This window comes from Microbulbifer harenosus, from assembly GCF_005771435.1.
Taxonomy (GTDB): Bacteria; Pseudomonadota; Gammaproteobacteria; order Pseudomonadales; family Cellvibrionaceae; genus Microbulbifer; species Microbulbifer harenosus.
Genome location: NZ_VANI01000005.1, coordinates 173,014 through 288,356, shown reverse-complemented (window position 1 = coordinate 288,356; position 115,343 = coordinate 173,014). Strand labels below are relative to the sequence as shown.

The 115,343-nt window shown below is 58.1% G+C and carries 96 protein-coding genes and 1 tRNA gene (2 of these 97 only partly in view); 59 read left to right on the top strand and 38 right to left on the bottom strand.

Translation table 11 applies throughout. The annotated features are described in order from the left end of the window. The 6 genes from FDY93_RS05775 to FDY93_RS05750 all read left to right on the top strand — a co-directional run. Positions 1 to 163: the 3' portion of a hypothetical protein gene (locus tag FDY93_RS05775; RefSeq protein WP_138234786.1), read on the top strand. It extends 44 nt beyond the left edge of the window; 163 of the gene's 207 nt are visible here — the last part of the coding sequence; the start codon falls outside the window, past its left edge; it ends in the stop codon at positions 161 to 163. Between the two features lie 64 nt (positions 164 to 227). Next, a complete protein-coding gene (locus FDY93_RS05770) occupies positions 228 to 1,292 on the top strand; it encodes an AraC family transcriptional regulator (protein WP_138234785.1) in 1,065 nt (354 codons plus the stop codon). 306 nt (positions 1,293 to 1,598) lie between these two features. After that, the gene (locus FDY93_RS05765; RefSeq protein WP_138234784.1) at positions 1,599 to 3,392 is read left to right on the top strand and encodes an acyl-CoA dehydrogenase C-terminal domain-containing protein; all 1,794 of its coding nucleotides are present in this window, start codon (positions 1,599 to 1,601) and stop codon (positions 3,390 to 3,392) included. 105 nt (positions 3,393 to 3,497) lie between these two features. Further along, on the top strand, positions 3,498 to 3,824 hold the full coding sequence (locus FDY93_RS05760) for an SCP2 sterol-binding domain-containing protein (RefSeq protein WP_138234783.1): 327 nt from the start codon (positions 3,498 to 3,500) through the stop codon (positions 3,822 to 3,824). A gap of 410 nt (positions 3,825 to 4,234) precedes the next feature. Continuing rightward, entirely contained in the window at positions 4,235 to 5,872 is a 1,638-nt protein-coding gene (locus FDY93_RS05755; protein ID WP_138234782.1) for an AMP-binding protein, read from the top strand. A 154-nt stretch (positions 5,873 to 6,026) separates the two neighbouring features. Continuing rightward, positions 6,027 to 6,539 (top strand): phosphate-starvation-inducible PsiE family protein, encoded by a 513-nt coding sequence (locus FDY93_RS05750; RefSeq protein WP_171018902.1) that lies wholly within the window; start codon positions 6,027 to 6,029, stop codon positions 6,537 to 6,539. Between the two features lie 81 nt (positions 6,540 to 6,620). Here the strand turns inward: FDY93_RS05750 and FDY93_RS05745 are convergent, their stop codons facing one another. After that, a complete protein-coding gene (locus FDY93_RS05745; RefSeq protein ID WP_138234781.1) occupies positions 6,621 to 8,417 on the bottom strand; it encodes a M28 family metallopeptidase in 1,797 nt (598 codons plus the stop codon). 53 nt (positions 8,418 to 8,470) lie between these two features. Beyond that, complete coding sequence (locus FDY93_RS05740) at positions 8,471 to 9,604, bottom strand: M14 family metallopeptidase (protein WP_138234780.1); 1,134 nt, start codon at positions 9,602 to 9,604, stop codon at positions 8,471 to 8,473. A gap of 740 nt (positions 9,605 to 10,344) precedes the next feature. Here FDY93_RS05740 and FDY93_RS05735 point away from each other — a divergent pair. Both FDY93_RS05735 and FDY93_RS05730 read left to right on the top strand, forming a co-directional pair. Further along, the gene (locus FDY93_RS05735) at positions 10,345 to 10,842 is read left to right on the top strand and encodes a hypothetical protein (protein ID WP_138234779.1); all 498 of its coding nucleotides are present in this window, start codon (positions 10,345 to 10,347) and stop codon (positions 10,840 to 10,842) included. A gap of 32 nt (positions 10,843 to 10,874) precedes the next feature. After that, positions 10,875 to 11,834 carry a heme-dependent oxidative N-demethylase family protein gene (locus FDY93_RS05730; RefSeq protein ID WP_171018901.1) on the top strand — a complete coding sequence of 320 codons (960 nt, stop codon included), beginning with the start codon at positions 10,875 to 10,877 and terminating at the stop codon, positions 11,832 to 11,834. A gap of 22 nt (positions 11,835 to 11,856) precedes the next feature. On the opposite strand, the gene FDY93_RS05725 is transcribed toward FDY93_RS05730, so the two are convergent. Beyond that, positions 11,857 to 13,314 (bottom strand): helicase HerA-like domain-containing protein, encoded by a 1,458-nt coding sequence (locus tag FDY93_RS05725; RefSeq protein ID WP_138234777.1) that lies wholly within the window; start codon positions 13,312 to 13,314, stop codon positions 11,857 to 11,859. A 72-nt stretch (positions 13,315 to 13,386) separates the two neighbouring features. Beyond that, positions 13,387 to 14,322 (bottom strand): helix-turn-helix domain-containing protein, encoded by a 936-nt coding sequence (locus tag FDY93_RS05720; protein ID WP_246068474.1) that lies wholly within the window; start codon positions 14,320 to 14,322, stop codon positions 13,387 to 13,389. A gap of 207 nt (positions 14,323 to 14,529) precedes the next feature. Here FDY93_RS05720 and FDY93_RS05715 point away from each other — a divergent pair, with 207 nt between their 5' ends. The 6 genes from FDY93_RS05715 to FDY93_RS05690 all read left to right on the top strand — a co-directional run bounded on the left by FDY93_RS05715 (position 14,530) and on the right by FDY93_RS05690 (position 21,386). Then, positions 14,530 to 15,891 carry a flavin-containing monooxygenase gene (locus FDY93_RS05715; RefSeq protein ID WP_138234775.1) on the top strand — a complete coding sequence of 454 codons (1,362 nt, stop codon included), beginning with the start codon at positions 14,530 to 14,532 and terminating at the stop codon, positions 15,889 to 15,891. 22 nt (positions 15,892 to 15,913) lie between these two features. After that, positions 15,914 to 16,870: a bile acid:sodium symporter family protein gene (locus tag FDY93_RS05710; protein ID WP_246068473.1), complete on the top strand. Its 957-nt coding sequence runs from the start codon at positions 15,914 to 15,916 to the stop codon at positions 16,868 to 16,870. 59 nt (positions 16,871 to 16,929) lie between these two features. Next, positions 16,930 to 17,928: an SDR family oxidoreductase gene (locus tag FDY93_RS05705; RefSeq protein WP_138234774.1), complete on the top strand. Its 999-nt coding sequence runs from the start codon at positions 16,930 to 16,932 to the stop codon at positions 17,926 to 17,928. Further along, on the top strand, positions 17,925 to 18,788 hold the full coding sequence (locus tag FDY93_RS05700) for an SDR family NAD(P)-dependent oxidoreductase (protein ID WP_138234773.1): 864 nt from the start codon (positions 17,925 to 17,927) through the stop codon (positions 18,786 to 18,788). The genes FDY93_RS05705 and FDY93_RS05700 overlap by 4 nt, the downstream gene beginning before the upstream one ends. An 88-nt stretch (positions 18,789 to 18,876) precedes the next feature. After that, positions 18,877 to 19,662: a TatD family hydrolase gene (locus FDY93_RS05695; RefSeq protein WP_138234772.1), complete on the top strand. Its 786-nt coding sequence runs from the start codon at positions 18,877 to 18,879 to the stop codon at positions 19,660 to 19,662. Between the two features lie 38 nt (positions 19,663 to 19,700). Then, on the top strand, positions 19,701 to 21,386 hold the full coding sequence (locus tag FDY93_RS05690) for an aminotransferase class V-fold PLP-dependent enzyme (RefSeq protein WP_138234771.1): 1,686 nt from the start codon (positions 19,701 to 19,703) through the stop codon (positions 21,384 to 21,386). Positions 21,387 to 21,434: 48 nt separating this feature from the next. Here FDY93_RS05690 and tcdA read toward each other — a convergent pair whose 3' ends face one another. The 3 genes from tcdA to FDY93_RS05675 form a co-directional block, all read right to left on the bottom strand. Next, entirely contained in the window at positions 21,435 to 22,241 is an 807-nt protein-coding gene (gene tcdA, locus FDY93_RS05685) for a tRNA cyclic N6-threonylcarbamoyladenosine(37) synthase TcdA (RefSeq protein ID WP_138234770.1), read from the bottom strand. A gap of 132 nt (positions 22,242 to 22,373) precedes the next feature. After that, positions 22,374 to 22,838 carry an FKBP-type peptidyl-prolyl cis-trans isomerase gene (locus tag FDY93_RS05680; RefSeq protein WP_138234769.1) on the bottom strand — a complete coding sequence of 155 codons (465 nt, stop codon included), beginning with the start codon at positions 22,836 to 22,838 and terminating at the stop codon, positions 22,374 to 22,376. Positions 22,839 to 23,066: 228 nt separating this feature from the next. Further along, on the bottom strand, positions 23,067 to 23,513 hold the full coding sequence (locus FDY93_RS05675; RefSeq protein ID WP_240914265.1) for a globin family protein: 447 nt from the start codon (positions 23,511 to 23,513) through the stop codon (positions 23,067 to 23,069). A 466-nt stretch (positions 23,514 to 23,979) separates the two neighbouring features. Here FDY93_RS05675 and FDY93_RS05670 point away from each other — a divergent pair, with 466 nt between their 5' ends. The 4 genes from FDY93_RS05670 (at position 23,980) to FDY93_RS05655 (ending at position 28,181) form a co-directional block, all read left to right on the top strand. Beyond that, on the top strand, positions 23,980 to 24,399 hold the full coding sequence (locus FDY93_RS05670) for an HIT family protein (RefSeq protein WP_138234768.1): 420 nt from the start codon (positions 23,980 to 23,982) through the stop codon (positions 24,397 to 24,399). Positions 24,400 to 24,522: 123 nt separating this feature from the next. Further along, positions 24,523 to 25,299, top strand: a complete 777-nt coding sequence (locus tag FDY93_RS05665) for a GIN domain-containing protein (RefSeq protein ID WP_240914264.1) — start codon at positions 24,523 to 24,525, stop codon at positions 25,297 to 25,299. A 213-nt stretch (positions 25,300 to 25,512) separates the two neighbouring features. Beyond that, positions 25,513 to 26,952: a YcjX family protein gene (locus tag FDY93_RS05660; protein WP_138234766.1), complete on the top strand. Its 1,440-nt coding sequence runs from the start codon at positions 25,513 to 25,515 to the stop codon at positions 26,950 to 26,952. Then, positions 26,952 to 28,181, top strand: coding sequence for a TIGR01620 family protein (locus FDY93_RS05655; protein WP_138234765.1), 1,230 nt, complete (start codon positions 26,952 to 26,954; stop codon positions 28,179 to 28,181). The genes FDY93_RS05660 and FDY93_RS05655 overlap by 1 nt, the downstream gene beginning before the upstream one ends. 173 nt (positions 28,182 to 28,354) lie before the next feature. Here FDY93_RS05655 and FDY93_RS05650 read toward each other — a convergent pair whose 3' ends face one another. Then, a complete protein-coding gene (locus FDY93_RS05650; protein WP_138234764.1) occupies positions 28,355 to 28,957 on the bottom strand; it encodes a hypothetical protein in 603 nt (200 codons plus the stop codon). Positions 28,958 to 29,152: 195 nt separating this feature from the next. Between FDY93_RS05650 and gorA the strand changes: the two genes are divergently transcribed. After that, on the top strand, positions 29,153 to 30,514 hold the full coding sequence (gene gorA, locus FDY93_RS05645) for a glutathione-disulfide reductase (RefSeq protein ID WP_138234763.1): 1,362 nt from the start codon (positions 29,153 to 29,155) through the stop codon (positions 30,512 to 30,514). A 263-nt stretch (positions 30,515 to 30,777) separates the two neighbouring features. Here the strand turns inward: gorA and FDY93_RS05640 are convergent, their stop codons facing one another. Further along, positions 30,778 to 31,131: an HPF/RaiA family ribosome-associated protein gene (locus tag FDY93_RS05640; protein WP_138234762.1), complete on the bottom strand. Its 354-nt coding sequence runs from the start codon at positions 31,129 to 31,131 to the stop codon at positions 30,778 to 30,780. Between the two features lie 532 nt (positions 31,132 to 31,663). Here FDY93_RS05640 and FDY93_RS05635 point away from each other — a divergent pair. Then, positions 31,664 to 32,716, top strand: coding sequence for a hypothetical protein (locus FDY93_RS05635; RefSeq protein WP_138234761.1), 1,053 nt, complete (start codon positions 31,664 to 31,666; stop codon positions 32,714 to 32,716). 68 nt (positions 32,717 to 32,784) lie between these two features. On the opposite strand, the gene thpR is transcribed toward FDY93_RS05635, so the two are convergent. Continuing rightward, positions 32,785 to 33,408 (bottom strand): RNA 2',3'-cyclic phosphodiesterase, encoded by a 624-nt coding sequence (gene thpR, locus FDY93_RS05630; protein WP_138234760.1) that lies wholly within the window; start codon positions 33,406 to 33,408, stop codon positions 32,785 to 32,787. A 242-nt stretch (positions 33,409 to 33,650) separates the two neighbouring features. Between thpR and FDY93_RS05625 the strand changes: the two genes are divergently transcribed. Both FDY93_RS05625 and FDY93_RS05620 read left to right on the top strand, forming a co-directional pair. Then, the gene (locus FDY93_RS05625) at positions 33,651 to 34,160 is read left to right on the top strand and encodes an Hsp20 family protein (RefSeq protein WP_138234759.1); all 510 of its coding nucleotides are present in this window, start codon (positions 33,651 to 33,653) and stop codon (positions 34,158 to 34,160) included. 11 nt (positions 34,161 to 34,171) lie between these two features. Next, positions 34,172 to 34,837, top strand: coding sequence for a class I SAM-dependent methyltransferase (locus FDY93_RS05620; RefSeq protein ID WP_138234758.1), 666 nt, complete (start codon positions 34,172 to 34,174; stop codon positions 34,835 to 34,837). Between the two features lie 30 nt (positions 34,838 to 34,867). On the opposite strand, the gene FDY93_RS05615 is transcribed toward FDY93_RS05620, so the two are convergent. Then, positions 34,868 to 35,854 (bottom strand): GlxA family transcriptional regulator, encoded by a 987-nt coding sequence (locus FDY93_RS05615; protein ID WP_138234757.1) that lies wholly within the window; start codon positions 35,852 to 35,854, stop codon positions 34,868 to 34,870. A gap of 212 nt (positions 35,855 to 36,066) precedes the next feature. Here FDY93_RS05615 and FDY93_RS05610 point away from each other — a divergent pair, with 212 nt between their 5' ends. The 10 genes from FDY93_RS05610 to FDY93_RS05565 all read left to right on the top strand — a co-directional run bounded on the left by FDY93_RS05610 (position 36,067) and on the right by FDY93_RS05565 (position 51,593). Then, positions 36,067 to 37,926 carry a beta-ketoacyl synthase gene (locus tag FDY93_RS05610; protein WP_138234756.1) on the top strand — a complete coding sequence of 620 codons (1,860 nt, stop codon included), beginning with the start codon at positions 36,067 to 36,069 and terminating at the stop codon, positions 37,924 to 37,926. A gap of 402 nt (positions 37,927 to 38,328) precedes the next feature. Further along, positions 38,329 to 40,485, top strand: coding sequence for a fatty acid oxidation complex subunit alpha FadB (gene fadB, locus FDY93_RS05605; RefSeq protein WP_138234755.1), 2,157 nt, complete (start codon positions 38,329 to 38,331; stop codon positions 40,483 to 40,485). Positions 40,486 to 40,496: 11 nt separating this feature from the next. Next, positions 40,497 to 41,672 carry an acetyl-CoA C-acyltransferase FadA gene (gene fadA, locus FDY93_RS05600; RefSeq protein WP_138234754.1) on the top strand — a complete coding sequence of 392 codons (1,176 nt, stop codon included), beginning with the start codon at positions 40,497 to 40,499 and terminating at the stop codon, positions 41,670 to 41,672. 269 nt (positions 41,673 to 41,941) lie between these two features. Beyond that, positions 41,942 to 42,026: transfer RNA gene (locus FDY93_RS05595), tRNA-Leu, on the top strand. Positions 42,027 to 42,201: 175 nt separating this feature from the next. Further along, positions 42,202 to 43,515 carry a trigger factor gene (gene tig, locus FDY93_RS05590; protein ID WP_138234753.1) on the top strand — a complete coding sequence of 438 codons (1,314 nt, stop codon included), beginning with the start codon at positions 42,202 to 42,204 and terminating at the stop codon, positions 43,513 to 43,515. 283 nt (positions 43,516 to 43,798) lie between these two features. Next, on the top strand, positions 43,799 to 44,443 hold the full coding sequence (gene clpP / locus FDY93_RS05585; RefSeq protein ID WP_171018900.1) for an ATP-dependent Clp endopeptidase proteolytic subunit ClpP: 645 nt from the start codon (positions 43,799 to 43,801) through the stop codon (positions 44,441 to 44,443). Positions 44,444 to 44,668: 225 nt separating this feature from the next. Further along, positions 44,669 to 45,952: an ATP-dependent Clp protease ATP-binding subunit ClpX gene (clpX, locus tag FDY93_RS05580; protein ID WP_138234752.1), complete on the top strand. Its 1,284-nt coding sequence runs from the start codon at positions 44,669 to 44,671 to the stop codon at positions 45,950 to 45,952. A 343-nt stretch (positions 45,953 to 46,295) separates the two neighbouring features. Next, positions 46,296 to 48,701: an endopeptidase La gene (gene lon, locus FDY93_RS05575; RefSeq protein WP_138234751.1), complete on the top strand. Its 2,406-nt coding sequence runs from the start codon at positions 46,296 to 46,298 to the stop codon at positions 48,699 to 48,701. Between the two features lie 507 nt (positions 48,702 to 49,208). Beyond that, positions 49,209 to 49,481, top strand: coding sequence for an HU family DNA-binding protein (locus tag FDY93_RS05570; RefSeq protein ID WP_105104404.1), 273 nt, complete (start codon positions 49,209 to 49,211; stop codon positions 49,479 to 49,481). A gap of 222 nt (positions 49,482 to 49,703) precedes the next feature. Beyond that, complete coding sequence (locus tag FDY93_RS05565) at positions 49,704 to 51,593, top strand: SurA N-terminal domain-containing protein (RefSeq protein ID WP_138234750.1); 1,890 nt, start codon at positions 49,704 to 49,706, stop codon at positions 51,591 to 51,593. Positions 51,594 to 51,684: 91 nt separating this feature from the next. Here FDY93_RS05565 and FDY93_RS05560 read toward each other — a convergent pair whose 3' ends face one another. Next, positions 51,685 to 53,127 (bottom strand): LysM peptidoglycan-binding domain-containing protein, encoded by a 1,443-nt coding sequence (locus tag FDY93_RS05560; RefSeq protein WP_246068472.1) that lies wholly within the window; start codon positions 53,125 to 53,127, stop codon positions 51,685 to 51,687. A gap of 290 nt (positions 53,128 to 53,417) precedes the next feature. Then, the gene (gene gloB, locus FDY93_RS05555; protein ID WP_138234748.1) at positions 53,418 to 54,176 is read right to left on the bottom strand and encodes a hydroxyacylglutathione hydrolase; all 759 of its coding nucleotides are present in this window, start codon (positions 54,174 to 54,176) and stop codon (positions 53,418 to 53,420) included. A 201-nt stretch (positions 54,177 to 54,377) separates the two neighbouring features. Between gloB and FDY93_RS05550 the strand changes: the two genes are divergently transcribed. The 3 genes from FDY93_RS05550 to dnaQ all read left to right on the top strand — a co-directional run bounded on the left by FDY93_RS05550 (position 54,378) and on the right by dnaQ (position 56,435). Beyond that, positions 54,378 to 55,181, top strand: a complete 804-nt coding sequence (locus FDY93_RS05550; RefSeq protein ID WP_138234747.1) for a class I SAM-dependent methyltransferase — start codon at positions 54,378 to 54,380, stop codon at positions 55,179 to 55,181. 86 nt (positions 55,182 to 55,267) lie between these two features. Then, positions 55,268 to 55,705 (top strand): ribonuclease HI, encoded by a 438-nt coding sequence (gene rnhA / locus FDY93_RS05545; RefSeq protein ID WP_220446105.1) that lies wholly within the window; start codon positions 55,268 to 55,270, stop codon positions 55,703 to 55,705. A gap of 4 nt (positions 55,706 to 55,709) precedes the next feature. Beyond that, on the top strand, positions 55,710 to 56,435 hold the full coding sequence (dnaQ, locus tag FDY93_RS05540) for a DNA polymerase III subunit epsilon (RefSeq protein ID WP_138234745.1): 726 nt from the start codon (positions 55,710 to 55,712) through the stop codon (positions 56,433 to 56,435). Positions 56,436 to 56,522: 87 nt separating this feature from the next. On the opposite strand, the gene nhaB is transcribed toward dnaQ, so the two are convergent. After that, positions 56,523 to 58,055 (bottom strand): sodium/proton antiporter NhaB, encoded by a 1,533-nt coding sequence (gene nhaB / locus FDY93_RS05535; RefSeq protein ID WP_138234744.1) that lies wholly within the window; start codon positions 58,053 to 58,055, stop codon positions 56,523 to 56,525. Positions 58,056 to 58,401: 346 nt separating this feature from the next. On the opposite strand from nhaB, the gene FDY93_RS05530 reads away from it, so the two are divergent. From FDY93_RS05530 to FDY93_RS05500, 7 genes are all read left to right on the top strand, one after another. Further along, on the top strand, positions 58,402 to 60,099 hold the full coding sequence (locus FDY93_RS05530) for a FimL-related protein (protein WP_138234743.1): 1,698 nt from the start codon (positions 58,402 to 58,404) through the stop codon (positions 60,097 to 60,099). 84 nt (positions 60,100 to 60,183) lie between these two features. Continuing rightward, the gene (gene nudC, locus FDY93_RS05525) at positions 60,184 to 60,993 is read left to right on the top strand and encodes an NAD(+) diphosphatase (protein ID WP_138234742.1); all 810 of its coding nucleotides are present in this window, start codon (positions 60,184 to 60,186) and stop codon (positions 60,991 to 60,993) included. A 43-nt stretch (positions 60,994 to 61,036) separates the two neighbouring features. Further along, on the top strand, positions 61,037 to 61,687 hold the full coding sequence (locus FDY93_RS05520) for a cation/multidrug efflux pump (protein WP_138234741.1): 651 nt from the start codon (positions 61,037 to 61,039) through the stop codon (positions 61,685 to 61,687). Between the two features lie 46 nt (positions 61,688 to 61,733). Next, positions 61,734 to 62,927, top strand: coding sequence for a protease SohB (gene sohB / locus FDY93_RS05515; protein WP_138234740.1), 1,194 nt, complete (start codon positions 61,734 to 61,736; stop codon positions 62,925 to 62,927). Between the two features lie 42 nt (positions 62,928 to 62,969). Beyond that, the gene (locus tag FDY93_RS05510; protein ID WP_246068471.1) at positions 62,970 to 63,974 is read left to right on the top strand and encodes a YhdH/YhfP family quinone oxidoreductase; all 1,005 of its coding nucleotides are present in this window, start codon (positions 62,970 to 62,972) and stop codon (positions 63,972 to 63,974) included. A gap of 192 nt (positions 63,975 to 64,166) precedes the next feature. Beyond that, the gene (locus FDY93_RS05505) at positions 64,167 to 65,432 is read left to right on the top strand and encodes a patatin-like phospholipase family protein (RefSeq protein ID WP_138234738.1); all 1,266 of its coding nucleotides are present in this window, start codon (positions 64,167 to 64,169) and stop codon (positions 65,430 to 65,432) included. Continuing rightward, positions 65,413 to 66,111, top strand: coding sequence for a DUF4919 domain-containing protein (locus FDY93_RS05500; RefSeq protein WP_138234737.1), 699 nt, complete (start codon positions 65,413 to 65,415; stop codon positions 66,109 to 66,111). Before FDY93_RS05505 ends, FDY93_RS05500 begins: the two co-directional genes overlap by 20 nt. Positions 66,112 to 66,182: 71 nt before the next feature. Here the strand turns inward: FDY93_RS05500 and FDY93_RS05495 are convergent, their stop codons facing one another. From FDY93_RS05495 to FDY93_RS05475, 5 genes are all read right to left on the bottom strand, one after another. After that, complete coding sequence (locus FDY93_RS05495; protein WP_138234736.1) at positions 66,183 to 68,438, bottom strand: ATP-dependent helicase; 2,256 nt, start codon at positions 68,436 to 68,438, stop codon at positions 66,183 to 66,185. A 65-nt stretch (positions 68,439 to 68,503) separates the two neighbouring features. After that, positions 68,504 to 70,240 (bottom strand): SulP family inorganic anion transporter, encoded by a 1,737-nt coding sequence (locus FDY93_RS05490; RefSeq protein WP_246068470.1) that lies wholly within the window; start codon positions 70,238 to 70,240, stop codon positions 68,504 to 68,506. 93 nt (positions 70,241 to 70,333) lie between these two features. Continuing rightward, positions 70,334 to 70,765, bottom strand: coding sequence for a YeeE/YedE family protein (locus FDY93_RS05485; protein WP_138234735.1), 432 nt, complete (start codon positions 70,763 to 70,765; stop codon positions 70,334 to 70,336). Positions 70,766 to 70,768: 3 nt separating this feature from the next. Then, the gene (locus FDY93_RS05480; RefSeq protein ID WP_138234734.1) at positions 70,769 to 71,203 is read right to left on the bottom strand and encodes a YeeE/YedE family protein; all 435 of its coding nucleotides are present in this window, start codon (positions 71,201 to 71,203) and stop codon (positions 70,769 to 70,771) included. A 9-nt stretch (positions 71,204 to 71,212) separates the two neighbouring features. Then, positions 71,213 to 71,527 (bottom strand): ArsR/SmtB family transcription factor, encoded by a 315-nt coding sequence (locus FDY93_RS05475; protein WP_138234733.1) that lies wholly within the window; start codon positions 71,525 to 71,527, stop codon positions 71,213 to 71,215. A gap of 104 nt (positions 71,528 to 71,631) precedes the next feature. On the opposite strand from FDY93_RS05475, the gene FDY93_RS05470 reads away from it, so the two are divergent. From FDY93_RS05470 to FDY93_RS05460, 3 genes are read left to right on the top strand one after another with little or no spacing between them, the layout of a single operon-like run. Continuing rightward, on the top strand, positions 71,632 to 72,510 hold the full coding sequence (locus tag FDY93_RS05470) for an MBL fold metallo-hydrolase (protein ID WP_138234732.1): 879 nt from the start codon (positions 71,632 to 71,634) through the stop codon (positions 72,508 to 72,510). A gap of 14 nt (positions 72,511 to 72,524) precedes the next feature. Then, entirely contained in the window at positions 72,525 to 72,947 is a 423-nt protein-coding gene (locus FDY93_RS05465) for a protein tyrosine phosphatase family protein (RefSeq protein ID WP_246068469.1), read from the top strand. Positions 72,948 to 72,972: 25 nt separating this feature from the next. Further along, complete coding sequence (locus tag FDY93_RS05460) at positions 72,973 to 74,754, top strand: SulP family inorganic anion transporter (protein WP_342776600.1); 1,782 nt, start codon at positions 72,973 to 72,975, stop codon at positions 74,752 to 74,754. 38 nt (positions 74,755 to 74,792) lie between these two features. On the opposite strand, the gene FDY93_RS05455 is transcribed toward FDY93_RS05460, so the two are convergent. From FDY93_RS05455 to ahpC, 5 genes are all read right to left on the bottom strand, one after another. Next, positions 74,793 to 75,353, bottom strand: coding sequence for a DUF1415 domain-containing protein (locus FDY93_RS05455; RefSeq protein ID WP_138234731.1), 561 nt, complete (start codon positions 75,351 to 75,353; stop codon positions 74,793 to 74,795). A gap of 16 nt (positions 75,354 to 75,369) precedes the next feature. Further along, positions 75,370 to 75,915 (bottom strand): DUF2058 domain-containing protein, encoded by a 546-nt coding sequence (locus FDY93_RS05450; RefSeq protein WP_138234730.1) that lies wholly within the window; start codon positions 75,913 to 75,915, stop codon positions 75,370 to 75,372. A gap of 259 nt (positions 75,916 to 76,174) precedes the next feature. Then, positions 76,175 to 76,753 (bottom strand): YceI family protein, encoded by a 579-nt coding sequence (locus FDY93_RS05445; RefSeq protein WP_138234729.1) that lies wholly within the window; start codon positions 76,751 to 76,753, stop codon positions 76,175 to 76,177. Between the two features lie 311 nt (positions 76,754 to 77,064). Further along, a complete protein-coding gene (gene ahpF / locus FDY93_RS05440) occupies positions 77,065 to 78,648 on the bottom strand; it encodes an alkyl hydroperoxide reductase subunit F (RefSeq protein ID WP_138234728.1) in 1,584 nt (527 codons plus the stop codon). Positions 78,649 to 78,865: 217 nt separating this feature from the next. Beyond that, positions 78,866 to 79,432, bottom strand: a complete 567-nt coding sequence (gene ahpC / locus FDY93_RS05435) for an alkyl hydroperoxide reductase subunit C (protein WP_138234727.1) — start codon at positions 79,430 to 79,432, stop codon at positions 78,866 to 78,868. A gap of 307 nt (positions 79,433 to 79,739) precedes the next feature. On the opposite strand from ahpC, the gene FDY93_RS05430 reads away from it, so the two are divergent. Next, positions 79,740 to 80,336 carry a CPBP family intramembrane glutamic endopeptidase gene (locus tag FDY93_RS05430; protein ID WP_138234726.1) on the top strand — a complete coding sequence of 199 codons (597 nt, stop codon included), beginning with the start codon at positions 79,740 to 79,742 and terminating at the stop codon, positions 80,334 to 80,336. Positions 80,337 to 80,356: 20 nt separating this feature from the next. Here the strand turns inward: FDY93_RS05430 and FDY93_RS05425 are convergent, their stop codons facing one another. Genes FDY93_RS05425 through FDY93_RS05415 form a run of 3 tightly spaced genes read right to left on the bottom strand, consistent with a single transcriptional unit; the run spans position 80,357 to position 85,244 of the window. After that, complete coding sequence (locus FDY93_RS05425) at positions 80,357 to 80,941, bottom strand: exopolysaccharide biosynthesis protein (protein ID WP_138234725.1); 585 nt, start codon at positions 80,939 to 80,941, stop codon at positions 80,357 to 80,359. Continuing rightward, positions 80,941 to 84,108, bottom strand: coding sequence for an efflux RND transporter permease subunit (locus FDY93_RS05420; protein ID WP_138234724.1), 3,168 nt, complete (start codon positions 84,106 to 84,108; stop codon positions 80,941 to 80,943). The genes FDY93_RS05425 and FDY93_RS05420 overlap by 1 nt, the downstream gene beginning before the upstream one ends. Next, a complete protein-coding gene (locus tag FDY93_RS05415; RefSeq protein ID WP_138234723.1) occupies positions 84,108 to 85,244 on the bottom strand; it encodes an efflux RND transporter periplasmic adaptor subunit in 1,137 nt (378 codons plus the stop codon). The genes FDY93_RS05420 and FDY93_RS05415 overlap by 1 nt, the downstream gene beginning before the upstream one ends. A gap of 282 nt (positions 85,245 to 85,526) precedes the next feature. On the opposite strand from FDY93_RS05415, the gene katG reads away from it, so the two are divergent. Further along, positions 85,527 to 87,773 (top strand): catalase/peroxidase HPI, encoded by a 2,247-nt coding sequence (gene katG, locus FDY93_RS05410; RefSeq protein ID WP_138234722.1) that lies wholly within the window; start codon positions 85,527 to 85,529, stop codon positions 87,771 to 87,773. Positions 87,774 to 87,941: 168 nt separating this feature from the next. Further along, positions 87,942 to 89,051, top strand: coding sequence for a MipA/OmpV family protein (locus tag FDY93_RS05405; RefSeq protein ID WP_138234721.1), 1,110 nt, complete (start codon positions 87,942 to 87,944; stop codon positions 89,049 to 89,051). A 74-nt stretch (positions 89,052 to 89,125) separates the two neighbouring features. On the opposite strand, the gene FDY93_RS05400 is transcribed toward FDY93_RS05405, so the two are convergent. Further along, positions 89,126 to 89,551 (bottom strand): hypothetical protein, encoded by a 426-nt coding sequence (locus FDY93_RS05400; RefSeq protein ID WP_138234720.1) that lies wholly within the window; start codon positions 89,549 to 89,551, stop codon positions 89,126 to 89,128. Between the two features lie 93 nt (positions 89,552 to 89,644). Further along, on the bottom strand, positions 89,645 to 89,923 hold the full coding sequence (locus FDY93_RS05395; RefSeq protein ID WP_138234719.1) for a DUF72 domain-containing protein: 279 nt from the start codon (positions 89,921 to 89,923) through the stop codon (positions 89,645 to 89,647). Positions 89,924 to 90,087: 164 nt separating this feature from the next. Here FDY93_RS05395 and FDY93_RS05390 point away from each other — a divergent pair, with 164 nt between their 5' ends. Beyond that, positions 90,088 to 90,672, top strand: a complete 585-nt coding sequence (locus FDY93_RS05390; RefSeq protein WP_138234718.1) for a GIY-YIG nuclease family protein — start codon at positions 90,088 to 90,090, stop codon at positions 90,670 to 90,672. A 66-nt stretch (positions 90,673 to 90,738) separates the two neighbouring features. On the opposite strand, the gene FDY93_RS05385 is transcribed toward FDY93_RS05390, so the two are convergent. The 3 genes from FDY93_RS05385 to acnB form a co-directional block, all read right to left on the bottom strand. Then, positions 90,739 to 91,215 (bottom strand): DUF6942 family protein, encoded by a 477-nt coding sequence (locus FDY93_RS05385; RefSeq protein ID WP_220446104.1) that lies wholly within the window; start codon positions 91,213 to 91,215, stop codon positions 90,739 to 90,741. Between the two features lie 47 nt (positions 91,216 to 91,262). Next, a complete protein-coding gene (locus tag FDY93_RS05380; protein WP_138234717.1) occupies positions 91,263 to 91,772 on the bottom strand; it encodes a hypothetical protein in 510 nt (169 codons plus the stop codon). Positions 91,773 to 91,901: 129 nt separating this feature from the next. Beyond that, entirely contained in the window at positions 91,902 to 94,517 is a 2,616-nt protein-coding gene (gene acnB / locus FDY93_RS05375; RefSeq protein ID WP_138234716.1) for a bifunctional aconitate hydratase 2/2-methylisocitrate dehydratase, read from the bottom strand. A 372-nt stretch (positions 94,518 to 94,889) separates the two neighbouring features. Here acnB and FDY93_RS05370 point away from each other — a divergent pair, with 372 nt between their 5' ends. Then, entirely contained in the window at positions 94,890 to 95,351 is a 462-nt protein-coding gene (locus tag FDY93_RS05370) for a DUF1289 domain-containing protein (RefSeq protein WP_138234715.1), read from the top strand. 115 nt (positions 95,352 to 95,466) lie between these two features. Here FDY93_RS05370 and FDY93_RS05365 read toward each other — a convergent pair whose 3' ends face one another. After that, the gene (locus FDY93_RS05365; protein ID WP_138234714.1) at positions 95,467 to 96,414 is read right to left on the bottom strand and encodes a hypothetical protein; all 948 of its coding nucleotides are present in this window, start codon (positions 96,412 to 96,414) and stop codon (positions 95,467 to 95,469) included. A 256-nt stretch (positions 96,415 to 96,670) separates the two neighbouring features. Here FDY93_RS05365 and FDY93_RS05360 point away from each other — a divergent pair, with 256 nt between their 5' ends. Then, complete coding sequence (locus tag FDY93_RS05360; RefSeq protein ID WP_138234713.1) at positions 96,671 to 97,285, top strand: MiaE family protein; 615 nt, start codon at positions 96,671 to 96,673, stop codon at positions 97,283 to 97,285. Positions 97,286 to 97,395: 110 nt separating this feature from the next. Here FDY93_RS05360 and adiC read toward each other — a convergent pair whose 3' ends face one another. From adiC to FDY93_RS05345, 3 genes are all read right to left on the bottom strand, one after another. Further along, positions 97,396 to 98,898 (bottom strand): arginine/agmatine antiporter, encoded by a 1,503-nt coding sequence (adiC, locus tag FDY93_RS05355; protein WP_138234712.1) that lies wholly within the window; start codon positions 98,896 to 98,898, stop codon positions 97,396 to 97,398. Between the two features lie 43 nt (positions 98,899 to 98,941). Continuing rightward, positions 98,942 to 101,236, bottom strand: coding sequence for an Orn/Lys/Arg family decarboxylase (locus tag FDY93_RS05350; protein ID WP_220446103.1), 2,295 nt, complete (start codon positions 101,234 to 101,236; stop codon positions 98,942 to 98,944). A 269-nt stretch (positions 101,237 to 101,505) separates the two neighbouring features. Next, positions 101,506 to 102,450, bottom strand: coding sequence for a hydrogen peroxide-inducible genes activator (locus tag FDY93_RS05345; RefSeq protein ID WP_138234711.1), 945 nt, complete (start codon positions 102,448 to 102,450; stop codon positions 101,506 to 101,508). A 124-nt stretch (positions 102,451 to 102,574) separates the two neighbouring features. Here FDY93_RS05345 and FDY93_RS05340 point away from each other — a divergent pair, with 124 nt between their 5' ends. Together FDY93_RS05340 and FDY93_RS05335 are read left to right on the top strand one after the other, a co-directional pair. Beyond that, the gene (locus FDY93_RS05340; RefSeq protein WP_138234710.1) at positions 102,575 to 103,249 is read left to right on the top strand and encodes a carbonic anhydrase; all 675 of its coding nucleotides are present in this window, start codon (positions 102,575 to 102,577) and stop codon (positions 103,247 to 103,249) included. Positions 103,250 to 103,339: 90 nt separating this feature from the next. Further along, a complete protein-coding gene (locus FDY93_RS05335) occupies positions 103,340 to 104,980 on the top strand; it encodes a SulP family inorganic anion transporter (protein WP_138234709.1) in 1,641 nt (546 codons plus the stop codon). 135 nt (positions 104,981 to 105,115) lie between these two features. Here FDY93_RS05335 and FDY93_RS05330 read toward each other — a convergent pair whose 3' ends face one another. Then, positions 105,116 to 105,850 carry a UDP-2,3-diacylglucosamine diphosphatase gene (locus FDY93_RS05330; protein ID WP_138234708.1) on the bottom strand — a complete coding sequence of 245 codons (735 nt, stop codon included), beginning with the start codon at positions 105,848 to 105,850 and terminating at the stop codon, positions 105,116 to 105,118. 29 nt (positions 105,851 to 105,879) lie between these two features. Further along, entirely contained in the window at positions 105,880 to 106,389 is a 510-nt protein-coding gene (locus tag FDY93_RS05325) for a peptidylprolyl isomerase (RefSeq protein WP_138234707.1), read from the bottom strand. 152 nt (positions 106,390 to 106,541) lie between these two features. Here FDY93_RS05325 and FDY93_RS05320 point away from each other — a divergent pair, with 152 nt between their 5' ends. From FDY93_RS05320 to FDY93_RS05295, 6 genes are all read left to right on the top strand, one after another. Continuing rightward, complete coding sequence (locus FDY93_RS05320; RefSeq protein WP_138234706.1) at positions 106,542 to 108,215, top strand: glutamine--tRNA ligase/YqeY domain fusion protein; 1,674 nt, start codon at positions 106,542 to 106,544, stop codon at positions 108,213 to 108,215. Positions 108,216 to 108,347: 132 nt separating this feature from the next. Then, positions 108,348 to 109,721: a cysteine--tRNA ligase gene (gene cysS, locus FDY93_RS05315; protein WP_138234705.1), complete on the top strand. Its 1,374-nt coding sequence runs from the start codon at positions 108,348 to 108,350 to the stop codon at positions 109,719 to 109,721. A gap of 174 nt (positions 109,722 to 109,895) precedes the next feature. Then, the gene (locus tag FDY93_RS05310; protein ID WP_138234704.1) at positions 109,896 to 110,084 is read left to right on the top strand and encodes a DUF3012 domain-containing protein; all 189 of its coding nucleotides are present in this window, start codon (positions 109,896 to 109,898) and stop codon (positions 110,082 to 110,084) included. 31 nt (positions 110,085 to 110,115) lie between these two features. After that, on the top strand, positions 110,116 to 111,555 hold the full coding sequence (locus FDY93_RS05305) for a Wadjet anti-phage system protein JetA family protein (RefSeq protein WP_138234703.1): 1,440 nt from the start codon (positions 110,116 to 110,118) through the stop codon (positions 111,553 to 111,555). Next, positions 111,548 to 112,243, top strand: coding sequence for a DUF4194 domain-containing protein (locus FDY93_RS05300; protein ID WP_138234702.1), 696 nt, complete (start codon positions 111,548 to 111,550; stop codon positions 112,241 to 112,243). Before FDY93_RS05305 ends, FDY93_RS05300 begins: the two co-directional genes overlap by 8 nt. A 5-nt stretch (positions 112,244 to 112,248) precedes the next feature. After that, a protein-coding gene (locus FDY93_RS05295) for an ATP-binding protein (RefSeq protein ID WP_138234701.1) crosses the window boundary here: on the top strand, positions 112,249 to 115,343 show its 5' portion. It continues 541 nt past the right edge of the window; only the first 3,095 of its 3,636 coding nucleotides appear in the window; the start codon lies at positions 112,249 to 112,251; its stop codon lies beyond the right edge, outside the window.

Sequence of the window (115,343 nt, the reverse complement as noted above, 5' to 3'; positions counted from 1 at the left end):
ATGCATCGCCTTTGTCGCAGCGGCGATCTGGAGTTGGGACCTGCCAGTGAGAGATGTGCTTAGTTACCTGGTGCTGATGCTGGTGTTTCTCGCTGTCATTGTTGCGTTGGCGCTGGGGTTTGGTGCGCTGTTGAGCTGGCTGCGCAATCGCAGAAATAAGTGACCTGGAAAAATATACGATCAGCAGCACTTTGAGAGCGGGAGTCCGACGGGAAATATCAGCAATTATGGAAAGCGCCAACGACGACATCCGCATTCCCATTGCCTATGTGCAACGCTTACTGGACGAGGCCTCAAACCACGGCTGTGACCGCCGTGAACTCCTGGCCTCGGTGGGTATTACTGAGCGGGACCTGGAAGACACGGCGGCGTTTTCCGCAGTTAAGTATGGAAGGCTTTACCAGCGGGTGATGTGGCTCGCTCAGGATGAATGGTTCGGCATGTTAAGCGGTGGGCGCGTGCGCACGGGTTCTTTCCGCCTGCTGTGTCTCACGGTGGTGAACTGCGCGACCGTGCGTCAGGCGATCACTCTGAGCGCGGAGTTCATGGAGATCTGTCGCGGTTTTCGCGTCAAACCTGTGCTGCACCGGGATGGGGAGCGCGACAGGGTGGTCATCCAGGGCATCAGCTCCCTGGCGCCCGGCGAATTCGACCAGCTGATTGCGGAGACGTCGCCGGGCGTGATCCGCACCACCTTGGCAGTATGGCACCGTTTTTACTGCTGGCTGGTGGGATTGGAAATTCCCCTGGCGAAACTCCACTTTTCCTTTCCGTGCCCCGAGGAGTTCCGCGCGTTGGCCCAGAGCGAGGCGGGTGAGTTGCTGTTCGATCAGCCTGGAAACGCGCTGGAATACGAGAGCCGCTATCTGGACTATCCGATTGTGCAGAGTCCGCAGACTGTGGAGGATTTCATTCGCACGGCCCCCTACCACCTGGTGATCAGCGATGGCAAAGCCAACAGTATCAAGACCAAGGTGAAGACCATTCTCAACCGGGACGTGAGTGAATCCATGCCGGCGGCGGAGGCGGTGGCCGAGCGCCTGAATATGTCGGTGACGACGTTGCGGCGCAAGTTGCAGCAGGAAAATACGTCTTATCAGAAGCTGAAAGATGAATGCCGTATGGAGGCCGCCTTCCACTATCTCAGCTGCCCGGATCTCTCCAATACCCAAATCGCCGAAATGCTCGGTTTCGATGAGGCCAGCGCTTTCTTTCGCGCCTTCAAGAAGTGGACCGGCGTTACCCCTGGGGAGTACCGCAAAAGCCCGCGCTCCACGGCGGTAGGGCTCTGATTTCCTTCCGGCTCAGCGATTTTCTCCACTTGTCCTGTGACACAACACGGTGTTGCAGGTGCATATTTCCACGTAATCTGACCGGTTCGTCAGGCCAGAAGTCCCCGTTCTCGCGCCGTATTTTGTTAGTGGTTTGGGCATTTTTCGCCATAGTGGCTTTTGGCAATTTGCAACTAAGATGAATAAAACCAAAAGTTGAGTCACAGGCGTGACGGCCCGGTACTGCCTTTCGGTATCGTCCGTAATCACTGTGAACACCGGGCCCAGGTCCACCGACTACAAAATTGCCAGAAGAGGGTTATCAGGATGAGCGAGATCAAGATTCCGCTGCGCGACATGCGCTTTGCCATGCGTGAACTGCTGAACTGGGACCAGCACTATGCGTCTCTGGGCTACGAAGACGCGAGCCCCGATGTAGTGGATGCGATCCTGGAAGAGGGCGCCAAGTTCTGCGAGAACGTCCTCGCGCCGCTGAACCAGATCGGTGACCAGCAGGGCTGTACCTGGAACGACGGCGAAGTCACCACCCCGGAAGGCTTCAAAGAGGCCTACCAGCAGTTCGTGGAAGCCGGTTGGCCTTCTCTGGCACACAGTGTGGACCACGGCGGCCAGGGCCTGCCGCCGTCACTGGGCACTATCCTGAGTGAGATGGTGGGTACTGCGAACTGGTCATGGGGCATGTACCCGGGCCTGTCGCACGGCGCCATGAATACCCTGGAGGCCCACGGCACCGATGAACAGAAACATACCTACCTGACCAAACTGGTCGAGGGCAGCTGGACCGGCACCATGTGCCTGACAGAGCCGCACTGCGGTACCGATCTGGGTATCCTGCGCACCAAGGCTGAGCCCAATGACGACGGCTCCTACGCCATCTCCGGCACCAAGATCTTCATTTCTGCCGGCGAACACGACATGGCCGAAAATATCGTCCACATCGTGCTCGCGCGTCTGCCCGATGCGCCTGCGGGCACCAAGGGCATCTCCCTGTTTATTGTGCCCAAGTTCCTGCCCAACTCAGACGGTTCCGTGGGTGAGCGCAATGGCGTGACCTGTGGTTCCCTCGAACACAAGATGGGCATTCACGGCAACGCCACAGCGGTGTTGAATTTCGACGGCGCCAAAGGTTTCCTGATCGGTCCGCCGAACAAAGGCCTGAACTGTATGTTCACTTTCATGAACACTGCGCGTCTGGGCACTGCTCTGCAGGGTGTTGCGCATGCGGAAGCGGGTTTCCAGAAATCCCTGGCTTATGCCAAGGATCGTCTGCAAATGCGTTCTCTGAGTGGCCCGAAAAACCCCAATGGCCCCGCGGACCCGATCATCGTACACCCGGACGTGCGCCGTATGCTGCTGACGCAAAAAGCCTTTGCCGAAGGTGGTCGTATGCTGGTGATGCTGTGCGCGCAACAGGTGGACCGCACCCAGGTGGGCAGCGAAGAAGAGCGCAAAGAAGCCGATGATCTGCTGGCATTCCTGACGCCGATCGCCAAGGCATTCCTGACCGAGACCGGTTATGAGTCCGCCAACCTGGGCATGCAGTGCTTCGGTGGCCACGGCTACATCGCTGAGTGGGGCATGGAGCAGAATGTTCGCGACGCGCGTATCTCCACTATCTACGAAGGCACCACCGGCGTTCAGGCACTGGACCTGCTGGGCCGCAAGGTGTTGATGAGCCAGGGTGAGTTGCTGCGCAAGTTTACCAAGGTCGTGCACAAGTTCTGCAAGGCCGAGGTTGATAACGAGGCACTGGCCCCCTACGTTGCCAAACTGCAGGAAATTAACCAGCAGTGGGGCGAGCTGACCATGAACATCGGCGTTAAAGCGATGGAAAACCCCGACGAAGTCGGCGCAGCGTCCGTGGACTACCTGATGTATTCCGGCTATGCGGTACAGGCTTATCTGTGGGCGCTGGCAGCCAAAGTGGCGAATGAACAGCTCGCCGCGGGCACCGCGGAGGAAGACTTCTACCGCGCCAAACTGGCTACCGCACGCTTCTACTTCGACCGTATTCTGCCGCGCACGGCGACGCACGCCAGCGCGATGCAGAGTGGCGCCGACAATCTGATGAGTCTGGACGCGGAACACTTCGTATTCTGAGCCTGACGTCACCGAGGCACCGCCGCTGGCAACAGTGGCGGTGTTTTTGAATCCGACTTCCGCCAACGGAGGCGAAAGTGGGGTGAAAGGAAAACCGGAGCATCGATGCAACTACCGGCGAATATTCTCGAGCGGCTGCGGGGGCTGGCTTGTTTACCAAATACCACTCGGGTACAGTTTCGCCTGCCGGATGGCAGCGATTTCTACCTGCAGGTGCAAGGTAATCACGACGCGGAAGCCGCCATTGAAGCCGTGCAGATTCCGGGGGAGACGGTCGCCGCCGATCTGGAACTCGAGATGTCGTTCAAAACGCTGAATGATATTATCGACGGCCAGTTGAGCGCGCGGCATGCCTTTCTGTTGGGAGACATTCGCTATACCGGTAACCGCGAACTGGCGGCATCGCTGGCGGATCTTTTCTCCAGCCACTGAGCGTAAACCAAAGACGCCACAGTCAGAGAATTACCTGACGCGGAATAGCCACCGCCCATTATTGATGTTCAAATATCCTGCCGCGAGTGCACGGCGAAGATCCAATCGGCACCCGTTGTGTAGTACCCCGCTGAAGCGAAATTCAGGCGGGTGATTTGCCACGTTGAAGCACATTCATCGGATAACTACCAAAACTTACAATAATTATCTGTCCGCATAACGCCTGGCCTGAGGATTTCGTCTATATACGGACAAGGAAATGCGCACTGGCCATCTGACGACACCGGGTTCGCCAGATGATCAGCACGGTGCGGGTTTCTTCGTTCTGTAGCCTGAGTGATAATTCACGGGTTAAGGTTCGGCGCCAGACCGGCGGGCAGCACCACAAAAACAACATTGGGAGAAATAAGTTGGACATCGAACGCAGTATTCTTGACGTGTTTACCAGCGCCGCAGCCAAATATTCTGAAAGGCCCGCGTTTACCTGCCTGGGGCATACGCTTACCATTGGCGACATCGACCGACTCAGCGCCAACTTTGCCTCTTACCTGCAGCACAACACCAATCTCAAGCCCGGCGACCGTATCGCGGTGCAGCTGCCCAATGTTCTGCAATATCCGGTGGCGGTGTTTGGTGCGCTGCGCGCTGGCTTGGTTGTGGTCAACACCAACCCGCTGTATACCCGTCGCGAACTCAAGCATCAGCTGAATGATTCCGGCGCCAAGGCGCTGGTGGTGCTGGCTAATATCGCGGATACCGCGTCTTCAGTGGTTGCGGAGACCTCTGTAGAGCAGGTCATCGTTTCCGAAATCGCCGACCTGCACCCGCCGCTCAAGCGCGTGCTGATCAACAATGTGGCGAAATACATCAAGAAAATGGTGCCGGCGTTCAATTTTGCCAACCAGGTGGATTTTCGTGATGCCATGGCCGCCGGCGCCAAGCAACCGCACCAGGACGTGGCGCGCACCCCGGACGATATCGCCGTGCTCCAGTACACCGGTGGTACTACCGGCGTGGCCAAAGGTGCCATGCTGACCAACCGCAACCTGGTGGCGAACATGGAACAGGTGCGTGAAGCCCTGGGTGATTCCATGAAGGAGGGTGAGGAGTATTACATTGCACCGCTGCCGCTGTATCACATCTACGCCTTCACCATTCACTGCATGTGTCTGTTTACCACCGGTAACCACTCGCTGCTGATCCCGAATCCGCGGGACATTCCGGGATTTGTCAAAACCCTGAAGGGCAAGCGCTTCACTGGTTTCTGCGGCCTGAATACCCTGTTCAACGGCCTGATGCGTTGCCCGGATTTTGCCAGCCTGGATTTCAGCAAACTGCACACCACCTGTTCCGGCGGTATGGCGCTGACCCGCGCCACCGCGGAAAAATGGGAGCAGATGACCGGCTGCGTGGTGACCGAAGGTTACGGTATGACAGAGACATCACCGGTAGTTTCCTTCAATCCCGCAGAAGCGGTGCAGCTGGGCACCGTGGGCATTGCCGTGCCGGGTACCGAAGTGAAAGTGACGGACGAGAATGGCAACGACCTCCCCAACAACACGCCCGGAGAGTTGTGTGTTCGCGGTCCTCAGGTAATGAAGGGTTACTGGGAGCGTCCGGAAGCCACGGCTGAGACCATCGACGCGGAAGGCTGGCTGAAAACCGGCGATATGGCGGTGATCCAGGACGACGGTTACATCAAGATCGTAGACCGGAAAAAAGACATGATCATCGTGTCCGGCTTCAATGTCTATCCGAATGAAATCGAAGATATCGTGGCGGCGCACCCGAAAGTGACCGAGGCGGCGGCGGTGGGTATTCCCGACGAGCGCAGCGGGGAAACCGTCAAGTTATTTGTGGTGAAGGCGGACCCCTCGCTGACGGCGGAAGAGGTTATCGCCTACTGCCGCGAGAATATGACCGCTTACAAGGTTCCGAAAAATATCGAGTTCCGCGAAGATCTGCCGAAAACCAATGTTGGTAAGATTCTGCGTCGCGAGCTGCGCGATGAAGAGCTCAAAAAAGTGGAAGCAGAAGTCAGCGCCTGATGGCTGTCATTTGTTTTCCCCAAAAAAACCCGCTGCTTGCAGCGGGTTTTTTTATTCAGGGCAATTTTGTGATGGCGATGCAATACCGGCTGACGCCGTGAAATTCGTAGGTGCGCTATAACTAGGAGACGAATGCATACGGTTGGAGCACTGAATGTCGGAACAGCAGCGGCGGCACACACTGATTCACGAAGAATTGCCCGCGGAACATGAAGATCCTCTGATTCGTGTCTTGCACATCATCATTCGCGCTTCTGTGCGCTTTTTGGCGGTGTTGATGGCGCTGGTGATCATCTGGAGTGTCGCCGATGTTGTGTGGGTGTTGTATCAGCGTCTGCGCGCCGAACCTGTACTGCTGTTGAATCACAACGACCTGTTCGATGTATTCGGCGCGATCATGTTGGTACTCATCTCTATCGAGATATTCATCAACATCCGTCTTTACCTGGGGTCCAATGTGATCCCGATTCAGCTGGTGGTGGCGACAGCGCTGATGGCGATCGCGCGGAAGGTCATTGTGCTGGATCTCGACGAAACCGGGCCAATCTATATTCTGGGAATTGCCGCGGCGGTACTGGCGCTCGGCATCACTTATTGGCTGGTGGCAAAGAAAGAAACACTGACCTACGGTGAGCGGCGCAGCCTGCTCGAGGATAAAGACACCTAATTTTATTAATCCCAAATAAACATAGGGCGCCCAATGGCGCCCTATGTTTAGAGACCGAAGATAGAACGTGTGGCAGTGCGATTACTTGCGGGCATCCGCACTCTGGTCGCGGGCCGCACGGAACTCGTTGCCCGCATACCAGTTCGGCCAGTCGCGGCTGTTGGCGAGTTCCAGGCCCAGGTCGAGACCGAGGGCCAGATCCAGTGCGGCGCCTTCCAGGTTCCACTGCGGGTCGTACTCGTCGCCGGGCTTGTGGTAGTGCTCTGCGGTGTACTCCTCGCCTTTCTTCTGCGCCCATTCGCGGCCGTGCTCAAAGCTGTCGGTTCCGGAATCGAAATACAGCATTGGTACACCTTTCTTGGCAAGGCTGAAATGATCTGAGCGGTAGAAGTAGCCGCGCTCAGGATGGTCTTCCGGGGCCAGGTAGCGGCCCTGTTTGGCGGCGGCTTTTTCCAGCAGTTTTTCCAGCTCGCTGTTGCCATAACCCACTACGATCACATCGCGCATAGGGCCGAGAACCCCCATGGCATCGAAGTTGATTCCCGCCACGGTTTTTTCCAGTGGCACCACGGGGTTTTCCGCGTAGTACTTTGAGCCCAGCAGACCAGATTCTTCCGCGGTCACCGCGACGAATACCAGGGAGCGCTCCGGGGCCTGTGGCATTTTCTTCACCTGCTGGGCCATGGCAAGCAGTCCGGCAGTACCGGTGGCATTGTCAACGGCGCCGTTGAAGATGTGGTCACCACCTTCGGCATGCTCGTTCACCCCAAGGTGATCCCAGTGCGCGGTGTAGATGACGGCTTCATCCGGATACTTGCTGCCGGGAATTTTGGCCACCACGTTGCGGGAATTGGAGGTGCGCACCTTGCTCTTCAGCTCCACTGAGGCGCTGAGGTCCATCGGCTTGGGTTTGAAACCGCGCTGCTTGGCTGCGTCCATTTCCTGTGCCAGGTTGAGGCCGGCAGCGGTGAACAGCTCCTTTGCCGCATCGCCGGTCATCCAGGCTTCCACCGCCACGCGGTCGGTATTCTTGTCATCGGCCGCAAGGCTGATCTGGGCGCTGGACCAGCTGCCGCTGACGACTTCCCAGGGATAACCGGCAGCCCCGGTTTCGTGAATGATGATCGCGCCTTCCGCGCCCTGGCGGGCGGCTTCTTCAAATTTGTAGCTCCAGCGGCCGTAATAGGTCATGGCGTTGCCGTTGAACAGGTTCTTGTCCTGAGTGGCGTAGCCTGGGTCGTTGACCAGGATCACCGCAGTCTTGCCTTTCATATCGAGGCCGGCATAATCGTTCCAGTTGTTCTCCGGCGCGACAATACCGTAACCCACGAATACCAGTTGGCTGTCCTCAAGTTTGCTCTCGGGTACCTGGCGCTGGGTGAAGGTCACCATATCGGTCAGAGGCTGCAGGGATTTTTCGAACCCCTTGCCCTTGATTACCAGCGGGGTGGTTTCGATATTCATTTCCACCACCGGCACCTGCTGGAACCAGCTGGGGTTGCCGTCGGCGTCCTGGGCCCCGGGTTCCAGACCCAGTTTCTTGAACTCTTCTGCCAAGTAGTTGACCGTCAACTCCTCGCCTTTGGTGGCGGGGGCGCGGCCCTCGAATTTGTCGGAGGCGAGAACCGCGATGTGCCTGTGCAGGTCTTTGGCCAGTTCCGCGACTTCGGCTTTTTCTTCCGCGCTCAGGGTGGGCTCGCTTGCGTGTGCTGTGGTTGCCGCTTCATTTGCTGGCTGGGTTTCGCTCGCTTGCGGAGCGGCTGCCTCGGTTTTTGCCGCTGCTGTATCCGCGTCTTTTCTGGCGCAGCCGCCGATGGCCGCCAGACCCGCGAGGGCCAGTGGCAGCGCCAGGCGCCGCCAGTGGTGGGGCAATTGCATGGTCGTTTCCTTTTATTGATTTATGGTGAATCGGCTTTGTTATTTTTGCAGGGTCAGTTGGCTCCATCCATATACGCGAGTGTTTCGCGGATCGGGAACAGGATGTCTTTGGCCAGCTGGCGGCTGCGCGCGGGCGACCAGCCTTCCACTGGGTCGGGTAGGTCGGCGTTGTCCTTGAAAGGCATTTCCAGGGTGAGCGCGAGGGTGCGGAACTGGTGGCCACACCAGTTGGTGCCCACGGTCATGTTGGCTTCGCCGGGCTTGTGCAGTTCATAGCCGTGTGTGGTCTGGAAATCCGGGCTGGCCTTCATGTATGCCTGCCTGAATACGTTTTCCAGTGCCGCATGCTTGTCGTCGTAGCCGGGAATGCCTTCACAGGCGGCGACGAAGTTGTAGGGCAGGGCCTCGTCACCGTGGATGTCGAGGAACATGTCGCCACCAGTGGCCAGCATGCGCTCGCGCACCAGGTAGACCTCGGGGCTGCGCTCCATGCTCGGGTTTTGCCACTCGCGGTTCAGGTTGGCGCCCGCCGCGTTGGTGCGCAGGTGACCGCGCACGCTGCCGTCCGGGTTCATGTTCGGTACCACGTAGAATACGGTGGTTTCCAGCAGGCGTCGGGCGGCGGGGTTGGCGTCGTCCAGCAGCGCTTCAAGGAAGCCCTCCACAAACCATTCCGCCATGGTTTCCCCTGGGTGCTGGCGGGCAATCATCCACACCTTGCGGCGTGCTTTTTCCGGGTTGCCGATAGTGAGCAGGGTCATGTCACGCCCGTCCAGGGTCAGGCCGAGCGTTTCAGCCCGCACCCGCTCGTCAGACTGGGCCCATGCAATCAGGTCCAGATGACGCTCCCAGGAGAAGGGGGCGAAGTAGGCGAGATAAATGCTCGGCTGTTCCAGTTCAACGGTAAAGTCCAGTACCGATCCATCGTACTGCGCGTCGATGCGGAACCAGTTGTGGCGATCATAGGAAGCACAGACCCGGTAATCTTCCCAGCCGGCAGGGTAGGCCGCGTTACCCGCATTAGTGATGCGCAGAGGGTATTTCTTGCCCACGTCGCCCTCCAGGCGGAAGTGGAACCACTGATAGAAATCCGACTGGTTGTCGATCCGGATGGCCAGCTCGATGGGGTCGCTGTCTTTATTGATGACTTTGATGTTGCCGCTGTCAAAGGCGCTGCTGATGTGCATGCGTGAGCTCCGCAGTAATTTTGGCGATGTAGGGGTATGACCGGGACAGACTCGGGTATCCGGCATTCTGTCGCGAGTTTCTGTTGAGCAGGATACAGATTCGCGACAAAAATTCAGGATAGCTCAAGGCAGCTTGGAGTAATTTCCTTTCTGCGGGGTGCTTTGTAGAGAATTATTTTGAGCCGTGCACAATAAAAAAGCGCGGTGCTCTTGCGAACACCGCGCTTCTGCCATTCCCTGGCGGCACCTGCTGAGACTACTGCTCCCTGAAATTTCTGGCGTCAGACCAATGACGACTTCTCACTGCCCTGGTCACTGCACGGTGTGAACCACAAACACACCTTCAGAAACGTTGTACTGCTCCCTGACATCCCTCAGCAGGTGCTGTCTAAAGTTTAGGCAGGCATTTGCGGGCCTGTTTCCAGTGAGCGGAAACTTGGCGGAAGATTGGTTAACTATTAGACAGTTAATTCAGGTTTGCATTGCCGCGCCAGCAACGCAAGTTGGTGACCTTTTCCTGTGTGCAAACTCCCGCATTTTGGCGATCACCGTACTGTGGGTGCGGATTGCTCGAAGCAGAGACGGTGACCTATTTGTGCGAAGAAGCAGAGAGGGTCTCATCGCGCTCGCGAACTGGTGCACATTGATCGAAAAGGCGCCACTTTCGGCCCCTCCGCCAAATCGGGTATTCTTGCCGCCCAATGCAAGCGACTTCGGGATTCCATAGAGGAAACAAATTCATGAACCGATCTGTCAAGCGCGGCGCCGCCGCTACCTGTCTTCTGACCCTGGTGCTGAACCTCACTGCCTGCGGCTACTTCCTCTACCCGGAGCGCAAAGGGCAAGCCGGAGGCCGTGTAGACCCAGTGGTTGTCATTCTTGATGGCGCCGGCCTCCTGTTCGGCATCCTTCCGGGAATCGTGGCGTTTGCGGTGGATATCACCAATGGCACCATTTATCTGCCGGCGGGTGGTTCCTCTGCCATCGACCGCCACCTGACGGCGAATGAACCGGAGGCAAAGGAAGTGATTGATCAGAACGGCCAGGCCTGGATCGAATTGCCGCTGGACGCGGTGAACGGTAATGCGACCACTGACGCGCAGAACCTGGACCAGGTGCGTGCGGCGCTGACCCAGTATACCGGTGCTCAGGTCGCGGCAACGGACATTGTATGGCTGCAGGACCTGGTGGCGCTGGAACAGGCACGCGCCGGCCTGCAGGCCACGGCTGCACGCTGAAGCAGCCGCCTCTGCGGCGCACCGGCACTGCGGTGACATTTAACGGAAATTCTTCCGAACCCTTCGGGCAGGCGGCATCCATACTGCGCCGCTTTGCCCAAGATCTCACTTCCCCCGATGGTTGCCTGCCGTTTGTGCGCGAGCCGGATATCGTGCACATGGGGCTCAACCGGCTCTCTTCTACGCAGTGGATTCCCCGCTGCGAACAGCTGTCACACTACCTGCACAACAAACTCCGTGTCCGTCGCGAGTGGGGCGAGCGGGTATATGCGCAGTTGCCGGCGTCGCTGCCCGCGCAACGTGAGCTGGTGGCGTCTCTGGCCGGGCATTTGCGCCGGGATCATAGGGAATACTTCTGTGCAGCGGGCGATGTGCTGCGCTGGTCCCGCGCCAACAACGCGCTGAGCTGGCCCGGCGCGGCGGCGGCAATATCGGGTGGGGAGCCACTGTGGCACGCGAGCCAGTGGGTGGCGGATGACCTGTGTATCCTGCTGCCCGGCCGGCACGGCTACGAGCTTGCGGCCGCGTCTTTGTGTGCTCCCAGTTACTGGCGGCTGGAGGAAAAAATCGGCCGGCCGCTGGATCAGATCCACCGCCCGGTTCCGGGCTTTCAGCAGAAGCTGTCTCCGCAGCTAGCGCGCTTCTTCGATCACCTGCTGCCGGAGTATCCGGTGTGGCGGGGAAACTGGTCGGTGGTGAATTCTCCGGATTTGTTGCAGCGCGGCGGCAACACCGCCGAGTGCACGGAACCTGGCGCGCTGTTTCTGCGTGTTGAGCGCCAGTCTCTGCGGCGGCTGCCGGAGACCGGAGCGGTGGTATTTACCATTCGCGTGATGATCAATCCTTTGGCGGACCTGCTGGCAGTGGCTGGCGCTGTCGCGGCGCTTCGAGTCGCGGTGCAGGGGATGTCCCCGCAAGAGTCCCGCTACAAATCCCTTGCGCCGCTGCGACCGGCGCTGGACGCATTTTTCCTGTCTTGCGAGCACGTCTGAAATGTCGCTCACAACGCCGGCGTCAGCGCTTACGGTCGCTGAGCGCCCCCATAATGCCGCGCATCAATTCCCGGCCGATTTGGCGCCCGAAACTCGTCGCCATCTTGTCGAATGACTTTTCCAGTGCACCGGGCTTACGCTTGGCGGTGGGTCTGTGCGCCGGTTCTGCGGGTGCCGGCGCCTGCGCGCGGCGTTGCTGCAGTTGTTCGTAGGCAGAGTCCCGGTCCAGCTTTTGGCTGTATTTGCCTTTCAGTGGGTCGTTTTTCAACAGCGCGTGGCGCTCGCTGTCGTCCAGCGGGGCGAGGCGGCTCGCGGGTGGATGGATCAGTAGGCGGGAAACCGGCTGCGGCACACCATTTTCATCCAGGCAGGACACCAGCGCCTCGCCCACACCGAGTTCGCCGATGGCCGTGGCCGTGTCGATGCCGGGGTTCGCCCGGAAGCTGTTGGCGGCAGCCCTGACCGCCCGCTGCTCGCTGGGCGTATAGGCGCGCAGCGCATGCTGCACCCGGTTGCCGAGCTGGGCGAGTATGTCTTCGGGTATATCCAGTGGATTTTGGGTGACGAAAAAAATTCCCACACCGCGCGAGCGGATCAGTTTCACGATCTGCTCTACCTCTTTGCAGAGGTTCTTGGGCAGATCGTCGAACAACAGGTGAGCCTCGTCGAAAAACAACACTAACCGCAATTCGCGGTCGCCCACTTCCTGCAGGTTTTCATACAGCTCGGCGAGCAGCCACAACAGCAGGATGCCGTAGACGGCCGGCTGCATGTCGCTGGCGTCCAGCAGGTGAATATTGTTGCCGGCAATGAGGTCGGTCAGGTCCAGTGCGGGCTCGCCGAACAGGGTGTCGGCGCCCTGGGATTCCAGCGCGAGATACTTGCGTTTGATGGCGCCGAGACTGGCGGGGGAAATGGTGCCGAACTCCGCAAGCAGCGTTTTGCGGTTCTGGTCCGCATGGTCGATCAGCGCCAGCAGGTCCTTCCAGTCCAGGAGGAGCAGGCCTTGCTGATCGGCGATGCGAAACAGCAGTTGCATCAGCCCCTGTTGATTGTCATTCAGTTGCAGCATGCGCCCGATCAATTCCGGCCCCAGTTCGCTGGGTGTGGCGCGCATGGGGAGGCCACCCCTGCCCCAGAGGGTGAGGGGAAAAGCGCGAAAATAACTCTCGTCCAGGCCGAACTGCGGCAGGCGCGCACGCACCTTGTCGCTGCCGCCGCCGGCGGCAGCGAGACCGCTCAGGTCGCCTTTCAGGTCGGTTACCAGGGTTGCTATCCCGCGCGCGCTTAGCTGCTCGACCAGGTAGCGCAGGGTCACGGTTTTACCGGTGCCGGTGGCGCCGCAGATCAGACCGTGGCGATTCAGCATGGTCGGCAGCAGGTAGCCGGCTGCCGCCGGCCCGCCCGTGGGAGGAATGCCCTCGTTGAGGGCATCCTTGCCGAGAAGGATCGGCGGTGAAGTATCGGGCTGGAGCGGCATGGCATATCCCGGTGGCGGCACAGAAGTCGTGTAATAGCTCCCTCTAACTCTAGTCTCGCCAGCGTCGCGCGGTTACGCGGATTTTGTTGCCTTGAACGCCTTGGGGGAAAGGCCGGTCCAGCGCCGGAAGGCTTTGCCGAAGGCGCTCTCGTCGCAGTAGCCGAGAGCGGCGGCGATATCCACGTTGGTCTTTTCGCCCTCGCGCAGCCACTGGCACGCGTAGTGGCTGCGCACCTCGTCCTGGATTGCGCGGAAGCTGGCGTTTTCCTCCAGTAGTTTGCGGCCCAGGTGGCGCGGGCTGATACACAGGCGCGCGGCGACCTGCTCGCGGGAGAGTTGTGGTTCCTGCTGCAGCAGGTGGGCCACCCTCAGTTGCAGGCTTTTACTGGTGAGGGCTTTCAGCAGGGCGTCGGCTTCCGGCTTCAGGCGCGCCATCACCTGGCGGTCTGCCGCCACCAGTGGGATCTCCAGATCCTGGGGGCGGAAACGGATGCCGGAGGATTCGGCGTTGAACTGTACCGGTGCCTGCAGCAGCTGCTGGTACTGCTGCTGTACCGCCAGCGATGGGGTAGGGTAGGCAAACAGCACGCTCTGGGGCTGGAACTCGCGTCCGGTCATGACGCGGGCCTGAGCCAAGCAGATGGATAGCACCGTTTCCACCCGCAGGCGCGCACAGCGCAGGTAGTTGGGGCGGTAGCAGAGCTCTACGTAAAAGCTGCCGCGGCGCATCTCGAACTGACCGCCCTCGCCGAGCAGGGGATGGTAGATGAGCAGTTGCTCCAGGGCGGCGCCGAGATTCTTCTGGGTCATCAGCAGATAGCCCACCAGCCCCATCTGGGCGCCCTGCATGGCCTGGCCGAGGCGAATACCCAGCAGTGGATCCGGGTGCGCATCCTGCACCGCCAGCCAGATCTCCTCCTGCACGTTCATGGGGACCCGTTCATTTTCGTTAATGGCGGTCAGAAGTGCCTGGGCCCGTGCGGGCAGTTTTAGCTGAAGTCGCTCCAAAGCGCTTATAACTGCTCGCGTATAGCTTAATGTAACGCTTCTACTGTCGATGGTGTTCAAATCAACTGTCCGAAATTAACCAGATGCTGCCCGATTATGACGACGGCCTGTTGGAATGTCACGTTATATTGAATGCCGACGTTAGATGACAAGAAAGTCAGCGGGGGAGGTCGCCTTCACCCTGGCGCGCCATAGCGGGAAAAAATAATGAAACCATTAGATGGTAAGACTTACGCGGTGATCGGCGCCGGTCCCATGGGGTTGTGTAGTGTACGCAATCTGGTCAAACACGGTATCCCCTGTGTGGGATTCGAGATACACAGTGATGTGGGCGGCCTGTGGGATATCGACAGCCCCACCAGCACCATGTATGAGTCCGCGCACCTGATCTCGTCCAAACGCATGACCGAGTTCGCCGAGTTTCCCATGGGTGAGGATGTTGCGCTATTCCCCAGTCACCGCGAAATGCGCGATTACTTCCGCGCCTACGCCAACGCGTTTGATCTCTACCGCCACTACGAATTCGAGACCGAGGTGGTGCAGTGCACGCGCGTCGGCGATGACTGGCACATCACCACCCGCTGCCGGGGCGAGGAGCAGACGCGCGTATTCGGCGGCCTGCTGATCGCCAACGGTACGCTGCACCACCCGAATATACCCGAGCTGCCCGGCGCATTCTCCGGCGAACTGCTGCACTCCTCCGACTACCGCGACCCGGCCATTTTCGACGGCAAACGCGTGCTGCTGGTGGGTTGTGGCAACAGCGGCGCGGATATCGCGGTGGACGCCGCGCACCGTGCCAGTAGCGTGGATATCAGCCTGCGCCGCGGCTACTACTTCCTGCCCAAATTTATCGGCGGCAAGGCCACCGATGCCGTCGGTGGCAAGCTCAAGCTGCCGCGGTTTATCCAGCAGCGCATCAGCGCCGCGCTGTCGAAGTTCATGCTGGGGTCGCCCGAGCAGTACGGCCTGCCGAAGCCGGATTACAAAATGTTTGAATCGCACCCGGTGATCAACTCCCTGATCCTGCACCATATCGGCCACGGCGATATCAAGGCGCGCAAGGATATTGCGGCGGTGGCGGGGCACAAAGTGACCTTCGCCGATGGCAGCAGCGGCGAATACGATCTGATCCTGATGGCTACGGGTTACAAGCTGCATTATCCATTTATCGAGTCTGCCCATCTCAACTGGGAGGGTTTTGCCCCGCGTATGTACCTGAACGTCTTTCACCCGGAGTACGACAACCTGTTCCTGATGGGCATGGTGGAAGCCGCCGGCCTCGGCTGGGAGGGGCGCAATCGCCAGGCGGAGATGGTGGCCCTGTACATCCGTCAGCTGGCCCATGGTGCCGCTTCGGCGCAGAAGCTCAAAAAGGTGAAGCGGATGCAGGCGAGGCAGCGGGCCGATGGCGGCATGCAATACCTGAAACTCGAGCGTATGGCTTATTACGTGCACAAGGACACTTATCTAAAAGCACTGGCCGGTCACACCCGGGACTTGCTGAGTGACTGTCAGGTTGCGGATACTGCATGTTTTTCAATCAATCCGGCCGCGGCGACCCGCTGAGGTCGCCAGGACGATGAATAACGTGAATTCCGTCATAACCGCCGCCGTATCCTCTTCCATTGACAGCTTTCAGATGTCGCCGGGAGCGTTGCTCGCCCTGAACGCGGTACTGGCGTTCATGATGTTCGGCGTGTCTCTGGGGCTCAGAACCGCGGATTTCCGTCGGGTGTTGAGCCGCCCGGTGGCGCCGGTTACCGGCCTTGTTGCCCAGTTTCTGTTGTTGCCGGCCATTACCTGCTTTGGCACCTGGGCATTGGATATCAGCCCGGGCCTGGCACTGGGGATGATCCTGGTGGCCTGCTGCCCCGGCGGTACTTTCTCCAATGTGATGACCTGGATCGGGCGCGCGAATGTGGCCACCTCCGTCAGCATGACCGCCATTTCCAGCCTCGCCGCGGTGGTACTCACGCCGCTCAATTTTGCCCTCTACGGCAGCCTCAATCCCCACACCCGCGAAGCCCTGCAGGCGATTCATCTACCGGCGGAGAACATGGTGTTGATGGTGGTGCTGGTACTGGCGCTGCCGATGGCGCTGGGCATGGTAGTGGGAGCGCACTTTCCGGGTTTTGCCTGGCGCAGCGAGCGCCATTTCCGCACGGCGTCGTTGGGGGTATTCCTGCTGTTCGTGATCATCTCCTTCAGCAAACACTGGCAGACCGCCCTCGAGATTGCGGGCTCGGTACTGGTGCTGGTGATCGCGCACAACGCTGTTGCCTTCCTGATCGGTGACCTGGCGAGCCGCGGCGCACGCCTGCCGCAGGGTGACCGCCGCGCGGTGACCATGGAGGTGGGTATCCAGAACTCCGGGCTGGCGCTCGCCATTCTGTTTACCTTCTATCCGGGCTCCGGAGAAATGTTGGTGGTAGCGGGCTTTTGGGGCGTCTGGCATCTGGTATCGGGGTTGTCCCTTGCCGGATTCTGGAACTACAGCAATCGGCGTTTGGCCGATGTGCAGGAGCGGGTGGCGGATTCGGTGTGAATCCCATTTCGCTGCCAATGCCAGCGGGCGGCCGGACTAAATAACTACAAGAGCAGAGCATGAGTGAAAAACGGGTATTGATTACGGGAGCGGCGGGCTATGTGGGCCGCCTGTTGGGCGAGGCGCTGGCCGCGCGCATGGAAGTGGTGGGGGTGGATATCGCCCGGTGCGAGGCCGCATTTCCCATCTTCCTGATGGATATCTGCGATGCCGCCCTCGCCGAACTGATGCGCGCCGAGCGTATTACCCACGTGATACACCTGGCGTCCGTGGTATCCCCCGGGCGCGACCGCGAACGGGAATACCGCATCGATGTCGACGGCACCCGCAATGTGTTGGATGCCTGTATCACTGCCGGGGTAACCCATATTACCCTCACCAGCAGCGGTGCCGCCTACGGCTACCACGCAGACAACCCCATGTGGCTGACGGAAGACGATCCACTGCGCGGCAACCCGGAATTTGCCTATTCGGATCACAAGCGACTCGTGGAAGAAATGCTCGCGGACTATCGCCGGCGTCACCCGCAGTTGAAGCAACTGATCTTCCGGCCGTGTTCGATTATCGGTGCCACCACCAGCAGTAAGATTAGTGCACTGTTTGCCGGCAAAGGCATTCTCGACCCGGGGGCGCACAACTCGCCGTTTGTGTTCATCTGGGATCAGGATGTGATCGGTGCCATCGAACACGGCGTGCTGGAAGATGCCAGTGGTATCTACAATCTCGCCGGTGACGGCGCACTGACGCCGCACGAAATCGCCCGCCTGCTGGGCAAACCCTTGCGCCGCCCGCCGGTGTGGCTGCTGAAGGCGCTGCTCGCCATTAGTTACAAGCTGCGCCTTGGCAATGTGCAGCCGGCGCAGGTGATGTTTCTGCAATACCGCCCGGTGCTGCTGAACACGCGACTCAAATGCGAACTGGGTTACCGGCCGCGCAAGACCTCGGCAGAGGCATTCGCGCTTTTTGCGAAAGAGGCCCTCGGTATTGATGTAGACCCGCACACCGCGCGGGCCATCCACGCCGATCCGGCGGCGGCAACGGAGGGGCAGGTCGCATGAATGCATCCCTGATTGCTGCGCAAAGCCGGGAAAAGATCTTCGTGGTTACCGGTGCCGCCGGTGGCCTCGGTTGGGCTCTGGTTCAGGCGCTGGAAAAGTCCTACGCCGGCAAGGGCCCGCTGCGCTTCGCGTTGATCGACGTGGAAGCCGATGCTGTGGCCGCACGCGCGCGCGAACTGGAGGCGCGGGGTATTGGTGCCGACGTATTCGTTGCCGACCTCTCCTCGGAAGCCGTCGTAGCGGAACTGTGCGCGCGTCTGCGCAACCTCTATGGGGTTGTAGACCTGCTGGTGAACAACGCCGGTATTACCCACCGCAGCCTCTCCACCCAGACCAGCAATGCGGTCATCCGCCGGGTGATGGCCGTGGACTATCACGCACCGGTGGAACTGGCCCAGGGACTGATCGGCGAGCTGCGCGCCGCGTCCGGCTGTGTCGTCAACATAAGTTCCATGGCCGGCTGGATGCCGGTGCTCGGGCGCGCGGGCTACTGCGCGGCCAAAAGTGCACTGCACCAGTACTTCGAAACCTTCCGCGAAGAGGTGCGCGACGAAGGCGTCCGCGTGCTCATGGTCTATCCGAGCTTTGTTGCCACCAATATAGATAGCAATGCGCTTGCCGGTGACGGCGGTCGCGCCAGGCATGCCCAGAGCACCATAGGTCAGGTGCGCAGCGCCGACTGGATGGCAGGAGAGATCGCGCGAGCATTGGCCGCCGGAAAAGAACGGCTGTTCCCCCGCGACAAGTCGCTGTTCGGGGCCTATCTGTATAAACTTGCGCCCAAGCTATTCCTGCGGCAGATGGTGAAAAACTTCCGCGTGGAGCTGGAACAGGGCCGCAAGCTCGCGCGGCAGTCTTAAGTCGGTTTATCGTTTTTGCCAGTGCGGTCGAATTTGCCGGCCGCAGCACCTAAAATGCGACGGCAATAACAGCCATAAGCACAGGCCCATGACGCTGATCGACAGCCACTGCCATTTCGACTTCGAGGCCTTCGCCGCAGACCGCCACGAAGTGTGGCAGCGTTGCGTCGCGCTCGGCATGCAGGCCATGATCATCCCCGGTATCAGCATTCCCCAGTGGCGCTCGCTGTTTGCATTGGTAAACGCCCAGACGGGCTGGTACGGGGCCGTGGGGGTGCACCCCTGGTGGGTGGCGGAACTGGCGATTGAGCCGGCGCAGTTGCAGCGCGCGATTGAGGAGCGCGTCGCCCGCGAACGCGCCGGCAACAACCGCTGTGTCGCCGTTGGTGAGTGCGGGCTGGATGCCAACATCGACGCACCCATGGACGCGCAGTTGGCTGCTTTCGAAGCGCAGCTGCGCGCAGCCCGGTCCCTGGATTTGCCTGTGATCGTGCACTGCGTACGGGCGCACAACGAGGTCATCCGCCTGCTTAAATCCGTTCGCCCGCCACAAGGGGGTGTAATTCACGCGTTCAGCGGCAGTCGCGAAACTGCCGACGAATACTGGAAGCTGGGGTTTTACCTCGGTGCCGGCGGCACCATCACGTATCCGCGCGCCGCCAAGACCCGCGCCACTTTCACGTCGGTTCCTCTGGAGTCGCTCTTGCTGGAATCCGATGCTCCCGATATGCCCCACGCCGGCCGCCAGGGCGAGCGCAACAGTCCGGAATATCTGCCGGCAGTGGCGGAAATCCTCGCCGGGTTGCGCGGTATTTCCGTGGACGAGATTGCTGCCCAGGCCACAAAAAATGCCCGCGCGCTGTTCAATCTGTAAATACCCGGCTGGGAATACCCCATGGTGACAATCTGGTTATGAGCTTTTCCGTCGAGTCGTTCAAAAAACAGTTTCCGCTGTTCGCTCAGCCCGAGAACCGTGCGCTGGTGTATCTGGACAATGCCGCCACCACGCAAAAGCCAGCATGCGTGATCGACGCCATCGCCGATTTTTATCGCCACAGCAATGCGAATACCCATCGCTCCAGCCACCGTCTTGCCCGCCGCGCCACGGAAATGGTGGAGCAGGTGCGCGCGCGTGCGGCCGTATTTCTCGGCGCAACGACCCCCAAAGAAATAGTGTTTACCCGCGGCGCCACCGAGGGATTGAACCTGCTGGCGTACTGCCTGTGCTCGCAGCTGCAGCCTGGCGATCAGGTTCTCCTTACCACCGCCGAGCACCACGCCAATCTGGTGCCTTGGCAGATGATGGCCGAGCGCTTCCGGCTGGAAATTTGCTACGTGCCGGACCAGCGCGGCGTACCGCAGTTTGATCGCCTGGCGGAAGTCCTCACACCGCGAACAAAAATTGTGTCGCTGACCGCCGGCTCCAATGCGCTGGGTTTTCGCACGGAACTGGATGCCGTGCGGGCGGTGTTAGCAGGAAAAAATATTCACTGGATTGTGGATGGATCCCAGTTGGCGGCGCACGAACCTGTTGATGTTCAAACCATCGGTTGCGACTTCTTTGTGTGTTCTGCGCACAAGTTCTACGGTCCTACCGGCGTAGGCCTTCTTTACGGCCGTGAATCCCTGTTGCGGGCGATGCCGCCGTGGCAGGGCGGTGGCGAAATGATTGCGGATGTGGATCTATTCTCCAGCCATTACGCGGACCTGCCACACAAGTTTGAAGCGGGGACCTCATCCCTCGCCGCGATCGCCGGACTTGGCGCCTGTCTGGAATTTCTCGACGCCCAGGATCGCGCGGGCATGGCGAGGCACGAACAGCAGTTGCTACATTTTTTGCACGACCGCCTGAGCCAGATTCCGGAGCTGAACCTGTTGAGTGCGGCGGATAACAATCTCGGCATTGTCGCTTTCACCCACCCGCGTTCGGCGGCGATCGACCTGATGCAGTGGCTCGATGGGCGCGATATCGCGGTGCGTGTCGGCCACCACTGTGCCCAGCCCCTGGTGCGTGCCAGTGGCCACAGCGCCACCTTGCGCGCTTCCGTTGCCGCCTACAACACACGCAGTGATGTGGAGAAACTTGTCGCCGCGGTGGAAGAGTTTTTCCTACACCTGGGTGATGAAAGCGTCGCACAAACCGAGCCGCAGATTAGTGGCGAAACTGCAACTTGGATGCCGGATGATCTCGGCGCGCTCGACATTGAAGCGTTGCGCGCCCAGCGCAACTGGCAGGACCGCTACCGCACTCTGATGGGTTGGTCCAAGACCATTTCCCGCAAGGATGCCATACGTTTGGAGAAAAACCTGGTGCGCGGCTGTGAGTCCAGCGCCTGGCTGGTACACCGCCGTGAAAACGGGTTGCACCGCTTTGCCCTCGACAGCGACAGCCGTATCGTAAAAGGGTTGGGTGCGCTGCTGCTGACGCAACTGGATGGGCAGGCAGCCGGCGGTGTGACGCGTGCGGAGCTGGAGTCCCTGTTTGTGGAGCTGGGCCTGGCGCAGCAGCTGAGTGAGTCGCGGGCCAACGGCTTTCACGCGTTGCTCGAGCGCGCCTTTGAGTTGATGGGGAAGGCCTCACAAAGCGAAAACCGGTAGCGGCACGGCCACTGAGCCTCCCGTTGAGGAGGGGCGGGCTTTGTCCTGTTAACCTTTCTGCTGCGCTTTGAGAATTCGCTCCACCGCCTTGCTGGCGGCCATAAAACCGAAGGTGCCTGTGACCATAGTGGCGGCGCCGAAGCCGCCGCTGCAATCCAGCTTTACTCCGTTCAGCATCCCGCTTTTCTGCTGGCACACCTGGCCGTCCGGCTGCGGGTACACCATGGGCTCGGTGGAGTAGATGGCATCGATGCCAAACTGGCGCTTGCTGGACTTCTGAAAATTGTGGAAGCGGTAAAGGTGCTGGCGCACCTTGGCCAGCATGGGGTCGCTCACAGTGCGCCCCAGATCCGCGCACTCAATGGCGGCGGGGTTGATTTTGCCACCGGCGGAGCCCACGGTAATCAGGCGTATCTTGCGCGCCTTGCAATAGGCGATCAGTGCTGCCTTGACCCGCGCATTGTCGAAGGCGTCTACCACGACATCGATGGGGGTTTGTTCCGGGGCGAGCAGCTCGGCGAAATTGTCAGGGGCGATAAAGTCTTCCCGGGTACGCACAGAAATTTCCGGGTTGATCGCCCGCAACCGCTCCGCCATCGCCTCCACCTTGATCTCCCCAACCGTATCCACCAGCGCGTGAATCTGGCGGTTGGTGTTGGTGATACAGATGTCGTCCAGATCAATCAGGGTGATGTTGCCGACACCGCTGCGCGCGAGCGCTTCCGCAGTCCAGCTGCCGACACCGCCGATACCGATCACCACCACGTGTGCCGCATGCAGCACATCGAGCGCATGAGTGCCGTAGAGTCGGGCAATACCGCCAAACCGTTGCAGATAGGAGTCACTGAGAGGCATGGAGATTAACCGGGATGCGTTGCGGATGATTGTGTTGGCGAAAGCTTACGCTGGGCAAGGAGTATTCCCGCCGGCGATTGCAGGAGGGGAGGTGGGCAGGGCGCAGAGTGCACCCCGCGGTAACCGGATCGATCAGTGCACGTGGCCGTGGTCGATCTCTTCCGGAGTCGCTTCGCGCACGGAAATCACCTCGATATCGAAGTGCAGCTCCACACCGGCCAGCGGGTGGTTGCCATTGATGGTGACCTGGTCGCCGTCGATATCAATAATTTCCACTTCGATGGGGTGACCTTCAGTGCTTTGGGCGCGGAAGGCCATACCGACCTGTAGCTCCTCAACACCGCCGAATGCGTCCTTCGGAAGGGTCTGGATCAGTTCGGGGTTCTGCGGGCCGTAGCCGTCTTCCGGCGCCACCACCACGTTGAATTTGTCACCAGCGCTCTTGTCCAGCATTTCCTTTTCCAGCCCGGAAATGATGTTGCCTACGCCCTGCAGGTATTTCAGCGGTTGGCCACCTTCGGAGGTATCGATCACGGTGCCTTCGGCGTCTTTCAGGGTGTAGTTGATCTCCACAACGCTGTGGTTAGCAATTTTCATGGGCAATCTCTTGTGTCTTGAGAGTGAGTTGTAGCGCTTACCGCTTACGGAAGGAAAAGCAAACGGGGGTTTTAAGGCTGAATGAACGTGCATTGTATGGGCCGGGCCCGGTACTCGCAACCAAGGAGCTTTGATGGCGTGCGCGCGGATAATGTGGGTTGTGGGGTTCTACGGCAGGGCGAGTGGGGCGGCCCAAGGGGGCGGGCCGCACCGGGTGAGACGCGCAGTTCAACAAGCGATGGACAGGGGCTCGTCGCAGCGGTCAAAGAGATCGGTGGCCGTGCGTACCAACTGGTCACTCATTGCCGGTGTAAAGCCCAGTTCCAGCAGGCGCGCGTCGAGAAACTCAAGCAGGGCTTCAAACAGTGCCGGATTCAGGCCCCGGGCCAGGAAGCAGGCGCGCGCGCTGTGGGTGGGCTCAGGCTCTCCGGCCAGTGCGTGGGTCAGGAACTGGGCCTGGCGGCTGTGCTGTTTGTCGTGCTCTGCACTGTCCTCGCTCGACATATATTTACCAATCGCCTGGTAGAACTCGCCCACGGTCCGGCTGAGAAACTGGCGCCCTCCCAGGCCGGCGAGCAGCCCCTGCGGACACCCATGTACTTCCGGCGCGGCAGCGGTTGCATCCCCCGGGGCGGGTGCGTGAATGGGTACAAGAGCGGGTACAACACTTGGCATTGGTGGATTCCCCCTGTGAGACGGTAATCGGTATGTCGCGTTGGTGTCCGAATGGCCTCGATCTGTCGATCTTTCCGGGTGCTTTTTGGGGCTTCTGGAAAGGGGCTGGGACTGCCGGTCGCGATATGGGCGGCAAGATTACGGGATGGAAATACCCCTGCCAATGAATCACCACGAAATTGTCACAGCCTTCCACGGGTTGTACTGCAGTGGTTTAATTTGATGCAGAACGTCGGCGTGTATTACCTTTCGTGCCTGCCGAAGGCGCAATTTCACCGTGCGCTTGACCCTCAGCAGTCAGCCCGGGTGGCGCCCTAGAAAGTGGCGCTGTTAGACTTCCTGGTCTGTAATATCCCGGTCGGCCGCTCTGGTCAGGAGTGTGACCACAATACGCGCGGACAGCAGGTTGTTTTTTTCTGTCACTCCCTGAGGCCAGGTTGCCTCCGGGCAATACACGAGGCATAAGATGGCGAGCATTTTCACCCGGATCATCAATGGCGAACTGCCAGGGCACTTTGTATGGCGCGATGACGTCGCGGTGGCGATCATGACCATCGCGCCGGTCAGGCCCGGTCACTGCCTGGTTATCCCCGTAGAGGAAGTGGACCATTGGGACGACGTGCCTGCAGATATCAACGCGCATCTCCTGGATGTGGCTGGCAAGGTGGCCAAGGCGCAGAAGAAGGTGTACTCACCTCAGCGCGTGGGGGTGATGGTGGCGGGGCTCGAAGTACCACACACTCACTACCATCTGGTGCCGATCGACCAGATCGCCGATCTCGACTTTGCTCTGCAGCAGCCGGCGTCGCCAGAAGTGCTGGCGGCTGAGGCGGCGAAACTGCGCGCGGCGCTGGTTGAACTGGGTTATCGCGACAGCGCCGCTTGAGGCGACCTCGCCATAAGGGCTTTCCTGACAAAAAGTTTTGCATCCCGTGCATCCAAACCGGTGGCGGCGTGCGTCTCAGTGGCAGTTAACAAGAAAACAGGTTACCGGCTCATGATTTCCAGAATGTCTATTTTTGCCTCGCTGCTGTTACTGGTGCTGGGCACCGGCGTGGTACACGCGCAGACGTCCAGTCGAACCTTCGCACTGGATGGGTTTTCCGCCATCGCGCTAAAAGGTAGTTCCAATCTCAAGGTTGTACAGGGAAATAGTTTCTCCGTGACCGCGCATGGCGAAGAGAAAGACCTGGATTATGCCCGCGCTGAAGTGGATCGCGGTGGCAATCTGTCCCTGTGGGTGGAGACCGACAGCAAAAGCCTGTTCGGGGTGGTAACCGTCAGCAGTGAGCCGGAAATCGAGTTCCGTGTCACCCTGCCAGTGGTGAGCGCTATACGCGTGACCGGTTCAGGGGATGCCCTTGCGGACACCCTGGAGAGCGAGAAGCTCGATCTCCGTGTTACCGGTTCCGGTCTGATTAAAGTGGAAAAGGTCGCTGCCGAAGCTCTTAGTACCAGCGTTACCGGGTCTGGTGACCTGATTCTGGGCACCGTGCTGGCAGTGCATGGCTCTGCAGGTATCACAGGTTCTGGCGATCTCCGCATGGACAACTTCATTGGCGAGGACTTTACCGCCCAGATCAAGGGTTCCGGTGATATGGCCATTGGTGGCAAGGTGGCCAACCTCAATATTACCGTGATGGGCAGCGGCGATTTCATGGGGCGCAACCTGAGTGCCAATAACGCCGGCGGTGCGGTGATGGGCTCCGGTGACATCGTGCTCAAGCGCCCGGCGAGCGAGTCTTTTTCGGTCATGGGCTCCGGAGACATTGCTCTGGTAGAGTGATTTATACCTTCCGGATTCCCTAATGCAATTGCGCGGCTCAGGCCGCGCTTTTACTTTGTGTGGGCGTCGATGGGCTTCAGGGGTTGAAACGGGCGCACAGACCTCCATTTCTGCTGCAATACAGCAACGTTTTTGCATCCCTTCTCGCTTTGCCCACAGGGCCAGGATCCGGGCAATAGACACGATGGATTCCGCGTGTAAACAGGAGTATTCATGAGTTCTGCTGACGATCAGTCCGGGAAAAGGAAAGGCCGATTGCGCGCGCTCAGGCAGCAGGTGCGGCAGCTGCGCAAAGATGCTGTGGAAAAGTCGCACTGGGCCGCCGAGCGGCTGCTGGATCGGCGCATCTGCATCGGTATCACCGGTCTCAGTGGTGCGGGCAAATCCACATTGATCACGAGTTTGATCTACCAGCTCAGCCACCCGGACCGCGCCCAACTGCCTGGTTTTTCCCCCGCGCTGAATGGTCGCTTGCTGGGCGCGGAGCTGAAACCGGCGCTTGATACCGGGCTGCCTCTGTTCGAGTACGAGCGCTGCCTCAGTGCGCTGACCGCCAACCCACCGCGCTGGCCGGAATCTACCCGTGATCTTTCTGCTCTGGAGCTGCATCTGCATCTTCAGGGGCGGCGCTTCGGGCGCAATTACCAGCAGAAACTCATTCTGGAGTTTCGCGACTATCCCGGCGAGTGGTTAATGGATCTACCGCTGTTGAGGATGGACTTTGCCACCTGGTGTCGTCACCAGCGGGATCTGTTGGAGGAGGAACCGCGGGCGACGCTGGCGCCGGAACTGCTGTCGCAACTGCGGGAGCTCGCGCCGGATGCCGCCGCTGATCTGCGGCAGATCGACAGTTTGTGGCACAACTACCGCCAATTTCTGCGCGACTGCCGCAGTGAGCGCAAGCTCAGCTACCTGCAGCCGGGCCGGGCCCTGCTCGACGGTGAGGAGCATGGATTTTTCCCCCTGCCAGGTATCGGTCATCGAGCGCAGTCGGAATTGGATGCACTGCCCGAGGGAAGTGTGTACAAGGTGCTGGAGGCCCGCTATCGGCACTATGTGGAAGAGCGGGTAGTGCCGTTTGTTGACAGCCACTTTCGGCACCTGGACCGGCAGTTGGTGCTGGTGGATCTGATCAGCACTCTGTTTGCCGGTGAGGCGTCGCTCGAAGACATGCGCAAGGCATTTGGGCAGATCGCCGATACATTCAGCTATGGCAGCAATGGGCTGCTGCGCAAACTGTGGCGCCCGCGCATCGACCGTCTGGTGTTCGCCGCGACCAAGGTCGACCAGGTCCTGGCTGCGGATCACGACGCTCTGCGCCAGTTGCTCGGGCAGCAGCTGCAGCAGGTTTTTTCCGCTGCCCGTCACCGCGGTTTGCCGCTTTCGTGCGAGGCTATTGCGGCGGTGCGCTGTTCCAATGAAAGCGTCCGCGATGGCCGTCGCATGCTGGTAGGGCACGCCATGGATGGGCGTTATCTCGGGTTTGAGAATGCCGAGATCTTCGCGCACCTGCCACAGGAGAGCCAATGGCAACACTACGCTGATGGCCTGCCGCCACAGTTGCGGCCCCCCATGGGGATCGGGCGCGAAGGTTATATGCCGCACATCCGCGTGGATGCGCTGCTGAATCTGCTGTTGGGAGACAAGGTCTGATGGCTGGTGCTGATAAAAATACCTCCGGGCAGGAAGAGTTACGCAAAGGTCTTGAGAGTGGCACCGGGGCTTCGCATAACGCCGGCGCCCGACGCCAGACCCGTATAGAAAATCTGGACGCGGAAGAGCCCACAGCGCGCGACCGCGCCAGTACCCGGGTGGAGCCGCTGGCGGAGGAGCCGGCACAGCTTCCCCGCTCTATCACCACTGGCGAATCGCTGCCGGATAAAATCTCTTTTTCGGAACTGCGGTTACCGGTATTTCGTCTGCGACTATGGAAGCCGGCGCTGCTGGCGGCGCTGACACTCGCGTTTGGCGCAGTGTTCTGGGAGCTGCGGCAGTTTTTCTACTGGGCTGCCGAAATGCACTGGACCCTTGGCCTGCTGGCTGGGGGGATAATCGGCATACTGGTGCTGACCATGGGGAGCGCTGTTTGGGAGTATTTCCGTGCGGGCCGACCGCTGCGCAGGCTGCAGAAAACTCAGGAGCTGGCGGCGCAGGTACGTGACAGCCGCGCCACAGACGCGGTGGCCCCGCTCAATCAGCAACTGAGTGAACTCTTTGCCGGGAAACCTCAGGGTGCGCTACTCGCGCGGGTGCAGGGCGAGATGCCGGATTACTATGACAACAGCGAACTGTTGCGGCATCTGGAACTGAATTTTTTTGAAGCGCTGGATCAGGAGGCGCTGCGGCGAATTGTCCGCCATGCGACGACCACCGGAGCGCTGGTGGGATTAAGTCCCTTTACCACCCTGGATGTTTTAGTGGCGCTTAGGCAGTCCATGCGCATGATTGACGATGTCGCTCAGATTTATGGCGTGCGACCGTCAGTGGTGGTGCGCTGGCGTCTGTTCAAGAAGGTGCTTGCGCTGGTGGCCTACAGTGGCGCCAGCGAATATGCGGTAAGCGAATTGTGGCCCGAACTGGTGGGTGACAGCATGCTCAGTGCGGTGTCGGCGCGCCTGGGGCAGGGCATGGGGGCCGGCCTGTTCATGGCAAGGATTGGGTTGGCTGCAGTGCACAGTTGCCGTCCGATTCCTTTTTCGGAAAAGCAACGTCCGCGTCTTGGCGCGCTCACCCGGAGAATTGCCGTCAGTCTGAAAGAGCGGATGCTGGGGCGAGATCGCAATAGCTGGCCGGATGCGGCGGCGACGGTCAGAGATGCGGACCACATTGTCCAGGAGAATGCCCGGGAAAACCTTAAGCCGCGGAACTCACACGATTCCTAGCCCGGAGGTCAAATAGTTCTGGGTGAAACATTTGACCGCTGGGCTAGGGTGCTCATTGCGTGCAGTTTCTACAATACGCATTGGGCTATGAGGATCGAGGCCGGGCGAATGCACAGCGAAATCTGCGGTGCGGCCCCGTGCGACTCACTTGCGCGCAGCGCGACCGACCCTGGTTATTTGAACTGTTTTTTCATCAGCATTCGCGTGTGGTGTTGGTCCACCAGTTTTGCCAGAGTGTCGAAGCGGCTTTTGACAAACGGACGCGGGTTGTTGTTGCCCGCCGCATCGGGATATTCAACCCCCTCGCGTACCAGCTGCAATTCCTTGGCCAGTGCGTCCATCGCTTCAAATATGGCTTTGGTGTTTTGCTCGTCGTGGAAAACACGACTGTCTGCGGTGTCGCTCAGGTACGAATCGCACTCACCCAGCCACTCCGCGCGTTGATTGAGGAAGTTGATTGTGTTTCGGATGCCACCTTTATACTCGGGCTTGAAGTTTTCGTTGATATATTTCCCCAGGCTTCGCATCCCGGAATCCACGAATTGCTCAACAAGGCTTTCGCAATATGCATCATTGAGGTAAGCGGGGTGGGAGCTGGTGGCTCCGGCTTTTCCTGTCGCAATAAAGCAGGCAATTGCCGCCGCAACCAGCGGTGTCAACCTGCGGGAGCGGGAGGGTTGGGAAAATGACGGTGTCTTGGATAAGTGTGGCGTGTTCATCTTTGAATGCCCTACTGTTGTTTTAGCTATCAGGCTTTTTATTGTGATAAGCGTCACATGAATATCGAAACGCCAGTCTTATGTCAACGAGTTTTAAGTATGATTTGTCACGATTGTGCCAATTGTGGACCAGTGCGCGTTTCTTTGTACTGATCAGATGTGTTTAACCTGACAATAGTGCGAGCGTATGGTCGTGCGGCAGGTGCAAAAGGCGGCAAGCGGGAGCTTTGCCTGGAAGCTGAGGAGTGAGTTTTGTCGGATTTTGATTTTGATCTAATAGTGATTGGTGCAGGTTCTGGAGGTGTGCGTGCCGCCCGCATGGCCGCCGCTGCGGGTATGCGTGTGGCCGTGGTGGAAGAGCGCTACATGGGCGGGACCTGCGTCAATGTGGGCTGTGTGCCCAAAAAACTGTTTGTCTATGCGAGTGCCTATCGCGAGGCGTTTGAAGATGCGCGGGCCTATGGATGGGAGGGGCAGGACGGTGCCCGCTTCATATGGCCGACCTTGCGGGACAACAATGCCAGAGAAATCACCCGGCTCAATGGTATTTATCGCAACCTGCTCACCGGCGCAGGTGTCCACATCATCGACGGCAGGGCGCAGGTCAGCGGGCGGCACCAGGTCAGTGTGCGCAACGAAACGTACACGGCAGAACGCCTACTGGTTGCCACTGGTGGCTGGCCGTTTGTGCCGGAATTTCCCGGTAGCGAATTTGTCATTACTTCGAATGAAGTTTTTTCCCTCGAAGTATTCCCTCACCGGGTACTGGTGGTTGGTGGTGGTTATATTGCGGTGGAGTTTGCAGGCATCTTTGCCGGTCTCGGTGCTGAGACGCATCTATCCTATCGGCGCGATCTGTTTCTGCGTGGATTCGATAACGACGTTCGCATATTCGTGCGGGATGAAATGGGCAAGAAGGGTATCCATCTCCACTTCAATCACCAGGTGAAAGCCATCGAAAAACTCGAGGGTGGCGCCCTTCGGGTTACAGGCAGCGACGGCGAGGTGCTGGAGGTGGACGCGGTGCTCTATGCGACCGGACGCAAGCCCAATACCAAGGGGTTGGGGCTGGACGCCCTGGGCGTGGTCACCCACAAGGACGGGACTATCGGCGTGGACGATAATTTCCGCAGCAGCGTGACCTCCATCTACGCGCTGGGGGATGTCACCGGTGGCCCGGAGCTCACTCCGGTAGCTCTGGCGGAGGCGATGGCGCTGGTCAGGCACTGGCAAAGCGGTGAAACGGCGGAAATAGACTACAACAATATTCCCACTGCGGTGTTTTGCCAGCCGAATATCGGTACTGTAGGGCTGACTGAGGAGGAGGCTCGCCAGGCGGGTATTGCGGTCGCCATCTACCGATCGGACTTCCGAGCCATGCGTCATTCGGTCAGCGGCCGGGATGAGCGAACCCTGATGAAACTCATCGTGGATAAGGAGAGTGACAGGGTGGTTGGAGTGCACATGGTGGGGCCCGATGCAGGTGAAATCATTCAGGGCATGGCCGTAGCGATGAAAGCCGGGGCTACCAAGTCTGTATTTGATCAGACCATTGGTATTCATCCCACGGCCGCGGAGGAGTTTGTCACTATGCGCACTGCGGTCCCGGAGTGATGTTGTGGCGGAGTTGCCTCTGAACAGGGGGTATATAAAAGCTGTGCCGGAGAGGTCTCCGGCACAGCTTTTTCATATTTGCGCGTTCCTCGCCCTTGCCGGGCTGTGAGTGTGAACATTTTGCGCTTCAGCTTCGCCAAGGGTAGCGGTCGTACTGTTGCCGTTTTACTGGCCTCAGTGGTCAAGAAGCGCGATCTGGCAAATTTTCAGTTCCCCCAGGGTTCGATATTTGGGTGGTGTGGTTTCCGCTGGTCGCGGCAATGTCAATCTTCGGCTATCTCGGGTACCGGAATCTGGTGCCGACGGGTCTTGCGGCGATCTCCGCGTTCTTTCAGGCAGCGTTCGGCGGAGTCAAAGGCACCGTTGACCGCGCGATGAATGGAGTCGCTCTCGTTGGTGATGGTGACCGGATTGCCGCTCAGGGCAAGCTCGACAGAGGCGCGATACTGCTTGCCTTTGTGCTTGTGATGATGGGGGGCTTCAAGGACTACGCGGCTTCGTATGATGTCGCCACAATAACGTTCCAGCTTGTGCAGTTTTTTGGATACGGTGTCTGCCAGGGTGGCGGACTTGTCGATATCACGGAACACAATGTTATCGTAAGGCGCTGATTTCATGGGCACATACCTCCGGTTATAAAGGACCTATGCAGGCCGCATACGCGGTTTGCTGAAAGAAGGTAGGGCGCCCTGTAGGGAGTCTGCTCAGTATGAAAATCGGGTCACCGGAGTTCGCAGTTCGGTCATTGCCGGGTTGGCAATATCAAAGGTGTTTTGCGCTCGGGCCGGTTTTCATGCCGCTCAGGATTATCTCCCTGTAGGTCATAATGCGATTCTCAAAAAAAAAATCAAGCTCTCGAATCAAGAAAATGTCACAAATATTTGTTAGTCCACGGGAACTTTTCGGACAGCTGCAAATGTGCTGTTTTGCGGCACAGGTCACTGCGCGTATAGGAATCCTGTTGGCACGGTCATTGCTGCGTATATCCGTCTGGGGTACATTGTCTGGCCTCGTGTGGGGCAGTTTGCGTACCGGTATCACCTGTGTGATATCCGTTTTCCCGAGGCAGCGCCGGACGCTTCCCGCGATGTGCGCAATTGCAGCTTTGCGTTTTTCTGAAGTAAAAAATCAAACAACGGACTTTTGACTATGGCGGTAAACCGTGGTTGCTCGCTGATTTTTGCGGGTGTAGTGGGGGTATTTGGTTGGTGTGCGACAGTGCAGGCGGAGTCTTCGCTGACTGTTGAGCAGAACAGGCTTGCGCGAATGGAGCAGTCTCTGGAAAACCGGCTGGTTGAGCTGGAGGACGTGGAGAATGAATTGCTCGGCTATGACTACAAGCTGAAACGCGCCCAAGAGTCCCTGGAGCAGGCCCGCACCCATTTCCAGGAGAGCCTGAAAGAACTCAAAGTGGCGGAGCGGGAGCACAAGCAGGCGCCCAGTAGTGATACCGAGCGCGCGCTCAATAAGGCTCGCCACGCCCATTCCATGGCCGAGCGCGGGGTCGACAGTCGCAATCGCCGGGTGGAGTTTATCCAGTCGACCTTTGGCGACCTCGAATCTCGACTGAAAGCCTCGCAGGCGTCCGTGGCGGACAACAAAGCGCGCTTGGCGAGTCAGCAGGCCTTGGTTGACAAGTTGGTGCAGGCGATGCTGGTGCAGGCCGAGACCCAGAAGAGGGCGAAGGCCAAACCGGTTGCTGCCAACAGTGCTGCTGAACAGGCTGCCCCGATCGGCAAGCCGGAGATTCCACAGCCCAGTGCGGCTTCACTGACCGTTGCGGAGCCTAAATTCGAAGCGCCGGCACCGGCTGATGAAACCGTGGAAACGCCGGCCGCGGAGCAACCGGAGATTGACCCTGAGTTGCTGGCCTATGTGCGCGGGGAGCAGGAGCGACTGGAAAAAGTCCTGAGTGAACTCGAAGATGAGGATGACAGCGGCAAGCAGACGTTTCGCAATCTGTCGATGCGCCCGTCGGGCGGCGAGTCAATCGAGTTTGAATTCCTGGGGCAGAATCAGTACAGGCTGGTAGCACCGGTAAGTGCGGGCCGCCAGACCTACAAAATCAATTCATGGCGCTTCCGCCGCACAATCCCTGCGGACGATGAAGGCGTGCGCTATGTATTTATCTTTGACGCGCGTCGGCTTTCACGTCCGCGCCTGGTGATGTATCCGGAATATGTGTTGTCGCACCTGGACTGACCGGTCAGTAATTGGCTGAGATGTAGCTGAGCACAAAAGAGCCCGCGGAGCGGGCTTTTTTGTTTCCGCTATTTGCTCGTTCCCTGGCTATCCGGTGCGCCTTCCAGGGGAAGTGACAGTAGAACTTCGTACTGGCTACCCGTGGGTGTGAGCAGGCTGCGGTACAAGGTGAGGTTGTCCAGCCTGCAGGTGAATGCCGTAGTAACCGGCTGCGGGCCTGCAAATCCCCGCTGGCTTCTTGCCAGCGTAAAGTGCGGGCGAAAGGTTTTGCGCTCGGGTGGTTTGCCGACGGCGCGCATCAGGGCTTTGCACTTTTGCTGCAGTCTTGCCAGCGGTGGGTTGGGAAGCAGTTCCGCCGCGAGCATTTTTGCCCGGTTTTTGGGAAAGGGGTGGGTGCTGACGATTTCTCCGTAGCAGATAGGTGATGTTGCTGCGATGCTGCGCAAGCGATCTTCGATGAGGTCAAGATGCGTGGCGTCTGTGTCGCCGAGGAATGTCAGGGTGAGGTGCCGGTTGGCGTGTGAAATCCAGCGGTGGTCGCGAGGCAGCCCCTGTTGCGCGACATGGTGGCAGGTGGCATCAAGAAAGCGTTGCGTTGCACTGTCTGGCGCTACGCCAATAAACAGCCGCAGCGGCTGATCTCGCCCGGGCGGGCGTTTCTCCTCAGTGTGCTCGGATTGGATTTTCTGCATGTTTTTCTTTTCACGCCCTTGAAGCCGGAATAGGTGGCCGCATATCTGAAAGTAAGGTTGGCAGGCTCGACAGAGGTGCCTCCCGAAGCGACCCCTGGCCCGGTATCTAAATACCTGTTTCGCCGGGAAATGTGGGGTTGAGTACCTGGTAAACGTAACACAGGCACTCTTTACACCGAGCTCCACGCATACAGTGTGTTATGCCGCAGCTCTGAATATTGCTCTGAATTGAGGATATGACAATGCGTAATTTAGATCTTTCTCCCCTGTACCGTTCCGCCATTGGTTTTGATCGACTGGCTTCCCTGCTGGATTCGATGTCGGCAACGGAGCAGAATCAGCCAGCTTACCCCCCGTACAATATCGAATTGACTGGAGAAAATAGCTACCGTATTTCGATGGCGGTTGCTGGTTTCGAACAGTCCGAGCTGGATGTCCAGATGGAGCAGAATCGCCTGACGGTCAGCGGCAAAAAAGCCGCGGAAGAGGCCGGCCGCAACTTTCTGCACCGAGGAATAGCCGCGCGCAGTTTTGAGCGCCGCTTCCAGATAGCTGATCACGTTCGAGTGACCGGCGCGCAATTGGCCAACGGCCTGTTGCATGTGGATCTGGTGCGGGAAATTCCCGAGGCTATGAAGCCGCGCAAGATTGAAATATCCAGTGGCAATCTGCTGCAGTCTGAAAAGGCGACGCAAGTGGATGTGGCGGCGTCGCCGGCTCGGAGCGACGCGCCGAGTGGTCAAGCCGCCTGAGTGTGAGCGAGATGCCGCTGCATCGTGATGGAGCGGAATCTGCGCCATCCTGCCCGCTGTGCCGCCATCCGGCGGCACGCTTCTATCATCGCGACAAGTTTCGCGAGTACTACCAGTGCGCTGAGTGCGCGCTGGTTTTCGTTCCGCAGGAATATCATCTCTCTCCTGAGGCGGAAAAAGCCTACTACGACCTCCACGAAAACAGCATGCACGATGAGGGTTATCAGCGCTTTCTGAGTCGTTGTGCGCAGCCGTTGCTGGAGCGATTGCCCGCAACCGCCAGCGGCCTGGACTTTGGTTGTGGACCTGCGCCACTGCTGGCGCGGATGCTGGAGCATGCTGGACACAGGATGGCGACCTACGATCTGTTCTATCAGCCGGATACCACCGCGCTGCATCGTCAGTTTGATTTCATTGTCAGCACGGAAGTGGTGGAGCATCTTGCAGAGCCACTTAAGGTGCTGATGGACCTGTGGCAACGTATTGAACCCGGTGGTTTGCTGGTTCTGATGACCAAGCTGGTGGCCAGCCGGGAGCGGTTTGCCAGCTGGCACTATATTCGCGATCCCACACACATCGTTTTTTTCAGCCGGGAAACCTTTCTCTGGCTGGCGCAGCGCTTTCGCGCTGGGCTCGAAATTTGCAGCTCAGATGTGATTATCATGAAGAAGCTGTGACGGTTGTGTGGCGCTGTGCGCGCAGATTCTTCAGGTGTTTACCCGGAAAAGCTTCGCGCGCACGGTAGTGCGGTATTCGCTGGGTGTCGTTGACAGGAACTTCTTGAACAGTGCCGTAAAGTGCCCCATGTCCTGATAGCCGACTTTCTCGGCGATTTCATTGACAGAGAGGTTGGTGGACTGCAGCAGCTCCCGAGCCATATCCACCCGCACGTTCTGCAGGTACTGCAGCGGAGTCTGCCCGGTCGCGAGCTTGAAGCGGCGGTTGAAGGAGCGCACGCTCATGTCAAAGGTTTTTGCCACTTCACTCAGTTTGACATCCTCGCTGCAGTGTTGCTTCAGCCAGGTTTGCGCTTGAACAATATCTTCATCCGGATGCAGGTGTACGGCGCCTTCCGAGTAGGCGATTTCCTCGAATGGTCGGCGGATTTCATGGGAAAAATTACGCTCCACATGGCTGGCAATCGCGGGGCCGTAGAGCTGCCGTATCAGATGTACGGTCACATCGGCCAGTGCGTTGACACTGGCGGCACAGAACAGTCTGTCCGCCTGGGTGATGAAGTACTGGCGTTTGAGGTTGACCTCGGGGTAGCTCGCGGCGAACTGCTCGAAGTAGTGCCAGTGGGTGGTGGCAGGCTTGCCGTTCAGCAGGCCGGCTTCGGCGAGAAAGCATACACCGGTGCCGACCGCGCTGATCGCCGCCCCTTGTTCCGCCTGCTGTTTCACCCACGCAATGATAGGTCCGCTGCGGCGTAGGATTGGCCTCGGGTTTCGCCACAGTGCGGGGAGATAAATGATGTCGCTGTCTGGTGCGTTGGCCAGCGCAACATCTGGCGTCAGCTGAAATCCGGAGCTGGTTCTCACCGGTTTGCCGTCGATACTTGCCGTGACCAGTTTCAGGGCGATCTTTTCACCCTCGACCCGCGCGCGGCTGTCTGCGCCTCGCAACATCTCCAGTGGCAGCATGGTGCCGGTGGAAAGCATCTGGTCGACAAGCATGAATGTGACGGTGGGCATAGGTAACTCTCTGCTGCTGGGCCATCTGCTTTGCGGTTATCGGCGACTGGCGCCCGGCGCGTGGTATCACCTAGGGGTGATTGGCCAGATGCTCAAAATTGCTGGCCAGTATGCCCATAACGAGGCCGAATCGCCAGCCCCTAAACTGGCCCACCATCGAATCTGCCGGGGCAGTTTCGGCTTGTTTAGTACGAATCAGGCAGGAGGTCAGGATGCAGCGCCTACCCGTAATTACCGCATTTGGGGGGTTTAACCCCGCCGGTCGCAGCTCATTTCACCGCGGCTACAAGCGTATGGTGCTCGACAATCTCGGAGCCGCAGAGCGCACGGATATCCTGTCTGATCTCGCGGCGTTGATGGGGCTGCGCACCGGCGATGCCGCGGGTGGAGCGCTCGACACCGAACTTGAGAGACAGGTGCTACAGGGCACCCTGGTACGCGAGCTGGAAACGCGCTTTTACGATTACCGCCACTGCCATTTCCACCAGCCGGCGGAGTTGCGCAATGAGGGTGGATTCGTTTTTGAGATGTCCGCCCGTCAGTTGCCGTCACCACTGCCGGAGGGGTGGCGTGTAGAAACGCTGGATAACGGCCGCGTGCGGGTTTACGCCGCGGAGCTTGCCGTTATGCTCGACAGCTATCGGGAAATCGCGGTGGCGTCCGCCGGCCAGCTGCCCACCGGGTTCGAGCCCGGGGGCCATTACAACTCCCGCTTTCATCCGCGCGGTCTGCAGCTCGCCATTCTCGGCGCTTCCGATGCCGTGCAGTCGCTCGGAATCGACTGGGACCTGGTGACTGCCAAGGCGGGCCCAGACAAAATTTCTGTTTATGCCAGCTCTGCAATGAGCCAGCTCGACCCCAATGGTAATGGGGGTCTCTTGCAGTCACGCTTGCGTGGAGGTCGCGTGAGTTCGAAGCAGCTGGCGCTGGGGTTGACCAGTATGCCGGCTGACTTTGTCAATGCGTATGTGCTTGGTAGTGTGGGCACTACCGGCGCTGTGGCGGGCGCCTGTGCCACTTATCTCTACAATCTTCGCGCCGCGGTGGAGGATATTCGCTGTGGCCGCGCGCGGGTTGCGGTGGTCGGTGCAGCGGAGGCGCCACTGGTGCCTGAAGTGGTGGACGGGTACGCCACCATGGGTGCGCTCGCCAATTTGGACGGACTGCGAAAGATCTTTGGTGACAACATAGACTTCCGCCGTGCGAGCCGTCCTTTCGGCGACAACTGTGGCTTTACGTTGGGTGAGGGAAGCCAGTGGGCGGTGCTGATGGACGACGAACTGGCGCTGGAGCTGGGGGCGCCCATTCACGGTGCTGTGGCCAATGTTTTCGTCAACGCCGATGGTCCCAAAAAATCCATTTCCGCGCCGGGTCCCGGCAACTACCTGACCGTCGCCCGCGCCATGTCTGAGGTGCGGGCAATTCTGGGGGAGGAGAGTTTGCGCCAGCGCAGTTTCGTACAGGCGCATGGGTCCAGTACGCCGCAGAACCGGGTAACGGAATCCGCAATCTTTGATCGCCTCGCGGGAGCATTCGGTATCGAAAATTGGCCGGTATGTGCAGTGAAGGCGTTTGTTGGTCACACCGTTGCCGCCGCTAGTGGTGATCAGCTGATTTCCAGCCTGGGGGTTTTCGCGCGCGGGATTCTTCCCGGTATCACCACCATCGATCGCGTGGCAGATGACGTTTATCACAAGCATCTCTCCCTTTCGCTTTCTCATGTGGAGCGGGATCCGGCGTCGCTTGATGTCGCCTTCCTGAATTCCAAGGGATTCGGCGGCAACAATGCGACCGCAAGCGTGCTTGCGCCGCATGTCGCACAGAAAATGCTGGCTAAACGGCATGGTGACCGCGCGCTTACAGAGTATCGCAAGCGTAATGAAGCAGTTGCCGAGCGCGCAGCGGCCTATGACGCTCGCGCCAGCCGCGGCGACCTGGATGCAATCTACCGTTTCGGCGAGGGCCTGGTGGACGAGGAGGGCATCTCCGTGGAAGGCCACTCTGTTACGCTGCCCGGCATTGCGGGTGCGGTCTCCCTGCCTGTGGAGAATCCCTTCGCGGATATGGTCTAAATCCGCACTTTCACCACGTTCCGGACTCGCCATCGGCGGGTCCGGAATTTTACCGGTTTCTCTTACCGGTGCTCTTCCCGACTTTCTACACTTGTCTGGCAAATCCCCAGTGTTGACTCTTCTTCCGACGATCTGGTCATGTTTTGATCGCATATCGTGGTGTGCCACATCCGGCGCACTGATCAGGACAGTGGATATGGCGGAAATGGTATTCAAACGGACGTTTGAAACTGGCTATACTTGGTCGCGTTGACTGATCCTGGGATACGCGTCATCAGCTGGTTACAGTTGTGTCGCATCCTTGATGGGCGGTAAGCCTTGATTCAGTCGTGCACAACCCCGACCCCCGGACCGGCTCATCCAACCGGGTGAATTTTCGGTCACCAATCAATGAGGTCAATAATGTTATTTAGTGGCAAAGCGCTATCCGTGCAGATGCTGGACAACGGCATCGCGGAACTGAAGTTCGATCTGGAAGGCGAGTCCGTCAACAAGTTCAACCGTCTCACTGTGGCGGAGTTCTCCGACGCGCTGGACGCGATTGAGAAGGCGGGCGATATCAAAGGCCTGTTGCTGACCAGTGGCAAAAGTGTATTCATCGTCGGCGCAGATATTACCGAATTTGGTGGTGCATTCTCCGCTGGCGCGGAAGGCATCGCCGAGCTGATGAACAAAAACAACGACAACATCAACCGCCTTGAAGACCTGCCATTCCCGACCGCAGTCGCGATCAACGGGTACGCGTTGGGTGGCGGCTTTGAAGTATGTCTGGGGTGTGATTTCCGGGTGATGGGCGAGCAGGCGAAAGTCGGCCTGCCGGAAGTGAAGCTCGGCCTGATTCCTGGCTGGGGTGGGACCGTACGTCTGCCCCGAGTTGTCGGCGTAGATGTTGCTGCCGAGTGGATTGCCGCGGGTAAGGAGCAGCGTCCGGATGCGGCGCTCGCGGCTCACGCCGTTGACGCGGTGGTGCCAACAGAGAAACTGAAAGATGCCGCGCTGAAACTGCTCGGCCGCGCTATTGCCGGTGAACTTGACTACAAAGCCCGCCGCGACATCAAAAAATCACCGATTCCGCTGAACGACACCGAAGCATTGATGGCCTTCTTTACCACCAAGGCGTTTGTGGGGCAGCAGGCGGGCCGCAACTATCCCTCACCGGTCAACGCGGTAACTTCCATTGAGCAGGGTTACAAGCTGGACCGCGATGAGGCGCTCAAGATTGAGCAGCAGCAGTTCATTGCCAGTGCGCAAACCGAAACCGCCAAATCGCTGGTGGGCCTGTTCCTGAGAGATCAGGTAATTGGCAAAGTCGCCAAGGAGTGGGAAAAGAAAGCCGACAAGAAAATCGAACGCGCTGCCGTGTTGGGCGCGGGCATCATGGGTGGTGGTATCGCCTATCAGTCCGCGTACAAGGGCACCGCCATCAAGATGAAAGACATCAACCAGGACGGTATCGACCTCGGTCTGAAAGAGGCCAATAAGCTGTTGTCCAAAATGGTTGAGCGCGGCCGCATGAGTGCGAGCGAAATGGGTGAAGTGCTCAATCGTATTGAGCCAACTCTGAGCTACGACGGTTTCGACAATGTCGATGTGGTTGTAGAGGCCGTGGTGGAAAACCCGAAGGTAAAACACGCGGTGCTCAAGGAGGTGGAAGGCAAGGTATCGGAAGATACGGTGATCGCCTCGAATACCTCCACCATCTCCATCGACAGCCTGGCGGAACCGCTGTCGCGCCCGGAAAATTTCCTCGGTATGCACTTCTTCAACCCAGTGCACAAAATGCCACTGGTGGAAGTGATTCGCGGTGAGAAGACTTCCGATAAAGCCATTGCACGCGTCGTGGCCTACGCCAACAAAATGGGCAAAAAGGCCATCGTTGTGCGCGATTGCCCCGGATTCCTTGTGAACCGCGTGTTGTTCCCCTATTTCGCCGGTTTCGCCATGCTGGTGCGCGACGGTGCCGACTTCCAGCAGGTCGACAAGGTAATGGAGCGCTGGGGTTGGCCCATGGGCCCGGCTTATCTGATGGATGTGGTTGGTATCGATACCGGTGTGCACGCGGAAAAAGTGATGGCCGAAGGTTTCCCTGAGCGCATGGGCAAAACCTTTACCGCCGCTTCCGATGTTATGTACGAAGCCGGCCGCTACGGCCAGAAAAATGGTAAGGGCTTCTACGTTTACGAAGAGGACAAAAAAGGTCGCCCGAAGAAAGTCGCCTCCGAAGAGACTTACGAGTTGCTCAAGCCGCACGTGGCCGACCGCCGCGAGTTTGAGAATGACGAGATTGTTGCCCGCATGATGGTGCCCATGGCCACCGAGTTGGCGCGCTGTCTGGAGGAGGGGATCGTTGATTCCCCGGCCGAGGCGGATATGGCGCTGATCTACGGTATCGGCTTCCCGCCCTTCCGCGGTGGGATTTTTGCCTGGCTCGACAGTATCGGCCTGGATAACTTCGTGAAAATGGCGGAGAAGTACAGCGATCTTGGTGAGTTGTATAAGCCCACCGAAGGTATGCGCGAAATGGCCGCGAACGGCAAAACCTACTACGGCGACAAGTAAGGAGAGTTTCCATGAGTCTGAAACCTAGAGATGCCGTAATTGTCGACTATGCGCGTACCGCCATGGGTCGATCCAAAAACGGTGTATACCGCAACGTGCGTGCCGACGACATGTCGGCAGAGCTGCTGAGAAAGTTCCTGCAGCGCAATGACAAGCTCGATCCGAAAGAAATCGACGACGTGATCTGGGGCTGCGTCATGCAGCGTGACGAGCAGGGCTTTAACGTGGCGCGCATGATCGTGCTGCGTGCCGGCCTGCCGCACACCGTTCCCGCGCAAACGGTCAACCGACTGTGCGGCTCCTCAATGTCCTCCCTGCACACCGCGGCCGCCAATATCCAGGCGGGTTTGGGCGACGTGTATGTGGTGGGTGGTGTTGAGCACATGGGCCACCTCAATATGATGGAACACGTTAGCCCGAACCCGATGCTCGGCCGTTATATGGCGAAAGCTGCGGGTTCGATGGGCATGACCGCTGAGTACCTGGCAATGATGCACGGTATCCAGCGTCAGCAGATGGATGAGTTTGGTGCACGTTCCCATCAGCGCGCCGCTAAGGCGACGGAAGAGGGCAAGTTCGCCCGCGAAATCATTGCCATTGAAGGTCACGACGATGACGGCGTGCCGGTACTGGTGGAGAAAGACCAAACCATCCGCCCGGAAACCACGGTAGAGGCTCTGGCGCAATTGAAGCCGGCCTTCGATCCCAAGCACGGCCAGGTCACTGCGGGCACTTCCTCGCAGATCACCGACGGTGCTTCCGTGATGCTGGTGATGTCTGCGGAGCGTGCTCAGGCTCTGGGGTTGACGCCAATTGCGAAGGTGCGCGAGATGACGCTCGCGGGGGTCGATCCCTCTATCATGGGCTATGGCCCTGTACCTTCTACCAAGAAGGCACTGAAGCGCGCCGGTTTGACTATTGAGGATATCGACAAGGTGGAGCTGAACGAGGCCTTTGCCGCACAGGCACTGCCGGTGCTCAAAGATCTCAGCCTGCTCGATGCCATGGACGAAAAGGTGAACCTGTATGGCGGCGCCATCGCGCTTGGGCACCCCTTCGGCTGTTCCGGAGTGCGTATTACCGGCACGCTGCTGTCGGTGATGCAAAACGAGGGCGGCAATCTCGGTGTTTCGACCATGTGTATCGGCCTGGGGCAGGGGATTACCACCATAGTGGAGAGGGTGTGATCCTAACTCGACACCTAAACAATCGGGGCGCCATCCGGCGCCCCGATTGTTTTTGGGTTGCGACAAGTATCGCTTGGGCATCTGGCGGGTTCCAGTGATGCGTATTTGATCCGACTTGGTCGCAAATGCGACTGAATGAGTGTCTGGCGGCGGGCATCTGTTGAAGCCCCGTGTTCGCTGTGGCACAATCTGCTCCCCTCGTTGCAAGCCAGTTGGGTTTTTTTGTAAAACCCCATCAAAATCAAAAGGTTAGCGGCGGGGTAACCGTTGGGGACGTGGTGGAATTGGTAGACACGCCAGGTTTAGGTTCTGGTGCCGCAAGGTGTGGGAGTTCAAGTCTCCCCGTCCCCACCAACAAGATTTGATCAGTCCGTGCCACAAACGCTGTTCTTCCGTGATCGGGAGGTGGCGATGGCGCGGGCTGTTTGTATTTGGCGGCCGGATTGTCGGCGCTGCGCTAATCGCCGGTGCTGGGATGGGTTTCCTTCAGCCCGGCATCTGTGAAGAGAAGAGTCTCACGAGGATAAACATGCAGGTTTCCATCGAAACAACTTCCGGCCTGGAGCGTCGCTTAACGGTCAACTTGCCGGCAGAGGTCGTTGACAAGGAAGTGGACAAACGCCTTCAGCAAGCAGCCAAAACCGTTCGTATCAACGGTTTCCGCAAGGGCAAAGTTCCGCTGAAAGTTGTGCGTCAGCGTTTTGGTGACGGCGTTCGCCAGGAAGTCCTGGGTGAAGTTATGAGCCGCTCTTTTTATGAGGCGGTGCAGAAAGAGCAGGTAAAACCTGCGGGGCAGCCCAGCATTGAGGCCAAGAGTATTGCCCCGGGCGAAAATCTGGAATACGTAGCGACTTTCGAGGTTTATCCGGAAGTGGCGCTGGCGGATCTGTCTGAGGTGGCTGTTGAACGCCCGGTTGCGGAAGTGACCGACGCAGACGTCGACAACATGATTGATGTGCTGCGCAAGCAGCAGTCCAGCTGGAAAGAAACCAAGCGCAAAGCCCAGAAAGGCGACCGCGTGACGATCGACTTCGTTGGCCGCAAAGACGGCGAAGAATTCGATGGTGGGAAGGCGGAAGGTCAGCGTCTGGTGCTTGGCTCAGGCAGCATGATCCCTGGGTTTGAAGATGGCATCATCGGCATGAAACCCGGTGAAGAAAAGGAAGTGGAAGTCACTTTCCCGGAAGACTATCAGGCAGAAAATCTGCGCGGCGCCAATGCTGTGTTCACCATCAAGGTGACCAATTCCGAGAAGCCGGAACTGCCGGAGCTGAATGATGAGTTCTTTGCCGCTTACGGTGTGGATGCCGGTGGTGAAGAGAAGTTCCGCGAGGAAGTGCGCAACAATATGCAGCGCGAGCTCAAAAATGCGGCCCTGAACAAGGTGAAGACCCAGGTCATGGATCAGCTGTTCGGCAAGCATCAGGTTGAAATCCCCGCAGCTCTGGTGAAAAGTGAAGTCAACACCCTGCGCGGACAGATGGTTCAGCAGTTCGGTGGTCAGATCAATCCGCAAGATGCGGCCAGAATGCTGCCGGACACCATGTTTGAAGAGCAGGCCAAGCGCCGTGTGGTTTTGGGGCTTGTGGTGGGCGAGATCGTCAAGCAGAACAAGATTGCCGTCGACAGCGACCGCGTCAAAGCGAAAGTGGAAGAGTTGGCATCTACCTATCAGCAACCGGAAGAGGTGGTGGACTACTACTTCAACAACCGTGAGCTGCTGGCCGGTGTTGAATCTGTGGTGTTGGAAGATCAGGTTGTTGATTTTGTGCTGGATAAGGCGAAGGTCAGCGAAGTGGAAAGCACCTACGACGACGTAATCAAGCCGCAGAAGCAGGCATAAGATTGCGGAAAACGGCCACCACAGGGTGGCCGTTTTTTCTCCTGCATATTTTCCGTGCACTGGGCTGTTGCAAAACATACCCGGGCGCTTCGCAGGTTTTTTTGCCCCGTTACCTGCCGCTTCCGCTGCCCTTTGGAGGCGCTAATTTTGTCTTTCATCGCAACTGGCTTTATCGCCGCTGAGCAGTTAAGCTCAGGTTGATCCGTTTTTCTGAAGGTCGTGTCTTTTTACAGTGGCACGCTTTTAGCCCGCCTAATACGCCGAAAAAGGAAGCATCGTATCCATGGCTTATTTTGACTACCCTGCGAAATCCAGTGACATTATGGCTGCCAGTGGTCTGGTGCCGATTGTGGTAGAGCAGACCGCGCGAGGTGAGCGCTCTTTCGATATCTATTCCCGCCTCCTGAAAGAGCGGGTAATTTTTCTGGTGGGTCCTGTAGAAGACCATATGGCCAATCTGGTGGTGGCTCAGCTGTTGTTCCTGGAAGCGGAAAATCCGGACAAGGACATTCATCTGTACATCAACTCACCGGGTGGTTCGGTAACTGCGGGGATGTCTATTTACGACACCATGCAATTCATCAAGCCGGACGTCAGCACCATGTGCATCGGCCAGGCCTGCAGCATGGGTGCCTTCCTGCTTACTGCCGGCGCCAAGGGCAAGCGTTTCGCTACCCCGAACTCCCGCGTCATGATTCACCAACCCAGTGGTGGCGCACAGGGGCAGGCATCCGATATTCATATTCATGCCCAGGAAATTCTCAAGATCCGCAAGCGTCTGAATGAGCTGATGGCGCACCATGCTGAGCGCAGTGTGGCGGATATCGAGCGGGACACAGAGCGTGACCACTTTATGAGCGCAGATGAAGCTAAAGAGTACGGGCTGGTAGACGACGTGCTTACCCGTCGCCAACTGCCGGTCAAGTGACGTCCCCCTCTACCTGATTAGATGCGGAATATCTATAGACCGGTGGGGCACTGGAGTGTTGTCCTATCGGTTTGACCGCGAGTGAAAATATTCTCCGGACACCTGCGGTCGGCTGGACGGAGAGAGGATAAAAAACTTGAAAATCCTGCTAAAAGGCCGCATCTTGGTTACCAACCCTATTTGCCGCCGCATTTCGGTTGGCTGCCCTGACCACGGAGTACATAGATGACTGAAAAGAACAGCGGAGACGAAAACGGCAAGCTCCTTTACTGTTCCTTCTGTGGCAAAAGCCAACAGGAAGTACGAAAACTTATCGCTGGTCCATCTGTTTACATTTGCGATGAGTGTGTAGAACTTTGTACGGATATCATCCGCGAAGAGGTACAGGATGCCGTAGACGGCGACGATTCCCGCCTGCCTACCCCCCAGGAAATTACCGAGATCCTCGATCAATATGTGATCGGGCAGGTTCGCGCCAAGAAGGTGCTGGCGGTTGCGGTATACAACCACTATAAGCGTCTGCGCACGACCAAGAGTGCAAAGGGCAAAGAGGATGTTGAGCTGGGCAAGTCCAACATCTTGCTTGTTGGCCCAACGGGTAGTGGTAAAACTCTGCTGGCGGAAACACTGGCGCGCTTGCTGAATGTGCCGTTCACCATCGCGGACGCCACCACGCTGACTGAGGCCGGCTACGTTGGGGAGGATGTCGAGAACATCATCCAGAAGCTGCTGCAGAAGTGTGATTACGATGTGGAAAAGGCCCAGCAGGGCATTGTCTATATCGACGAAATCGACAAAATTTCCCGCAAGTCGGACAATCCTTCCATCACCAGAGACGTTTCCGGTGAAGGGGTGCAACAAGCACTGTTGAAACTGATTGAAGGGACGGTCGCGTCCGTACCTCCCCAGGGGGGACGCAAACATCCGCAGCAGGAGTTCCTGCAGGTGGATACGTCGAACATCCTGTTTATCTGTGGTGGCGCCTTTGCGGGTCTCGACAAAGTGATTCGAGATCGCTCCGAGAAGGGTGGCATTGGTTTCTCCGCGGAAGTGAAATCCAAAGACAGCAAGGGCAACTTCGGTGAAATCCTGTTGGACCTGGAGCCGGAAGATCTGGTCCGCTACGGTCTGATTCCGGAGTTTGTTGGCCGTCTTCCGGTGACAGCTACCCTTGAGGAACTGGACCGCGCCGCATTGGTGCAGATCCTGACAGAACCCCGCAACGCATTGACCAAGCAGTATGCCAAACTGTTTGAAATGGAAGGTGTCGAGCTGGATTTCCGCGCAGATGCGCTGGATGCCGTGGCCGCCAAAGCCATGGAACGCAAGACCGGCGCCCGCGGGTTGCGTTCGATAATGGAGTCGGTGCTGCTGGAGACCATGTACGACATTCCGTCTATGGATAACGTGGCTAAAGTGGTCATTGATGAAGCAGTCATCAAAGGCGAGTCCACACCGCTTCTGGTGTACCAGCAGGCCGAAGCCCAGAAAGCTGCGCCAGAGGAGTGAGTCGCTGGAAATCTCATTGTGTTCCTATGAAAGCCCCAATTTGGGGCTTTTTTTGTGTCTGAGGTCCGCCCGATCTTGATGGGGTACTATCTTTGCGGCAGAGATCCTTTATGTGGATTGAAATTGCGCAGAAGCGGAACATCACGGCTCTGCAGAACGCTACCGGTTGCGGTGAATTAAACTTATTTTACTGCGAGGGTTCCACTGACCTTGTTATTCTGGGGGGAGCCCCCACTAAGATTGCAGACTGGCGCTCAACCGGGACCCTCAGACATATGCCCGGTGATGGATAAGTCGCCAAATTGGGGTGGTTAGCCGCCATCCCCAGGCCGAGAGGAGTTATATGGACCAGCCATCCGAGAACTTGAACGAATACCCCCTGTTACCGCTTCGCGACGTTGTGGTTTACCCCCATATGGTGATCCCGTTGTTTGTGGGCCGGGAAAAGTCCATTGATGCGCTGGAACAGGCCATGCGCAGTGACAAGCAGGTGTTACTGGTGGCACAGCGACAGGCATCGGAAGATGACCCAGGCGCCGACGATGTGTACCGAGTGGGAACCGTTGCCAGCGTGCTGCAATTGCTGAAGCTCCCCGATGGAACGGTCAAGGTGCTGGTTGAAGGCGGGCACCGGGTCAAAGTGGAAGAAATTACCGAGGGCGATGGCCATTATCGCGCGACGGTTTCGCCACTGGAATCTGAGGATTTGCCGGAAGCCGAAGCCGAAGCACTGGTGCGTTCCGCCATGTCCCAGTTCGAGCAATACGTGACGGTCAGCAAAAAAGTGCCCAATGAAGTAATGACCTCCCTGTCTGGTATTGATGAACCGGGGCGTCTTGCGGATACGATTGCGGCGCACATGTCGCTGGATCTGCCCCAGAAGCAGGAGCTGCTGGAAACCATCAGTGTCAAGGAGCGTCTCGAACACCTGCTCGGTCTGATGGACTCGGAGATCGACCTGATTCAGGTCGAGAAACGCATCCGTGGCCGGGTGAAAAAGCAGATGGAGAAGAGCCAGCGCGAGTATTACCTGAACGAGCAAATGAAGGCGATTCAGAAAGAGTTGGGCGAAATTACCGAAGAGCCCAACGAGGTCGAAGAGCTGGAACGGAAAATTGCCGATTCCGGAATGTCTGCCGAGGCGGAGAAAAAAACGCGCGCTGAGTTAGGCAAGCTGAAAATGATGTCGCCGATGTCTGCAGAAGCCTCGGTGCTGCGCAGCTACATCGACTGGATGCTCAGTGTACCCTGGAAAAAAGCCAGTCGCGTGCGCCATGACCTGATAAAGGCGGAAGAGATTCTGAATAAGGATCACTACGGACTGGAGGAAGTGAAAGAGCGAATTCTTGAATACCTCGCGGTTCAGAAGCGCGTCAAGAAGGTCAAGGGACCAATTCTTTGTCTGGTAGGTCCTCCCGGTGTGGGTAAAACTTCCCTCGGTGAATCCATTGCCCGCGCAACCAATCGTAAATATGTGCGTATGGCGCTTGGTGGCGTGCGCGACGAAGCAGAGATCCGCGGCCATCGCCGCACCTATATTGGCTCTCTGCCGGGGAAACTGATCCAGAAGATTGCGAAGGTGGGTGTTAAGAACCCTCTGTTTTTGTTGGATGAAGTCGACAAAATGGGCATGGATCACCGCGGCGATCCGGCTTCTGCACTGCTCGAGGTGCTCGACCCGGAGCAGAACAAGTCGTTCAATGATCACTATCTTGAGGTCGACTATGACCTGTCCGATGTGATGTTTGTGTGCACATCCAATTCCATGAACATTCCGGGGCCATTGCTGGACCGGATGGAAGTCATCCGAATTCCTGGCTACACCGAAGATGAAAAACTGAACATCGCCCAGCGCTATCTGATTCCGAAACAGCGCAATGCGGCTGGTCTCAAGCAAGAAGAGCTCGACGTAACCGATGAAGCCATCCGTGATGTCGTCCGCTATTATACCCGTGAGGCGGGGGTGCGTGGCCTCGACCGGGAAATGGCAAAAATTTGTCGCAAGGTGGTTACCGAGCATGTGCGCAAAGGTGCGTCCAGCAAGGTAATCGTTAAGTCGGAGCATCTGGAAGAATTACTCGGTGTCCGCAAGTTTGACTACGGGCGCGCTGAAGAGGAAAACAAGATCGGCCAGGTGACCGGACTCGCCTGGACCGAAGTGGGTGGCGAGCTGCTCACGATTGAGGCTTCTGCCGTTGCCGGTAAGGGGCGAGTGATCAAGACTGGTTCTCTCGGCGACGTTATGCAGGAGTCTATTCAGGCGGCGTTGACAGTAGTGCGCGCGCGGGCCCAGGCTCTGGGTGTTGCTCCGGATTTTCATGAGACCCGGGATGTCCATATACATGTGCCTGAAGGGGCGACGCCTAAAGATGGTCCGTCTGCGGGTATTGCCATGTGTACGGTGCTCGCATCCGTGTTAACCAACATCCCGGTGCGCGCAGATGTGGCGATGACTGGCGAGATCACCCTGCGTGGTGAGGTGCTGCGAATCGGTGGTCTTAAAGAGAAATTGCTGGCCGCTCATCGCGGCGGTATCAAGACGGTCCTGATTCCTGCTGACAACGAGCGCGACCTGAAGGATATTCCGGATAATATCCAGCAGGATCTCGTGATCAAACCGGTTAAGTGGATTGACCAGGTATTTGAATACGCGCTGGAAAAAATGCCGAGCCCGATGAGTGATGAGGAATACTCTGCACTGCAGAAACAGGCGGAAGAGCGTTCGCAGCGCTCCATGCAGACACACTGATCGAGAAATAACCGAACTTGTGCGAATAGCTTCGGGAAAACAGGAGGGCTTTCGAGCCCTCTTTTTGTGGGTGTTTTTTGAGCTTTTGTACTTTCCTTGACCGCCATACCGGCTAGATAGAGCAGGGAATTCCACGAATTCCAACCTGCGTATCTGGCGTAATGCTTTTATTTGTGCATCGAATAAAAAACCATTGAACAGGGAGATAGAAGTCGCGTAGAGTACGCACCCTGCGCGAGTGCAGGCTAAAAAATGAACTCGAAGGGCATTGCCTGAACAGGCGAGAGTTAAAAGTGTCCAACTCCCCGCAAAGCCGCGTGGTTCCTTGACCCACCAACAGGCAGTTGGTATAAAACGTGGCTTGTTGCGCTGCGGGGGAGCCGCAGGCGATTAAAATTCGAATGCGAAAACGCATGAATGCGCCTCACCAGCCTGAGGCAGCGACGAACCTAACATACACACCTAGAAACCTAAACCTAGACCCAGAAAAGAACAGAGGGATATAGCGTGAATAAGTCCGAACTGATTGAAGCCATTGCCGCATCTGCCGACATTCCCAAGGCAGCTGCTGGCCGCGCTCTGGACGCCATGGTAGAAAGCATTACCGACGCACTGAAAAAAGGCGATCAGGTGGCCCTGGTTGGCTTTGGCACTTTTGCTGTGAAAGAGCGTGCTGCGCGTACTGGTCGCAACCCGCGTACTGGCGATCCCATCGAAATCGCCGCGGCAAAAATTCCGAACTTCAAAGCTGGCAAAGCTTTGAAAGACGCGGTGCAATAAGAGGCTTTGTAGCGCGCAATGCTTCAAAGGGGCGTATCAGTTGGATGCGCCTTTTTTGTTTCTGAGCCACTAGATTTTTCATTTGGATCTACGGATTTGGGCCGGGTTCAGCGAGTATGGCAACCACTTGAGTGTGTCCATTTGGCCGCAGGTTGCTCAGCTGAAATTACAATAAACAGTGATCCAATTGTGTACAGATAAGAGTTAATTTCGGAGCTGAATATGCTTCAGTCCATGCGTGACAACCTGAAAGGAACAGCTGCCATCATTGTTGCAGCGTTTTTCGGATTCATTATGGTGATTGGTGGAATTGATTTTTTCACCGGTGCCAGTGGGGACTCGGCCAACAAGGCGGCCGAAGTAAACGGTGAGAAAATTTCCAATCTGGATCTTCAAAGAGCAATCCAGAACCGCCGCAGCATGATCGAGAGCCAGTATGGTGAAAATGTGCCTGCTGATCTGTTGAGCGATGAGCAACTTCGTGGCCCTGTACTGCAGCAGCTGGTTAACTCAGCCGTTATGCGTCAGGCGGCCCAGAAAAGTGGCATGGTAATGAGCACCGCCGCGGTTGATAAAGAAATCGTGCAGATGCCAGGTTTCCAGATCAATGGCCAGTTTGACCAGCAGATGTTCCGCGATGGGTTGCGTCGTATGGGATATAGCCCTGTCGGATTCCGTCAGCTGCTGGAGCAGGAAATGGTCATGCAGCAGTTTGCGGGCAGCGTCTCAGACAGTGCCTTCGCAACCCGTGCCGGGGCGGAAAAGGTCGTTGCTGTGTCCATGGAGGAGCGCGATTTTGACTATGTAACCCTCTCCGCGGCGCCGTTGCTTGAAACTATCCAGATTGCCGATGACGAGATTCAGTCGTACTACGAGGCCCACCAGCAGGACTTCCAGCGTCCTGAACAGGTGGCCATTGAGTACATCGAGCTGACTCCTGAGCAGTTTGCCGGCAACATCGATATTTCTGAAGAAGACATTCGCGCCCAGTATGATCAGGAGGTGAAGAGCTTCCAGGCGAACATTCGCCGTCATGCTGCTCATATCCTCATTGAAGGTGATGACGAAGCCGCGCAGAAAAAAGTGGCAGAAATTCAGAGCAAACTTAATGAGAATGGCGATTTCGCCGCGCTGGCAAAAGAGTACTCCGATGACATCATTTCCCGGGAAGAGGGTGGTGATGTCGGTTTCACCAGTGGAGACGTGTTCCCTGAATCCTTTGAAGAGGCACTGGCGAATCTGGACGTGGGCCAGGTTTCCGGCCCGGTGAAAACGGATAATGGCACGCACTTTATAAAGTTGCTTGAAGTCGCGGATGCGGAACCGCCAACGTTCGAGGAGCGTAAGGCCGCGATTTCCGCACGCCTGCGCAATGCGGAAGCGGAGCGCGAATTTGTCGATGCCGTAAGTCGCCTTGGGGATCTCGCCTATAATGCCGCTTCTCTATCTGAACCGGCAGATGCACTCGGTGTTTCCGTGCAGAAATCTCCGTTATTCTCCCGCCAGGGTGGGCCTGGAATTGCCGCTGACGGCAAAGTGATAGCTGCCGCTTTTTCTCCGGAAGTGATGGAGGATGGCAACACCTCCGATGTGCTCAATCTGAGCGACAACCACTCGGTGGTGCTTAAGGTTGTTGAGCACAAGGATGCCGGCGTGAAGCCGCTGGAAGAGGTAAAGGCGGAAATTGCCAGCCTTCTGAAGCGCGAAAAGGCAAGTGAACAGCTGGCGAGTAAGGCCGAGGCCATTGAGCAGAAGGTCCGCTCCGGTGAGGCGCTGGCTGATGTCTCCAATACAGAGGGCCTGACGCTGGAAGCCAGCGACAACACTCGCCGCGGCGGCTTCGGTGCGCGCGGTGAAGTAATCGACCGCGTATTCGGTATGGAGGCGCCCAAGCCCGGCGCCAAGACGCTAGAACATTTCAAACTGGCGAGTGGTGACGTGGTCGTAGCGCAATTGCGCGCAGTGCGCCCGGGCGACCTTTCCCGTCAGAGCAAGGAGCAGCGGGATGCACTGATGCAGCAACTTGCCTCAATGCAGGGAAATGCCGAACTGGCGGCCGTACAGCAATTCCTCGCCGGTAAGGCGAAGATTGAAATTGCCAGCGGCGAATAACTGATGCAGCTGATGCAGGGGTGGTGAACACCCCTGTACCCAAGGCATAAAAAAACCGGCGATGCGCCGGTTTTTTTATGCCTTCATTTCATCAGCCACTGGATGCGCTATCGACGAACAGTGTCAGGCGCTGTCCGGGTTGTAGATAGCTGCCCCTACTGAGTTTGTTCCAGCGCAATATATCGCCGATGTCGATACTGTACTTGCGCGCGATACGGTAGAGGGAGTCGCCGCTGCGCACCCGGTAGGATAGCTTGCGGGTGGTGCGGTTTTGCGAGTTGCTGCTGCCGCTATCGCTATAGGCGACAAGAGTCTGCCCTGGGCGGAGGGTATCTCCGGGGGCCATGTTGTTCCAGCTTGCCAGTTCCCTTACCTTGACGTTCATGGAGCGGGCGATGCCCCAAAGAGTATCACCGGGGCGTACGGTGTAGCTGGATTTCTGGCCGCTTCCGGCAGACTGGCGACGCTGTACCCGTTGGTCAATGGAGTAGGCGTATTGCGCGCTCGGACCAGATGCGCTGGGAATCAGCAGGGTCTGCCCCGCGCGGATACCACTATTGCGCAGCTTATTGGTCTGCTGTATCGCAGCGACGGTGGTTTCGTAACGACGAGCGATGACGGAAAGTGAATCTCCGCGCGCCACTTTGTAGCGTTGCCAGGTAACCCGTTGGTCGGTGGGTAGTTTGTCCAGTTCTGCGAGGAAGCGCGTTGCTTTGTCACTGGGAATCAGGAGGCGATGATTTCCATTGGGGTCGGTTGCCCAGCGGTTGTAGCCTGGATTCAATAGGTACAGCTCTTCAATTTCCACACCGGCCAGTTCTGCTGCCTGGGCCAGGTCGATCTGGCTGCCGACATTGACGGCGGTGTAGTAGGGGTCGTTCCCGACATTGTGCAGCGGCACCTGATAGCGTTCCGGGTAGGTGACGATTTCGGCAAGGGCCAGCAATTGGGGGACGTAGCTGCGTGTTTCACGTGGTAATTTCAGGTCCCAGAAGCTGGTGCCCTTGCCGCTGCGGCGGTTGCGCTCGATTGCCCTTCTTACAGTGCCCTCACCGGCATTGTAGGCTGCGAGTACCAGTAGCCAGTCGCCATCGAACTTTGCCGCCAGGTAGTTGAAGTACTCCGAGGCGGCACGCGTGGACTCAACGACATCCCGGCGTCCGTCGTACCACCAATTCTGGTGCAGGCCAAACGAACGGCCGGTTGCGGGGATGAACTGCCACATACCTGAGGCCTGGGCGTGGGAGTAGGCGAATGGGTCGTACGCGCTCTCTACGATGGGCAGCAGAGCGAATTCCATGGGAATGTTTGCCTGCTCCAGTTGTTCCGCCACATGGAAAATGTAGCGGCGAGAGCGCTCGGTAACACGGGCCATATAGCCCTGATTGGTAGAAAAGTAGTTGACGTATTCACGGACCTTGGGGCGCTGCAGTTCGCGATCCAGAGAGAAGCCCTGACGTAGTCGCTGCCATATATCTGTCGGCGGAAGCGCGGCTTCTGTGTCGTCCAGTATGTTCTGGCGGATGCTGCTCACTGCTGCGGTTTCGGTGTTGCCGCTGTCAGTTTCGCTATGTAATGCAGTATCTGCAGATTGTGGCGCGGAATCAATTTGCGCGCAGGCCCCCACAGTCGCTGCGAGTATCGCAGCGGCCAATTTCTTATAAACCATTTTGGTGTCCGCAGTTTGTCGTTATCGTGCTGCTCTGCGTCTGGCGGTGCCCGTGCGGACGCCTGTCGCCTCTATTATTGAGTAATACGCTTGAGCTTTAATTTGTAATGGTCTGATTCTAAAGAGAGTCTTTGGTTCCGGTCAATGAAGCTTGCTCAAAAAACGTCCTTCCAGCGGCGCAGAGTGGCGAAAATTTCAACAGGAGTGTCTCCCTCTGAGTCTGCCCTGGCGTGGGTCTGGGCCTGGATTGCTGGTGATTGAGTGCGCAGAAAAGGGTTGGTGGCGAGCTCGATACCAATAGTGGAGGGAAGGGTGGGGCGATGTTCCGCGCGCGCCCGGCTGGCTGAAGCCATGCGAGCCTCAATATCCGGGTTGCCCGGCTCTGCGGTCAGCGCGAACTTCAGGTTGGACAGGGTGTATTCGTGTGCGCAATAGACCAGCGTGTCGCTGGGGAGGTCGGCCAGCCGGGAGAGCGACCGGAACATTTGCTCCGGGGTGCCTTCGAACAGCCGGCCACAACCCGCCGCGAACAGGGTGTCGCCACAGAACAGGTGCCGAGCACCGTCGGCGTGCAGTATCAACGCTATGTGGTCGAGAGTGTGTCCGGGCACCGACAGCACCTCCCATTGGCCGCCCAGCACGGAAAACTGGTCGCCCTCCGCCAGCGGGTGGGTGACTGACTCTATGGAAGCCGGTCCGTAGACTGGGCATTCATAGGTCTGCTTCAAAGCCGGCACGCCACCGGTATGGTCGAAGTGGTGGTGGGTAAGCAGAATGCCGGTAAGCTGGTTGCGCCCAAGGGCCCGCATAACCGGATCGGCATCCCCGGGGTCGACTACCCAGTGTTCATCTTTGTGTTGAAGATGCCAGATATAGTTGTCGCTGAAGGCCGGAATCGGGCGGATTGTGATCATTGGCGGTCCCCGCTAACCTAGATGTGTTTCTGTAAAGGTTCTGTCTGTTGGCGCTTGCTGGTCGTTATCGCAACGTTAACATAAGTCACCCGGCTCGGGCCGACTGGAGGTTCGTGGGGTATCACCCGCAGAGTTAGTGTGGCCCGCCAAGTGAGCATAGTGTCAAGAGCCGATAGTTATCCAACCGTTAAGGAGTGGCAGATGGGGTGGCGTTCGGATCGAAAATCCCTGTTTTCACGCAGGGAAAATCAGCTGCCGCCGCTGGCGGAGTCCTGCTCTGGTTTGAGTGATTGGTTTCAGTCGGGTCTGGGGCGTGAAATCCTCACCCAGCAGTTGGCACTGGCGCAGCCGTTAATTGAGGGGCTGTTCGGGTATCACCTGATGCAGGCGAGTGTCGCCCGGCAGGTGGATTTCGCCGTATGTAGTCGAATTAATCACCGTTTTCGCCTCAGTCCCTGTGTGGATGGCGGTGGCGCGGCGTTGGCGGAATTTGAGCAGCTGCCGCTCCCTTCGGAATCAATCGACGTGGTGGTCCTGCACCATTTGCTGGACTTTTCGCCTCATCCCCACCAGGTACTCAGGGAAGCAGCGCGGGTGATGATACCCGGTGGTCACATGGTGTTGATTGGCTTTAATCCCTTTTCTTTGCTGGGGCTTGTGCGGGTATTCCGCTCTTCCAGCCCCTATCAGCGAGGCAACCAGTTGCGAGCTGCAAGGGTTGAAGACTGGATGAACCTGTTGGATCTGCAGGCTGGTCCGGTGGAGCGCGGTTTCTTTCGCCTGCCGCTGCAGCAGGCGGATCTACTGGCCAGAACGGCGTGGATGGAGCGAATGGGGAGCCGTTGCCACTTGCCCTGGGGAGGGTTTTACATCATAGTCGCGCGCAAAGAAGTCGCCCGGATGCGCACCATCAAGATCAACTGGCGCGGAGAGAAAAAGCCTGCCTTGCGGGCCGTGCCCAGCAGCCCGCGGGTTGCCGCCAGAGATCGTCATCAGAAGCGGTAAATGGCCGTTGCCGTTTACGCAAAACGCTTTCCTGAATTCCCGTTCGAACAATGGTCGGACAACGAATCGAACAAAAAGAGCCCGGTTTGAAACAAGTAACTATTTATACCGATGGCGCCTGCCGTGGAAATCCCGGCCCGGGAGGGTGGGGTGCACTGCTCATGAGCGGCAATGCCGAAAAAGAACTGTGTGGCGGAGAGTCACTTACCACCAACAACCGAATGGAGCTGATGGCGGCAATCAAAGCGCTGACTGCTCTCAACCAACGTTGTGAAGTGGACCTGCACACGGACTCCCAGTATGTACGTCAAGGTATTACTGGCTGGATCAACAACTGGAAGCGGAATGGCTGGAAAACTGCAAATAAAACACCGGTAAAAAATGCCGATCTCTGGCAGGAGTTGGACGCGGCGATAGCGCATCATGACGTGCGCTGGCACTGGGTCAAGGGGCATTCCGGAGACCCGGGGAATGAACGCGCGGACGCTCTCGCGAACCGCGGAATCGATCAGTTGGGGGAATAGACACATGCGGCAGATCGTGTTGGATACGGAAACAACGGGCCTTGATCCCAAGTCCGGACATCGCATTATCGAAATCGGCTGTGTGGAGCTGGTCAACCGCAAGCTTACCGGTCGCCATTACCATCAGTACATCAATCCTGAGCGCCAAGTGGATGATGGAGCGATTGAAGTGCATGGTATCACCAACGAATTTCTCGTGGACAAACCTGTGTTCGCGCAAATCGCTGATGAGTTCATGACGTTCTGTGAAGGCGCAGAGCTGGTGATCCACAATGCCCCTTTCGATGTGGGCTTCATCAATGCGGAGCTCAAGCGTCTTGGTAATCCCCGTTGGCAGAGTGTGGCGGCCCACTGCGGTGTGCTGGACACACTGGCGCTGGCGCGCGAGAAGCATCCTGGCCAAAAGAACAACCTGGATGCCTTGTGTAAGCGCTATTTTGTCGATAACTCGCAGCGGGATTTGCACGGCGCACTGCTCGATGCGGAAATTCTGGCAGACGTTTACCTGATCATGACCGGCGGCCAGACGGATCTTGCGCTGGCCGGCGCCGATAGTGGCAGTGACCAGGAGGAGGGCCGAGAGGCGCAACAACTAGAGGTCGGTACCATTCGGCGTTTGAGTGCGGACCGGGCACCCCTTGCCGTCGTGCGTGCGGGCGCGGAAGAGCTGGAAGCTCACGAAAGCTTTCTCGCTCTGTTGGAGAAATCGTCAGGCAAGCATTTCTGGTAAACGATATTGTTTGAGATGCGAAAAACACAAAAGGGGCCTTAGGCCCCTTTTGCGTTTTTGAATGTCTGGATTGCTTGGTGTGGATCGCTAGATGGCGTAAACCACGCACGCCAACGCCACCACGGTAAGCACAATGGTGTAGGGCAGGGCCATCATGACCATGCGACCGTAAGAGAGGCGAATCAGCGGAGCCAATGCCGAAGTCAGGAGAAACAGGAACGCTGCCTGTCCATTGGGCGTTGCGACGCTCGGCAGATTGGTGCCGGTATTGATGGCAACAGCCAGTTTGTCAAAGTGTTCGCGGGTGATGTCCCCTGCGGTGAGGGCTGTCTTGACTTCGTTGATGTAAACGGTGGCAACGAACACATTGTCGCTGATCATGGACAGAATGCCGTTAGCGAGGAACAGCATGCCCGGTTGTTGTTGTGGCTCAAGACTTAGTACAAAGTGGGTGACCGGTTCGAACAAGTGTTGCTCGTGAATAACCGCGACGATCGCAAAGAACACGACCAGGAGTGCGGTAAATGGCAGCGCTTCCTCGAACGCGTGACCGATGCGGGCCTCTTGAATAACGCCATTGAATGCGGTCAGAAGCACAATGATCATCAGGCCGATGATGCCCACTTCCGCCACGTGGAAGGCCAGTGACAGAACCAGAATCACGGCGACGGTTCCCTGAATCCAGAGCTCAATCACGTCTCGCTGGGTGCGTTTTTGTTCCTGTTCTCTGGCAAAGTTGGCCAGTACATCGCGCACCGTGTCTGGCAGTCGTGCGCCGTAACCGAACATCCTGACTTTCTCCAGCAGGATGCAGGTAATCAGGCCGGCGGCAAATGCGGGCAGTGTCACAGGGGCCATATTGATAAAGAACTGTACGAAATCCCAACCGGCTTTTTCAGCAATCAGCAGGTTTTGCGGTTCGCCAACCAGGGTGCAGACGCCCCCGAGAGCGGTGCCCACTGCACCGTGCATGATAAGACTGCGCAGAAAGGCCCGGAACTGGTCGAGATCGGAGCGGTGGTATTCCACTACTTCGTCATCCCGCGAGTGGTCGTGATCCGAATGTGCAGGGCGATTGGATGCGACCTTGTGATATACCGCGTAAAAACCGACCGCCACGCTGATCAGGACTGCGGTAACGGTCAGTGCGTCCAGAAACGCGGAAAGTACTGCGGACACGCCACAGAAAAGCAGTGAAAGCGCTGTTTTCGAGCGCACATTGATCAGCAGCTTGGTGAATACATAAAGCAGTAGGTTCTTCATGAAGTAGATGCCGGCTACCATGAACATCAACAGCAGGATGACCTGGATGTTGTCCGTGACTTCACGAAACACGGAATCGCTGCTGGTCATACCGAGCAGTACCGCCTCTATGGCCAGTAGTCCGCCCGGCTGTAGTGGATAGCACTTCAGGGCCATGGCAAGAGTGAAAATAAACTCGCCGATCAGCACCCAACCGGTGATAAATGGGGAGGTGACATGCAGCAGGATCGGATTTGCCAGCAGGAATATAGCGATGGTCAGTTTGTACCAGTCGGGCGCTTCGCCGAGAAAATTTTCGCTGAAGGCGCGGCCCAGCCCACCGCCAGTTCGGGGCATCGAGTCATTGAGAGCGTTCATTTTTAGACAACTTCCTTGGATCGCAATGGGCCCGTCCCGATACTGCCGGGAGGTCGTCCGGAAACCTACCCACTTCCGGCGGAAAATTCAATTGGATTTACCAATTCAGCGGCCTCTGGGCGCGATTTGTCGATTATTCGGTGGAAATTGATGGCTTAAAGGTGGACTCTTATACAGTTTCGTATAAATTGCTTTTCTGACAGGGGAATCCGATATACCGCCATACCACAGGTGTGGTTGCTATTGGAAGTTCAAATTGCGAAAAATGTGTCGAATCCGGCTATGCGGGGCGTATGCGCCTGCCTGGGCCGGTAAAACTATAACGACAATTGCAGTGGTGTAGGCAATGAGTGAATTGCGCGAAGTCAATCTGACATCCGTCAGTTTGGTCAAGGAAGAATTGGTTGCGAGTATTGAGGGGGCCACCGGCTACCTGGACCAGTTTGCCGCTGATCACCGCAACAAGCAGTCGCTGGAGCAGTGCATCCAGGCCCTGCGCCAGGTGACAGGTGTGCTGCAGATGGTGCAGTTGAGCGCTGCGGAGCTGCTCGCCCAGGAAATGCTGACGGCAATGACCGATCTTCTGCAGGACCGCCAGCAATTCCCTATGGAACTGCTGGAGGGGGTAGGCACGGCCTTTTATGTTTTGACCCGTTACCTGGATTTTGTCCAGAATCGGGGTACTGTTCGTCCCGAACTTCTGGTGCCCTACATCAACAACCTGCGCCTCGCCCGTGCCCAGGCTCCCGTGCCTGAAAGTCACTTTCTACGTTGCCGGCTGGATGCCACCGTGCCGGGAATTGTTTCGTCGTCGGTGGTGTCCGAGGATCTCAAGAGCTTCGTACGCCGTTTCCGTCACATGTACCAAGTGGGCTTGCTGGCGTTGCTAAAAGGCAAACCACGGGCACCAGCTTACACCATGATGGCGAGGGCACTACAGCGCATTGCCAGCGTGTGTGCCGGCCGTCCAAATGGAAAATTGTGGACCGTGGCCGGCGCGGCGATTGGTGCCATGGCCAGTCGCGAGATGCTGGTCAACCGTCAGCGGGTGATGGTGTTCAGCATGCTGGATCGTCGCTTGCGCAATATCTGCCGGGATGGCGACACGGTGTTGGATCAGCCGGCGCCTCCGGTGCTGGTGAAAGAGTGCCTGTATTGGCTCGCCCTGGCGGGCCCCTCCGGGCAGGGCGAAAAGCTCCTGCAGGTGTTTGGTGTGCGCCCGTTGTCTTATCGGGAGCCGGAGTTGGAACGCGACCGTTCCAGCCTCGGTGGGCCCGGTGCCACTGCCATTGCGGCGGTGGCCAACGCACTGGATGAAGAGCTCTCCGGGGTGCGGCGGATTCTCGACGACGCCGAGATGGCGGGCTTCAATGACCTCGGTGAAGAGAGTGGCCTGGTGGAAACACTGCGCCGCATCGCCAACACGCTGATTCTGCTTAACTTCCGTCGCATCGGTGAGAATCTGAACGGTTCGCTGACGGCGTATCAGAGCTGTGCCACCGCGGGTGGGCGCGCTGCCGACAACGCATTGCAACAGCTCACCAATCAAATTCTCGCCGTTGACAGTACCATTCGGGCACTGCGCCAAAGCTCCAGCATCGAACTGGACGAGTCCGGCCATGCGGATATCGCGCTGGAGCGCAGTCAGCTGGCGGAAGCAGAACTGGCGGTGTTGAAAGAGGCGGAAGCCGGACTGGCGCTGATTAAGCGCGCACTCGGGGCATATGCAGACTCGTCCTTTGACCACGGTCATATTCGCAATGTGTCCACCACCTTAAACAGTGTCCGCGGAGGGCTGGTCGTGCTGAGCCTCAGCCGCGCGGCGGCGGTTGTGGAGCGCCTGGCGCACTTCGTCGATGCGGTGATCGACCAGAAAACCGTTGCGCCGGCGGTGGAGCAATCACTGGAAATCTTCGCGGATGCCATCATCAGTCTCGAATACTACCTGGGAGAGGTGAAACTGCATCGTCAGGCGGATATGAAGTCGCTGGATCTCGCAGTTGAGAGCCTGGAGGCGCTCGGCTACCCCGTTGAGGTTGCCTGAGGTCGCTCCCTTGGTGCAGTCTTGAACGCATTTTTCGGTGAGCAGTCCGTGGTCAGCAATTCAAGTCCTCTCAATCAGAGTCCTATGACAGAGTTCAACCCTGCCGCGCGGGTCTTGCCGCACCCGGTATTTCATTGGCACTTGGTCGTTTCCAATGGCGAAATACTCTGCACCGGTGCAGGGCCGCTGCACGATGTACTGCCGGTCTGGCAGGCGGGTGAAGGGGAAGCCGGGATCGTCAGCCACTATCTGGGCGAATGGCAGGGGAAAGCCTGCGGCGTGCACCACCTGCCGATTCGTGTGGACCTCCCCGGGTGTGAGTGGCGCGGCTTGCGCAGCTTGCTGGGTGTGGTCGAAGAGCCGCTGTTTTTCCTCGCTGGCCGAGCCATGCAGGTGGTCAACTGGGATCTTGATCACCAGCATTGTGGGCGCTGCGGCCTGCGAACAGAGTTCCATCCCCGCGACCGTGCGCGCGTATGCTCTCACTGTAATCTCGCGGTATATCCGCGTATTTCTCCCTGTGTCATCATGCTGATCACCCGCGGTGATGAGTGCCTGCTGGCGCGTCATACCCATCATCGACATTCTCTGTATACCGCGCTGGCCGGTTTTATCGAACCCGGGGAAAGCGCAGAGCAGGCTGTCGCCCGGGAGGCGCGAGAGGAGGTCGGGCTCGACGTAGATGTCACCCGATATGTGGGCACACAGTCCTGGCCTTTCCCCGGCCAATTGATGATCGGATATCTGGCGGAAGCCCGCGGCGGCATCCTGACCCCAGATCAGGAGGAAATTATGGAGGCGCGCTGGTTCCATCGCCGCCAAATTCCCGAAACCATTCCGCCAGCGGAAACTCTGTCCGGTCAACTGATTAGAACATTCATGGATATGGATTGAGCGCTGAGCCAGGTGACGCGCCGCCAAATCTGAGGCTTTGATAATGTATATCGCCATTACCTTCGTTATTGCATTTGTTGCTCTGCTTCTGGTGTTTTGGGGCGGTAAGGTGTTGCTCAAGGGCAACTGGCTACTGGGGTTTCTCCGCGGTACGGTCGGCCTGCTATTCCTGGCGGGAGCGCTGTTGATTGTTCTGGTGGCGCTGGATGTATACAGCTATCGCAATCTGGCGAATGAGCACAGTGTTGGCACTGTGTCGTTCGAGCGCCTCGGTGATCAGCATTTCATGGTTAAATTTGCGGACGAAGATGGCATCTCGCAGGAGTTCCAACTCTATGGAGATCAATGGCAATTGGATGCGCGCATGCTGAAATGGAAAGGCGCGCTGGCGCGCTGGGGAATTGAACCAGCCTATCGTCTGGACCGCCTCAGCGGTCGTTACCTGACGCTGCAGGACGAACGCAACAAGCAACGCTCGGTGTATGCCCTGGGGCAGAGCGAATATGGTGTTGATGTCTGGAACCTGTTGCGGGGGATGGACAGCAGTGTACCGGTAGTGGACGCCGTTTACGGTAGTGCGACGTTCCTGCCGATGCAGGATGGCGCTGTATATGAAGTGCGAATCAGCCACACCGGATTGCTTGCGCGCCCGCTGAATCAGCAGGCGCAGTCGGCGTTGAACGAGTGGCGTTGACGCGTCGAACTGCATACACAATTGAAGTGGAATTTTTGGGGGTTGAGTGGAATTTCTGAGTGAATACGGATTGTTTCTGGCAAAGGTCGTTACCATCGTCGTGGCCCTGTTGGTGATCCTCGGTATTGTTGTGGCCAACCGGGCGCATCACCGTGATCGCCAGCCCGGACACATCGCGGTCCACAGACTGAACGACCGCTATGACGATATGAAGGAAGCTCTGCTGGCAGCGGTCTTGGACGATGCCGAATACGCGGAACTTAAAAAACAGCAGGATAAGGACAAGAAGGCTGAGGCCAAGGCGCAAGCAAAAAAACGCAAAGCCGAGTTGAAAGCCGAGGCAAAGGCACGCAAGCACAGAAATAAAGACGTCGCGGAGAAAGACGCACACGAGGTAAAAGTGCCCGAGCAGGCGGAAGCCGATGCCGAAGCGGGGGCCGGAGGCGAACAGTCTGCGCCCGCCATTGAGCGCGACGCGCGCAAAAGACTGTTTGTGGTGCACTTTGACGGCGATATCAAGGCTAGTGCTCTATCCAATTTACGCGAGGAAATTACTGCAATTCTGCAGATTGCGGAGCGTGAAGATGAAGTGGTCGTTTGCCTGGAAAGTCCCGGCGGCATGGTGGCGAACTACGGTCTCGCCGCGAGCCAGTTGGCGCGAGTGCGCAGCGCGGGTGTCAAACTGACCATCATTGTGGACAAGGTGGCAGCCAGTGGCGGGTATATGATGGCCTGTGTGGCGGACCGGATTCTCGCAGCGCCTTTTGCGATGCTGGGCTCTATCGGTGTGGTCGCGCAGTTGCCGAACTTCCATCGTCTGCTGCAACGGAATGATGTGGATTTCGAGCTGTTTACCGCCGGTGAATACAAGCGCACGGTTACTATGTTTGGGGAAAATACCCCGGAGGGAAAAGAGAAATTCCAGAGCGATCTCGACGAAATCCACACTCTTTTTCAGCATTTTGTTGCAGAGTACCGCCCGCAGCTGGACGTTTCCAAGGTGGCAACCGGCGAAGTGTGGTTTGGTCAGCGCGCGCTGGATCTGGCGTTGGTTGATGAACTGAAAACCTCTGACGAATACCTTACATCGTGCGCGCGCAATGCCGATCTCTACCAGGTTGAGTACAAGGAACGGCAGAACATTGCCAAGAAAATCGGTTTCGCCACGCAGTCCGGGATCGAGAGCGCAATGGCACGGTTGTTTTCCCGTCTTGCGGCTTGGCGGCACCAGGCGCAATAGGGCCTACGTGGCACAATGGCAATAACGTCTCAGGGAAACGCTATGGATGACGATAGCTTTCGCGCAATGTGGGTGGAAGAAGTGGCGGCGGGGAAATACGATCAGTCGATCGTTGTGCGGCGTCTACAGGATTTGCCGCCCAATGCGGTCACCATTGCCGTTTCCCACTCTTCGCTGAATTACAAGGACGCGCTGTCGGCGTTTGGCAATCGCGCGGTCACGCGTGAATACCCTCACACTCCCGGCATCGACGCGGCCGGCACCGTAATTGCGGATGCGAGTGGCACTTTCGAACCCGGACAGAAAGTACTGGTAACCGGATACGATCTGGGGATGAATACCGCGGGCGGCCTGGCGGAACGTATTGCCGTGCCGGCGGACTGGGTGACACCGCTTCCTCCGGGGCTCACACTGCGAGAGGCAATGGTGCTCGGAACGGCGGGCATGACTGCCGCTCTGTGTGTCGAAAAGCTACTGGAGGCGGGTGCCGGACCGGATGACGGGGAGGTGCTGGTTACCGGGGCCACCGGCGGTGTCGGGTCTATTGCGGTGGCGCTGCTGGCCAAACTCGGATTCCGGGTGGCGGCGGTGACTGGCAAGCTCGAGTCCGCGGAATTTCTCACGGGGCTCGGTGCCTGGAAAGTGCTCGACCGGGAGACCCTGGCGCCGTTTGCCAACAAGGCCATCGCCAAACCGCTGTGGGCATGGGCGGTAGATACGGTTGGAGGGGAAACTCTGTTCAACGTCATCAAGTGCCTTAAGTACGGCGGCGGAGTGGCCGCTTGCGGCATGGCGTCCGGCGCACAGTTCCAGGCCAACGTGTTTCCGTTCATTCTGCGCGGTATCAGCCTGCTGGGGGTCGATAGCGTCGAACTGCCGTTGCACAAGAAGGCTGAAGTGTGGGAAAAAATGGCGGGCCCCTGGTATATCGGCGAGCAATTGCAGAAGCTCGCGGAGGATATCTCCCTTGAGCAGGCGCCGGAATTTCTCGCACGTCTCCACCGTGGGCACGGAATCGGCCGCTATGTGGTGGATATGACCATATAGCGCTTTGTAGGTCATAATTGTGTGATGCAGTGGGTCTGTTGGGGTGCCCGGCGCCGTGGCGTGGCTCGCCTGCTGGACTCAGTTGCTATGCTGAGTGATGAGAATAATTTGCAGACGGGACAGATTGATCGGAAACACTATCCTGCCGAAATGCTGTCCCTCCTTTTGTTGATCTGGTAGCTAGCTTTGTCGGTGAATACTCCGCCCCCCCAACAAGGTCAATACAGTGGCAATACCGGTGCACTGGTGCTCTCCGGCGGCGGTGCACGGGCGGCCTATCAGGTGGGGGTTTTAAAGGCCCTCGCGGAGCTGGTACCGGACGCCGAACCCAACCCCTTCAAGATTATCTGCGGCACTTCTGCCGGCGCGGTCAATGCGCTGCTGCTGGCGAGCCATCCCGGAACTTTCAAGGAGGCGGTGGTGCGCCTGTGCGACTTGTGGATGGGGCTGACGGTAGACCGGATTTATCGCAGTAACTGGACCAGCCTGGCGGGGAATATCCTCACCATTACCCGTTCACTGTTCTCCCACGGTGTAGTGCGCAACAGGGCGCTGGCGTTACTGGATAACCGTCCGTTGCGGGACCTGGTTATGGAAGTGATACCGTTCACCAATATCCAGCGCAATATCGACGAAGGCCGTCTGCGTGCGGTGAGCGTCAATGCCATGTCGTATCATCAGGGGGAATCTGTCAGCTTTTTCCAGGGGCACGACGAGCTGAAAGAGTGGCGGCGATTCCGACGTTGCGGTGAACGAGCCCGGCTTACGGTGGATCACCTGATGGCCTCGGCGGCTATTCCAACGCTGTTCCCAGCGGTGAAACTTGGCGATGAGTACTTTGGCGATGGTGCAGTGCGCCAGCTGGCGCCCATCAGCCCGGCACTGCATTTGGGTGCGAGCCGCGTATTTGTGGTCGGTGTATCCGACAATCGCTCGCCGGTGCACTGGGGCAAACGACGCAAGGTGGCGAAACACCCGCCCTCATTGGCACAGATCGGCGGCCAGTTATTTAATGCAGCCTTCATCGACAGTCTCGAGGGGGATCTTGAGCATCTGGAAAGGGTCAATCTGCTACTGGATTCGGTGGAGCGGAAGGCGCTGGAAGAATTGGCGCCCCTGCGCGCGGTGGAATCGGCAGTAATTGAACCCAGCCAAAGTCTGGACCGGATCGCTGGGCGCAAGGTGCGCTTTTTGCCGCCGGCGCTGCGTTGGCTGTTTCGCTCCACCGGCGCCACCACATCGGGTGGCGGCGGGTCGGCGGCGAGTTATCTGCTATTTGAAAAACCTTACGTCGATGAATTGATTGAGCTGGGTTACCAGGACGCCATGTGGGAACGCGATAAACTGAGCGAATTTCTGCGTCCGCGTACACAATTGGTTGAGACTCAGCCGAAGAGCCTTTTTGGAATACGGGTCAAACCCGTAACGGAAGCAAGTAATGACAATCCTCCTTCGTGAATTCAAGTTTTTGCGGCAAGGTATGTCCGTGCGCGGCCTGGTATTGGGCGTGTCGCTAACGTTGGCGGCCTGTGGTACTACCCAGAATGCGCGGGAGCGTGAAACCACACTGCGTCAGCAAAACCAGAGCGAGTACCGGCAACTCTTGGAAGAGGCGTTTCAACTGAGCTTTACCCTGGATTTTGACCGGTTGCGCCGGGCCTATGTGGCATCCCCGGAGTACAACCCCTACGGTGGTGTAAAACTCAAGGGATTGCCGGAAGCATACAGCGCGGTGGAACAGGCGGAGTTTGAAACCTGCCTAAGCAGTGTCGATCAGGTGTTGGAACACAATTATATGAGCCTGGAGGCGCATATGATTGGTGTGGTTTGCAGTGGTCAGGCGGGAGATTTTGATCGCGAGGATCTGCACCGGTATATGGTGGAAGGCCTGATGACTTCCATTGAAAACAGTGGCGATGGAAAAAGCCAGGCCAGCGCGTTTCAGACTATCAGCACTTCGGAGCTGCGCGGTTTCGTGCGCCTCAAGGGGCTGCAGGTACTCGATCAGTCTATTGTTTACGATAAGCAGGGTATCTACGACAAGATGCAGGTGCGCGACCCGGAATCCGGGGAAGAGTATCCACTGTTTTTCAACGTAAGCCAGCAGTTTGCCAGCGGCGGGACAGCGACGGAGTAACACGACGTTATTTCCCGCCCTGCGGCTGATCGGGCAATACTCTGCGCCGGGTTACTACCTCATCAGAGCCATTACATTAAAAATCGGGCGAGTTTTTCCCATTCGAAACGCCGTTTCTGGCGGTCGCTGAAGAGTATTTCTACTCTGGAATCCTCCCACTTTATTACCCGTCCATAGCCCAGTTTCTGGTGGTGAACGCTCTCCCCCAATTGCGGCTTTCTCTGGGCCGCGGGTGGGGCGTTGATGTCCGGGTTGTATTCGCAGGCTGCCAGGTAGCGGAGTGCCAGCCGGGTAATGGGAACTTGAGTGGTGATATTGTCGGGCCTTTCCCGCAGAGTATCTCCGAGCAGATTGCTGAGCGATAGATGCATTTCGTCCAGAAACAGTGACGGCTTCTGATCCTGGTCCGAACCCGTTGTTTTCAATTGCCCGTTGACCGCACCCGGTTCCGGCGTCAACAGGTAGAGCTGTCTTCGCGCCCGCGTGATGGCCACATACATCAGCCGTCGCTCGCTTTCGGTGGAGGCCGGCGTGGAGAAATCCCGCTGTGGCTGGTACGGCATATTGTGCAGTGTGAGCGAGGGAATGATGACCTGATCCCATTCCAGGCCCTTGGCCTGATGCATCGTGGTGATCTGAATGGCGTCCGTGGGGGCTTCTTCTTCCGTGTTTCCCGCACTCTGGTGTTGTTGCTGCAGTTGCTGCAGGTGTTCCAGGGTTTCTTTGGGCGGCAGCCGCAACTGGTCGAGATACTGGCAGAACGCCAGAATGGTCTGCTGTTTTTCTTCCGCTTGCTGACGGTTGAAGGCGTCTTCACCAATTCCGTTCAGGTAGTCCAGTTCACCCAGTTGCCGGCGCACCAGTTCGCCGCCCAGGCCTCGCCATTTTTCCAATTGCTGCAGCAGGTCTGCCCGCTGGCGCAGCCGTTTGCTCTGTGGCTGGCTCACGGATTCCGGAATCAGCGCGAGCAGCTTTTTCCCCCAGTCTTTTTCGTATTGCCCAAGTTTGTCGCAGAGTGGCTCCAGGGTTGCGCGCGGAATGCGAATGTGGGGTGTAGTGAGCCATTCGTAGAGACCCTGGCTGCGCCGTGCGGGTGTGAGCTCGGCGAATCGGCCGGCGGCAACGTTCAGACTCCAAAACAACGGGCGCAATTCCTTTCTTGAGAGAACGGTATTGCGGTTGCCGGAACGGTAGGGAATGTTGTTGGCCAGCAGCGCCAGTTCAAGCGGTGCGGCCAGTGACCAGAGCCGTACCAGCACGGCAATTTCCCGCAGGGGAAGGCCCTGTTGCCGACAGCGACGCACGTGCTCCACCAGCCATTTGCCTTCGTTACCGGTGGCCACCTGGTGCAGCTTGGTTTCCGCCTGTGGATTGCCGGATACACAGAGAATTTCCGCGCGCTCGCGGTTATTGTGAATGAAATGATTGGCGGCGAGCGACAGGCTGTGGCCGTAGCGGAAGGTACGGCTCAACTGGTATACGTTGGACGGAGGGAAATCGCCATCGAAATGGCGCAAGAGATAATCCGGTTTTGAACCACGCCATTCATAAATAGTCTGGTCCGGATCGCCTATCGCGATCACATTGCCGGATTTGCCGTAAATCGTGCGTAACAGGAAGTGCTGGATCTCGTTGATGTCCTGATACTCATCGACCAGTATGTCCTGATAAAAGCTGCCGTACTCCTCGGCAATGTCCGGTTGCAGGCTGAATAGGATCGCGGGGTCGTAAATCAGGTCGGCATAAGTCACTGCATTCTGTTTGCGCCGCCAGTCTTCAAAATGGCGGAACACCTTGAGGAAATACATATACTCATCACCAAGCCCGAGTTGGCGGAATGCGCTCAGATCACCGGAGAGTATGGTTTTGGTGTAGTCGATAAAAAATTCCGCGGCTTCGGTCTCAGACTGTTTGCGTGCGCGGATATCTTCGAGTTCCGCCGGTGGCGCACAGGCTTCGATGGACTTCCAGACCTGCAGTTGCACAACCGATTGCGGCAAGGGGGTGAGATTGGCGGGGGCTAGGTGCTTGCGAGCAATCATCTGCTGGTACAGACGATAACCGAGGCTGTGAAACGTCTGGACAGCGGGTACCCGATGGTCACAGAGGGCGCGCAACCGGTCGTGAAAATCGTCGCGTGCGCTGCGGTTGTACATCAATACCAGAATGCGCGTCGGGTCCGCCCCGCCATACAGACGGTTGCGAATATAGTGCAGAAGTGCCGTAGTTTTACCGGAGCCAGCCACGGCTATGATCTTTGCGTGGCCACCGGGATGATTGGCGATGGCTTGTTGCTCTTCCGTGAGATTGGGGGCTTCGCCGGACATGGAAACTCTGTGCTAGCTGATAAATACTGGATATATTGCCAGTATGTTCCCTGAGGGTACAGTCTTTATGTGGCCTCTCCGGAAGGCGAAGGCTGTTCGCTGTCTTTTTGCAGGGCCAGCTCCGCAATGTAGGAGGACAGAAAAATCCGGCCGCTCAGTTGCTCCAGTAGCTTGGAGCGGCTCAGCCGGTCGAGTACCGGTCCCTTTACTTCGGCCAGGTGCAGGCTGATGTCGCGGGTCTTCAGCTCCTTGTTGATTTGCTGTAACCGCTCCAGCGCGGTGCCATCGATACGGCTCACGGAGGAGAGAATAAGAACCAGGTGGCGGGTGCCCGGATGCCGTTTGAGTTCGCTCAGTAGTCGATCTTCCACCGCGCTTATGTTGCTGAAGAACAGGCTTTCGTCGATACGCAAAAACAGGAGCTCTTTCCGTGTTTCCACCTCGTGTCGGAGAACATTGCGGAAATGTTCCGTGCCTGGCACTCGGCCTACCACGGCAATATGTGGCCGGCTACTGCGCCATATCAGCGTTGCGAATGAGAGGCCGATACCCAGTGCAATCCCCACTTCCACGCCAAATAGCAGTACTCCGAGGAAGGTAAACAACATGGCCAGGCCGTCGGTGCGATCGTAGCGCCAGTTGTGGATAAACCCCTTGAAATCAAACAGCCCCGCGGCGGCAACGATGATGATAGCGGCCAGCACGGTCAGTGGCAGGTCGCTAAAAAGCCCCGTTAGAAACAGCAGGATTGGAATCATCAGCAATGCGGCAAATACTCCTGCCAGTGGAGAAGCCGCGCCGGCTTCCGCATTGACGGCCGTGCGCGAAAAGCTGCCGGCGACGGGAAGCCCCCCCGAGAACGCGCTGGCAATATTGGCCGCACCCAGCCCCAATAGCTCGCCGTCTGCATTCAATCGCTCGCGCCGACGTGTGGCGAGAGCCTGTGCGATGGAATGGCTCTCAACAAAACCCAGCAGCGCAATGATCAGGGCAGGGAGCATCACCCGGTATATCAGGTTCCAATCAAGTTCGGGCACGGTGACCGCGGGCAGGCCCGCCGGTATGTCGCCCACCACTTCCAGCTTGTCCGCGAATGCCAGCCAGTGCACCACGGCAATGGCACAGAGCACGAGTAACATCGGCATCAACCTTGCCGTCAGGCGCGCAATTTGTTTTGGTGCGCCGAGACGGAACAACAGCATGGGCAGCCAGATCCGGCTGACCACCAGAGTGAGCGCGGTGAGCACGCCAAACAGCATGGTGGGAAGGTGGGCCTCGGGCAGGTGTTGGATCACATGCAGGAGCTTGATCGATGCCGTATCGCCCTCCGCCTCAATGCCCAGCAGCGCCGGTAATTGGCCGACAATAATCAATGCGGCGGCGCCGGAGACAAAGCCATTGATGACGGGATGGCTCAGGAGGTTGGAGAACGCGCCGAGCTTGAGTAGTCCCATGGCGAACAGAAACAGTCCGCTCAGCAGGGTAAGCATGATCGCCGCCGCTATATATTCCGGGCTGCCCACCGGTGCAACGGAAGACAGCGCGGACAGGGTCATTAATGAGAGTACTGCGGCGGGGCCGACAGCCATGGCGCTGCTGCTGCCGAAAATGGCATAAGCGATCAACGGCAGCAGGCTGGCATAGAGGCCGATATGTGGCGGGAGACCGGCAAGTAGTGCATAGGCGAGCCCCTGGGGGACCAGTAGCATGCCGGATACCAAAGCGGCGGTAAGATCAGCAGACAGGTTCTGGCGGCGATACTGTTTCAGCCAGAGGGGTATAGGGGCTTTTACCCGTATCACGTGTCAATGGAAACTCAAGGCCAATGTATCTGATCAGGATAGTCGCTGGCGCTTGGCCTACGCCAGCAGCTATCCCCGCTTTATCCTCGCGCATCAGTTTGCTGGCCGATGGCGTTTTTCCAGCCAGCGAAAGGCCCACATGCCACCGATCATACTAAGGACAAACACGAAGGCTCCGGATTTGAGTGCGCCTGCCGCCACTATACCCGGGCCCGGACAGAAACCGGCGAGCCCCCAGCCGATACCAAAAGCCAGGCTGCCGAGGATCAGCCTGCGGTCGATGTCCCGCTTGCTGGGCAATTGAATCGGGGCACCGAGAATTGAGGTGGTTCGTTTTTTCGCGATGGTAAACAGCGGCAGGCCGACAGCAATGGCGCCTCCCATTACGAGTGCCAGTGAGGGGTCCCAGTTGCCAAACAGGTCGAGAAAACCCAGCACCTTTTCCGGGTTGGCCATACCGGAAAGCAACAGCCCCAAGCTGAAGACCAGGCCGGCCGCAAAGGCGGAAAGTGAAAGTTTGTTCATTGGTCAGGCTCCCAGCAGGTGGCGAACGACATACACGGTGGCAAAGCCGCCGCCCATAAAGGCGAGTGTGGCGGCGAGGGAACGCGGTGAAAGACGCGACAAACCGCAAACACCGTGACCGCTGGTGCAGCCAGCTGCGTAGCGGGTGCCAATGCCCACCAGTAGCCCGGCGGCAATCAATACAGGCGTAGTTGCACGAATCTCGATAGGGGGGAGGGTGTAAAACAACCCCCAAACGGCCGGTCCGGCCAGTAGCCCGAGTATGAACGCCGCTCGCCAGCGACGGTCGCCCGAGGTCTGGTCAAGCAGCCCCCCGAGAATCCCTGAGATTCCTGCGATGCGGCCGTTCATAAGAATCAGCCAGGCGCTCGCCAGGCCGATAAGCACCCCGCCGCCGAGGGCGGTGTAGGGGGTAAAAGCATTCCAGTCGATCGTCATGGTGGCAGCTTACTCCGCGCAATAAAGTTGATAGAGCGTCTGTAACAGAGTGAGAACCTTCGGGTCAGCTACCCGATAGTAGACCCGTTTACCTTCCTTGCGGGTTTCAACCAGCCCCTCACGGCGAAGTACACCCAGTTGCTGCGAGAGGCTGGGCTGGCGAATGTCCAGCCGCTCTTCCAGGTCGCCGACACACAACTCTTCCTGACTCAGCAGACACAGCAGGAGCAATCGATCCTGGTTGCCCAGTGAACGCAGCATAAGCGATGCATCGCCGGCAGAAGCGCGCATTTTGTCGAGACTGATATCCGTGGTGTCGGGCATGGGTTGATCCGTGGGGCTTTCACTCTGGGCGTTGATAATATATTGAAAGATAATATATTGAAAGGTATATTGTTCGAAGATCCAATGCCTACGGGAAATTTTCCATGAGCCAGACCAAAGTACTTCCTCAAGTTCAGCCGTTTCTCGATGAGATGACAGAAACCTGGAGTTACGTCGTCTACGACCGCGAAGGTGGCAGTGCAGCGGTCATCGACCCGGTGCTGGATTTTGATCAGGCTTCCGGTCGCACCTCCACGGCGGGCGCTGAGAAAATCGTCGCATTTGTGCGGCAAAAAGACCTCGCGGTCGAGTGGGTGCTCGAAACCCACGCCCATGCGGATCACTTGTCCGCGGCGCCATTTATCCGCGCGCAACTTGGCGGCAGGATCGCGATTGGCGATCACATTACGCAGGTTCAAGGCATCTTCCGCAGCGTGTTCAATCTGGAGAAAGAATTCCTCGTAGACGGTTCCCAGTTCGACCATTTGTTCGCGGAAAACGAGACCTTTCGCATCGGCGACCTGGAAGGACGCGTGATCTATGTACCCGGTCATACGCCTGCGGACATGGCCTGGTTAATTGGCGACGCACTGTTTGTGGGAGACACCCTGTTCCTGCCGGACGTGGGCAGTGCCCGCTGTGATTTCCCCGGCGGCGACGCGCGATCGCTTTACCGGTCGGTGCGCAGGCTGCTGGAGCTGCCGGAGCAGACCCGCATGTTCATGTGCCATGACTATCCCCCGGATGGCAGCCGCCCCCACCATTGTGAAACAACGGTGGGCGAGCAGAAACGCAGCAACATTCACCTGAAGGACGGCATCAGCGAAGCGCAGTTCGTGAAGATGCGCACCGAGCGCGATGCGACGCTGGGAATGCCGCGCCTGATCATTCCTTCCATTCAGGTCAATATCCGCGCCGGCCAGATGCCGCCTGCCGAAGACAACGGCACCGTGTACCTGAAAGTGCCGATCAACAAACTTTGACTCCCGGATCAACAATGAGCGAGATCACTATGGAATTTAAAATGCTGGACCAACAGGTAAGTGTTTCGGAAGAACTGCCGCCGGGCGCGATTCAGGCCCTGGCCGGTGCCGGAGTGGAACTACTGGTGTGCAATCGTCCAGAGCATGAGTCGGAAAACCTGCCGACGTTTGCAGAGCTTGAAGATGCTGCCCGCGAGGCGGGTCTTGAATTTGCCGCAATTCCATTTTCCCGCGGTCAGATGCAACCCACCCACAGCGAGGCATTTGCCGAATTACTAAAAAACGGCAAGCGCATTCACGCCTTCTGTCGCACCGGCAATCGCTCCTGCAACCTGTGGGCTGCGGCGCGTTGTCTTCAGGGATCCGACAAGCGCGCACTGCAGGCCGCCGCACAAAAGGCCGGTTATGACATTTCTGGCGTACTTGTGACTTATTGATCAAAGAGCGGGCGGTACCCAATACGTGAAAGCGAGACATCTTGCGAGTTTGGTAACGAATAAAGGTGTATCAGCGCAGTGGATACGTCGGTACCTGCCAATATTCGCTTGGCTTCCCGGATATTCCGGCGCGGCGCTGCGGCGAGACTTGTTGGCATCCGCAGTGGTTACCGTGATGCTGATTCCGCAGTCGCTGGCCTACGCACTGCTGGCTGGCCTGCCGGCGGAGGTTGGTCTTTACGCCAGTATCACGCCCTTGATTGCCTACGCCGTGTTCGGCAGCAGTCGCACCTTGTCGGTGGGTCCGGTGGCGGTCGCATCGCTGATGAGCGCGGCGGCGCTCGGGCAGGTGGCCGCGCAGGGCACCGCCGATTATCTTGCAGCGGCGGCAGTGCTGGCATTGTTGTCCGGTGGCTTTCTGGCGCTGCTCGGGGTGTTGCGCCTCGGGTTCCTCGCCAACTTCCTGTCGCACCCGGTGATATCCGGATTTATCACAGCCTCCGGGATTCTGATCGCATTCAGCCAGCTAAAGCATTTGCTTGGGATTTCCGCCAGCGGCGAGAGCCTGCCGGCGCTTATACAAGGCATGGTGCAGAATCTGGCGGACTGGAATCCCATTACGCTGTTGCTTGGCATTGCGGTCGTGCTGTTTTTGGTGTGGGCGCGCTCCGGCGCGGTGACCTTATTGCAGCGCGTGTCCCTGTCGAAGGAAACCGCGTCCCTGTTAGTGAAGGCCGCGCCAGTGGTGGGGGTACTGGCTACCATTGTGCTGGCTTCCGGTCTGGATCTGGAGGGCAAAGGGGTGCAGTTGGTGGGGGCGATTCCCAGTGGCCTGCCACAACTGCAGTGGCCGCACTTCAGCTGGGCCCTGGTGGAGCAGCTGGCACTGCCTGCAGTGATGATTTCCGTGATCGGCTATGTGGAATCGGTCTCGGTGGGCAAGACCCTGGGGGCCAGGCGACGCCAGAAAATAGACATGAACCAGGAACTGATCGGCCTCGGCAGTGCCAATCTCGCTTCGGGTATTTCCGGAGGCTTTCCGGTGACCGGCGGCTTTTCCCGCTCCGTGGTCAACTTCGATGCCGGCGCGGAAACGCAGCTCGCCAGTGTTTTCACCGCCATCGGCATCGCGCTTGCGGCCATGTTCCTGACGCCGTTCCTTTACTTTCTGCCGAAGGCAACACTGGCGGCGACCATTATTGTCGCGGTGTTGTCGCTGGTGGATTTCTCCATCCTGAAAAAAACCTGGCGCTACTCGCCGAGCGATTTCTTTGCGGTGCTGGTGACCATCGTGGTGACGCTGCTGTTCGGGGTGGAGATCGGGGTTTCCTGCGGCGTACTGGCGTCGATCGTATTGTTTCTGTACCGCACCTCCAAACCGCACATAGCAGAGGTGGGGTTGGTGGAGGGGACCGAACACTTCCGCAACGTCGAGCGCCATCAGGTTATGACGATGCCGCAGATACTCAGTATTCGGGTGGATGAAAGCCTGATGTTTGCCAACGCTGCCTTTCTGGAAGAGCGCATCTATCGCGATGTGGCGGCAACACCGGAGTTGCGCCACGTCATCCTGATGTGCAGCGCCATCAATGAAATCGACTGGAGTGCTCTGGAGACGCTCGAGTCCATCAATGAACAGCTGCAGGAGGCGGGTATCTGCCTGCATCTTTCCGAGGTGAAGGGGCCTGTTATGGATGCGCTGCAGCGCTGCGGTTTCCTGGAAGAAATTTCCGGCAAGATTTTCTTTACCCAGTACCAGGCGTTTACTGAATTGCGGGAAAATTTTTCGGGTTGTGCCGAATCTTGAGCAGGCTGGTAGCTCCGCGCGGGCCGGGCGATAAACGATCAGGAAAAAAGATAGGGAAACAGCGCTTTTCGTTCCGCCTCGGTCAGTGATTCCACCCGCACAATATTGTTGTGCGGGATGCTTTCCGGATCGGGGTAATTTTTCAGGCCGCGCTCCAGGCTCGCTTCGCGCAGAATATGCAGTATCGGATAGGGGGCGCGGTTGGTCAGGTTTTCCGCATCCTCGGGTTGCGTGCCCGCGAACTGATAGTGCGGGTGGAAGCTGGCGATCTGATAGGTGCCTTCATAGCCTTGGCGCTGCAGTAACCACTCGGCGTCGTCGAGAAAAAAATTGTAGTCGTGAAAGTCCCGCAACTGTGTGGGTAATATCAGCAGTGTGGTTTCCACTTCCTCTTCGCTGCAGCGGTCCAGCACCTGAAATTCCTGTAGCAGCTCTTCCAGCAACACCTCGTTGCACTTCTCGCCGGCGGCGTCGCTTACCACAAAACGGATCTGTCCGGCGCGCAGCGGCTTGCGGGCGAAGGGGCAGAGGTTCAGCCCTACCACAACGTCCTGCAGCCACTGTTGTACCTGAGCGATGACCGGATCGCTGTCTGTCATAACAACCTGACCCGGCTTACCACATCAAATCGTCGGGGATTTCGTAGCCCGCGTAGGGATCGTCTTCCTCCACCGGAGCAGACTGCGCGGGTGGTTGGACCACCATGGCCGGATTGCGCTCGGCGATCTTGTCGGCGATCACCCGCGGTACCAGCTCGAAATGTTCTCCTTCCCCGACAATCAGCAGGCGGCCGGCAATCAGGTGGTCCTGCACCGCGGCGGAGACATACAGTTTTTTCACTTTCTTGTCGAAGGTGAAGTGGTAGGCAATATCGTTCTGGCCACTGGCGCCCTTGGGCTGTTTGTTGCGCTCAATCAGCTGTTTGATCTGTGCGGCGATGGCTTTCTGCTGCGCTGCGGCTTCGCGCTGGGCGTTCAGTTCGCGGTCGCGGGCAACCTTTTCAGCGCGAGCCTGTTCGGCGGCGAGCTTGGCTTCATCCACCTGCACATCGCCAGACTTCTTGGCCACTTTGTTCTGCTTGCGCTTTTCCTTGCTGATCTGCTTGGCTTTCTTGCCGTCTACCAGTCCGGCCTTGAGCAGTTGGTCCTGGAGTGATGCCATGGGTACATACCTGATCGGAAAGTTCTGGCGGGAATTCTAGCGGATTTCGGGGGAGGATCGCAGTAGATGGGTTCAACGAGTTAAGAACTCTGGTGTCGGATGTGAAGGTGGCGCTGCCGGCACAGCTTTGCAAGACCTTCCGCGAGAAGGGCCGAGCGGAAGAGCCCCCATGGATGGGTTGAGGGGGGCGCCTAGCTCGTGTCTTGCAAGGCTGTGCCGGCATGGCACTGCCACGAAATCAGATTGAACTGAAGGGTTCTTAGTTCTGTGCAAATACCAACTTTGCCGTCACCGGCACGATCGGGCTGATGCTGTCGAGACCGGCTACCTGACGCAGCTTTTCAATGCCCTCCAGCAGTTTGTAATTGCCGGCGTTGATCACGATGGGGGAGCCTGTGGTGACCAGCAGCTTGCCACCTTCCAGACCGGTGACCTGCAGGGTCGCCTTTTCGGACTGCTGCTGGCCGTGTACGTCAACGGTGATATCCGCGCTGATAGACGCCGTCTGGCCCGGCTTCAGGGCTTTCAGTTTGGCCGCATCCACATCGGCGCTGATGGTGGCCTTGGCGAACTTGGCAGTCTCGAACAGCATCTGCTGCATGCGCTCGTTGCGGATGGGGATATTGGTTTCCACGCTTGCCAGGTCGATGACCAGCTGCGCCTTGCCCGCGTCGGAGATGTTGCCACTCAGGCTCTTGAAGTGGTGCATCTCGGCGATGTTCGCTTTCTTGACGGAAACAAAGTTGACGCTGGAGTCGTCACCGGCCAGCTGCCAGTCGGCGAATGCAGAAGCGGGCAGGGCGAGCAGGGACGCCAGAGCAAAGGACTTGAAGGACATGGTGATTCTCCTGTTTCAACCAATCGTTAATAGCGGGTGCATCGCGAGCCCGTGCCGGGAATACGGCAGGGCGACCGGACACGGCCAATCAGTTCCAGATGAGAAACACTATCAGCCGGCGCGTCTGTAGGCCAGTAAAGGATGGTGAATTATGTATGTACGTCTTACAAAAAAAGCCGGCGCGGGGCCGGCTGCAAGTTGAGGATGGCTCTCGTAGAGAGAGATTCCCAGGGGTGGCGGCCGGGGAGCCGCCGGAGGAGGCCCGGATACTGCTGGGAAACCGGTATCCGAGTTTGGGGTCTGTGTTGCGATCAGCTCGCCAGCGACAGGGCCTCTGCCGGCTCGTCAGCCACCGAGGTGCGGATCAGGTAGTCGAAGGCGCCCAGTGCGGCCGTGGCTCCGGCACCCATGGAGATCACGATCTGCTTGTAGGGCACCGTGGTGGCGTCGCCGGCGGCAAACACGCCAAGGATGGAGGTGGCACCGCGGCCGTCGATCACGATCTCGCCCATCCGGTTCATTTCCAGGCCGCTGTCTTTGAGGAACTCAGTATTCGGCACCAGGCCGATCTGCACGAAGATCCCGGCGAGTTCCAGCTGCCTGCTCTCACCGCTGACACGATCGGTGTAGCGCAAGCCATTCACCTTGCTGCCGTCGCCGAGCACTTCGGTGGTCTGCGCATTGGTAATGATGTCGATGTTGGCCATGGAACGGGCCTTGCGCACCAGCACCTCATCGGCACGCAGGGTGTCGGCGAATTCCAGCACGGTCACGTGTTTGACGATGCCGGCGAGGTCGATGGCTGCTTCAATTCCGGAGTTGCCACCGCCGACCACCGCCACCGACTTGCCCTTGAAGAAGGGCCCGTCGCAATGAGGGCAGTAGGCCACGCCCCTGGTGCGGTACTCGGCCTCGCCGGGCACGCCCAGCTCGCGCCAGCGCGCACCGGTGGCAAGGATCACGGATTTGCTCGCGAGGGTCGCGCCGCTCTGGAGCTGCAGCTCAATCAACTTGTCGCGTTTTAACTGGGCGGCACGCTGTCCGGTGATGATGTCCACACCGTACTCCTTCACGTGCTGCTCGAGACCCGCGGCCAGTTTCGGGCCCTCGGTGTAGGGCACGGAGATGAAGTTCTCGATACCCACGGTATCCATCACCTGGCCACCGAAGCGCTCTGCTACCAGCGCGGTGCGGATGCCCTTACGCGCGGTGTAAATGGCCGCCGCCGCACCGGCGGGGCCGCCGCCAAGTACCAGCACATCGTAGGGCTCGCGCTCACTCAGTTCAGCGGCCTTGCGCTGCTCGGCACCGGTGTCGATCTTGGCCACAATTTCTTCAAGGCTCATACGACCCTGGCCGAAGTGTTCGCCATTCAGGTACACCGCGGGCACCGCCATGATCTGGCGCTGCTCCACTTCGTCCTGAAACAGGGCGCCGTCGATCATCTCGTGGGTGATGTTCGGGTTCAGTTTCGCCATCAGGTTCAGCGCCTGGACCACGTCCGGGCAGTTCTGGCACGACAGCGAGATGTAGGTTTCAAAGTGGTATTCGCCCTGGATGTTGCGGATCTGCTCCTGCAGCGCCGGGTCCGCCTTGGACGGATGGCCGCCGGCCTGGAGCAGGGCGAGTACCAGGGAGGTGAATTCGTGGCCCATGGGGATGCCGGCGAAGCTGACGCGCGGGGTTTCTCCGACAGGCGCGATGGCCATACTCGGGGTGCGCTTGCGGCTCTCCTGCTTTACTTCAATCTTGCTGGAGAGGCCGGCGATTTCGCTGGCGAGGTTGTTCAGTTCAACAGCCTTGGGGCTGCTGTCGGCGGACACACTGATCTCAATCGGAGTGACGATATTCTGCAGATAGGTGTCCAGTTGTTTCTTTACGTTTGCGTCCAACATCGGTGTGTCCTGAAATTTGGGGGTGAGTCTTCGTGGTTCTATTCGAAGTTTTGTGGCGGTACTGCTACCGGGTATTGCCTTGTGAGACACGCCGTGAACCCATCCATGGGGGCTCTTCCGCGAGGTCCCTCTCGCGGAAGGTCTCACAAGGCAATACCCGGCATCAGCACCTTCTCGGATAGTTCAACTCATTGAATTAACCCAAGAAGGCAGTTCTTTAAATTTTGCCTACGAGATCCAGGGAAGGAGCCAGAGTCGCTTCGCCTTCTTTCCACTTGGCCGGGCACACTTCACCCGGGTGGGCGGCAACGTACTGGGCGGCTTTGATCTTGCGCAGCAGGTCCTGTGCGTCGCGGCCGATACCGCCGGCGTTGATCTCCACAATCTGGATCTTGCCTTCCGGGTCGATCACGAAGGTGCCGCGGTCGGCGATGCCTTCTTCCTCGATCATCACACCGAAGTTGCGGGTGATGGTGCCGGTGGGGTCGCCGATCATCGGGAACTGGATCTTGCCGATGGTCTCGGAGGTGTCGTGCCACGCCTTGTGGGTGAAGTGGGTGTCGGTGGAGACCGAGTAGATCTCTACACCCAGCTTCTGGAATTCGGCGTAGTTGTCCGCCAGGTCGCCAAGTTCGGTCGGGCACACGAAGGTGAAGTCGGCCGGGTAGAAGAACACCACAGACCACTTGCCTTTCAGGTCCGCGTCAGAAACGTCGAAGAAGTCGCCAGCCTGGTAGGCTTTGGCTTTGAAGGGTTTGATTTCGCTGTTGATGTAGTTAGCCATGGTATTTCCAAATCTCCTGAGAGAAGTTTTGCCCCGTGGTTTGGGGCGTGGGTTATCGGGTACGGGAGAAATACTATTAGCTTACGGTTTTTGATAAAAATAATTGATTTCTATGAGTCTGATAGCTATGGTCGATAGATAAGTGCTTTTTCATAGCTTTTGGTGCTTTTGGTCGTTTCTTACAGATGCGGCAAACTCAGCGGATAGCGCCGGATTGACGGCACACGGAGACCAGTCGGTCATTTATCGAGGCAGAAATGGAAGACGCAGGCGAGGACACCATGGGTAGGTGCAAACGGAAGTTTCGGTGAAGCAGATACTCGTGATGGCGCTCAGTATTCAGGCTGTCGTGGCGGCCGTTGCCTGGGCCGGTCTTTATTTCAGCCGTATTGATGTGTCCTGGGGTATCGGTAGCGCACCGCTGTATATTGCGCTCGGGATTACCGGCGCATTGGTTAGCTACTGGATCGCCCGCGCGATTACCGTTTCCAATTCCGATTTTGGCGCGACACTGCGGGATCACTGCAAAAAATTGCACCTGGCATTTCGCCACTTGAACTGGTGGCAGATTGCCGTGCTTGCACTGGCTGCTGGTGTCTGCGAAGAGCTGTTGTTCCGTGGCTTTTTACAACCCTGGATCGCGTCTTTGTTTACGCCCAGTGCACCCATCGTGGGGCTGGTGGTGGCATCCGTAGTTTTTGGTTTGCTCCACTATGCCTCGTTCATTTATTTTCTGATTACTGCAGTGATGGGGCTTGTTCTCGGCTTGGTGTATTGGTTAAGCGAAAGCCTGCTCGCCGTGGTCGTCTGGCACGGTGTGTACGACCTGATTGCGCTCGGCGTGTTGGCGAAATTTCCACAGCGCCTTGGGGTATACCCAGATGTGGTGGATAAGCCGCGGTAACTCTCGGCATTCCGTCCATTTCAGATCCATAGCTGCAACGCGAGTAACACGACGGATGCCGTCACCATCAATGCCACCAGTGCCAACACACCGTCGTGGGCAACAAGCGCAAGCCCGAACGCGGTGAGCGCAATACCGGCGATGGTGGCGGAAAAAGGCAATATTTCCATGGCGGGTAATGCCAGGGCTATCGCGGTGCATACCAGGGCAATCAGGTAAGTCCCACTTCGGTAAACCAGTAGCGGCAGGCGCGGCTGCAGCCAGCGGTCAACAAACGCGGCCGGCCGCTGCAGCCACAGCAGGGTGCTGTGAAAGCGGGTGCCGCTGGTGGATTTTTGCAGGAGCCACCTGGGTAACCACAGGTGCCGGCGCAGTAACAGCATTTGTAGGGAAGCCAGCAGAATAAGCAGGCCCATCAATGTGGGCATGCCGGGGATACCGGACAGTGGTGAGAAGAGTATGAGTCCGGCAATCAGTATCAGCGGGGCGAAGGAGCGTTGCCCCAGTACTTCAAGAACCTGAGCGAGGGATATACGGTCCTGTTCCGGCGCAAGCTGCTCAAGTTGCCGCAGCAGTTGGCTCAGATTTTTGATTTCATTTGCCATCACGTAGTGCTGTGGTCGTGGTGTTCCTGCTTTCGGGTATGTCGTTCGTGCCACTCCAGTACGAATACCGTCAACGCCGGCAGCATGGTCAGCGTCACCACCGTTGCGCCGATAATCCCCGCCATCACAATCACACCCACGCCCCGATAGAGCTCGGTACCGGCACCAGGCAGAAACACCAGCGGTGCCAGCCCGCAGATGGTGGTGATGGTGGAAATGGCGATGGGGCGCAGGCGGGAGTCCACTGCTTCCTGTACCGCTGCCACGGCGTGCATACCGTCTTCTTTTACATTGGAAATGGCCCGGTGCACGATCAGGATGGGGTTGTTGACTACGGTGCCCATGAGGATCAGGAATCCGAGCATGGAGATCATGTCGAACGGTTGGTGCACGCCTTCAAACCCCATGTTGCGCAAGCTGGCGCCGACAAAATTCAGCAGTGCCAACCCGGCGATCCCCGCGGCGATGCCCAAGGGTATGGTGGTCATGATCAGCAGTGGGTAACCCCAGTGTGCAAAGATCGCCACCATCAACAGGTAGATGATGGCAAGCGCCACCAGATAGTTGTTGCCGAGAGAAGCGCGGGTGGCATCCAGTTGGTCGGCGGCACCGGAGATATTCATGGAAACACCAAGCGGCACCTGGCCGTTGTCGCGCATGAACTGCACCAGTTCCGTACGCACTTTTTCCACGCCGGTTTCAAGCGCCACGGCGCGGGGCGGAATGATGTTCAGGGTAACGGTGCGACGGCCATCGATGCGGCGCACGGTGGCGGTATCCACGGTTTCCTCGATATCCGCCAGTTCCGACAGCGGCAACACGGCGCCGCTGGGAGTGTAGACAAAGATCTGTTCCAGGGTCTCGATGGTGGCTTCCGGGCCCTGCCGGTTGTACAGGTAGATATCGATCTTGTCGTCGTCCAGAAAGAACTCATTGACGAAGGCGCCGTCGGTCAGTGCCGCAACGGCGAAACCGATGTCTTCTGCACTCATGCCCACTTCCGCGGCGCGCTCCCAGTTCGGTTTCACTTCCAGCAGCGGCTGCGCCAGCGAGAGGCTCGCGGGTTGGGTCTGGATATTCGGATTGTCGAAAATTTCCTGGGCGCGGCTGTAGGCGGTGCGCGCAACCTGATAAAGGTCCGCGAGGTTCGCGCCGGAAATATCCAGGTTGACACTGCGGGTGCCGCCGTCGTTGCTGCTGATGATGGAACCGCGGGTGGCGAAGGCGCGCATACCGGGGTAGCTCTCGTATTTCTGCACAATGATGCTCATGAGCTCGTCGATGTGCCTGGGATCTTTCGTCTCCGCGATGATGCGCAGGCTCTGGGGCGACACGCTGATAATAAAAAACTTCATCGGCGGTACTTCCGCGTCGCCGCGGTCGAACGCTGCCGGCTCCTGTTCCACATAGGGCAGAAAATACGCCTGCAATTCGAGGGCGATTTCCTTCATGGTGGCCAGGTTGTAGCCGGGGGGCGCATTCATGCTGGCAAAGGTTTTCGCCTCTTCACCTTCCGGAAGGTACTCCGCCGGCGGTGTCAGCAGCAGGACAATGGCGAGGCTGGTGGCCGCGGTGAAGGCGATGCAGTAAAGGCGCCTTGCGGGTGAGGCTAGCAACCACTGAATCCGGTCGATGACCGCGTGACGCAGTTTACTGTGCTCGATATTGTCGGCGCTGGTACCGTCAAATTTGAGGCGCGCACTGGCGGTGGGGATCACGGTGATCGCCACCAGCATGGACATCAGGATGGACGCGGAAATGGCGATGGCGATATCGGAATACAGTTGCCCGGCTTCCTCGGCGATAAATACCACCGGCAGGAACACCATCACCGTGGTAAGGGTAGAGGCCAGCACTGCCGGCCACACCTTTTTCACACCGCTGATGGCCGCGTCCAGCCGATTGAGACCGCGGCGGCGCTCGAGCTCAATGCTCTCCAGCACCACGATGCTGTTGTCCAGGGTCATACCAATGGAGAAGGCCACGCCGGCCAGGGATATGACATTGATGGTGCGCCCGGCAATCAGAAGGCCGATAAACGCGGCAATGGTACAGATGGGAATGCCGACAACACCCAGCGCCGTTGTGCGAAACGAGCGCAGAAACCAGTACATGATAGCGGTGGCGAGGAGGGCGCCCAGAGCGAGATTTTTCCACACATTGAATATGGAGGCCTGCACATATCCCACGTCGTCGGCGGTCAGCGAGAGCTGCATGCCCTGGGGCACCAGCAGCTCGCGGTTGATGCGCTCGACTTCCTGCACCATGGCCCGCTTGATGTCGATGACGTTGGAGCCGCTCTCGCGGCGGATGGACAGGCTGATGACCGGGAGGCCGTTGACGTAGGCGCTGCTGCGGATCTTGAAATGATCCAGTGTGATTTCGGCCACGTCGCGAAGATACACAATACCGTCGCCATCGCGGCGCAGGATCAGCGCACGCAGTTCTTCCAGATCCTTGAACCGCCCCAGTGTGCGCAGCAGATAGCGGCGCTTGCCGCTCTCCACTTCGCCACCGGAAATATCCCGGTTGCGCGCACCAATCGCCGCGCGCACCTCCGCGAGAGTGAGATTGCGCTCGGCGAGCCGCTCGGGCTTGAGACGAATCTGGATCTGGCGTTCGGCACCGCCGCCCACATCCACCTGTGCGACGCCGGGTACGCCGGACATGCGCGGGCGCACGTTATCTTCCACATAGTCCCGCAGCATATCCATGTCCAGGCCGCGCGGGTTGCCCGGCAGGGGCGACACCCGGTAGTACATGAAGGCGTTGGAGGAAAACGAGGTGGCGTATACCCGTGGTTCGTCCACATTTTCCGGGTAGGAGGGCACCTGGGTGAGGGCGTTGTTGACGCGGATCTGGGTCTCAAGGATATCCACCCCGAAGGGGAATTCCAGCTCGATATCCGCGGAGCCGAGATCGGCGGTGGACTGCAGTTCCTGCAAGTAGGGAATGTTGCGCAGGTATTCCTCCTGCTCGATCAGGATTTCCTTTTCAATGTCCTGCGGGGTCGCGCCGGGCCAGCTGGTGCGGATGGAGATGGTGCGCACCTCGAGGTCCGGAATCATCTGCACGGGAATGCGGAACGCCGCCACCAGCCCGAGAATCCCAATAATCAGCACCGTCACGGTGACAAGAATTCCGTGCCTAACGATCTGCTCGAACATCAGCGGTTATCCGCCTCTGAAGTTGCAATTGGCGCCGGTTTGAGAACGGCCTGCTGCCCAGGTTGCAGGCTCTCGTTGCCGCGCACGATCACGCGCTCACCGGCCTCGATGCCTGAGCGGATTTCGATCATACCGTTGAAGCTGAGGCCAGTAGTCACCTGCTGCTCGCGCACGTTCACCGGCACGCCCCAGTCGCTGCCTGCCGCGGCGACCCACACGGTAATGCGCCCGTCGGGATAGCGCAGCACCGCATCGCGAGGCACCGCGATGCCCTCTCTGTCGCTTTTCAGTTGCAGCACCGCGGAAGCGGACATGCCGGGTATCAGTTCCGGGGGATTCCGTGAACCGGCGTCGATCACAGTACGCAGCAGGAAGGTGCGGCTGCCACTGCGGCTGACCGGTATCTTGTGCTCCACCCGCGTATTCAGGGTCTGGCCGTTGTCGAGCGTTACGCGGATGCGGGTCTGTGGCCGGATGCGGGGATAGTATCGCTGCGGCACCTGGAAATCCGCGCGCAGTGAATCCGTGTCCACCAGTTCGAACAGCGCCGTGCCCGGTTCGACCCACTCGCCTACGTCCACTTCCCGCAGGCTGATGATGCCGGAAAACGGGGCGTCGACCCGGTGCCGTCGGAGCAGGGCGCTCAGACGTTCGGTTTCCACCTGCGCGGCCTGCAATTGTGCGCTGCGCTCGCGCACTTCGGAGCCCAGGCTTTCCACCTCCGTCTCGGCCACATGCTTGTCCCCCAGCAGCCGCTGCAGTTCTGCCAGGCGCCGGCGGCTGTCCGCCACCGTCTCGCGCACCCGCGCCACCTCGGCGAGCGCCGCGTCGCGGTTGATGCTGCTGAGTTCCGGGTCCAGTTTCAGCAACAGGTCACCTTTCTGCACGCGGTCGCCGATGTCGGTGTGGATCTCGTGGATCAGGCCGGCAACCTCCGCGGACAGTAGCGCTTGCCGCAACGGGTTGATGGTTCCGGTGACAGGGACCTCCTCGATCAATGGCTGCCGCTTTGCAATCACGCCCTCAACGGCCATGGGTGCCGCTGCGGTGGCGTCACCGGCCGCATATGCGACGATCGCACCGGTAAAAGCGAGAAAGGTGAGCAGGGCTGTAAAAAGGAGTTTGAAAGACCACATGAGCCAAGTTCATAAATTGTATGTGGCTAGTGTAGTAATCGCGCCACGTACCGTGATGACGCGATGGGATTCGGAAATCGTGCAGGCCTTAAATAAGAAAAAATAATCAAACTGATTTGGCGGTTTTATGGATTGGAGGCGCACATTAAGAATTTTCCAGTCTCGTTCAGTAGGTTGTCGCTGGATGCCTTCTGTTCATCAATCTTCGGCTGTACCAGCGCCTATATTCACAACCAGATATTTTCATTACGAACACGCCGGTTTCTCTCAGGAGGCACAGCAATGATTAAAAAGGTGATAACCCTTTCCGCCGCCGTCGCAATGACAATCGCGACACTCTCCGCCAGTGTTTTGACTCAGGCGCAGAACAACCCCATGCCTGAGGATACGCCGCCGGGTGAGCCAAAGCCCAATACCTTCTGGTGGCCGGATATGCTGGATCTCAGCCCATTGCGGGATCACGCGAAGTCATCGAGTCCGATGGCGGATGACTTTGATTACGCGAAAGCGTTCAACAGCCTGGACCTGAACGCGGTCAAGAAAGACATCGAAAAAGTGCTCACCACCTCACAGGACTGGTGGCCGGCAGATTACGGTCACTATGGCCCGCTGATGATCCGTATGGCGTGGCACAGCGCAGGGACTTACCGGGTGGGTGACGGTCGCGGCGGCGCCGGCGGTGGCCAGCAGCGCTTTGACCCGCTGAACAGCTGGCCAGACAACGTCAGCCTCGACAAGGCGCGCCGTTTGCTGTGGCCGATCAAACAGAAGTACGGCAATGCACTTTCCTGGGCCGACCTGATGATTCTCACGGGCAACGTGTCGCTGGAATCCATGGGGTTCAAGACCTTTGGCTTTGCCGGTGGACGCAAGGACGACTGGGAGCCGGAGCGGGTTTACTGGGGCCCCGAGACCAAGATGCTGGATTACGAAAAACGCTTTCAGGGCAAGGGGCTGGATCGCCAGTTGGCGGCAACGGTGATGGGCCTGATCTACGTCAACCCGGAGGGGCCAGGCGCAAGCCTTGACCCGAAGTTGGCCGCGGAAAGAATTCGCCTGTCATTCGGGCGTATGGCCATGAATGACGAAGAGACGGTTGCCCTGATTGCCGGTGGCCACGCGTTCGGTAAAACCCACGGTGCGGTCAAGGCCGACTGTATCGGCAAAGAACCGGCGGCTGCGCCCATTGAACAGCAGGGTTTTGGCTGGAAAAACAAATGCGGCAAAGGCAACGCGGAAGATACCTTCACCAGCGGCCTGGAAGGCGCCTGGACGATCACCCCGGCGCAGTGGAGTCACAACTTCCTCGACAATCTGTTCAAGTTCGAATGGAAGAAATCCAAAGGGCCGGGCGGCGGTACCGTCTGGATACCCACAGACCCCAATGCCGCCAACATGGTGCCGGACGCACACCTGAAAGATAAGCGACACGCACCGATCATGCTGACCACGGACCTGGCACTGATTGAGGATCCGGCCTATCGCAAGATTTCCGAGCGATTCCACAAGAATCCGAAAGAGCTGGAAGATGCTTTTGCGCGTGCCTGGTTCAAGCTGACCCATCGGGATCTGGGCCCGAAATCCCGCTACCTGGGGCCGGAAGTGCCAAAAGAAGATCTGCTATGGCAGGATCCCATACCCGCAGTGGATTACACCTTGCTGGATGAGGGAGACGTCGAACAGCTCAAATCCAGGATTCTCGCCTCCGGGCTGACCGTGCCGGAACTGGTGCGTACCGCCTGGGCGTCGGCCTCCACCTTCAGGGGTTCGGATATGCGCGGTGGCGCGAATGGCGCGCGTATCCGCTTCGCACCGCAGAAGGACTGGCCGGCAAATGATCCCAAGGAGCTGGCCAAGGTACTGGCGAAGCTGGAGTCCATCCAGAAGAGCTTCAACGGATCGCTTTCCGGCGGCAAAAAGGTTTCTATGGCAGACACCATTGTCATCGCGGGCAACGCCGCTGTTGAGCAGGCCGCAAAAAAGGCGGGTCACAATGTGAAGGTGCCATTCAAGCCGGGGCGCAATGACGCGACGGTGGAGATGACCGACGTTGAATCCTTTTCCTGGCTGGAGCCGCGCGCAGACGGCTTCCGCAACTATTACGCCAGTGACAATTCCGTATCGCCGACGAGAATGCTGATTGATCGGGCCGACCTGCTCACGCTCACTGTCCCTGAAATGACGGTGCTGGTTGGGGGCATGCGCGCACTCGGCGCCAATACCGGCAACTCGAGGCGCGGTGTCTTTACCGATAAACCCGGAACACTCAGCAATGACTTTTTCGTGAACCTGTTGAACATGGATACGGAATGGTCCAAATCATCCAGTGGTGAGGGGGTCTACGAAGGGAAAGACCGCAAAACCGGTAAGGTCAAATGGACAGCAACACCGGTAGACCTCATCTTCGGATCAAACTCCGAGCTGCGTGCCGTATCGGAGTACTACGCGACGGAAGAGGCGGAAGCGGCTTTTGTGAATGATTTTGTCCAGGCGTGGGGCAAAGTCATGAACCTGGATCAATTCAACTGAGCGGTGAAAGGTTGGTATTTGCATTGCATACTCGACAGAACTTTCCGGAACGGGCGGCCTGCTGGCCGCCCGTTTCTGCTTTCTGGCTTTATAAAAGTCCGGGGTGGTGATCCATCGGCAAATATTTGCGTACTATAAGTGAATTTCTGAGTGGAAGTGGAAACCCGGATGAACCAGTTGAATCTACTGCCCGGTATTGTATTGGTGTTGCTGATGGCCGGTCGCGCCTGGGGGGCGGAGCTGGAAGTCCGGGTGCAAAATGCGCCGACAACCGGTGCGTTGGTGTTCCAGATCTACGACAACCCCGATGCCTTCGGTGATTTTCGCAGTCCGCGCAGCGAGTCCCGCCAGGCGATCAATACGGATGGAGTGTATCGGATCACGGGTGTGCCAGCCGGGACCGTAGCGTTGCTGGTTTATGGTGACGAGAACAACAATCTCGCACTGGACCGCACCTTTATCGGTATTCCAAAAGAGCCGATAGGCCTGTCAAACCATTATCGTCCCAAGGGACCGCCGAGCTTCCAGCGTGCGAGTTTTACTCTGGCAGAAAATGAAACCAGAAATGTCGACATCGAGATGTACCAGGTGCTCGGCGAATCCGGCCAGTGGGGTGTTGGTATCGGGGTGATCGGCCGCAGCAGTCCTTATCTCGGATCGGACAGCTCAGTGGTGCAGGTCATCCCGGCCATTACCTATTTCGGCGAGCGACTGCAGTGGGTAGGGCCGAGTCTGCGATACGGCCTGTTTGGCAGCGACCGATCCCGTTTCGCAGTCAATGCCGCCTACCGCGTCGGTGCCTACGAAGAAGATGACAGTCCGATCCTTGTGGGACTTGGTGACCGCGACAGCACCCTGATGGCGGGGGTAGGTGTGGTATACGACGGCCCGAACCGGATCGATGTGGACTTCCGTTATCAGCACGATGTGCTCGACCGCTTTGGGGGTGGTACCGCGGAGCTTCGGGTTTCCAAAGGATTTCAAACGGGAAATGTGAGTTGGGCACCTTCGCTCGGTGTGAACTGGCTGAGTGACGATCTCGCCAATTACGACTTCGGCGTGCCGCGCTGGGCAGCGTTGCCGGGTAGACCTGCCTACGATGTAGGAAGTACTGTAACAGCAGAGGTTGGTGTAGGAGGAATATTGGAAATTAACGAACACTGGCGCCTGGTGCTGGACGTGAACACCGAATACCTGGGCAACGATATTGCTGACAGCCCGATAGTCGATGACGACTATGTGCTCAAGGGTTTCGCAGCGATCACCTACACCTTCTGAGATATTAGACCTTAATGGTCACTAAAGCGTTAGTAGCCACCAGGATTTAAGACATTAAATCCTGGTGGCCAGATTTAGCGTGCCACTACAGCTTTGCCTAGAAGTATTGCTTTGTGCAGATTGGTGGGCAAAATACGAGCAATCGAACCATCATTGCTGCCTACCTTAAAAAAATGAATATTAGAGTCCATTTCTACAGACTGGGCTCCGCCACGCATTAAGGCGCCATGTAATTCCGCCTTAGGTATTTTGTAATTTTTAGCGGCGCTGTATATGTAAAAGTAGAGCTCGGTGGCTACTCCTAGAATTCTCGCTGCTTCGATAACTGTGCTGGTGACATCCTTGTACAGCTGCTCATTAGCTTTTATACGTGTATAGGTGTCCATTTCGGTTTCGCCTTCAACGTTCAAGTTTTTCACATATACATTACTGATAAAATCAGTGGGCCTGGCATCAAATTTCCAGCAGGCGATTTTTACTGCTTCTACCAAGTTTTCCATATAGGGTATTTGGGAAAGGTATCTGGCGGAGAGGAAGGTCAGAGTCGGCTGGAAAGCCTCGCTGTGCGAGCGATTGAGATTTCGGTCACTTACTCAATAAGTTCGAATACGCAGATTTATGCTGGAATAACTGATTGGTCGGTTGTTTTCGAGGTCCGGGTGGCCGATGTAGCGGATCCCGGTGCTGCATCCACCGGCAACAGGTGCACCGGCAAATTGCGCTTGTGTTGGTGTTGCGTAGAAAGTGGTGTTCCCCTCGACGCAATTCAGTAGCTGGCTGTGGCGTTCAAGCGGCGTGGCACCTGCCGGCAGACGGGTGTGCCACGCCGGGTGTTGCCATTGGGGGCAGCCGAGAAAATAGGGGAGTTTCATCGTTTTACAGTGATTAATTTTATGGTTCGAATGTATGGGAAGTGCACCGCAAGTCAAGTCTGCACATTTCGTTTTAAATCATTAGAATGCGCAGCCTTTTGGCCATTCGGATAACTGTGAATTGGCTGTTCACTTTTGATCTCTATGACGTTGACTGAGGTTCCATGATCGTATTTACCCTTACAAATGACGTAACCGATGACGTATGGGTGGGCACTGCCCGCGAAGGGTTAACCCCAGAGGCCCGCTTCAAGCAACTGCAGCAAGCGCTTCCCCTTGGTATCGATCACGCGTTTTACCGGGAACTGAAAGTCTTTGGCCCGCATTCATACTCCGTTGAGCTGTTTGCGGTGGCTGAAGACCGCCTGGAGCTGCAACAGCTGGTAGAAGAGGCGCTGGATACCTACAATGGAAAAAGCCTTGTCGGCATCACCACGGTTCTGCCCGGCGCAACCAAGGCCGCGCTGAGCAAACCCAAGCCGAAACCCCGCCCCGGTGTCGGTGCTGCGCCTGTTAGCTCTGCCCCGGCAAGTACCACAACCAAGCGCACCGCAAAGCCGGCGAAAGAAAAACTGGCGACCGGACGCACCGGAAGTGCAGCCCGCGAACGCGCGATCAAGGCCGGGATCGAAGCGGAGAAGGCCGCAATGGCCGCGGCCAAAGCGAAACGGGCGCAGGAGGAGGCGGATGAAATGAAACGCATCCTGGCTTCACTGGATGCTAGGGGGTCAACCCTTTCCAGGCGTTGAGTTTGTGTCAGTCTGAACAGTTTCTCAGGGTGGGAACGGATTCCGGCCTTTGGGATAAGTGCCAGATCAAGTGCCGCTGTAGAAACCACCTGTTTCTAGCGCGCGGCGAATTTCGATGATTACTGCATTATCCAGTTGTCGGTAATCCGGATAGGGGGTGAACAGTAATTGTTTTCTCCGGTCGACGGCGACATTTTCGCAGCTTTCCAATGGCAGCGCATTGTGTTGCAGGTAGGAGAAACGTCGTTGGTTGTCTTTGCCTCCGATCCAATGCCAAGGCCTGCTCTCGAGATTGCACAGGGTTGGGTTGATGCTGATGGCAGAACTTTCCAGCAACCTCGAATCCCTGAACTGACGCCAGTTTTCCAGATCCGGGCTACAGATTTTGGCCAGTAGAGTGGCAATTTTCCGCCAATGGTTTGTGTTGTTGGCGATCAGAGTCTGGATATTTGGTCGCTCGGTCAATTCGTCAAAGGAATTGGGTTTGTGAGGTACATAGAGCACCAGCCGAGGGCTCTTGCTGCCAATCATGGGGGTAGGCAAGGGGCCATCCTTCAAATCATTCGATGTTGTTTGGAGCACATCTGTCGTTAAATACCTTTGATAACAGTAAATGTGTTCCCGGTCCGATAATTCGTGTAGATAAGTTTCTTGTCGGTCAAATCTTGTACCCGATACACTTCCTGAAATAGAACATTTTCACCATTCCGGGATTTGGTGATAACTGAATAAAGACATCCAGAGTAACTCCAGAGTCCGCTTTCCTTCGAAGTGTGTAGGCCTTCAGGGCTGGAAAGCTCGAACTGAATTTGATAGGTGCCATCGGCAAACCGGGTCACTTTCCATTTCTGGAGGTTGCCGTCATCCAGTGTCTTCTGCCCGTACCAGTTGCCCAGCAGTTTTTCCACCGGAAAGTTGTGGCATTCGTTGGTATTCGTATAGGCATCGTTGGAGAGGGAGTATTCGGCATCAGGAAGTGAGTATTTCTCCAGCTCGTCGGGCTGCGTTGCATACTCGTATACAAAGTACATGGAAAGCCCGATGGTAGAGCCTATTCCAGCGACAAAGCCTCCTAAGAGAAGTAGTATGGTTTTGAGCATGTGGGTCGGCTCCGATATCTGAAAATCAGTTTGAATCGGTAGAGCTATCCGTTGCCCGTGTTTTATTCAAAGATGAAAAAGCCCCGCTCTCACGAGCGGGGCTTTTTTTAGCGTCAGTCCGCCCGCTACTTAAACCGCAACATCCTGAATCTCGGTAGCGGCGATGCGCTTGCCTTCTTCGGCAGATTTCTGGAATTCCTCAATCTGGTCGAAGTTCAGGTAGCGATAAATCTCCGCGGACATGGAGTCCAGATTCTGCGCGTACTGCTGGTACTCCTCGGGAGTCGGCAGTTTGCCCAGGATCGCACCCACAGAGGCCAGTTCCGCAGAGGTCAGGTACACATTGGCACCGTCGCCCAGGCGGTTCGGGAAGTTACGGGTGGAGGTGGACAGCACGGTGCTGTTTGGAGCTACACGTGCCTGGTTACCCATGCACAGGGAGCATCCGGGCATCTCGGTGCGGGCACCGGCGGCGCCGTAGATGTTGTAGTAGCCTTCTTCCATCAGTTGGTGCTCGTCCATTTTGGTGGGCGGAGCGATCCACATACGGGTGGAAATACCACCTTTGTGCTGCTGCAGCAGTTTACCGGCGGCGCGGAAGTGGCCGATGTTGGTCATGCAGGAACCGAGGAATACCTCGTCCACCTTGTCACCGGCAACGGAAGACAGCAGACGCGCGTCGTCCGGGTCGTTCGGTGCACACACGATCGGCTCTTTCACATCGGCCAGGTCGATCTCGATTACCGCGGCGTATTCCGCGTCGGCGTCGGCGCTCATCAGCTCCGGGTTGGCCAGCCACTCTTCCATAGCGCGCGCGCGGCGCTCCAGGGTGCGCTTGGAGCCGTAACCTTCCGCAATCATCCAGCGCAGCAGGGTGATGTTGGAGCGCAGGTATTCGGCGATGGCTTCTTCCGGCAGCTTGATGGTACAGCCGGCCGCGGAGCGCTCGGCGGAGGCATCGGACAGTTCGAACGCCTGCTCGACGGTCAGGTGGTCCAGACCTTCGATCTCGAGGATGCGGCCGGAGAATATGTTCTTCTTGCCTTTCTTCTCGACGGTCAACAGGCCTTGCTGGATCGCGTAGTAGGGGATGGCATGTACCAGGTCACGCAGGGTGATGCCCGGCTGCAGTTCGCCTTTGAAGCGCACCAGTACGGATTCCGGCATATCCAGCGGCATAACACCGGTGGCCGCGGCAAACGCCACGAGACCGGAACCGGCCGGGAAGGAAATGCCCATCGGGAAACGGGTGTGGGAGTCACCACCGGTACCCACGGTGTCCGGCAGCAGCATGCGGTTCAGCCAGCTGTGGATGATGCCGTCACCCGGGCGCAGGGAAACACCGCCGCGGTTCATGATGAAGTCGGGCAGGGTGTGCTGGGTGTCGATGTCCACGGGCTTCGGGTAAGCCGCGGTGTGACAGAAGGACTGCATGGTGAGATCTGCGGAGAAGCCCAGGCACGCCAGGTCTTTCAGTTCGTCACGGGTCATCGGACCGGTGGTGTCCTGGGAGCCAACGGTGGTCATTTTCGGCTCGCAGTAAGTACCGGGGCGGATACCTTCCACGCCGCAGGCCTTGCCGACCATTTTCTGTGCCAGGGTGTAGCCCTTGCCGGTGTCGGCAGGCTGCTCTGGCTTGCGGAACAGATCGGAAGCGCCCAGACCCAGGGATTCGCGGGCCTTGGTGGTCAGGCCGCGGCCGATGATCAGGTTGATCCGGCCACCCGCCTGAACTTCGTCCAGCAGCACGTCGGATTTCAGCGCGAACTCGGACAGCACTTTGCCGTCTTCAGACAGGATCTTGCCGTCGTAGGGACGGATCTCGATCACGTCACCCATGTTCAGGTCGTCAACCGGGGCTTCGAATACCAGTGCGCCGGCATCTTCCATGGTGTTGTAGAAGATCGGTGCAACTTTGCCGCCGATACAGATGCCACCGCCTTTCTTGTTCGGCACACCCGGCATTTCGTCGCCGAAGTACCACAGAACGGAGTTGGTGGCGGATTTACGGGAAGAGCCGGTGCCCACTACGTCGCCGACGAAGGCAACCGGCAGGCCTTTGGCCTGTACTTCTTTGATCTGCTTCAGCGGGCCGGTCACGCCGTGTTCTTCCGGGGTGAGACCGTCGCGGGTCATCTTGTACATGGCCAACGCGTGCAGAGGGATGTCCGGGCGGGACCAGGCGTCTGGTGCCGGGGACAGGTCGTCGGTGTTGGTTTCGCCGGTTACCTTGAATACGGCAACCTTGATGCTCTCGGCAACTTTGTCGCGCTTGGTGAACCATTCGCCATCGGCCCAGGACTGGATTACGGCTTTGGCGTGTTCGTTACCGGCTTTGGCCTTCTCTTCCACGTCGTGGAAGGCGTCGAACATCAACAGGGTGCCTTTCAGCTGCTCGGCCGCCAGTGCGCCCAGATTGGCATCGTCCAGCAGTTCAACCAGGGTGGAAATGTTGTATCCGCCCAGCATCATGCCCAGCAGTTTGGTGGCGTGTTCGCCGTCAATCAGCGGGGATTTCGCTTCGCCTTTGACGATGGCGGTAAGGAAACCGGCTTTTACGTAAGCCGCTTCGTCCACGCCCGGCGGTACGCGATTGGTGATCAGGTCCAGCAACTCCTGCTCTTCACCCGCGGGCGGGTTTTTCAGCAGTTCAACCAGGCCGGCCACTTGCTCAGCGTTCAGGGGCTTGGGCGGGATACCTTGTTCGGCGCGCTCGGCGACGTGTTTGCGATAGGCTTCAAGCACGGATAATTCCCTCTGTGTATGTGGGGTAGAACCAACAGCTTTCCAGGAATCCGGTTGTGACTAATGCGCCAGCCGAACTCCGATAATTAACAATGGCCGCTGGAGGCGGGTGGCGAATTCTACATTAAAGGCTAGACCCTGTTAAGTTCGCTGAAAAATCAATAACTTACGCAAATTGTCGCCATTCACAAAATGAATAAAGGTCGATTATCCACCTTTTTGAAAGTGAGAATTAATCGCATTTTGTGGGCGGGGACGAGAGCACTATCCATCCTGTGAATGGGTCAATCCGCTCATCAAAAATGCTATTCTCTGCCGCTTGCTTTCACACCTGTGATCCGGGACGGCAGGACCAAGAGGTATTCACGCTGCATGGTGATCTATAAAAAAGTGCGCACGCCCTGTATCGGCGTTTGCTCCACCGGAATCGGAGACAACGTTTGCCGTGGCTGCAAGCGCTTTGCCCACGAAGTGATTGACTGGAATGCGTATTCGGAAGAGCAGCGCCGGATCATAGCGGAGCGTCGTGACGGTTATCTTGCAAATGCCGTGCGCAGTCAGCTGGAAATTGTAGATCAAAACCTGTTGCTGACGCAGATGCGCCATCAGCAGATCCGTTTTAATGAAGACCAGAACCCTTACTGCTGGGTGTTTGAGTTGCTGCGCGCGGGTGCCAGTCAGATTGACAACCTTGCGCACTACGGGCTTGCCGCTGTGGGTGCCGCGCACGGCGTGGCGCTGACGGAGGTGAAGCGCCGGATCGACGATGACTTCTATGCGCTTTCCGTGGCGTATTACCAGAGATTCGTGGCGCCGGGGCTGCAATCGGCGTGACCCCAGGCTTGAATCAGTGCCGGTGTCAGGGGGGCGGGCCCTTTAAACTTTCCGGTCTCTGATACGAACGGCAGCTTGCCGCGCGCGCTGCTGGTTCTGATTCACCCGTCAGCGATTAGCGCGACAACCTATCATCCGTGTGCAGATGCACCCTGAGCGCCGGCAGAAAGGCCTCCGTGGCTATTTTCAGGTCCCGTCGCTGGCGTCTGCGGCTGGCCGGAGGGGTGTGCTCGACCCGGGTAAATTCGGGCAGTCGTCCGTTGTCGCCGCCTTCGACCAGCACCGGCATGGCGGAGTAGCCCACCTGTCGATAGTGGTCTTGCGGCTCGCCGTGAAAAATTTCCGCCACTTGCAGGTTAGGGCGGCTTTGAACCTGAACCTGCCGAAGAGACTCGTGCTGTTTCTGATGCAATCCCGCCAGTAACTGCCGCTGATATTGAATGCCCGGGTCCTCCCCCAGGGGGTCCAGCTGCACCAGCTTTTTCTCACACCACTCTGCGGAAACCCTGCGAATGGACTTGCGGGCCTTGATCCAGCTCAGTGCGATGCCATCGGGTTTTTCTCCGCAGACGAGTATCTGCCGGTAGCACTGGCGCAGGTGCGCGCGCGGGTATCCGGCGTCGGCCAGCGCATCGCGCAGCCGCCCGTCCCGCTCAAGGGGAGGGCGGTCACTCAGGCAGGCTTTGAACGTATTGGTCACTTGCTGGAAGTGGTGCTTGCTTTGGTTCAGTCGCTGCGCCAGCTCAATAGCGGAGCGCGGAACCGCCAGCAATCCAGGGATTTGTAGAGTCTGCCGCGCGTCTCCCAGCTCAGTGCCTTCGCCGTAATCCAGCAGGGAAAACAGGGCGCCGGCAAGCCGGAAAGGTTGCTCAAATGGCTGCGCCAGGCGTTGGGCGGCTTCTAGTGCAAAGGCTGGTTGAAGAAGATAGCTCTCCCAAGAGCGTGCGCTCTGCTGAACCTGTTCGAGGGTATCTCGCAGTTCGGCAGCTTGTTTGTGCATATCCGCGAGTATCGACGGCAGCAAGCGAGTCAGTTCGGAAATGGATTTTGCGGTATCGGGCATCAGTGGCGCTCCCGTGACATAGCTGGCCGTAGTGCGGCATATAAGTGTTCATATGGTTGCAAATATTAATCCACTTAATAAGCCGTTACCATATTTTGTGAATTACGGGACCAACCCTTCGCGCCCGCTGCCAGCAGTGGTTGAGGTTATCCAGTAAAGGGGAGAGCGGGTATACTGCGCCGGCGCTGCACCTGCCCCGGAAATGGGGTGTGCCGATGTTTGTGTGCGTTTTTCCTGTCGAGTCCAGTAGCTGCCCATGTCTAACGAAGTGCCTGATCTTTCCGCCATTCACGAGTTTCTTTTGTGTGAAACGCCCGACGCCTGGGTGCAGGCGGCGCTCGCCGAGCCGGAAATGATGCTGGTGGACCACGCCAACTGCGAAAAAAAAGCAGCCGGTACCGCGCTGAACCTTATGTTCCGCTATCTGGACAATTTCGAACTGTTGAACAAGATGTCACGTCTTGCGCGTGAAGAGCTGCGGCATTTCGAGCAGGTGATTGCGATCATGAAGAAGCGCGGAATCAGGTATCCGCATGTCAGTGCATCCCGCTATGCCGCGGGCCTGCGAGATCAGGTGCGGGGCGCGGAGCCGGGCAGGCTGGTGGATACCCTGATCTGCGGCGCAATCATCGAGGCGCGCTCCTGCGAGCGCTTTGCGAAAGTTGCTCCCCATCTGGATGACGAGCTACAGAAATTTTATCTGTCCCTACTGAAGTCGGAGGCGCGCCATTTTAGGGATTATCTGGCCCTTGCGCAGAAGGCAACCGATGAGGACATCCAGCCTAGAGTGCGTGCGCTGCTGGAAGTGGACCGTTCGCTGGTTGAGGGAGCGGACAGTGAGTTTCGTTTCCACAGTGGCGTACCGCGGTAGCACCTGCCATCCCAAATTTTCAGCCTACTGATTTCCTCGTCACACCGCGGACGGCAAGGCCGATTGCATATGTAACGGAGGTGTGTTTTCAGCGCTGATTTGACGAAATATTATCGGCGTTGTGGTTCCTCGTGGGGGAGTGTGGGTCGCTCAATGGGTTGTGGTTCGCGTTCGTTCAGTTTTGTTTCTTTCATCTGCCCCACGGATATCCAGAAAAATACAACCAGTGCGCCTATGGTGACGGTTAGCGTAAGGTAGCGCACCCACTTTGGCGCTGGCCCTTCGGGCAGGTGGTGCAACTCCTGAACTTCTCTTTTGCGGTTGAGTGTGAGCGCATAGAAGACGATCGTGGAAATAACAAAAATCAGCGACCAGCGCGTTTGGCCACCGTCGGACCCTACCAGTGCCATCAGGCAGTAAACCGCCGCAAGCAACAGGATCAAGGTAAACAGGTTGTATTGTTTCTGCGGCATCTTCCCGTAGCCAAGTACTTTCAATGCCACTGCCGAGTAGATGTATGGGAGCAGCGTCATAATTACGGCGACAGAGGCAATTTTGCCAAATTGTTCGCTTGCCGTAGGAGACATGGTGGCCAGTACCTGCACTGACATTAACGCTGCCACAAGCGCGAGTCCGGCGGTGGGAACACCCTTGTCGTTGGTTTTGGAAAACAGCCCCGGAAATAGCCCGTCATCCGCCGCCGCTTTGGCGGATTGCCCAACCAGCAGCGTCCAGCCGCCAAGTGAGCCGATACATCCCACAGCGGCGCATATGGCGACGACATTTGCAGCGGTATTGCCAAGGGCCAGCCGTGCTGCATCGGCAAAGGGAGCAGAGGATGTGATGAGTTCTTTGTTTGGAATCATCCCCATGATCACCGATGAGCTCAGAACATACGCGACTGAAGCGAGTATGACGCCGCCGACAGTGGCAATGGGTACATTGCGGGTGGGGTTCTTTACTACGCCTGCGGATACGGAGGCGGTTTCTACCCCGATGAATGCCCAGAGTGTGAATGTCAGCGTGGCCATAACGGCGCTCACACTGCTTTTGCCAGATACATTCCAGCCGTCGCTGAATGTCTGCCCGTTAAACCAGAACCAGCCGAGCACAGCCGTGCCGAGAATCGGGATCAGCACCAGGCCGGTGGTCCAGGACTGGATGCGGCCGACGGTTTTCGGGCCCAGTATATTGGCGTAGGTGAGAAGCCAGATCACCGCGATTTGCGCCAGCGCGAAGGTAATCGGCTCTTTCAGTGGTGGGAAAAAATGCGTGAGGTAGCCGAGACCGGCGGTGGCCAGTGCGACATTGCCGACCACATTGGCGAGCCAGTATACGAGATTGGTCTGGTATCCCATGTAGTCGCCGAACGCGGCACGGGCGTAGGCATAGGGTCCCCCCGCAGCCGGATATAGCGATGCGAGCCGTGCAAAGACCAGAGCGAGTGCGACGGCGCCGGCGACCGTTATCAGCCAGCCGATCAGCGAAATACTGCCGACCACTGCGAGGTTGGCGGGCAGCATGAATACGCCGGAACCCATCATGTTGCCGGCGACCATCAACGTTGCCGGGACCAGTCCAATTTTGTTTTCTTCCGCAGTTTGCGCAGCCATTGGCGTTCTCTGAGCAGGATCTGACCGTGGTGATACCGGGTCCTTACTTCAATGCGTAAATGGAATAGTTGCCATCTCGCACTTCCACACCGTGATTGTCGTGTTCGAAGCCGGGAAACTCCCGATCAAAGGCCTCAAGCGCCTTGAGGTAACCCAGTATCGGGCTATCCTCCGCGCCGAAATTTTCACCTGGCATCAGCAGCGGAATGCCGGGCGGGTAGGGCACCACTCCAGTTGCGGCAGTGCGTCCTGCCAGCTGTGTGAGCGGGAGTAGTTCTACATCGTCGCGAACGAGTGATTCGAAGGCTTGCACGGGGCTGCAGTCCGCATGTGGCAGGGTGGAAAAGCCCGCAGACATCTGCGCCGTGGTGCGCAGCTGTTTCATCCGGATAAACATTTTCCGAGCGAGATCTTGCAGGCCGAGTTCGCGGTATTCGGCATGACTGTGTGCAAGTTCTGGAATGCACTCCAACAAGGGGCAATTGTTGTCGTGGTCGCGTTTGAACGCGAGCAGGGCGTTGATCAGCGTACCCCACTTGCCTTTGGTGATGCCTAGAGAAAACAAGAAAAGAATGGTGAAGTCCGTGGTCTTCTCCACGATGATGCCGAGATTGCCCAGGTAGCTGCTCACCAGAATGGCGGGTATCCCCCAGTCACCCAGCTCACCACTGTGCTGGACGCCCGGGGTAGTAATAGACACCTTGATCGGGTCCAGCATACAGAAATCGTCTTCCAGGTTGCCAAAGCCGTGCCAGCGGTCACCGGGGCGCAGTACCCAGCAGTCGGGCGAATTGCCCAGCAATGCCGCAGGTGCTTCGTAAAACGGTGTGCTGATCCCGGTGTCCCGATCGAGGACCTGTTCCGGTTGCCAGCCATTGAAAAACCACTCTCCCTTGGTGGAATATTCGTGATTAAGCCGTGCCAGCAATTGCCGGAAGGCCACTGCTTCGGCGATGGATTCGCCGGTGAGCGCCTGTCCACTGGGGCCGTCCATCATCGCCGCGCTAACGTCATTGGATGCCATGATGGAATAAAGTGGCGACGTTGAGGCATGCATCATAAACGCCTCATTAAAACGTCCATGCTCGATGGGGCGACGGCCATCGCGAATATGGATCATCGACGCCTGGGACAGCGCTGCGAGCAGCTTGTGGGTGGACTGGGTGGCAAACTTTGTCGGCCCGCGATAGGGCACCTCGGGGTCCTGCTCGTACATCGCGAAGCGGTCGCGATATATCGGGTTAAATCGCGCATAGGCATACCAGGCTTCGTCAAAATGCAGTCTGTCCACCACCTCACCCAACAATTCCTCGACCCGGCGCACGTTGTAGCAGAGACCGTCGTAGGTAGAGTTGGTGATTACCGCGTGTACCGGAGTCTGATGTTCCGCGCCGGTGGCCAGCGGATTGTCGGATATTGCCTGCTGTATGGCCGCTTTTTCGAGTCGGTGCGGTGGAATGGGGCCGATGATTCCGTAGTGGTTGCGCACCGGAATCAGGTATGTGGGCACCGCGCCGGACATGGTCATCGCGTGCTCCACGGACTTGTGGCAATTGCGATCGCACAGCGCAATCTGGCCGCGCGTCACTGAAGACATCAGAATCACCCGGTTGGATGTTGAAGAGCCGTTGGTCACGTAGTAGGTGCGATCCGCACCGAATACCTTGGCGGCGTAGCGTTCCCCCTCCGCGATGGGACCTGTGTGGTCCAACAGTGAGCCGAGCGCTCCCACGGAAATGGACAGATCCGAGCGCAGCATATTTTCCCCATAAAACTCGTAGAATGCGCGCCCGGCTGGCGATTTCAAAAACGCGGTGCCACCGGTGTGGCCGGGGGTGTGCCAGGAGTATTCGTGCACCCGGGAAAAATACGCCAGGGCCTTGAACATCGGCGGCAATATGGCCGCTCGATAGCGCTCGATTGCACTCTGGATTCGGCCGCTGATAAACGCCGGAGTGTCTTCCAGCATCCAGATGAAGTCGTTGGACATTTCCAGTACGCGGCGCGGCATGTCTGCCACGCTGTCGCGGTCGGCAAGGAGAAAAACCGGGAGGCGCTCATTGCGGGCGCGCAATTCCCCGAGAATTTCCAGCGCGCCGTGGGCGGTGTTTTTCCCGGGTATTTCCCAGCTCAGCAGTAGACATTGAATGCCGGGATAGGCAGCCAGCAGAGCACTGGTGTCTTCCACGGTGTCTGCGGTGATGAGCTTTACCTGGCGCTTTTCCAGCTCTTTCTGCAGGCGGCGTGCCGCGACACCTGCGGCGGAATCGGCGTTGATATCTTCACTGGCCAGCAAGGTAAGCATGCTGAGAGGAGCGCGTTCATCGACAGATACCACGGGCGGAACTCCAGAGTCTGGTGGGAAGTGTTACGTAATATGGTGCTTAACCGCTTGCTGAAAAGACCATCCACAACCTTTCAACCCGGGTTTGTGTGCATGTCTGCAAATCTTCTATGGCATGTCGTGCACTTGGGGGCTTAGTTTGCGGCCGGGCCGAAGATGGCGCGGTTTGACATGTTGTTTTTCAACAACCTGTTAAGTTTTAGCAGAATTCACGCAACTGGTTGGCGGCTCTGGTGATCGCGACGCGGGTCGTATGACCTGCGTCAAGGGCGATCCACGGTCACCACATCCCCCAATCGCTCGTGCACAATTTCCCGGATCTGGACGGCGAGATCCCGGTAGAACCTCCTCGCCGGCGCGCTGGCTCGCCATACCAGGCCGTGTTGGCGGCGAATTGGTTTTGACTTCAATTCACTCACATGCAGTGCTTCCGGATTGTGCATTTCCGAGTGCACATACAGTCCGGGCAGAAATGCCACGCCCAATCCCATCACCACCATCTGGCGCAGTGTGTCCAGGCTGGTGCCTTCATAATCCCGCTGCAAATGCGCGCCCAGGCTTTGGCATATTTCCTGAACCTGGTGGTGGAAATGGTGTTGATCCTCGAGCGTCAGTACTTTTTCGCCCCGCAATTGTGAGGGGGTTACCTGGGACTTGCCGGCGAGTCGGTGATCCGCCGGCACCACGAATTTGAGCGGCTCGGTAAACAGCGGCTCCACTGCGATGTCGTCGCGGTTCACTGGGAGGGGCACGATGGCGATGTCGTAAGTACCTTCGGCCAGCGACTGAATCAGCAGGCGGGGCGGCGCTTCGCGTACATAGAGTTTCAGACGGTGATGGCGCGCGTGCAGGGTGGGTAGCACATTGGGCAAAAGATAGGGGCCGAGTGTGGGGGGGACCCCCAGTTTGTAGGTGCTCTGGTGGCCCTGGGATATCAGCTCGGCATGCTCGGTGAATTCACGCATGCCGAGGATCAGGTGTCTCGCCTGTTCCAGTAGTTCGCGGCCTTCTGGTGTGAGCAGCGTACCCGAGCGGGAGCGCTCGAACAGCTGGATGCCCAGAGTGGTTTCCAGCGCCCGGATCTGGGTGGTAAGGGCGGGTTGGCTAACCCTCAATTCCTCCGCGGCGCGGCGAAAATTCGAGCGTGACGCAATGGTCACAAAATACTCCAGCTGCTTGAAGCTCGGGGGGGGCACATTTGCGGCCATGGGGGCTCCGGGGTTCTCTGATAATGAGATGTTATCAGCAAATGGTATTTCAATTTATTGAACTATCACAAAATAATGGATTCGAACCTGGTTGCCCAGTCTTGAAATTCAGTAAGGAGTTTTCATGGAGCGTGTAATTTCCGGTGTGGCGAAGTTTCAAAAGGAAGTCTTCCCGGCTAAGCAAGAGCGTTTTACCAAGCTGGCGAATGGCCAGAATCCTGAGGTGCTGTTCATTACCTGCGCAGACTCCCGCATTGATCCGAACCTGGTGACCCAGACTGAGCCGGGCGAGCTGTTCATCTGCCGCAATGCCGGCAACGTGGTACCTCCGCACAGCAGCCAGACAGGCGGTATGACCGCTTCCATCGAATTTGCGGTGGCTGCGCTCGGGGTGTCTCACATTGTGGTGTGCGGTCACACGGATTGCGGTGCCATGAAGGGCGCCATCGCCCCCGAAAAGCTGGACGGTCTTCCGCACGTGAAGGAGTGGCTGGGCCACTGCCGTTCCGCCACGGAAGTGGTGCGCGGTCGCCACGGTGACCTGTGCAGCGATCACCTGGATGAAGTGACCTGTGAAAACGTGATTCAGCAGATGCAGCACCTGCGGACCCATCCCGCCGTGGCCAGCGGTCTCGCCAACGGCGGTATCACTCTGCACGGCTGGGTTTACAACATTGGCAGCGGCGAAGTGCTGTGCCTCGACGAGGAAACCCGTGAATTCAAGCCGATGGAAGAGCGCTACCGTGCCCTTTTCGGTGAGTTGCCGGAAGCGTTGACCAGCGGCGCCAGCGGCGCTTGAGGCGCGGATTTTGCATCGCTTGATACCGAATGCTTGAGATGGTGGCGTCCTGGCAAGGAAGCTGAGTAGTTTCAATGAGGTTGAGCTGTCATGAAGTTTGATTTGTCCAATTTGCGCGGTGACATCACCGGCGGTATTACCGCCGGCGTTGTGGCGCTTCCCCTCGCGCTGGCACTGGGTGTGGCCTCGGGCCTTGGCCCGATGGCTGGTATGTATGGCGCCATTGCCGTGGGATTTTTTGCCGCGCTGTTTGGCGGTACTGGGCCGCAGATCTCCGGTCCCACCGGGCCGATGGTTGTGGTTCTGGCGGGACTGTTCGCAAGCCTGTCTGGCGACGCGTCCCTGATCTTTACCGCGGTGATCCTGGCCGGTGCGCTGCAGGTGGCGTTTGGTGTGCTCGGTATCGGGCATTACATCCGCCTCGTGCCGTATCCGGTGATCTCCGGCTTTATGACCGGCATCGGTGTCATCATCATCATCCTGCAGTTGAACCCGCTGCTGGGGCACGCCTCACCGAGCGGCACCCTCGGGGCGCTCGGCAATGTGCCGGAGGCCTTGGCGGATATTCACCCTGCCAACCTGCTGCTGGGCCTCGCCACACTGGCGATGGTGTATCTGTGGCCGGCGAAGTGGGGCCGCTATGTGCCGGCGCCGCTGGCGGCACTGATTGCCGGTACCCTGGTTGCCTTCTTCGCTCTGAACGTACCGGTGCTTGGCAGCATTCCCACGGGGCTGCCGGAATTGCATTTGCCGGTGTTTGGCGGGGATCAGATGATGCTGGTGGTGGAAGCTGCGATCATTCTCGCGGTGCTCGGCTCATTGGACAGTCTGCTGACCTCTCTGGTGGCAGACAACATGACCCGCACCCGCCACCACAGCAACAAGGAGCTGATCGGGCAGGGTATCGGTAACGCGGCAGCAGGCTTTATTGGCGGTATCGCCGGTGCGGGCGCCACCATGCGCACCGTGGTCAATATCCGCTCCGGTGGTCAGACCCGTATATCCGGTATGGCGCACTCCTTGGTGCTGCTGGCGGTGGCGTTGGGGCTGGGTCCGTTGGCGGAGAATATTCCGCAGGCGGTACTGGCCGGTATCCTGGTGAAAGTCGGCCTGGATATCATCGACTGGAAATACCTGAAGCGCGCGCACCAGGGCCCCCGTTGGGATCTGTTGCTGATGGTGCTGGTTCTGGGTATGACCGTATTCGTCGACCTGATTACTGCGGTGGGCGTTGGTGTGGTGTTGGCGGCGCTGGCTTACGTCAAGCAGGTTGCGAGCCTGCAGATCGAGCACCTGCGCAACCTGCCGGAGCATCTGGACAGCGAGGAAGACAAGGCCATTTTGGAGCGCAACCGCGATCGCATCGCCCTGTTCGAGTTCAGCGGCCCGCTGAGTTTTGGTGCGGCGGCCGACCTCGGCCATCATGTTCGCGAGCAGAGCAGTGATCAGTCCCGAGTGTTGATCCTGGACTTTTCCTCTGTACCCTTTCTGGATTTGTCCGCAGCGCTGGCGGTGGAAACCGTTGCTTCAGACGCCAAAGATAGCGGCAAACAGCTGTTCCTTGCGGGTATGAACGAAGAAGTTCACAAGGTCTTGAAGGGGCTCAACGGGAGGATTCCCGCCCAGGGTACATTTGACACTCTAAGTGAGGCGCTGTGTGCCGCCGAGAAGGCACTCCAGCTTTCGGATGCGGGCGACAAGCCGGAGGGCGCACTGCCGGCCGCTGGCTGACACGGTGTAATCTGGGCTCGCGGCGCCGGACTTGTACGGCCCGATACGCAAAGCGCCTGCCGACTCCGGGTAACCCGGGATCGGCAGGCGCTTTGTCATTTAGGGTGGACGCTCTTTGCCCGGCGGGCTCTCAGTTCAGGCCTGTTGTGTCAGTGGCCAGTGGATCAGATCAAGCCCGTTTTCATCGGCCCTGATGCACCAACCCTGGTCGCCCCAGTCTCCCAGCACAATACGTTCTGCGGGCTCGCCGTCGACCGTGAGCGCATGGCGCGCGGGGCGATGGGTGTGGCCGTGGATCAGGGTGCGGACGCCGTGCTCGGTCATGACGCTGACCACTTCGCCCGGGGTGACATCCATGATGTCTTCCGCTTTGCGGCTGTTCATGGATTTGGATACGGCGCGGATCTGCGCGGCAATCTGGCGCCGTTCTTCCAGGGGTTTGGCGAGCAGCGCCTGCTGCCACGCCGGGTTGCGCGCCTGCTGGCGGAAGGCCATGTATTCGCGATCAAGGGTGCACAGACTGTCGCCGTGCATCAGCAGTACCGGCTCGCCGGCAAGTTCGATGGTGCAGGGGTCCTGCAGCAGTTCCGCGCCGCAGTGCCGGGCGTAATTCTCGCCCAGCAGAAAATCGCGGTTGCCGTGCATGAAGTAGACCGGGGTGCCGCTGTCGCGGTAGGTCTTCAGGTGGCGCGCCACCTCACGGGGCAGGGGGGCATCGTCGTCGTCCCCGATCCATACTTCGAAAAAGTCACCGAGTATGTACAGCGCGTCGGCACCGGCGGCCGGGCCTTCCAGGAAGTCATAAAAGGCCCGGGTGATATCCGGGCGGGATTCGTCCAGGTGCAGGTCTGAAATAATGAAACTGGCCACTGGAGAATTCCGTCCTCGGGTCTCGACGATTACTTGTCTGAGTAGGCGTCGGAAATGGTCACACCGGTGATCTCGATGGTCTCGGTGGGCACATCCTGGTGGAAGCCATTGCTGCCAGTGGGCACGGATTTGATTTTGTTTACCACATCCATGCCGTCGACCACCTTGCCGAACACGCAGTAGCCCCAGCCCTGGGTGTCTTTGGAGCGGAAGTTCAGGAAGTCGTTGTCTTTCACGTTGATGAAAAACTGAGCAGTGGCTGAGTGTGGATCCATGGTGCGCGCCATGGCCAGGGTGCCGGTGTCGTTCTTCAGGCCGTTGTCCGCTTCGTTCTCGATGGACTCGCGGGTGGGCTTCTGATCCATGTTCGGGGTCATGCCGCCGCCCTGGATCATGAAATTGTTGATTACTCGGTGAAAGATGGTGCCGGTGTAGAAGTCTTCGCGGCAGTACTGCAAGAAGTTCGCAGCGGTCTTCGGTGCCTTGTCAAAGTCCAGTTCGATGGCGATGTCGCCATGAGTGGTGTGCAGAGTGATCATAAATTGTCCTGTCCGGGTCGGTTTCGGGCGGCATGATACTCTTATCGCGGCGCCGATCACAGCCCAGATGGCACCTATCAAAACCCGCGCGGTAACGCTCAACTGCGTTATAATCCCGCGCTTAGTTTGTACAGCTGTATATAGAGAAAGCTATGACATCCGAGAGCAAGCCCGCTCACTTCTTACAGAATATCATTCGCGAAGATCTGGCCGAGGGCCGGGTCAGCCAATTGACCACCCGTTTTCCGCCAGAGCCCAATGGCTACCTGCACATCGGGCACGCCAAATCCATTTGCCTGAATTTTGGCCTGGCGAAGGAGTTCGGTGGCAAGTGCAACCTGCGCTTCGACGATACCAATCCGGCGAAGGAGGACGTGGAGTATGTCGAGTCCATCAAGCGTGATGTGGAGTGGCTCGGCTTTGAGTGGGCTGGCGAACCGAAATACACCTCGGACTATTTTGACCAGCTGCACCAGTGGGCCATCCACCTGATCCAACAGGGCAAAGCCTACGTTTGCGATCTGTCTCCCGAAGAGGCGCGCGAATACCGTGGCACCCTGAAAGCCCCGGGCAGGAACAGCCCCTACCGCGACCGCTCGGTGGAAGAGAACCTGGACCTGTTCGGGCGTATGACCGCGGGTGAATTTGACGAGGGCAGCTGCAGCCTGCGCGCCAAAATTGATATGGCTGCGCCGAACATCAACCTGCGCGACCCGATTATCTATCGCATCAAGAAAATGGCCCATCACCAGACTGGTGACAAATGGTGCGTCTATCCGAGTTACGACTTTGCCCACGGCCAGTCCGATGCCATTGAGGGTGTCAGTCACTCCATCTGTACCCTGGAGTTCGAAGACCACAAGCCGTTGTACGACTGGTTCATCGAAAACCTCCCGGTGCCCGCGCGTCCGCGCCAGTACGAATTCGCCCGTTTGCACCTGAACTACACCGTAGTGTCCAAACGCAAACTCAAGCAACTGGTGGACGAAGGATTTGTGGACGGTTGGGACGACCCGCGCATGCCGACCATTTCCGGCCTGCGTCGCCGCGGCGTGACACCGGCGTCGATCCGTCAGTTCTGCGAAATGATCGGCGTCACCCGCGCGGATTCCACCGTGGATGTAGGTATGTTGGAATATGCCATCCGCGACGACCTCGACAAGAACGCCCCCCGCGCCATGTGCGTGATGGAGCCGCTCAAGGTCACCCTCACCAACTACCCGGAAGGTCAACAGGAAATGCTGAACGCTCCCGGTCACCCGGTGCGCGATGATCTGCCGGCGCGGGAACTGCCATTTACCAGAACCGTGTATATCGAGCAGGAGGACTTCCGCGAGGAAGCCAACAAGAAATACAAGCGTCTGGTATTGGGCAAGAAGGTGCGCCTGCGCAACGCCTATGTCATCCAGGCGGATGAAGTGATCAAGAACGACGCCGGTGATATCGTCGAACTGCGGTGCTCGGTCGATCTGGATACCCTCGGTAAAGACCCGGCGGACGGTGTCAAACCCAAGGGCGTGATTCACTGGGTATCGGCGGACAACAACGTGGATTGTGAAGTGCGCCTTTACGACCGCTTGTTTAACGATGAATCCCCGGATGTGGGTGACAAGAACTTCCTGGATTCGGTCAATCCGGACAACCTGAAAATCCTGAGCGGCTGTAAAGCCGAAATCGGCCTTGCGGACGCAAAGCCGGGGCAGGGCTACCAGTTCGAGCGCAACGGTTACTTCTGTCTCGACAGTAAATACGGCAGCGCAGAAAAACCCGTGTTCAACCGCACCATCGGACTGCGCGATTCCTGGGCGAAAGAGCAGGACAACTAATTCATTGCATGCGTTTTTTGTAGGAGCCTGCCTGCAGGCGAATCGTTCTGAGTTCTGGACCGTTCGCCTGCAGCCAGGCTCCTACACGGCGAGCAACTACCACTAAATTCAAAAGACAACCAGCGGGAAGCGATGCCTCTCAAGCTCTACAACACCTTTTCCGGTGAAAAGGAAGTATTCCAGCCACTGCAGGAAAACCGCGTGCGTATGTACGTGTGTGGTCCCACCGTGTACAACCGCGTGCATATCGGCAACGCGCGTCCTGCGGTGGTGTTCGACACCCTGTACCGGGTGCTGAAAACTCTGTACAGCGATGTGGTTTACGCGCGCAATATCACCGATATTGACGACAAGATCATGAAAGCGGCACGGGAGAATGGCGAGGAAATCGCCGCGCTCAGCGCGCGCTTCGCCCAGGCTTATTTCGAGGATATGCAGGCGCTGAATAACCTGCAGCCGGATGTCACGCCCTATGCCACCGAGCACTTGCCGGAAATGATTGCGATGATTGAGCGCCTGGTCGAAAAGGGGCATGCCTATGAAGCCTCCGGCCACGTTCTGTTCGCGGTCGAGTCCATGGAAGACTACGGCAAGCTTTCCAAGCGTTCCCTCGACGACATGCTCGCCGGCGCGCGGGTAGAAGTGGCACCGTATAAAAAATACGCCGGTGATTTTGTCCTGTGGAAGCCGTCTTCCGATGACGAACCGGGTTGGGAAAGTCCCTGGGGGCGCGGTCGCCCGGGGTGGCACCTGGAGTGCTCCGCGATGATCAAAAAGCATCTCGGTGACACCATCGACATACACGGCGGCGGCCGCGACCTGACCTTCCCGCACCATGAGAACGAGCGCGCCCAGAGCTGCTGCGCCAACGGTGTGGATTTTGTGCGTTACTGGATGCACAACGGCTACGTCAATATCGACGGCGAGAAAATGTCCAAGTCGCTGGGTAACTTCCGCATGGTCAACGACCTGCTGCAGCAGTATCCCGGTGAAGTGCTGCGTTTTGCACTGCTCTCAGCGCACTACCGCTCGGAACTGAACTTCAGTGCCGATCTGCTGGATCAGGCGTGGCGCACCCTCGACGGCCTTTACGGGGCCCTGCGCGAGACCCAGGCAATACCTGCTGAGCGGGGTGACCTGAGCAACACGGCATTTATGGTGGCACTGCACGACGACCTGAATACCCCCATCGCCATCAGCGAACTGCACCAGTTGGCACGAGAGCTGAATAAGGCCGCCGAAGCGGACAAGCCGGCGCTCAAAGGCCAGTTACTCGCCGCGGGCGAACTGCTCGGCATTTTGCAGATGGATGCAGAAACCTGGTTCAAGCAATCCCGCGGCGGTGACGAAATCAGCGAAGACGAAATTGAGGCGCTGATTGCCGAGCGCCAGAAGAGCAAAGCAGACCGCAACTTTGCTCGTGCCGACGAGATCCGCGAAGAGCTCAAGGCAAAAGGTGTAGTGCTGGAAGATAGCCGTGAAGGAACCAAGTGGCGCCGGGAGTAACGCATAACTTCCGGTAACCCCCTGTAGGAGCCTGCTTGCAGGCGAACAAATCGAAGCTCCAAACCGTTCGCCTGCAAGCAGGCTCCTACAGCGTTCGAATCGAGCTCAAGCGGAGTGGTGGACAAGCAATCCAAGTCCCCCATCAAGACAAAAATCAACGTAAAAGAAGCTAGCATGAAAAACATCCTGATCATCCTCACCGCCTCCATCGCCGTCCTCACCCTCGCCGCCTGCGAACCCAAACGCGGTTCCGAAGCGTGGTGCAAAAAAATGGACGAAACCCCAAAGGGTGACTGGAGCTTTAAAGACGCCGGCGACTACACCAAATACTGCGTACTGAACCAGAAGCCGGAAGAGAACTAAGCGCCACGCCAAGCAAACGGAAGTTCCTGCGTTGTTCTTTGCAGATTCCTACCAGCACTTTTTCCGCCCTCTGACCGGGAAATACCGCGAGCAGGTGGTGGAATGCCTGCGTCTGCTATACGAGCGGCTGTATACCGCTAAAGCGGATTACGGTGAGTCGCTGAATCGCGAGCAGATCCTGGAAATTTTTTCCGAGGCGCTGACGCGCGCGCCGCAGCTCGACAGCGACGATAGCAGTGAACCGGAAGGGCGCTTTCGCAATCTGCGCGAGCAGGCGGTTTGGGTACTGAACAATCTCGTGGAGTTTGGCTGGCTGGAAAAGCTGGTGGATACCGCCACGCTTTCGGTTTCCTTTCCCTTCAGCCGCCGCGGTCGCCTGTTCACCCAACCATTGGTGGAATTGAACAGCACCCGCGTGCGTACCCGCCACCGCAATACCCGCAATACGCTCAATGCGCTGGAGGCTTTTAACAGCCGCGGCGAGGTTTACGATCTGATTGACGCCTGGGAATATTCCGAGCGTATCGTGGCCGACTTCACCGATATGATCGCCGAGCTGGAAGAGCGCAAGCGGGAACTGGTGCGCGAGGTGGAGGCACAGATTCTGGTGCAGCAGGCTACGGAAGAATTCTTCTCGTTTATGGAAAGCCGCTTCCAGCCGGATCTGGCCATTCGTCTTTCCGCCGATAGCGTGGAAAAACATCGCGACAGCATCGGTCGCGTCATCGGCCAGATCCGCCGCAAGGACAACAGCAAAAAGGCCGAGTGGGAGCGCCGCCTGCGCCAGCAGCTACCGGAGCTCTACAGCGAGGGGCAATCGGTCCTCTGGCTGATGCTCGATACCATCGAAGACCGCATGCGCCGCGCCTGTGAAGTAAAACTCCCGGCACTGCGCCACGCGCTGCAGGGGTTCACCAAACGGGCGGAAATCATCATTCGCCAGCTCAGTTATCTGCAGAGCCACACCGAGGGCGCGTTCACCGATCTGTGCCAGGAACTCGGCAAGTCGCCCGAGCGCGACGCTTTGCTTGGCGAGCTCGGCAACCAGCTGGCCTCTTTCCAGCTGCGCCTGTTTGATCCCAGGCAGACCCAGCTCTGGCATCGCAGCCGCCGAGCGCCCGTAAATACCCTGGTGGAAGACGAAGCCCCCCTCAGCGACGACAGCCAGCGGGAAATCGTCCTGCAGCAATTGCTGGATCAAGCGTTCAACTTCAACGGCAGTGACCTGCGTCATTATCTGAGCGATGCTCTCGGTCGCGGGCAGAAAGTCAGCAGTCGCGATCTGCCACTGAATAATGCCCGAGACCTGCTTGCCATGAGTCACGCGCTGGAAGCGGCTGCGGTATCCCAGGACGGCAGTGGCCCGTTCATGCAGGTGACCTTTACCGGAGAAGTCGCGAGCAACGACTACTTCGAACAATTTGACGAATACACGCTTGAATTGAAAACCGAGTTGAATAACCGTGATTGAACAGGCTTTGGAAGAGGCGCTGGCCCAGTGCCGGCTGACCCGCAATGAATTTTCCGAACTGCTGGTGCGCCTGCTGGATTACGGTGTGATCTGCCGGGATGAAAGCAATGTGGAAAGCATACTCTACGACCGTTTCCAGCGCTGCGAACAATTAATCCGCGAGTGGATTTCCCCCCTCGGCCTGCGCCTGCAACACGACAGTCGCTTCCAGTTTATCCGCGTGTATCCACCGGGCGCCGAAGTACCGGGTATGCCAGATCAGGAGGAGCCGCACCACGGTGGCTTCCGCGCGCGCCTTGGTCAGCAGGAAGTTGCCGCGATCCTGGTGTTGCGGGTCGAGTACGACAAATCCCTGCGCGAAGGCCAGGTGGACGACCACGGCTGCGTGGCCCTGACGCTGGAGGCGCTGGAGCTTGGGATGCGCAACCTGCTGAAGATGTCACTGCCGGACAAGCAGATCGAGCGGAAGCAGTTGCTGAAAAAGCTACGACAGCTTCGCCTGATCCAGTTCAACGGCGATGATAGCGATGCGGTAGTCGACACCCTGTTGCGGGTGCGCCCGACCATTGCCCAGTTTGTCTCCGAATCCGCATTGGCGCAGCTGGTCGGTGAATCCGGGAAAGATGACGCAGAGATTGAGCGGATTACGCCGGAAAATGAAGACCACAGTTTGTTCAGCGAGTCCTGATTCCCATGTTTCTTAAAAAGCTCATCCTGATCAACTGGGGCAATATTCCCCAGCTGGAATACGAATTCGGGCCGATCAACCTGTTTTCCGGCGGTAACGGCTCGGGCAAGACCACCGCGGCGGACGCAATCCAGACGCTGATGACCGCCGCCCACGATACCCTGTTTACCTTCAACCCCGGGCAGGATGAAACCACTCAGCGCGGCCGTGGGGGAAAACAAGTGCGCACCCTCGCGTCCTATGTCTTGGGTTGTGACGATGGCAGCTATGCGCGCCTGCAACCGACGGATTGTTACATTGCCGGGGTTTTCCACCCCACCGATGGTGAAGACGGCGAGCCCTTCACGGCAATCATGGGGATCCGCGCTCATCTGGACACCAGCGCCAAGCCCGCGCAGGCCCGCCAGGAAAGCCTGAAGTTTTTTGTGATCCCCGGCGAGCAGCTGGGGATGGGCGATTTCGTCAAGGAATACCAGGACGGCAAACACCTGTTGCCGCTGGACCGCTTTTACAGTGTGATCGGCAAGCAGTTCGACAAGGTCGAGCAGTACGACAAGAAAAAGGCCTACCTGCGCCGTCTCTACGGCGCGCTGCGCGGGCGCAAAGATGCGGTTCCTGATCGCGAGGCCACCCATGCGGCACGTACCTTTGCCAATTTTATGGCCTACAAGCCAGTAAAAAGCATCAATGATTTTGTCGCCCAGGAAGTGCTGGAAAAGCGCGACCTCGGCGAAGCCATCCGCTCTGTCTCGGAATTGATGAAGACCATCCACGGTATGGAGCAGGAGGCGCGGGAAATCGTCGACCGAGTCGACAGTCTTCAACGCATCGCGGAATCCGCGGATATGTACCGCAGCCAGTGGCTGCAATTGCGGGTGCAGGAATACCTTCAAGCCAAGCACCAGCAATTGCGGGTGCAGAAAACCTATCTCGAAGGTAAAAACCGGCAAAAAGAGACCCGCGCGGAACTTGAGCGTGCAGGGCAGGAAATCCAGTTGTCGGAAGGTCGTGCACGATTGCTCAACGAGCAGCTGGTGTCTATCCAGGCCCAGCGCCAGGGTATTGCCGCGCTGCGCAGCAAGGATGAGCTGGACCAGAAAATCTCAGAAGCCAATCGCACCCTGTCTTCGTTAGGTACACCACTGGCCTCTCAGCAGCAGACCTTTTCCGCCAACCAGGCCGCTGCCGGTGATCTCCTGTCGCTGTTGAACAGCACTTCGGTGTCACTGGAGATTCCGGCATTCAGTGGTGGCGGATTGCTCAAGTCCCTGAAGGCCGTAGCCCGCTGTGATGACCTGCCGCAACTGCAGGGGTTGCTCGGCAAAGACTGGATTGACCTATCCGCGCAGGAGTCTCTGCGGGAGCAGGCGGCGTCGGCAGAAGCTCTGCAGAACCGCCTGGTACAGCAGATGACGGATGCCGATCCGGGGCAGGTCACCCTGCGGGATCTGGTAAACGATCTGGTTTCCCGTGGCGAGCAGAAAACCCAGCAGTTGCAAAAGGCGCTGCAGGCGCAGGAATCCCGCATCCATTATCTGCAGTCCAACCGCGTCCACTATCCGCCCTATGTGGATCAGGCGCTGGCCGCGATTCGCGAGCAGTGCCCGCAGGCGGAGCCGCAGGTGTTGTGTGATTTCGTGGAGGTGTTGGACGAGCGCTGGCAGATGGCGGTGGAGGGTTATCTCGGTGGTGCCCGTTTCTCCATCATCGTCGACGCCAGATTCGAAGCAGAGGCCATCAGTATCGTGCGCGCTATGCCCGGCAAGAATAACCGCGCGCGGGTGATTCAGGGCGACAAGGCGCGGCGCGATGCGGAGCGGATGGAGACCCCGAAAAAATCCATCATCGAACTGATGTCGTTCAATCACAAAACTGCGGAGTATTATCTGCGCGCGTCCTACGGTAGCGTGCAGCAGGTACGGGATGCCGATGAGCTGCGCAGTACCCGTCGCGGTCTCACCCCCGAGGGTCTCGCCAGCGGCAACTACAGTATGTGGCGCTGTGATATCGACGACGGTGAGCTGGTATTTGGACAGGGTGCGCGGGCGCGGGCACTGGCGGCCCAGGAGCGGGCCATGCGCCAGTTGCTCAAAGAAGCTACTCAGGTCAATGAGCATCAACAGCAATTGCGCAAGCTCGCCCAGGCAGTGCGCAGCCTTGTGCCCCTGAAACTACTCGAGTCCGTGGATGCTGCGTTGAATGCGCAGCGCCAGCGGCGCAACGCGGAGCAGGCACTGTCCAACCTGGATCTCGACGACGGTATCGAACTGGAACAGCAGGCCAACGAACTACACCACAAGCTGGATACCGAGCGGCAGCAGGGGGCCAGCCTGCAGAAGCTGGTGGGCAAGCTCGAGACCAATCTCGACAGCATTGCCAAGCAGCTGAATGCGCTGTCCGGCCAGCTGGATCAGTTGGATGAAGAATTGTCAGACTGTGAAGCGGCGGTGCAGCGCATTGTGCAAATTGCCCCGGATTTCGATGCCGAGACCGCGCTGCAGAACGCCGATGACCAAGCCGCTCAGGCTGGCGATGGCTTCGATTTTGCCCGGGACGTAAGCGAATGGCAGGGCCTGTTGCAGAAATACAGTCACCAACTGCTGAAGGCGGTGATGGACTACAACAGCTGCAGTGGCACCGGTGACACTTTGTCTTTCGATCCGGATTTTGCCGCCGGTCACAGCGAGGGCCAGTTCAAGCTGGTGTGCCAGCTGGTGGAGCAGGTTACTGCACTGCGCAACCGCCTGAAGAACAATCTACTGGTGGACCGCCATGAGCAATTGCTGGGTCTGAAAAAATCGTTCAACACCACCTTCGTCACGCATTTGTGCCATGCGATTTATCAATCGATCAACGACGGTAAGCGGGTGCTGGACGATCTGAACCAGGAGCTGGAACATCACCGTTTCGGTGCCGACCGCGAGCGCTTCCGGTTCGACTACCGCTGGGTGCCGGAATTCAAGGAGTACTGGAACTTCTTCAAGGCGGTGATCGAATTGCCGAACCTGGGCGAGGAGCAGAGCCTGTTTGATGCAGATCTCGCCCCCAAGCACCAGCAGGTGCGCGATCGCCTGCTGAATATGTTATTGAGTGAAGATGA

Coding starts and splice junctions, on each gene's coding strand:
- FDY93_RS05770 (WP_138234785.1), top strand. CDS start 228: ATGGAAAGCGCCAACGACGACATCCGCATTCCCATTGCCTATGTGCAA.
- FDY93_RS05765 (WP_138234784.1), top strand. CDS start 1,599: ATGAGCGAGATCAAGATTCCGCTGCGCGACATGCGCTTTGCCATGCGT.
- FDY93_RS05760 (WP_138234783.1), top strand. CDS start 3,498: ATGCAACTACCGGCGAATATTCTCGAGCGGCTGCGGGGGCTGGCTTGT.
- FDY93_RS05750 (WP_171018902.1), top strand. CDS start 6,027: ATGTCGGAACAGCAGCGGCGGCACACACTGATTCACGAAGAATTGCCC.
- FDY93_RS05745 (WP_138234781.1), bottom strand. CDS start 8,417: ATGCAATTGCCCCACCACTGGCGGCGCCTGGCGCTGCCACTGGCCCTC.
- FDY93_RS05740 (WP_138234780.1), bottom strand. CDS start 9,604: ATGCACATCAGCAGCGCCTTTGACAGCGGCAACATCAAAGTCATCAAT.
- FDY93_RS05735 (WP_138234779.1), top strand. CDS start 10,345: ATGAACCGATCTGTCAAGCGCGGCGCCGCCGCTACCTGTCTTCTGACC.
- FDY93_RS05725 (WP_138234777.1), bottom strand. CDS start 13,314: ATGCCGCTCCAGCCCGATACTTCACCGCCGATCCTTCTCGGCAAGGAT.
- FDY93_RS05715 (WP_138234775.1), top strand. CDS start 14,530: ATGAAACCATTAGATGGTAAGACTTACGCGGTGATCGGCGCCGGTCCC.
- FDY93_RS05705 (WP_138234774.1), top strand. CDS start 16,930: ATGAGTGAAAAACGGGTATTGATTACGGGAGCGGCGGGCTATGTGGGC.
- FDY93_RS05700 (WP_138234773.1), top strand. CDS start 17,925: ATGAATGCATCCCTGATTGCTGCGCAAAGCCGGGAAAAGATCTTCGTG.
- FDY93_RS05695 (WP_138234772.1), top strand. CDS start 18,877: ATGACGCTGATCGACAGCCACTGCCATTTCGACTTCGAGGCCTTCGCC.
- FDY93_RS05690 (WP_138234771.1), top strand. CDS start 19,701: ATGAGCTTTTCCGTCGAGTCGTTCAAAAAACAGTTTCCGCTGTTCGCT.
- tcdA (WP_138234770.1), bottom strand. CDS start 22,241: ATGCCTCTCAGTGACTCCTATCTGCAACGGTTTGGCGGTATTGCCCGA.
- FDY93_RS05680 (WP_138234769.1), bottom strand. CDS start 22,838: ATGAAAATTGCTAACCACAGCGTTGTGGAGATCAACTACACCCTGAAA.
- FDY93_RS05675 (WP_240914265.1), bottom strand. CDS start 23,513: ATGCCAAGTGTTGTACCCGCTCTTGTACCCATTCACGCACCCGCCCCG.
- FDY93_RS05670 (WP_138234768.1), top strand. CDS start 23,980: ATGGCGAGCATTTTCACCCGGATCATCAATGGCGAACTGCCAGGGCAC.
- FDY93_RS05665 (WP_240914264.1), top strand. CDS start 24,523: ATGTCTATTTTTGCCTCGCTGCTGTTACTGGTGCTGGGCACCGGCGTG.
- FDY93_RS05660 (WP_138234766.1), top strand. CDS start 25,513: ATGAGTTCTGCTGACGATCAGTCCGGGAAAAGGAAAGGCCGATTGCGC.
- FDY93_RS05655 (WP_138234765.1), top strand. CDS start 26,952: ATGGCTGGTGCTGATAAAAATACCTCCGGGCAGGAAGAGTTACGCAAA.
- FDY93_RS05640 (WP_138234762.1), bottom strand. CDS start 31,131: ATGAAATCAGCGCCTTACGATAACATTGTGTTCCGTGATATCGACAAG.
- FDY93_RS05635 (WP_138234761.1), top strand. CDS start 31,664: ATGGCGGTAAACCGTGGTTGCTCGCTGATTTTTGCGGGTGTAGTGGGG.
- thpR (WP_138234760.1), bottom strand. CDS start 33,408: ATGCAGAAAATCCAATCCGAGCACACTGAGGAGAAACGCCCGCCCGGG.
- FDY93_RS05625 (WP_138234759.1), top strand. CDS start 33,651: ATGCGTAATTTAGATCTTTCTCCCCTGTACCGTTCCGCCATTGGTTTT.
- FDY93_RS05620 (WP_138234758.1), top strand. CDS start 34,172: ATGCCGCTGCATCGTGATGGAGCGGAATCTGCGCCATCCTGCCCGCTG.
- FDY93_RS05615 (WP_138234757.1), bottom strand. CDS start 35,854: ATGCCCACCGTCACATTCATGCTTGTCGACCAGATGCTTTCCACCGGC.
- FDY93_RS05610 (WP_138234756.1), top strand. CDS start 36,067: ATGCAGCGCCTACCCGTAATTACCGCATTTGGGGGGTTTAACCCCGCC.
- fadB (WP_138234755.1), top strand. CDS start 38,329: ATGTTATTTAGTGGCAAAGCGCTATCCGTGCAGATGCTGGACAACGGC.
- fadA (WP_138234754.1), top strand. CDS start 40,497: ATGAGTCTGAAACCTAGAGATGCCGTAATTGTCGACTATGCGCGTACC.
- tig (WP_138234753.1), top strand. CDS start 42,202: ATGCAGGTTTCCATCGAAACAACTTCCGGCCTGGAGCGTCGCTTAACG.
- clpP (WP_171018900.1), top strand. CDS start 43,799: ATGGCTTATTTTGACTACCCTGCGAAATCCAGTGACATTATGGCTGCC.
- clpX (WP_138234752.1), top strand. CDS start 44,669: ATGACTGAAAAGAACAGCGGAGACGAAAACGGCAAGCTCCTTTACTGT.
- lon (WP_138234751.1), top strand. CDS start 46,296: ATGGACCAGCCATCCGAGAACTTGAACGAATACCCCCTGTTACCGCTT.
- FDY93_RS05565 (WP_138234750.1), top strand. CDS start 49,704: ATGCTTCAGTCCATGCGTGACAACCTGAAAGGAACAGCTGCCATCATT.
- gloB (WP_138234748.1), bottom strand. CDS start 54,176: ATGATCACAATCCGCCCGATTCCGGCCTTCAGCGACAACTATATCTGG.
- FDY93_RS05550 (WP_138234747.1), top strand. CDS start 54,378: ATGGGGTGGCGTTCGGATCGAAAATCCCTGTTTTCACGCAGGGAAAAT.
- dnaQ (WP_138234745.1), top strand. CDS start 55,710: ATGCGGCAGATCGTGTTGGATACGGAAACAACGGGCCTTGATCCCAAG.
- nhaB (WP_138234744.1), bottom strand. CDS start 58,055: ATGAACGCTCTCAATGACTCGATGCCCCGAACTGGCGGTGGGCTGGGC.
- FDY93_RS05530 (WP_138234743.1), top strand. CDS start 58,402: ATGAGTGAATTGCGCGAAGTCAATCTGACATCCGTCAGTTTGGTCAAG.
- nudC (WP_138234742.1), top strand. CDS start 60,184: ATGACAGAGTTCAACCCTGCCGCGCGGGTCTTGCCGCACCCGGTATTT.
- FDY93_RS05520 (WP_138234741.1), top strand. CDS start 61,037: ATGTATATCGCCATTACCTTCGTTATTGCATTTGTTGCTCTGCTTCTG.
- FDY93_RS05510 (WP_246068471.1), top strand. CDS start 62,970: ATGGATGACGATAGCTTTCGCGCAATGTGGGTGGAAGAAGTGGCGGCG.
- FDY93_RS05500 (WP_138234737.1), top strand. CDS start 65,413: ATGACAATCCTCCTTCGTGAATTCAAGTTTTTGCGGCAAGGTATGTCC.
- FDY93_RS05495 (WP_138234736.1), bottom strand. CDS start 68,438: ATGTCCGGCGAAGCCCCCAATCTCACGGAAGAGCAACAAGCCATCGCC.
- FDY93_RS05485 (WP_138234735.1), bottom strand. CDS start 70,765: ATGAACAAACTTTCACTTTCCGCCTTTGCGGCCGGCCTGGTCTTCAGC.
- FDY93_RS05480 (WP_138234734.1), bottom strand. CDS start 71,203: ATGACGATCGACTGGAATGCTTTTACCCCCTACACCGCCCTCGGCGGC.
- FDY93_RS05475 (WP_138234733.1), bottom strand. CDS start 71,527: ATGCCCGACACCACGGATATCAGTCTCGACAAAATGCGCGCTTCTGCC.
- FDY93_RS05470 (WP_138234732.1), top strand. CDS start 71,632: ATGAGCCAGACCAAAGTACTTCCTCAAGTTCAGCCGTTTCTCGATGAG.
- FDY93_RS05465 (WP_246068469.1), top strand. CDS start 72,525: ATGAGCGAGATCACTATGGAATTTAAAATGCTGGACCAACAGGTAAGT.
- FDY93_RS05455 (WP_138234731.1), bottom strand. CDS start 75,353: ATGACAGACAGCGATCCGGTCATCGCTCAGGTACAACAGTGGCTGCAG.
- FDY93_RS05450 (WP_138234730.1), bottom strand. CDS start 75,915: ATGGCATCACTCCAGGACCAACTGCTCAAGGCCGGACTGGTAGACGGC.
- FDY93_RS05445 (WP_138234729.1), bottom strand. CDS start 76,753: ATGTCCTTCAAGTCCTTTGCTCTGGCGTCCCTGCTCGCCCTGCCCGCT.
- ahpF (WP_138234728.1), bottom strand. CDS start 78,648: ATGTTGGACGCAAACGTAAAGAAACAACTGGACACCTATCTGCAGAAT.
- ahpC (WP_138234727.1), bottom strand. CDS start 79,432: ATGGCTAACTACATCAACAGCGAAATCAAACCCTTCAAAGCCAAAGCC.
- FDY93_RS05425 (WP_138234725.1), bottom strand. CDS start 80,941: ATGGCAAATGAAATCAAAAATCTGAGCCAACTGCTGCGGCAACTTGAG.
- FDY93_RS05420 (WP_138234724.1), bottom strand. CDS start 84,108: ATGTTCGAGCAGATCGTTAGGCACGGAATTCTTGTCACCGTGACGGTG.
- FDY93_RS05415 (WP_138234723.1), bottom strand. CDS start 85,244: ATGTGGTCTTTCAAACTCCTTTTTACAGCCCTGCTCACCTTTCTCGCT.
- katG (WP_138234722.1), top strand. CDS start 85,527: ATGATTAAAAAGGTGATAACCCTTTCCGCCGCCGTCGCAATGACAATC.
- FDY93_RS05405 (WP_138234721.1), top strand. CDS start 87,942: ATGAACCAGTTGAATCTACTGCCCGGTATTGTATTGGTGTTGCTGATG.
- FDY93_RS05400 (WP_138234720.1), bottom strand. CDS start 89,551: ATGGAAAACTTGGTAGAAGCAGTAAAAATCGCCTGCTGGAAATTTGAT.
- FDY93_RS05395 (WP_138234719.1), bottom strand. CDS start 89,923: ATGAAACTCCCCTATTTTCTCGGCTGCCCCCAATGGCAACACCCGGCG.
- FDY93_RS05390 (WP_138234718.1), top strand. CDS start 90,088: ATGATCGTATTTACCCTTACAAATGACGTAACCGATGACGTATGGGTG.
- FDY93_RS05380 (WP_138234717.1), bottom strand. CDS start 91,772: ATGCTCAAAACCATACTACTTCTCTTAGGAGGCTTTGTCGCTGGAATA.
- FDY93_RS05370 (WP_138234715.1), top strand. CDS start 94,890: ATGGTGATCTATAAAAAAGTGCGCACGCCCTGTATCGGCGTTTGCTCC.
- FDY93_RS05365 (WP_138234714.1), bottom strand. CDS start 96,414: ATGCCCGATACCGCAAAATCCATTTCCGAACTGACTCGCTTGCTGCCG.
- FDY93_RS05360 (WP_138234713.1), top strand. CDS start 96,671: ATGTCTAACGAAGTGCCTGATCTTTCCGCCATTCACGAGTTTCTTTTG.
- adiC (WP_138234712.1), bottom strand. CDS start 98,898: ATGGCTGCGCAAACTGCGGAAGAAAACAAAATTGGACTGGTCCCGGCA.
- FDY93_RS05345 (WP_138234711.1), bottom strand. CDS start 102,450: ATGGCCGCAAATGTGCCCCCCCCGAGCTTCAAGCAGCTGGAGTATTTT.
- FDY93_RS05340 (WP_138234710.1), top strand. CDS start 102,575: ATGGAGCGTGTAATTTCCGGTGTGGCGAAGTTTCAAAAGGAAGTCTTC.
- FDY93_RS05335 (WP_138234709.1), top strand. CDS start 103,340: ATGAAGTTTGATTTGTCCAATTTGCGCGGTGACATCACCGGCGGTATT.
- FDY93_RS05325 (WP_138234707.1), bottom strand. CDS start 106,389: ATGATCACTCTGCACACCACTCATGGCGACATCGCCATCGAACTGGAC.
- FDY93_RS05320 (WP_138234706.1), top strand. CDS start 106,542: ATGACATCCGAGAGCAAGCCCGCTCACTTCTTACAGAATATCATTCGC.
- cysS (WP_138234705.1), top strand. CDS start 108,348: ATGCCTCTCAAGCTCTACAACACCTTTTCCGGTGAAAAGGAAGTATTC.
- FDY93_RS05310 (WP_138234704.1), top strand. CDS start 109,896: ATGAAAAACATCCTGATCATCCTCACCGCCTCCATCGCCGTCCTCACC.